Here is a 110,678-nt window from a genome sequence, read left to right as displayed (position 1 = left end):
GCGCCCGGGAGGCGTGTCAGATGACAGAGAAAGTTCAAACTCTGCCAAGTAAGTGACTGCTGACACAAGTGGTGCAAAAAGGCGCTCCGGGAGTTGTTCAGCGTACTTGCTCGGGCCTGGCCTCGACGCCAAGCCCAGCGTGGCATGTGCACGCCGGGGTTGCACCGGCCGGGCTACAGTGAGGGCGGCCCGGATGTCTCCGAACGGCCAAGAGCGGTCAGTCGGGAGTGTCGGCTTTGCGCCAGCCAACATGTTCCAGCTGCGACGCACGTCCACCCATGACACCAGCCGCCTGAGATCGAAGGTTGAACATATTTTGCTTCCCGCCCCAGACATTGCCGCTTCGCGTACGTAGGGCGCCACATCGGAACTGAGCCGGACCCCAGTGCTGCAGTGACGTGGGCTGGTCCGGCTCGGGCGTCACGGCTGCGTTGTCGCGCCATTCCCATTGCGGTGCTTGCAGAACGGCCAAACTCACAGGCCACCGGGTTTACCACTATAAGGTTATAACGTAAGTACCTTATAGTTTTGCTACAGGGCGGTGAGGCATCGCCCCTCAACCTCTGCGAGCGTTCCCTCATGACCCAATCCGTGCCGCTGACAAGCGGTGCCGCGGTAACACCGCCGGCGCCTGGACTTACACAACCTGGCACTGCCGCGTCACGCCGCTCGATCGCAGGCAGCTTCTTCGGCATGGTGCTGGAGAGCTATGACTTCTTGCTCTACGCCAGTGTCGCAACCGTCATCCTGGCGCCGCTCTTCTTTCCAGCTTCAGATCCCTTTCTAGCGACCATGCTGGGCGCTGCTACGCTGGCCGTGGGTTTCATTGCTCGTCCGGTGGGCGGCGTGGTCTTCGGTCACTACGGCGACAAGATCGGCCGCAAGCCGCTGATGCTGCTGTCCCTCATGATGATCGGCGTCTCAACCTTCTGCATCGGCCTTCTACCGACGTACGCCCAGATTGGTATCGCCGCTCCGATCGGCTTGGTCATCCTGCGCTTGATCCAAGGGATCGCGTACGGCGGCGAATGGGGCGGCGCAGTGCTGATGTCGGTGGAGCATGCACCACTGCACCGCCGCGGCCTGATCGGTTCTCTGCCACAGGCCGCGGTGCCGCTGGGCCTGTTGCTCGCCACCGGCATGCTCAAGCTCGCTGCGGCCGTCACCGGGCCCGAGTACATGACCTGGGGCTGGAGACTGCCATTCATCTTCGCCGTGGTGGTGCTGGCACTGGGCTTGTGGGTGCGCACTCAGACGATCGAGACACCGGAGTTCAAGGCTGCGGTCGCTAAGAAGGGGCACACACGTGCGCCTCTGCTGGTCGTCATCCGTACCTACCCGCGTGAGGTGGCTTGTTCGGCCGCCGTGTTCGCGGTAAGCCAGTGCATCTACTACCTGGTCATCGTCTTCGCCGTTCAGTATTGCGTGGGCACGCTCAAGTTGGCTCTGTCCGACATGATGACAACGGTGGCCATCGCCTCGTTCGTACAGATCTTCGCGCTGGTCGCGTTCGGCGCCCTTTCGGACAAGCTGGGCCGTGTGCCAGTCATGTTGTTCGGCGCATTGGGCCTCATCCTAATCCTGAGCCAGTTCTTCAGCCTGCTGCAGACGAAGGACATAACGCTGATCACCATCGCCGTCACCACCGCTCTGGCCCTCAACTCCGCGTTTTACGGCCCGACGGCAGCGCTTCTGGTGGAGTCTTTCGGCCCCGAAGTGCGGTTCTCGGGCCTCTCGTTGGGAGCAAACATCGGATCGCTGCTCGGCGGCGCTTTCACGCCGATGATCGCGTTGGGTCTGCTCAAGGCTTTCAACAATGAGACCTGGCCGATCGTGAGCTACGGCGTGATGGTGATCGTCATCGGCACCGTCGGCCTCATTCTGCTGCGGCGCGCCATCACCGCTCGCCACCACGCCACGACCTGAGTGGCACACCGTCAAACCTGGAGCATCACACCATGAATACCCCACAAGCGCAGGCCGCGCGCCCCGTTCACCCGCTGCTGAATGACCAGAAACTGAAGCTGGGCGTGTTCGGCATGAACTGCAGCAATGGCTTGCTCATCAGCGAGGCGCCGACGACGTTCGAGATGACCTGGCAACAGGCACTGCAGATCGTCACCAAGGCCGACCAGATGGGTTTCGAGATCGCGCTGCCTTTGGGCCGTTGGCGCGGCTTTGGCGGCAAGACCAACTTCAACGGGACGTCCTTCGAGACCTACACATTCGCCGCGGCGCTGGCCGCGGCAACGAAGAACATTGGGGTGTTCGCCACGTCGCATGTGTCGACGGTGCATCCAGTGGTCGCGGCCAAGCAGGCCGCCACCATCGACCACGTCTCCGGCGGCCGCTTCGGCATCAACCTCGTCATGGGATGGTTCCGTCCAGAGATGGAGATGTTCGGCGGCTCCATGCGGGAGCACGACATGCGCTACGCATACGGCGACGAGTGGCTGGACATCGTGCAGCGCATCTGGAGCACCGAAGGCGCGTTCGACTACGACGGCCAGTTCTTTCAGCTCAAAGGCGTGCAAGGCGATCCCAAGCCCTTGCAAGAGCGCCCGGTGTTGATCAACGCCGGGACATCGGGCGCCGGCATGGACTTCGCGGCCAAGAACGTGGACTTCTCCTTTGCCAGCGTCGACAAGGTAGAGAACATCAAGAAGTTCATGGCGGTCAAGGAGATCGCTGCCACGAAGTACCAGCGCCGGATCGGTGTGTGCGCTTCCGCACTGGTGATCGCCCGCGATTCGGAGGATGAGGCGCGTGCTGTCTACCAATCCATCCTGGAGCACGGTGACTGGGAGGCTGCCAAAAACATGATGGCCGTGCTCGGCATTGAGAGCCAGTCGTTCAATGAACGTCTCGCCAAATCGCAGGAGAAATTCGTCGCCGGTTACGGTACCAACGCGCTCGTCGGAACGCCGCGGCAAATCGTGGAGCAGCTGCAGGTGTACTCGAACGAAGGCCTTGAGGGCGTCGTGCTGTACTTCCTGGACTATGTGAAGGAGCTAGATTACTTCGATCGCAAAGTCATGCCGCTGCTGCGTGAAGCGGGCCTGCGTCATTGAGTGAATTGGAGAAAGAAATGACAGCGCAATCTCAAGCAGAGCCCCGCCTCGCAGGCAAGACCGCGGTCGTGAGTGGTGCGACCGGCGGCATCGGCATGGAGATCGTCCGTGCTTTCTCGCGCGAAGGCGCGAAGATTTTTGCCGCCGACCTGGCCGAGCCGGACTCCGAGGCGGTGAAGAAGCTTGTGGCGATCGGCTCCGACGTGACGTACCGCAAGGTCGACATCGCGTCGGAAGAGGATGTGAACCGCTTCTACAACGAACTGTCGCGTGATGATGTGGTGCTCAACATCCTCGTCAACAACGCAGGCATCATCCTGGGCAAGCCGCTGGGCGAGACGACTGTCGCTGAATGGGATCGGCTCGCGGCCGTCAACGGACGCGGCACCTTTCTGATGATCCGTGGTGCCTTGCCCTTGATCGACAAGCGCGCAGGCTCCGTCGTCAACGTCTCGTCCGGCGCCGCCCTCAGGCCGCTGAAGAACCTTGGTGCCTACAGCGCGTCGAAGGCGGCGGTCAATGCGCTGACCAAGGCCGCAGCGCAAGAGTTCGCTCCCATTCGATTCAACGTGATCTGCCCAGGTCCCGTCGACACCCCCATGCCGCGCAAGTTCGTCGAGCGACTCGACGCCGCGGCACAGGCGAAGGTATTCGACGACCTGGCTTCGGTGCGTGCGCTGCAGCGTCTCGCGCAACCCGAGGAAATCGCATCGGTGGTGCTTTTCCTCGCCAGCGACGAGGCCTCCTACATGACTGGCATGGAACTCAACGTCGACGGCGGCAAGCCCTGACCCTCGATCGATCTTCCCCTTCCTGAACATTCACATCCCGGAACTCCCATGAAAACTGCATTCATCGGCCTCGACTACATCGTCGACATCATGCACCCCACCGGCAAGATCGCACGCTCGGCCCAGCACGCGGCCAACCGCCAAGTGATCCAGCACGCCAACACCCTGCTTGAGCACGCGAAAGCGAACGATTGGCTGAGCGTGCTCGTCAAGGTCGGGTTTAAGCCTGGCTACCACGAGGCCCCTGCGTTCTCGCCGATGTTCGGCAAGGCCAAGCAATTCGGCGCGCTCGCGCTCGGCGGCCCTGGCACCGAGTTCCATCCGGACTTGAAGGCAAGCCTGGCCGACATGGTGGTCGAGAAGCCCCGTATCAATGCCTTCTACGGCACGCCACTCGAACCTGCTCTGCGCGCGCAGGAGGTCAAGCAACTGGTGGTGGCGGGCGTGAGCACCGCCTGGGCCGTGCAAAGCCTGGTGCGCGACGCGCACGACCGGGACTACCGGGTTGTAGTGGTGGAAGACGCCTGCGCGGCCGTGAGCCAGGAGGAGCACGACGCGTCCATCGCGTTGCTGCGCGGCATCGCCCGCGTCGTTTCGATCTCGGAACTCTCCAGCATCGAGTAAGCCCGCAGACGCGACCGCGCAAGGTCGCGGTGACGCGCTCGACAACCATGCCCAGTGGGCAGGGTCGGGCAGCGCTTTGCCTCACGAACACCAAAAGGATCGAAATGACGACTGCCTCCACCCTCAAGCAGCGCCTGCAACGCGGCCCGGCTGTGCTGGCGCCCGGCGTGTACGACGCCCTCTCGGCGCTCCTGGCTGAACAAGCCGGGCATGAGGCGCTTTATCTCTCCGGCGGGGGAGTGGCCTACACACAGTTCGGACGCTCCGACGTTGGGCTGACCACGGCCAAGGAAGCCGTGGACACCTGTGCCCGCATCACCGACCGCATCCGCACGCCGCTGATCGTCGATGGCGACACCGGCTTCGGCAACGCCTTGAACACCCAGCGCACGGTACGCGACTTCGAACGCGCGGGCGCGGCCATGATCCAGTTGGAGGACCAGACGTTTCCAAAGCGCTGCGGGCACTTGGACAACAAGTCGCTGATCCCGACATCGGAGATGTGCGGAAAGCTGCGTGCGGCACTGGATGCGCGCCAATCCGGCATGCTGGTGATGGCTCGCACGGATGCCGTGGCGGTGGAAGGCTTACAAGCGGCCATCGATAGAGCCGAAGCGTACCTGGAGACCGGCGTCGATGCCCTCTTCATCGAAGCGCCGACAACACCGGCGGACATGGACAAGGTGTGCGAGATCTTCGCATCCCGCGTGCCGATGCTGGCCAACATGGTGGAAGGCGGCAAAACGCCGATCCAGAGCGTGTCCGAGCTGGGAGAACGCGGCTACCGCATCGTCATCTTCCCAGGTGGCACGGTGCGCTTCGCCGCCACTCAACTGCAGGACTACTTCACAAGCCTCCTGCAGCACGGCACAACATTGCCGAAGCAACCGCAGATGATCGACTTCAACGCCTTCAATGCGTTGATCGGTACGCCCGAGCTGCTGGCACTGGCACGCAGCTATGAGTGAGCATTCCGCTCCGCCGCGCAGCCTCTTCGAGAAGTTGTGGGACTCGCATGTGATTGCGACGCGCGAGGATGGCGCCAGCCTTGTGTGGGTGGACAGGCACTATCTGCAGGAGGGCTCGTTCCACGCCTTCAACAAGATGCGTGACAAGGGCGAAACGGTCGCGCGGCCGGACCTCACCGTCGGCATCGCCGACCACTACGTGCCCACGCGCGGACGCTCCGTTCCGATCCACCGTCTCGACCCCAAGGGCGAATTCACACGCATCATGGACCAGTTCGCCGCGAATGCAGGGGCATACGGCATCCGCCACTATGGAATGAACCATCCCTGGCAGGGCATCTGCCACGTTGTCGGCCCGGAGCTTGGTTTGACGCTTCCGGGCACGCTTGTCGTGGAAGGCGACAGCCACACTTCCACGCATGGCGCACTGGGCGCCTGGGCTTTCGGCGTGGGGGCCTCGGAAGTGGCCCACGTGCTCATGACGCAGACGCTCTGGCAGAAACCGCCCAAGCGCTTGCGCGTGACGGTCGACGGCGAACTGGCCCAGGGCGTCACAGCCAAAGATCTGGTGCTGACCATCGTCGCGCGCCTGGGCGCGGACGGCGCTGCCGGACATGTAATCGAGTACGCAGGCTCGGCCGTGCGTGCGCTCAGCGTGGAGGGCCGCTTGACCTTGTGCAACATGTCCATCGAGTGCGGCGCCCGCTGCGGCATGGTGGCGCCAGATGCCACTACGCTGGACTACGTCCGCGGGCGCCCGTTCGCCCCGCAGGGCATGGCGTTCGACCGCGCCGCCGAGGCCTGGCTGAAATTGACCAGCGATACGGACGCTGCGTTCGACCGAGAAGTGCACCTGCGCGCTTCCGACATCGTGCCCACTGTGACGTGGGGAACAACGCCGGAGGATGCCTTGCCGGTCACGTCCACAGTGCCAGACCCGGCATCCATGGCGGACACCAGCAAGGCAAAGCACGTCCGCGACGCGCTCGACTACATGGGCTTGCGCCCGGGCATGCACATCCGCGACATCGCGATCGACCGCGTGTTCATCGGCTCGTGTACGAACTCCCGCATCGAGGACCTGCGCGCCGCTGCTGCGGTGCTCGCGGGCCGCCGGGCACGCGTGCCGGGACTGGTCTCGCCAGGCTCCACGCTGGTGAAGACGCAAGCCGAACAGGAAGGTCTGGACCGCATTTTCTCGGCGGCTGGTCTGGAGTGGGCTGGCTCGGGTTGCTCGATGTGTGTGGCGATGAACGGAGATGCCTTGGCCGAAGGCGAGCGCTGTGCGTCCACCACCAATCGCAACTTCAAGGGTCGCCAGGGGCGTGGCTCTCGCACGCACCTGATGTCTCCGGCGATGGTGGCTGCCGCGGCGGTCGCCGGACACCTCGTCGATGTGCGCGAACTGAACATGGAGGGTGCGTAATGACGCCGATCGTTCGCCTGCAGGCGATCGCCTGCGCGTTGCCGCAGATCAACATCGACACCGACCAGGTGTTTCCCGCCCGGTACATGAAGGAGGCACGTCGGCCGCCGTCAGGTTACGCCCCGTATCTGTTTCACGACCTGCGGCGCGGGTCGGATGGAGAGTTGCGAGAGGACTTCCCGCTGAACGCTCCGATTAACCAAGGCGTCGGCATCATTGCCGCCGGTCGGAACTTCGGCAGCGGTTCGTCACGAGAAGGGGCTGTCTACGCGCTCGTCGATGCCGGCGTGCGCTGCGTGCTCGCCCCCTCGTACGGCGACATCTTCGCAGCCAACGCGGTCAACAACGGCTTGCTGCCTGCGCGCGTCGATGAGCACGACATGGAAGTCCTGTTCACTTTGCTGGCGCCGGGTGGCGTTCGGATGAACCTGGACCTGCAAGCCTGCAACCTGACGGTCGAGAGGCGGTCGTTCGACTTCACCGTTGATCCGGTCTGGCGCACCCGGCTCCTTAACGGCTGGGACGAGATCGACATGACGCGCCGCCATGCCGAGGACATCGCAGCCTGGTGCCGGCACGACCGTGAACTCCGCCCCTGGGCGCAATTGCCTTTCGAACCCGCGGCGGCATGACCGCCAACGAGACAAGGATTCCGCCATGACTGCATCCATAGACCAGGCTCTCGCGGCCATCGCGAGGGGCGAGATGGTCGTCGTCGTCGACAGCGAAGACCGTGAGAACGAAGGCGACCTGATCCTCGCCGCAGAGCACGCCACACCGGAGCGCTTGGCGTTCATGGTTCGGCACAGCAGCGGCGTGATCTGCATCGGCTTGCCTGGCGAGCGCCTGGACGCGCTCGCGTTGCCGCAAATGGTGGCGCAGAACGCCGACGCCATGGGCACCGCTTACACGGTCACTGTGGATTACAGGCATGGCACCAGCACAGGAATCTCCGCGGCCGACCGCGCTGCCACGCTGCGCGCGCTGGTCGACCCGATGGTCGGGCCTGCAGACTTCAATCGCCCCGGCCATGTGTTCCCCCTGCGTGCACGGGAAGGTGGCGTACTCGCACGGCCGGGCCACACCGAGGCTTCCGTGGACCTCGCGCGGCTGGCGGGTTTGCGCCCAGGTGGCGTGCTGGTGGAGATCGTCAACGAGGACGGCAGCATGGCCCGACGACCGCGACTGGAGGACTTCGCACGCGATCACGGCTTGCTGATGGTCACGATCGCCGACCTCATCGCCTGGCGTAAGCGCCACGAGGTCATCGTCGAGCGCGTGTCCAGTTGCCGACTGCCGACCAAGTACGGCGTCTTTGAGCTCCACGGGTACCGTGAGCTGTCCAACGGCCAGGAGCATCTTGCTCTGGTGATGGGCCAGCCGGGCGAAGACGCGTCGCCGCTGGTGCGTGTGCATTCGGAATGCCTGGCTGGAGAGGTATTCGGCTCGCTGCGCTGCGATTGCGCGCCCCAGCTGTCTCAGTCGATGAGCCTGGTTGCGGCAGCGGGCTGCGGCGCCATTGTCTACCTGCGCGGCCATGAGGGGCGAGGAATCGGCCTGCTGCACAAGCTGCGCGCGTATGCGCTGCAGGATGGCGGGGCAGACACGGTGCAAGCCAACCTTGCGCTCGGCTTTCCCGCAGACCAGCGCGACTACGCCATTGGTGCGCAGATCCTGCGGCAGATCGGCGTGTCTCGGATGCGCCTCATGACAAATAACCCCCGCAAGTACGAGGGCCTCGCCGACTTCGGTCTGGAGATCGCCGAGCGCGTTCCGTTGGTGATTGCGCCCGATCGAGAGAACGCTGTCTATCTCGCGTCCAAGCAGCGGCTGTTCGGCCACCTGCTGGGCATGGAAGGCTGAGCCCGTGGCCCACGTATCGCACTGACAAGGAGACCCTATGCCAACTCTCGATTCATTTGACAAGCGCCAGTTGCGCAATGTGTTCGGCACATTCACGACCGGCGTGACCATCGTCACGACGCGCACGGCCGATGGCAAGGCACACGGTGTCACGGCCAACTCGTTCAGCTCAGTTTCGCTGGACCCTCCGCTGGTGCTCTGGTGTCAGGCGCTCACGTCCCGCAGCCATGCAGCGTTCAATGGCGGCGATCACTTCGTCGTGAACATCCTGGCCGACGATCAGATCCACGTGTCCAACCAGTTTGCAAAGTCGCACGACGAGAAGTTTGTGGGCATCGAACATCAGGACGGTCTTGGAGGCGCCCCCGTGATCAGTGGCTCAGCTGCGCACCTGGAGTGCGTCAAAGTGGCGTCCTATCCTGCAGGCGATCACGTGGTCTTTGTCGGGCGCGTCGAGCGGGTGGGGCACTCCAGCCGCCGACCTTTGGCCTTCGGCGGAGGCCGTTACATGAGCACCTATGCGCACGACCTCGGGCCCATATCGACGCAGATTGGCTGGGACAAGCCGGCGCGTGCGCAGGACGTGAAGCGCGTGGCGGCCGAGATGCCGGCCATCTGCGAGTCCGTGGGGCAACATACCCTGTGCCTGTCTGTGTGGGGTAACCATGGCCCCACGGTCGTGAACTGGGAGCCATCAGAACACCCCATCAGCGACAACCTGCGGGTGGGCCTGGTCTACGGCGTGACGATCTCTGCGGCCGGGCGCGCCTTCGCGGCCTTCCTGCCCAGCGACGTCACCCGCAGCTTCATCGAGGAAGACCTGCGCGTCTTTCGCGGCCCCGAGGAAGACGAGGCTGCGCAGCGCTCAGCTTTCGAAGCGGACGTTGCCGCAGCGCGCGAACACGGCATGGCGCGCGTTGTCGACCCGGCGCTCGCCATGCGACTGCACAAGATCCCGACCAATGCCTTCGCGGCGCCGATCTTCGATGCGCGCGGCGTCATGGTCATGACGCTTGCCATCCTTTCCCAGGTCGATCGGCTTACACCCGATTGGCACGGCGCGGCACCGCAGGCGTTGCTCAAGGCCTGCCGCGCGCTCTCGCACCAGTTAGGCCATCAGCCATCCCAATCCACTCCAGGAGACAGCAAATGAAGGCGTTCATCACCCGGTTGACCATCATTCTCGCGGCGGCGTGCCCGCTGCTTGCAATGGCGCAGGCCTTTCCCTCCAAGCCCATCCGCATCGTCGTTCCATACGCACCGGGCGGCATCACCGACCAGCTTGCACGAGAAGTCGGCAACAAGCTGTTGCCGAGATCGTGCATCAGCCCGTGATCGTCGACAACCGACCCGGCGGCCTGGCCCAGCCCGCGGTGAGCGTGGTCAAGCAGGCACCTGCAGATGGGTACACGCTCTTCATGGGCGACCTGCCGGCGCTAGGGCTGAATCCCAGCCTGGCCAGCAAGCTTTCGTATGACCCCAGGAAGGACCTCCAGGGCGTGACGAAGCTGGTCGTCTCCCCCGGATTTCTCGTGGTCCCGAACGACAGTCCGTACAAAACCTTCGACGACCTGTTCAAGGCCGCGAGCTCCGGCAAGACGTTGACCTATGCGTCCCAAGGCGTGGGCACGGGCGGCCATCTGTTCGGTGCGCTCTTCTCGGCCAAGACGCAGTCCATGCACACACACGTTCCCTACAAGGGTTCGGCACCGGCACTGCTGGACGTTGCAGGCGGCAAGGTGGACTTTATGTATGACACGGTCACATCTGCTGGCCCACTTGTGCTGGGGGGCAAGATGCGGGTGATCGGGGTCGGCGTGGACCAGCGCCTGCCGCAGTTCCCGTCGGCGCCCACGCTCAAGGAGTTGGGCCACGGAGACATCGCACTCAACGTGTGGTGGGGGGTCACGGCCAAGGCGGGAACTCCGAGCGACATCCTGGCCGTTCTGGAGAAGGCGATCCGCACGGCCATGCACGATCCAGCGGTGGCGTCGAAGTTCACAAGCCAGGGGGTGATGGTCACCATGAGCAGCAGCCCGGCGGAGTTCTCCAACTACATTGCGGAAGAGATCGACCGCTGGGGCAAGGTGATCAGGGATTCGAAGATGAGCGTCGACTGACCTGCATGCGTACACAGCAAGGCTCGGAGGTGACAAGGTAATATCCTTGAGATGATTCTGTGCCATTCTGAGTTCCCATGCGCTCTGAACAACCGGTGCCCAAACCTCCCGGCATGACCACTGCGCTGCAACGGTCGCCCGGCACCGCCTTGCATCGCCAGCTTTACATCGTCCTGCGCGACCAAATCGTGCGCGGCAGCTTCCACGTCGATGCCGCCATCCCCAAGGAAGCAGACCTGGAGCGGATGTTCGGCGTGTCGCGCATCACGGTGCGGCGCGCAGTGGCGGACCTTGAATCACATGGATTGGTGCGCAAGGTGCCTGGCAAAGGCACGTTCGTGCTGGCGCGCAAGGATGGCAGCAGACGTGAGGCCACCCTCCCGCTTCTCGAAGCTCTCACGCGACAGGCGAAGGACACGACAGTACAGGTGCTGCTCGTGGAGACCGTGCCGGCCCCGGGAGACATCGCGCTGCTGCTGGAATTGGAGCCGAACGGCCTGGCCCACCACGTCGTGCGCTTGCGTAGCGCCGGCAAGACGCCATTGATGGTGACGGAAGCATGGGTGCAGGCCAAGTGGGCCGCCGACATCACGCCTGACAGCCTGCTGAAGAAGGCCTTATTCGAGATCATCATCAGCAAGGGCGTGGAGTTCGGCAAGGTGGTGCAGGAGTTCTCTGCCATCGCTGCCGCGCCGCAGCACGCACGCCTGCTCAAGACGGACGTGGGAACCCCGCTGATCCAGGTCACCAGGCTGTTCTACGACCTTGAGGACCGCCCGGCGTACCATCTGACCACCGTGGTCACGCCTGAGCGCACGCGACTGCTGATGGAGATTCCAGCCTCCGCGATCAATACGCTTTCTGCCGGGAGCTACCAGCACACCGTGCTGGTGTGAATCTTGGTCATCCGGACTGACCGCAGCGATACAACATCCAAAGGATCTCGCGGTCGTCATCGGAAGTGGCAAGCATCTCTTCGTGCTCTCCAGAGACCGCCGACGGGCGAAGTCCGCACTGTCTGATTGTCTGAGAAGAGAGCTGCCAGCTGGTCACTTCGGATGCATCCAGAGCCTGTCACAGCGCGGGCAAAATGGGCCATGACGGCATGGCGTGCCCGCTCCGCCTCCCGGGAACTTCAATGGACATTGCGAACACATCTCACCTGCGCAGAACTCCCGGTACAGCCTTGCACCGCCAACTCTTCGTGGTGTTGCGCGATCAGATCGCACAGGGCGTATACCCGTTGGGCAGCCTCATACCTGCCGAGGACGCGCTCTGCGCCCAGTTTGACGTTTCGCGCATCACAGTGCGACGCGCTGTGGCGGACCTGGAGCAACTTGGCCTTGTAGAGAAGCTCCCAGGCCGCGGTACCTTTGTACGTGCAGCGCCACGCGCCGCACGCCAGCAGGCCAGCTTCGGCCTGCTCGCTTCGCTGGGAAAGCAGGCGCGCGAGACCGAAGTGACGGTACTGAAGGTACAGACCATGTCAGCACCGGCCATGGTGGCGCAGCAGCTTCAGCTCCCCGAAGGTGAAGCGGCGGTGCATGCTGTACGTCTACGCTCGATCCGGGGCGTGCCGATGATGGTGACGGACGCCTGGGTGCCCCATTCAATCGGTCGTAATGTCACTGAGAACGCCTTGAGGAAGCAGGCCCTGTTCGAGATCTTAATGGCCGAGGGCGTGAAGTTCGGCCGTGTGATTCAGGAAACGACCGCGGTAGCCGCAGACCCTGTCATGGCCGGACTGCTGAAGGTTGAGATGGGCGCACCGTTGGTGCGCATCGTTCGGCTCATGCACGACCGGCGCAAGCAGCCAGTGCAGTACATCACGATCACCTTTACGGGTGAGCGCAGCCGTATCCTGATGGATTTGAACGCCGAGGCTGTCAACACGACCGGGGCCGGACAGATCGTGCATGACACGGACGACCATCTGGCATAAGTGTTATGGACCACGGCGTCCACATGCTGCTCAGCTCGCTGCAGAACGTCTGCATTTGAGCGACGAAATCAGGCCGGCGAGTGGCTGCTGAGGGCCCAAAGCAGCCGCCCACGGGCGTCAGCTTTTTTGCACTTTTAATGTCGCAGCAGGCAGAAGTTTTCATTAAATGTGGCAGCAGAACCAACGCCAGTGAAACAGAGGATGAAAAAGGTGTTTGAAATCAACGGCCCGTTTTTCACTTTCCTTGTCATCTGAGAAGGCGGCCTGCGCCTGTGGTCCGCTGCACCCCACCGTGACCGCGATCAACCCACTCAAAGGCGTCTGACCTGTCGGCCCGGGCCGGCTCCTGGCCGAAGACGGGCCGGCCGCCCTTGCGGCTTGAAAGCGCGCGGGTGTGCCGCCGTGTCAGGCCGCGCCGACGCCCTCGACGTCTTGATCGCCGTGCCGGTGCCACCAGCGCCAGGCGCCAAAGCCTGCGAGGCCCAGCGCCGCCAGGGCGGCCAGTGCCATGCCGGCAGCGGCCAGCCCGTCCAGCAGCGTGCCGAGCTGGCGGCTGAACACCGCGCCCAGCGCCAGGTACAGCGCCGACCACAGCGCGCTGGCCAGCGTGTCGTTGCGCAGGAAGCGGCGCGGGGACATGCCCAGCGCACCGGCCATGGGCGCGGCGACCACCGACACGCCCGGCACGAACTTGGCGGCCAGCAGCGCGCCGCCGCCGTGGCGCGCCATCAAGGATTCGCTGCCGACCACGCAGGAGTCGGGCGACAGCGAGAAGCGGCACAGCAGGCCCATGATGCGGTGGCCGTAACGCCGGCCCGCCAGGTACCAGATGCCGTCGCCCAGCACGTTGGCGACGATGGCCACGGCCAGCGCCGGCAGCCACAGGGCCAGCAGGCCGCCCGGCGAGGCCGCAGCAACGCCGCCGGCCACGACCAGCAGCGGCGCGGCCGGCAATGGCAGCCCGGCCCGCGCCGCCAGCGTGACGGCGAAGACGAGCGCCAGCCCGTACTCGACCATCAGTGACGACAAGGCTTGCATGGGCTGGAACTCCGTGGGCTGAAGAAGAAAGAGAAGGGGAAGAGGAAAAACGGCCTCAGGCGACCGGGTCGCCGATCACGCAGGCGCACTGCAGCGGCGGGTGCGAGGGCGAAGACGGGACGGACGGCTGGCTGCCGGCCCAGGCAATGTTGGCGGCGGCACCGAGGAGAGCGATCGTGAGGACGAGGGTGTTTTTCATGATGGGAGGACTGTAGGCCGGCAGGCCCTGCAGATAAATCCCATGCCGAGCAACGCGCTGTTTCCAAAACAGCAAACAAGCGGCTGCCCATCGGGGTCTACCCGGATGCCCTGGCACGGCGCTTGCAATATGGTTGCACCCTCTTTTAGAAAAGGTGCAACCCGCGTTCGGACGCGCATGCAGGCGAAAGATGAGTTTGACGACATTGGGCATCAAGGTGGACGAGCTGTTCCGCTCCCGGCTGAAAGCTGCGGCAGAGGCTGTGGGGCGCAGCCCGCACTGGTTCATCAAGCAGGCCGTGCTGAGCGCGATCGAAAAGGTCGAAGGCGGTTTCGTGCCCGGCCGGTTGGTCGGCGCAGGCGAACTGGGCACCGCCATGGACGGGCTCGCGCACCTCGAAGGTGCAACCGAATTGTTCAACGGATCCACGATGGCGCAACCTTTTCTGGTGTTCGCCCAAGGGGTTGCACCGCAGTCGGTGCGCCGCGCGGCCATCACCGCCGCCTACCGCCGCCCCGAACCCGAATGCCTGCCCTTGCTGATCGGCCAGGCCCGGCAATCGGCCGCGGCCACCGCCAAGGCCGAGGCGCTGGCGCGCAAGCTCGTGACCGCGCTGCGGGCGCGCGGCACGGGCGGTGGCGTGGAAGGCCTGCTGCAGGAGTTCTCGCTGTCCAGCCAGGAGGGCGTGGCGCTGATGTGCATGGCCGAGGCGCTGCTGCGCATCCCCGACCGGGCCACGCGCGATGCGCTGATCCGCGACAAGATCAGCCAGGGCGACTGGCAGTCGCACGTGGGCCACTCGCCCTCGCTGTTCGTCAACGCCGCCACCTGGGGCCTGCTGCTGACCGGCAAGCTGGTGTCCACCAGCAGCGAGAAGTCGCTGTCCTCGGCGCTGTCGCGGCTGATCGGCAAGGGCGGCGAGCCGCTGATCCGCAAAGGCGTGGACACCGCCATGCGCGTGATGGGCGAGCAGTTCGTGACCGGCGAATCGATCTCCTCGGCGCTGGCCAACGCCCGCAAGCACGAGGCCAAGGGCTTTCGCTACTCCTACGACATGCTGGGCGAGGCCGCCACCACGGCCGAGGACGCCGCGCGCTACCTGGGGCTGTACGAGCAGGCCATCCACGCCATTGGCCGCGCCAGCGCAGGCCGCGGCATCTACGAGGGCCCCGGCATCTCGATCAAGCTGTCGGCGCTGCACCCGCGCTACGCGCGCGCCCAGCACGAGCGCGTGATGGGCGAGCTGCTGCCGCGCGTGCGCGAACTGGCCCTGCTGGCGCGCCGCTACGACATCGGCCTGAACATCGATGCCGAGGAGGCCGACCGGCTGGAGCTCTCGCTGGACCTGCTCGAGGCCCTGTGCTTCGACCCCGAGCTGCAGGGCTGGGACGGCATCGGCTTCGTGGTGCAGGCCTACCAGAAGCGCTGCCCCTTCGTGATCGACCACCTGGTCGAGCTGGCCCAGCGCAGCGGCCGGCGCCTGATGGTGCGGCTGGTCAAGGGCGCCTACTGGGACAGCGAGATCAAGCGCGCCCAGGTCGACGGGCTGGAGGACTACCCGGTCTTCACGCGCAAGCTGCACACCGACATCTCCTACCTGGCCTGCGCGCGCAAGCTGCTGGCCCAGCCCCAGGCCATCTACCCGCAGTTCGCCACCCACAACGCCTACACGCTGGCCGCCATCTACCAAATGGCCGGCAACAACTACTACCCCGGCCAGTACGAGTTCCAGTGCCTGCACGGCATGGGCGAGCCGCTCTACGAGGAGGTGGTGGGCGCCGTGGCCGACGGCAAGCTGGCGCGGCCCTGCCGCATCTATGCGCCGGTCGGCACGCACGAGACGCTGCTGGCCTACCTGGTGCGCCGCCTGCTGGAAAACGGTGCCAACACCTCCTTCGTGAACCAGATCGCCGACCCGCGCGTGCCCGTGGACACGCTGGTCGCCGACCCGGTGGCCGCGGCGGAGCGCGCCCAGCCGCTGGGCGCGCCGCACGAGCGCATCCCGCTGCCGCGCGACCTGTTCCCGGACCGCGCCAACTCCGCCGGGCTGGACCTGTCCAACGAGCAGCGCCTGGCCTCGCTGGCCACCGCACTGCTGGGCAGCACCGGCCGGGTCTGGCAGGCCGGCCCCACGGACGCCCCGTGGGAGGCCGGGCGCGCCCAAGCCGTGCGCAACCCGGCCGACCGGCGCGACGTGGTGGGCCAGGTGCTCGAAGCCACCGAGGCCCAGGTCGACGCCGCGCTCGCGGCGGCCCAGGATGCCGCGCCGATCTGGCAGTCCACCCCGCCGGCCGAACGCGCGCGCTGCCTGGAGCGGGCCGCCGATGCGCTGGAGGCGCAGATGCAGCAGCTGCTGGGCCTGATCGTGCGCGAGGCCGGCAAGACCCTGCCCAATGCCATTGCCGAGGTGCGCGAGGCGGTCGATTTCCTGCGCTACTACGCGGCCCAGGCCCGCGCCGAGCTGGCCGCCGGCACCGAGTTGCCGCTGGGCCCGGTGCTGTGCATCAGCCCGTGGAACTTCCCGCTGGCCATCTTCACGGGCCAGCTGGCCGCGGCGCTGGCGGCCGGCAACGTGGTGCTGGCCAAGCCGGCCGAGCAGACGCCGCTGGTCGCCGCCTGCGCGGTCGAGATCCTGCATGCCGCCGGTGTGCCGCACGGCGCGCTGCAGCTGCTGCCCGGCGCCGGCGAGACCGTGGGCGCACGCCTGGTGGCCGACCCGCGCGTGCGCGGCGTCATGTTCACGGGCTCCACCGAGGTGGCTCGCTTGATCGCGCGCCAGCTGGCCGAGCGCCTGGACGACCAGGGCCGCACCATCCCGCTGATCGCCGAGACCGGCGGCCAGAACGCCATGGTGGTCGATTCCTCGGCCCTGCCCGAGCAGGTGGTGCTGGACGTGCTGCAGTCGGCCTACGACTCGGCCGGCCAGCGCTGCTCGGCGCTGCGCCTGCTGTGCCTGCAGGAGGACGTGGCCGACCGCATGCTGGCCATGCTGCGCGGCGCGCTGCACGAACTAGCCGTGGGCAACCCGGACCGCCTGGAGACCGATGTGGGCCCCGTCATCGACGAGGCCGCGCGCGAGGCCATCGAGAAGCACGTGGCGGGCATGGCCGCGGCCGGCTGCCGCGTCGAGCGGCTGCCGCTGCCGGCCGCCTGCGCGCAGGGCAGCTTCGTGGCGCCGGCCCTGGTCGAGATCGACAGCCCAGCCCGGCTCGAGCGCGAGGTCTTCGGCCCCGTGCTGCATGTGTTGCGCTACCGGCGCGACGCTCTGCCCCAGCTCATCGACGCCATCAACGCCACGGGCTACGGCCTGACCTTCGGCCTGCACACGCGCATCGACGAGACCATCGCCCAGGTGACGGCGCGCATCCACGCCGGCAACGTGTACGTGAACCGCAACGTGGTCGGTGCCGTGGTCGGCGTGCAGCCCTTCGGCGGCGAAGGCCTGTCGGGCACCGGCCCCAAGGCCGGCGGCCCGCTCTACCTGCACCGCCTGCTGGCAACAGGCCCACGCCCGGCGCTGCGCCTGGGCGAGCCCACGCAGCTGCCCGGCCCCACCGGCGAGCGCAACCTGTACAGCCTGGCACCGCGCGGCACCGTGCTCTGCGTGGCCGCCACGGCGGCCGGCGCGCAGGCGCAGTGGGAGGCCGCGCGCGCCACCGGCAACCGCGTGCTGTGGACCGACACGCCGGCCGCGCGCGCGCAGCTGGTGGCGCTGCCCGAGGCCGAGCGCGCCCAGGCCCGCGTGCTGGCCGAGGACCAGGCCATCGCCGCCGATGTCCACGCCGCGCTCTTCGAGGGCGATCCCGACGCGCTGCGCGCGCTGAACCGCCAGCTGGCGCAGCGCGACGGCCCCATCCTGTCCGTGCAAGGCCTGGCCAGCGACGAGATCGCCAGCGGCCGCGGCCGCTACGCGCTGGAGCGCCTGGTGGTCGAACGCGCCGTCAGCACCAACACCGCAGCCGCCGGCGGCAATGCCTCGCTCATGACCATCGGCTGATGCCCCGCCCGGGCCCGCGCAGCGCTCACCCGGGCACCGCGGCAGCCGCAGCCCAGGCCCCGATGCCTGCCAGAAACCGGTCGGCGGCCCCGAGTTCGCTGGCCGCGATCCATTCGTCCGGCTGGTGCGCCTGCGCGATGGAGCCCGGACCGCACACCAGCGAAGGGATGCCGGCCTGCGCGAAGAAGCCGGCCTCGGTGCCGAACGCAAGCTCGCCGGGGGGCCACCGTGCGCCGCAGGTCCTGGCCATGGCCACCGCCGCCCCGTCGGCCTGCGCCGCGAGCGCGGGCACGCCGGCGATCTGTGCCATCTCGATGTCCACGCCCGGCGACAGCACCGCCAGCAGCCGGTCGACCTCGGCCTTCACCGCTGCGGCGCTGGCTTCGTCCGTTGGGCGGAACTCCCACAGCACTTCGCAGCACCCGGGCACGATGTTGATGGCCGATCCGCCACGGATGCAGCCCACGTTGACGGTGGTGCGATCGCCCCGCGTGGACAGCGCACGCCCGAACCTGGCCAACGCCGCGACCAGCCGTGTTGCCGGCTCGATGGCGCTGACCCCCGACGCGGGATCGCTGGAATGCGCGGAACGGCCCCGGAACGTGGTCCGATGGCCATAGAAGCCCCGATGGGCCAATCCGATGCGCATCTCGGTCGGCTCGCCGATGATGGCCAGGGCGGGTGACCGGGCGTGCGCCTGCAGGTCGGCGATCAGGCGCGGAACGCCGAGACAGCCGATCTCCTCGTCGTAGGAGAACGCCAGATGGATCGGGCGACGCAGGTCCAGTTGGCGCCAGTGCGGCACGGCGGCCAGGCATGCCGCGATGAACCCCTTCATGTCGGCCGTCCCGCGCCCGGTGAGCCGACCATCGCGCTCGACCAGCGCGAAGGGGTCCGAACCCCAGACCTGGTCGGCGACAGGGACCACGTCGGTATGCCCGGACAGGACCACGCCACCCGCCGCGTCCGGGCCGACCGTGGCGAACAGGTTGGCCTTGGCACCGTCGTCGCTGTGGATCAGCCGCACCTTCGCCCCGTGCCCGTCGAGGTGTGCGGCCATCCAATGGACGAGGTCCAGGTTGGACCGATGGGATGTGGTGTCGAAAGCGACCAGCGTGCGCAGGATTGCGACCGTGTCCATGGCCGTCAATGCCGGCGTGGCACCGGGGGCAGCGCGGGCGCGGATGCGCGGCCCGCGGGCTGGAACGTCGTGACGAAGAAGCCGAGCAGGATGAGCGCGAAGCCCACGGCATGAAACGGCCGCACGGGCTCTCCGAGCACGACGAAGGCCAGCAGCGCGGTGAACAGCGCCACGAGGTGGAACGAGACACCCGTCACCGTCGCGCCGAGCGTCGCGACGCAGCGGCCCCAGAGGATGAAGGCGAACAGCGATGCGAAGACGCCGATGTAGAGCACGGCGCCGACCGATGCCGGGTCCGTCGGGATGCGCGCACCGCGCGCCAGTTCCATGGCCCAGAACGGCGCCAGCACCAGCAGGCCCGCCGCCATGGTGGCCGCCAGGAACACCAGCGGGCTGATCCCGGCGGGCTTGCGCCGCAGCAGCACGGAGTAGACGGCGTAGTTGGCGACCGCCAGGAGCACCAGCCACTCGCCGCCGTCGAAGCGCAGCGCGGCGAGGCTGTCCATGTCGCCGCGCGCCGCGATCCAGGCGATGCCCACGAACGAGATGGCGATGCCGAGCAGCGCCTTCCAGGTGATGCGCTCGACGCCGAGCAGCACCGCCGCGAGCGGCACCATGAGCGGCAAGGTCGAATTGAGGAACGCGACGCTCGCAGCGGGCACGGTCTGCAGGGCGAGGTAGCCGAGTGCGTTGTAGCCGGCAATGCCGAAGGCCCCGCAGGCGAGAACCAGCGCCCAGTGCCTGGCCAGCAGTTCGCGTTCACGCAGGGCACGGCGCCAGACGAACGGCACCAGCACCACCAGCGCCACGATCCAGCGGCCGACCGCCAGGGAGACGGGCGGGAAGACGGGCCCGAGCGCGCGGCCCAGCACGAGGTTTCCGGCCCAGAAGACAGGCGGGAGCCACAGGAGCCAGACCGGGCGTGCCCACAGGGCGAGGAACGCGGCGCGCATCACAGGCCCTGCAGTCCGATGCGGACCCGACGGTTGGAACGCCCCTTGTTCTCGATCTTGAGGATCCGGACCGGACGCGAGGCCCCTGTCGACGCCAGATGCGTCCCCCCGCAGGCCTGACGGTCCAGGCCCGCGATCTCGACGATGCGGATCAGGCCTTGCGGCGACGGCGGCGGCGTCACCGAGCGGGAACGCAGCAGGCCCGGCTCGGCGTGGGCGGCGGTCATGGACAGGTAGCTCGTCTGGACAGCGAGGTCCTGGGCGACCACGTCGTTCAGTTCCGGCTCCAGGGCACGCAGGCGGTCGTTGTCTGCATCCGGCAGGTCAAAGTCGATGCGCGCCGTGCCGTCCTCGTTCATCTGCACGCCAGTGACCAGCGCACCGTCGAAGTCCCTGAACACCAGCGCGTTCAGGATGTGCAAGTCCGTGTGCAGTTCCCGCATGCGCTGGCGAAACGCCGGGTCGACCGCGCCCTGGACATTGCCGGCGATCTCGATGCCGCCGCCGACTTCGATCCAGAGCGCACCGCCTTGCTCGGAGAACCCCGTGACCGGGGCCTCTCCCCCCGCCCACCGGATGACACCCTTGTCCGCGAGCTGTCCGCCGCCGCCCGGATAGAAGGCGTGCCGGGACAGGAGGACGGCGCCGGGCCGGGTCCCGACGACCGTCGCATCCAGGGTCAGGATGTCAGGGTTGTCTTGGCAGAAGAGTCGCGTCATGGCATGCCTTGCTGGAGGGCCCCCAGCATGGCAGGACGGCTCGACTTGCTATTGGTCGGAATTGAAGGCGCGCGGCCTCAGCGCGGGCGCGCGTTGACGTATTGGAGCGGCGTCATGCCGAAGGTGCGCTTGAAGTGCTTGTTCAAGGCGCTTTGGTCGTAGAAGCCGCAGGCGAGTGCGGCCTCGACCACGCATTGGCCCGCCTGCAGCCGGCGCAGCGCGGCCCGCAGGCGCCACTGTGTCAGGTATGCATGTGGCGTCAGGCCGAACCTTCGCCTGAACGCGACGATCAACTGGAACGGCGTCAGCCCTGCTGCCCTGCCCATGTCCTCCAGCGTCAGACTGTCCGCATAGCGCTCATGCACCAGTTCCAGGGCCGGCGCCAACGCGGCTGCGTCCCCGGGGGCACCGGGAATGCGCCGCGCCGCCTGCCCATGCCTGCGCAGCAGGTCGCCGAAGGCGCGCACGAGCACCTCGCGCTGGAACACTGCATCGTGTGGTTCTGCGTCCAGCGCGCGGTGGAGCGCCAGGAACCGCGTGACGAGGTCCTGGTCGGGCACGACGTTGGACGTGAAGTAGCCGGGCCGGTCGGCGCCCAGCGTTCCCAGCAGGTCCTCGATGGCCGGCCGGGCCAGATAGAACGAGCGGTAGCGCCAGCGCGGGCTGCCGCCCATCCGCCCCGAATGCGGCTCCGAGGGGTTGAAGACGAGCAGGGCCCGGGGGTGGGCGATGTGCGTGCGGCCACGGCTCTTGAACTCCGAACCGCCGACTTCCGTCACCGCGACGACCAGAGAATCGTGCACATGGGGCGCGTAGTCGTGCGTCGTGAAATCGGCCTGCAGCAGGTCCATGGCCGGCACGCCGGGCGCATGCCAGTAGCGCGAGGTGTTGCGGGGATCCAGGCGCGCCACCGGCAGGTCCTTTCATCGCAGCAGGGTGCGCTGCAGCGCGGATGGTAGCGCTCACCCCCCCAGGTACGCCGCCCGCACGCCTTCGTCGGCCAGCATCTCGGCGCCGGTGCCCTGGCGCACGATGCGGCCGTTGGTCAGCAGGTAGGCGCGGTCGCACATCTGCAGCGCGGCATAGGCGTTCTGCTCGACCATGAGCACCGTCGTGCCCTCGCGCCGCACCTCCTGCACGAGCGCGAAGATCATCTCGACGAAGTTGGGCGCCAGGCCCAGCGAGGGCTCGTCGAACATCACCAGGCGCGGGCGCGACATCAGCGCGCGCGCGATGGCCAGCATCTGCTGCTCGCCGCCGGACAGCGTGCCGGCGGCCTGGCTGGCGCGCTCGCGCAGGCGCGGAAACTTGTCGAACAGGCGTTCCATGTCCTGGCGCATGCGCTGGCGGTCGCTGCGGCGGTAGCCGCCCATCTCCAGGTTCTCGCGCACGGTGAGCTGCGGGAACACGCGCCGGCCCTCGGGACAGTGCGCGATGCCGCGGTCGATGATCTGCGCCGGCATGGCACCGGAGATCCGGTAGTCGTCGAAATGGATGCTGCCGGTCGTGAGCGGTTCCAGCCCGCTGATGGCGCGCAGCGTGGTCGACTTGCCGGCGCCGTTGGCGCCGATCAGCACCACGAGTTCACCCTCGTGCACTTCCAGCGTGATGCGGTCCACTCCCAGGGTGGCGCCATAGCGCACGGAAACCTGTTCAAGCTTGAGCATGCTGCAGCCCCGATCCGAGATAGGCGCGAATGACTTCCGGGTCCTGCTGGATGGCCTTGGGGCCGCCCGTGGCGATGAGCTTGCCGTGGTTGAGCACGACGATGTGGTCGGAGATCGACATGACCATGTGCATGTCGTGCTCCACCAGCAGCACGGTGACGCCGCTGTCGCGGATGCGGCGCACCATCTCCTTGAAGGCGTCGGTCTCCGACGGGTTCAGGCCCGCGGCCGGCTCGTCCAGCAGCAGCACGCGCGGCTGCGCGGCCAGCGCCAGGCCCACACCCAGCAGGCGCTGCTCGCCGTACGACAGGCCGCTGGCCAGCTCGTCGGCGCGCGACTGCAGGCCCAGGAAGCCGAGCATTTCCTGGGCTTGGGCGCGCAGCTCTTCTTCCTCGCGGCGGAACCCCGTGCCGCGCAGCAGCGCCTGCAGCACGCCGCTGCGGCCGCGCAGGTGCAGGCCCGTGAGCAGGTTGTCGAACACCGTGCAGCCCGCGAACACGCTGGTGCGCTGGAAGCTGCGCACCAGGCCGCGCTGGGCGATGCGGTCGGGCGACAAGCCCGTCACGTCCTCGCCGAACAGGACCACGCGGCCCGCGGTCGGGCGCATGTAGCCCGAGATCGCGTTGAAGGTGGTGGTCTTGCCGGCACCGTTGGGGCCGATCAGGCTCACGATCTGCCCCGCTTCGACGGAGAAGCCGAGTTGGTCGACGGCGCGCAGGCCGGCGATCTGGATCGTGAGCCCTTCCAGGCGCAGGACTTCGCTCATGCGGCCTCCCCGGCCACGGCAGCGCGAGGTGCCGCAGGCTTGGCCTCGGGCCGCTTGCGGAACAGGGCGGACAGGGCCGGCACGATGCCGCGCGGCATGAACACCAGGATCACCACCATCAGCGCGCCGTACAGCATCCACTGCACCTCGGGCTTGAGCGTGCCACGCAACAGCTCGGGCAGGAGGCCGAACAGCAGCCCGCCGACCACCGGCCCGGCCAGCGTGCCCTTGCCGCCGACGATCACCATGATGACCATGGTGATCGTGAACATGAACATGAACACGTCGGGGTCGATGATGCGCACGGTGTGGGCGTAGAGCCCGCCCGCGGCGCCCGCGATGGCCGCGGCGCCGACCGCGGCGATGCGCAGGTAGTGCGTGACGGGCACGCCGATGGAGCGCGCCAGCGTCTCGTTCTCGCGCAGCGCCACCATGGCGCGGCCCGTGCGGCTGTGCACCAGGCCCGCGACGACCAGCCAGGCCAGCACGGCCACGGCCAGCACCAGCCAGTAGGTCTGGGCCTTGGTCACGAGCTCGACCACGCCGGCAGGCGTCCACAGCGTGAGCGGCGGGATGTTGTTGAGCGCCATCGGCCCTTCGGTCAGGTCGACCCAGTTGGTGGCCACCATGCGCATGACCTGCGCGAAGCTGATGGTCACGATCACGAAGTAGGCGCCGCGCACGCGGAAGGCCAGCTTGCCGACCAACCAGCCGAACAGGCCGGCCACGACGATGCCGGCGACGAACGCCACCCACACCGGCTTGGGCGCGACGACCAGCGGCGCGTCAAGACCGGGCAGCGCCACGTCGAAGCCCAGCGACAACAAGGCACTCGTGTACGCGCCGATGCCGAAGAAGGCCACGTGGCCCAAGCTCAGTTGGCCGGTGTAGCCCAGGAGCAGGTTCAGGCTGATGGCCGCAATGATGAAGATGCCGGCCGAGCCGACGACCGACAGCACATAGGGGTCGGGCCACCAGAACGGCAGGCCGGCGAGCACCAGCACGCTGGCGGCGAACAACAGGGTGGACGACTTCATCCCACGCGCTCCTTCATGACGAACAGACCCTGCGGCCGCAGCACCATCACGCACAGGATCACGAGAAAGCCGATCGCGTCGCGGTAGGCGGTGGAGATGTAGCCCGCGCCGAACTCCTCGATCAGCGCCAGCGCGAAGCCGCCCAGCGCAGCGCCGGCCAGGTTGCCGAGGCCGCCCAGGATCACGATGGCGAAGGCCTTCAGGCTGGCCAGGTCGCCCATGGTCGGGTTGACCACGAACACCGGCGCCAGCAGCGCGCCGGCCACGGCCGCCAGGCACGAGCCCAGCGCGAAGGTCAGCGTGTAGATGCGCGAGACGTTGACGCCGACGATCTTGGCGGCGTCCTTGTCCTGGAAGGTGGCGCGCATGGACAGGCCCAGGCGCGAACGCTCGATCAGCAGGTAGAAGGCCACCAGCAGCACCAGCGCCGTGCACAGCACGAACAACCGGATCGGCGAGACCGAGACCGCGCCGAACACGATGGGCTCCTGCGAGAACGGCGAGGGCACGGCCTTGGCCACGCCCCCCCAGGCCAGGAGCTCGGCGTTCTGCAGCACGATCATCACGCCGATCATGATCAGCATGACCTCGTCGATGGCCGCCAGGTTGCGCCGGCGCAGCAGCAGCCACTCGATGGCCGCGCCGGCCACCAGGCCGACCGCAGCGGCCATCAGCACCGAGCCGAAGTAGTTCAGGCCCAGCAGCGAGACGAAGCCGTAGGCCACGTAGGCACCCAGCGTGTACAGCTCGCCGTGTGCCATGTTGACCACCTTCATGATGCCGAAGATCAGCGTGAGGCCGATCCCGAGCAGCGCATAGGTGGCCCCCAGCACGAGGCCGTTGAGCAGGTGTTGGAAAAACTGGTCCACGGGGTGCCCTGTGCCTTCTTCTTACTTCACCGAGACCTGGCCATCCTTGAGTTCCACCACGTAGATGGCGGGCTCGTTCTGGCCGCTTTCCTTGCCGGTCGGGCCTTCCTTGACGAAAGCCACGTCGCCGTTCACGCCCTTGACCTTGACCTTCCACAGCGCATCGCGGATGGCGGTAGGTTCGGCCTTGCCCGCGATCTTGATGGCCTCGACGATGGTCAGGATGCCGTCGAAGCCGCGGAAGCCCTCGGTCTGGCCGGCGAAGTCGTACTTCTTGGCGTCCCAGGCGTCGGCGAACTCCTTGGCCACCTCGGGGTACTGCGCGCGCTTGACTTCCCAGGGTGCGAAGAACAGCAGGTGCTGGCTGGCGTAGCCCTTGGGGCCCGGGGTCTTGAGCAGCGGCTCGGGGAAGGAGCCGCCCGTGGTGATGATGCGCTGCGGCAGGCGCTGCTCGCCGGCCTGGCGGATCGCCAGCGTGAGCTGCTCGATGCCGGAGGTGACGATCACCGTGTCCGAGCCGGTGGCCTTGAGCGCGGCCAGCTGGGCCGACAGGTCGGTCGCGTCGGGCGCCATGGTCTCGGTGCGGCCCACGGCCACGCCCTTGGCCTCGAACATCTTCTTGAACTCCGCCGCGGCGCCCAGGCCCCAGTCGTTGTTGACCGACAGGAAATCGACCTTCTTGATCGCCGGCGCGAAGGAGTCGATCTTCTTGCCGAAGGCGCTGGCCTCCATGGCCGAGGTCGGGCTGATGCGGAAGATCCAGGGGTTGCCCGCTGTGGTGATCTTGCCCGACGAGGCGGTCTCCACCAGCATGGGCACGCCGTACTCCATGAGCTTGGGCATCACCGCGAGCGTGAAGGTGGAGCTCCAGGCCCCCATGATCACGGGCACCTTGTCCTTGAGGATCAGCTTTTCGGCCGAGTTGACGGCCTCGCGCGGGTTGGACTTGTTGTCCTCGACGACGAGCTCGATGGGCTTGCCGAGCACGCCGCCCTTCTTGTTGATGACCTCGGCCGCGATGCGCGCGCCGTTGGTCACGTAGGTGCCGGAGGCGGCGACGGGGCCGGTCAGCGGCTGGGAAACACCGATCTTGATGGTGTCCTGCGCGAGCGCGGGGACGGCGAGAGCGACGAGGCTGGCGGCAGCCAGCGCGCTGCGCAAGGTGATGGGCGAGGTCATGGCGATGCTTCCTTGGGGACGTTGGGGAATCGGGGATGGGTCTCAGCTGCGGCGCGCGAACAAACCGCGGAACCAGAGCTTGAGCAGGCTCCACAGGTCGATGGCGGCGTCCGGCGCGGACGCGGCAGCACGCGGCTTGCTGGCGGGAGCGGCGGGCAAGGCGCTGGGGAAGACCGTGGGCGCGCAGGCCACGGTGGCCGTGGCTGCAAGCGACTCCGCGGTCTGCGCCGGCTCGACGGATGCCCGCACGGCCTGCGGCAGCCGCGCCTGCAGGTTGTCGGCGAACTGCCGGGTCAACTGCTCGGCCAGCGCACGCACGATGCCCTCGCGGCTGAACTGCGCGAGCGCACCCGTGATCGAGAACTCCACCGCCAGCGCCACCCGCGTGCCGACAGCGTCCGGCAGCAGCGCGAAGCGGGCCTGGCCCTTCACACGGCTGTTGGTCTTGGCATCGACGGCGCCACCGGCGAAGCTGCCGCCCTGGCTGGCCTCGTCCAGCGCCAGTTGCCCCTGGCCTGCGAAGCCCGCGGCGATGGGACCGAGCTTGACCTTGAACAGCAGCGGGATCTCGGCGCCTTCCGCGATCTGGGCATCGGCCTGGATCGACGCGCCGGGCAGGCACTCGACCAGCAGGCGCACGTCGTGGAAGGCCTGCCAGACGCGTGCGGGTTCGGCGGCCAGGGTGAAGGATTGCTCAAGCTGCATGCGCCGTCTCCGGATGGGGGGTATGCTCGGGGTTCTGGATGCGTTCGCGCAGCACGCGCTGGATCGCCTGCACGATGCCCTGGTAGCCCGTGCAGCGGCACAGGTTGCCCGCCAGCTCCTCGCGGATGCGCGCCTCGTCGGCCTGCGGCAGGCGCAGCACGATGTCGCGCGCCGTCATCAGCATGCCGCTCGTGCAGTAGCCGCACTGCAGCGCGTGCTCGGCCGAGAAGGCGGCGCGCAGCTGGGCCATCACGGCGTCGTCGTCGAAGGCCTCCAGCGTGCGCACCTGCCGGCCGACAAAGCGCACGGCCGACTGCAGGCAGCTGCGCTGCGGTGCGCCGTCCACCTCGACCGTGCAGGCACCGCAGACGCCGTGCTCACAGCCCAGGTGGGTGGCGGTCAGGCCGCAGTGCTCGCGCAGCGCGTCGGCCAGGTGCGTGCGCGGCTCCAGTTCGACCTGGTGGGTGCGACCGTTGACGGTGAGCGCGATGCGCTCGGTGGCCACAGGCGGAAATTCGAGGCGGGGCGTGTTCATCGTGCGGTCTCCAGGTCGCGCAGGGCCAGCCGCAGCATCTCGGCCAGCATGGATTGGCGGGCGTCGTCCAGGCCCAGCGCCTGCTCTTCGAGCCAGCGCGCGCGTTCGGCGCCGGACGCCAGGCGCGCGAACAGGCCGGACTCCTCGACCACGCGCGGCGCGCCGTCCAGCGCCCCGAGCACCACGCGCTCGGTACCGTCCGCCGGGTCCAGCAGGCAGGCGGCCAACGCGTTGGCGAACTCGCCGGTCTTGCGGCAGAACTTGCGGTAGGCCCAGCGCGTGGCGTTTGATCGGCGCGGCACCTGCACGGCGGTCAGCAGCTCGCCTTCGCCCAGTGCGGTCTCGAAGGCCGAGACCACGAAATCGGCGGCCGGCACCTCGCGCGCGCCATCGGGGCCAGCCAGGAGGCAGGTGGCGCCCAGCAGCGGCATGGTGCTGACCCAGTCGGCCGCAGGATCGGCATGGCACAGGCTGCCGCCCAGCGTGCCGCGGTTGCGCACGGCGCGGTAGGCGATGCCGCGTGCCACGCAGGGCATGAGGCCACGCGTCGGGTCGGGCACCTTGCCGTCCTCGATCTGCGCGTGCGTGACCATGGCGCCGAAGCGCACGGCCTCGGGCGTCTCGTGCACGGCGCGCAACTCGTCCAGGGTGTCGAGGTCGAGCAAGGTCTCGGGCTGGGCCAGGCGCAGGTTCAGCATGGCGCCCAGCGACTGGCCGCCCGCGATGGGCTTGACGCCCCAGCCGCCGTCGGCCAGGCGCGCATTCAAGGCGGCCAGCGCCGTCGGGCGCTCCAGGGTGTACGCGGCGGCCTTCATGCGCGGGCTCCTGCAGCGGCCAGCGCGGCCAGCACGCGCTCGGGGCTGGCCGGACATTCGGTCAGTTCGGCGCCCAGCGCGAACAGCGCATCGTTGACGGCATTGACGATGGCGGCCGGCGGCGCGATGGCCCCGCCCTCGCCGATGCCCTTCTGGCCGAACATCGTGTGCGGGCTGGGCGTCTCCATGTGCAGCACCTTGAGCGGCGGCATCTCGCCGGCGCCAGGCAGCAGGTAGTCGGCCAGCGTGGAGGCCAGCGGCTGGCCTTCGGCATCGAACGGCATCTCCTCGTACAGCGCGGTCCCGATGCCCTGCGCCAGGCCGCCGATCAGCTGGCCTTCCACGATCAGCGGGTTCAGCAGCACGCCGCCGTCCTCGCAGATCGCGTAGTCGAGCAGGCGCACCTGGCCGGTGGCCGTGTCGACCTCGACCGCACAGGCGTGGCAGGCGTAGCTGAAGGTGCCGGTGTCGGGCTGGGTCTTGTAGCCCACGACGATCTCCAGGCCGCCGGGGTCGATGCCCGGCGGGATCTTCTGCGGCGCGCGGTACCAGGTGCGGGCGATCTCCGCCAGCGTCAGCGCACCGGCGCCGTCGGCCGTGCGGAAGCTGCCGCCCTCCAGGCGCAGCGTGTCGGCCGGCGCTTCCAGCAGCACCGCGGCCATGGCACGCATGCGTTCGCCCAGCGCCTTGGCCGCCGTGCCGACCGCGCCGCCGGACATCACGGCGCAGCGCGAGCCCCAGGTGCCCGTGGAGTACGGCGACTGCGCCGTGTCGCCATGCACCAGCCGCACCTGCGCGACCGGGATGCCCAGCACGGTGTGCGCCACCTGCGCCATCGAGGTCTCCATGCCCTGGCCGTGCGAATGCGCGCCCAGGCGCAGCTCCAGCACGCCGTCGGGGGTGAAGCGTGCCGCGCACTGCTCGTAGCCCGGCACCATGGGAATGCCCCAGCCGTGGTAGACCGAGGTGCCGTGCGCGCCCTGCTCGCAGAACACCGCCAGGCCCAGGCCGATGCGGCGTGTCGGGCGGCCGCCGGCCGTGGCATGGGCGGCGCGCTGGCGCGCGCGCCAGGCGTCCCAGTCGAGGGCGGCCACGGCCCGGTCCATGGCCTGCTGGTAGTCGCCCGAATCGAACAGCTTGTTCGTGATGTTGGTGTACGGCATGGCGCTGGCTGGCACCAGGCTCTTGGCGCGCAGTGCGTGCGGCTCGATGCCGAGATCGCGCGCGGCAGCGTCCAGCATGAGTTCCAGCGCGAAACACACGCCCGTGCGCGCCACGCCGCGGTACGGCAGGATGGGCGGCTTGTTGGTGGCGGCCGAACGTGTGCGGCAGCGGAACCAGTCCATCCGGTAGGGGCCGGGCAGGATGGAGCCGACCTGCGCGGCCTCCAGGCAGGCGCTGAACGGGTAGGACGAGTAGGCGCCCGAATCCACCACCGCATCGCATTCGATGCCGACCAGGCGGCCGTCGGCCTCCACCGTGACGGCGATGTCGTAGGCGTGCTCGCGGCAGTTGGCGTTGGCGCTGAGCTGCTCGCGCCGGTCTTCCAGCCAGCGCACCGGCCTGCCCAGGTGGCGTGCCAGCCAGGCGCAGCAGATCTCCTCGGGCAGCAGGATGCCCTTGTAGCCGAAGCCGCCACCGACATCGGGCGAGACCACGCGCACCTGGCCCTGGTCCAGGCCCAGGCATTCCGCCAGGCCCGTGCGGTTGATGTGCGGCAGCTGGGCGGCCGAGTACATGACGAGCTGGTCCATGCGGTGGTCCCACCAGCACAGCACGGCCCGGCCTTCGAGCGGCGCCATGCACTGGCGCGCCGTGCGCAGCTGGCGGCGCACCGTGCGTGCAGGAGCATCGCTCTGCGCGACCTGGCGGTCCACATGGGTCTCGGCGAACACGTTGTCCGCCCACTCGTCATGCAGCCGCGTGGACGCGGCCATGGCAGCGTGCATGTCGGCCAGCACCGGCAGCTCGGCGTAGTCGACCTCGACCTGGGCGGCGATGTCCTCGGCCCGTGCACGCGTGGGCGCCACGCAGGCCGCGACCAGTTCGCCGACGTGCCGCACCTTGTCCTGCGCCAGCGGCCACTGCACCGAGCGCTTGAAGCCCGGCAGCGCCGAGGCCGCCAGGATGGGCTGCACACCCGCCAGGTCGGCCATGGTGTAGACCATGTTCTCCAGCCCGGCCGGCTTGGCGATGCCGTTGATGCGTGCATGCGCCAGCGGTGCGCGCACGAAGGCCACGTCCAGCATGTCGGGCATGCGGATGTCGCCGACGTACTGGCCGCGGCCCAACAGCAGGCGCTGGTCTTCCTTGCGCTGCACGCGCTGGCCGATGCCCTGGCCTGTCGGCTGCAGCAGATGGGGCGAGGTGGGTGCGTTCATCGTGGTGTGTGGGGTGGTGCGGTCAGACGCGGGTCTGCCGGTACTTCTCGGTGCGGTAGTCGCCCGAACGCACCGGCGGGTACTTGGCTTCGCCAGGCGGTGCGATGCACTCGACCAGCGCGTCGTAGTTCGGGTGGTGGAAGAAGGCGATCGAGATGCGCTGCGCGGCCGGCCCCGCCTCGGCCGGCGGGTTCACGACGCGGTGCACGTTGGAAACCCAGCGGTCGTTGGTCCAGCGCATCAGCAGGTCGCCGATGTTGACGACGAAGGTGTCGGGCGCGGTCTCCACAGGCAGCCACACGCCCTGGCGCGTGCAGACCTGCAGGCCACCGGCGGTGTTCTCGCCGTTCAGGATGGTCAAGAGGCCGTAGTCGGTGTGGGCACCGGCGCGCAGCTGGCCGGGCACTGGCGGCACCAGCTGCTCCGGGTAGAAGTTGATGCGCATCGCCGTGATGTGGCGGTCGATCTTGTCGTCGAAGAAGTCTTCGGGGATGCCCAGCGCCAGCGCGACCAGCGCCATCATCTCGCCCGTGAGCCGCTCCATGTGCGCGTAGTAGGCGGCGGCCGCTTCGGCGAAGCCGGTGGGCGCGGCCGGCCAGCGGTTGGGGATGAAGTAGCGGCGGCCCTCCTCGCCCGTGAAATAGGGGTCATCGGGCCACTGCTCGCGGCCGAAGTGGTAGTACTCCTTGAGGTCGCCGGGCGCTTCCCCCGCGTTGCCACGCGACAGCGCATCGAAGCCCAGGGCACGGTAGCCGCGCGGCACGGCCGGGTCCGCCGGAGCGGCCTCGCACTTGCTCGCCAGCGGCAGGTTGAAGAAGTGCTTGGCATGGCCTCGCAAGGCGTCGATGGTCTGCAGCGGCACGCCGTGGCCGCGGATGGTGAAGAAGCCGATGTCGGTGCAGGCCGCTTCCATGGCGCGGGCCGCGCGCAGGCGCTCGTCGGCACGTCCGTGCAGCGCGGCGGACAGGTCGATGACGGGGATCGAGGACATGGCCGGCTCAGTGGAAGTAGGCGCCGCCGTCGACGACGAGCGTCTGGCCGGTGATGAAGGCCGAGGGTGCGTCGGCGAAGAACTCGATGGCGCCGACCACGTCGTCCGGCAGCATGTCGCGCGCCAGCACGCGGCCGCGCAGCGAGGGGCCCTTGACGCCCTCGACCAGCACGGGGTTGGCCAGCGCGCCGTCGCTGAGCGTGAAGCCCGGCGCCACGCTGTTGACCAGCACCTTGTGCACGCCGAGTTCGGTGGCGAGTGCCCGCGTGAGCGAGATCACGGCTCCCTTGCTGGCCACGTAGTGCGCCATGCCGGGGTTGCCCTTGAACGCCACGCCCGAGGAGATGTTGACGATGCGCCCGCCGCCCGCGCGCTGGAACGCCGGCAGCACGGCCTGGCAGGTGAGGAACACGCCCACCACGTTGACGCTCAGCACCTGCTGCCAGTCCTGCACCGTGAGCTGCTCGAAGGGCTTGGGCGTCAGCGAGGAATAGATGCCGGCGTTGTTGACCAGCACGTCGATGCGGCCGTACCGTGCCTCGGCCTCAGCTGCCATGGCCGCGACCTGCTCGGGGCTGGACACGTCGACCGCGACACCCAGGGCGTCGATGCCCTGCCCGCGCAACCGCTCGGCCGCGGCTTGGGCGCCGCTGCGGTCGGCCACCACCACCTTGGCGCCACGTGCGCCGAAGCGTTGTGCGACAGCGTAGCCGATGCCCTGTGCCGCGCCCGTGACAATCGCCACCGCCTGTTCCAGACCCATGTTCACCGTGCTCCTGTGTGTTGCACGGCGACAGAGCAACTGCCATGCCACTAGCGCACGGTCACGCGGCAGTCACTGATCCAGATCATTGAAACAGAAAGAGTTTTTTTCTTTCCAACTACGTGGTGCACCACATATATGGAAAGCGGAACCACATCGCAGGTGCACCGATGTGGCGCGCCGCAGCCGCCTTCAAACCAAAACGGGGCACACCCCCGAACCGGACCCGGTCAGCGCAGCTTCCAGGGCACCACGCTGGCGTCGTTGTGCGACTCGACCAGCTGGATCAGCTGCAGCATGAAGCGCTCACGCTCGCTCTCGGGCAGGTAGGCAACGGTGCGGTCGTGCGCGCGCTGGGCCGCGCCGTCCATGCGCTTGGCCAGCGCGCGGCCCTTGCGCGCGATGCGCACCAGCTTCACGCGCCGGTCGGACTCGGATTGGCGCCGCTCGACCAGGCCGCGCGCCTCCAGCCGTGGCAGCACCTCGGCCACGCTCGTGCGCTCCAGGCCGACCTCGTAGGCCAGCGTGTTCTGGTCCATCTCGCCGTGCTCGGCCAGCACGGTGAGCAGGCTGTACTGCACCGGCGTGACGTTGTACTGCTGGGTTTCCTCGGTGAACAGCCAGGTGTGGATCTGGTGCAGCCGTCGGATCAGGAAGCCGGGCCGGGCGAACAGCGCGGAGCGCTCGCAATAGTGGTCCAGCTGGGCCCGGACCGGCAAGGGATCGTTTTCTTCCGTCATGCGCAAAGTCTAGCTGCGCCCTGCCCCACAGGCTGCACCAAATCGGCGCTTCCGGGTTGGCACAAATTGTGCGGTACACCACCTATCAGTTCTCACACCGCACAGGAAGCAGGCAAGACAAATGACCAGCATGGTTCTGCAAGGGGGCCGGGTGATCGACCCCAGCGCCGGCCGCGACGGCCTCTTGGACGTTCTCGTGACCGACGGCCGCATCGCCGCCATCGCCGCCGACCTGGGTGCCGCCGTGCCGGCCGACGCCCAGCGGGTGGATTGCCGCGGCAAGCTGGTGCTGCCGGGCCTGATCGACACGCACGGCCATGTCTACCAGGGCGTGACGGGCCGCTTCGGCATGAACGCCGACCTGTGCGGCGTGCGCTCGGGCGTGACCACGCTCGTCGACCAGGGCGGGCCCAGCTGCATCACGCTGCCGGGCTTTCGCCAGTACGTGGCCGAGCCCTCGCACACGCGCGTGCTGGCCTTCCTGTCGGCCTACCTGGTCGGTGGGCTGGAGGGCCACTACTACCCCGAGATGTACCGGCCCGATTGCCTGGATGTGGACGCCACCGTGAAGTCCGCGCGGCAGAACCGCGACCTGGTGCGTGGCCTGAAAGCCCATGCCGAGATCGGCGGCTTCGCACGCTGGGGCGTGGACGTGATGCGCATCGCCTCACGCATGGGCCGCGAGGCCGAGCTGCCGGTCTACATCCACTTCGGCCAGCTCTGGCCCAAGCCCGAGCAGGGTGGCCTGCCCGTCAACCCGGATTCGATCTTCAACCAGGTGGTGGAGATGCTCAAGCCGGGCGACATCCTGGCGCACCCGTTCAGCCGCCACCCGGGCGGCTTCGTCGAAGAGAACGGCAAGCTGCACCCGCTGGTGCCCGAGGCGGTGGCGCGCGGGCTCAAGATCGACGTGGGCCACGGCTCGCACTTCAGCTACAAGACCGCACGCATCGTGCTGGACGCCGGCATCGTGCCCGACACGCTGGGCGCCGACATGCACGGCTACAACACGGCCGTGCCGCAGCCGGCCGGCACGCCGGACAGCCACCCCGACGAGGAGGACCACCTGTTCAAGGGCAAGACGCGCTTCAGCCTGACCTCGGCCATGACCAGCATGCTGGCGCTGGGCCTGCCGCTCGCGCACGTGGTCGACATGGTCACGCGCAACGCGGCGCGCATGGTCGGCATGGAAGGCGAGCTCGGCACGCTGACCGTCGGCGGCGTGGCCGACGTGAGCGTGCTCCACGACGCGCGCGGCCGCTGGCGCATGGCCGACAACGAAGGCACGCAGGTGATCGCCGAGCGGCTGCTGACGCCGGCCTTCTGCTTGCGCGCGGGCCGCCGCTTCGAGGCCGACGCCTCCATCCTCCCGATGGCGCAAGAAGCATGACGCAGCCCGTCCGTGGCCGCCGCGGCATGGCGGTCGCGCCGCACGCCCTCGCCTCGCAATCGGCCCTCGCGGTGCTGCGCGAAGGCGGCAACGCCATCGAGGCGATGGTGGCCGCGGCCGCCACCATCGCCGTGGCCTACCCGCACATGAACGGCATCGGCGGCGACAGCTTCTGGCTGGTCGGCCTGCCGGGCGCTGGCGGCACCGAGGTGGTCGGCATCGACGCCTGCGGCGCCAGCGCCGCGGCCGTGCGCCGCGAGGACTATGCCGGCAAGACCGCCATCCCGTTCCGCGGCGGCTCGGCCGCCATCACCGTGGCCGGCACGCTGTCGGGCTGGGACCAGGCGCTGGCGCTGAGCCGCACGCGGCTGGGCGGGCGCATGCCGCTCTCCCGGTTGCTGGCCGACGCCATCGACGGCGCGCGCCACGGCGTGCCCGTGACCGTGAGCCAGCACCGCAACAGCGCGGCCAAGCAGGCCGAACTGCAAGGCGTCAAGGGCTTCGCCGAGACCTTCCTGCCCGGCGGCCAGGCGCCGGCGGTGGGCAGCCTGTTCCGCCAGCCGCGGCTGGCGGCCACCTTCGAGCAGTTGGTCCGCGCCGGGCTGGACGATTTCTACCGCGGCGAGCTGGCCCGCAGCCTGGCGCGCGACCTGCTGGCCGTGGGCAGCCCGCTGGCGCTGGACGACCTGGCCCAGCACCGCGCGCAACTGCGCCAGCCGCTGCAGCTGGCGCACCGCGCCGGCACCGTCTACAACATGCCGCCGCCCACGCAGGGCCTGGTCTCGCTGATCATCCTCGGGCTCATGGACCGGCTGGGCGTGGAGCGCTTCGACCACCTGGGTGCCGACTACGTACACGCGGCGGCAGAGTCGGTCAAGCAGGCCTTCGGCGTGCGCGACGGCCACATCACCGACCCCGGCTGCATGACGGTGGACCCGGCCAGCTTCCTCGCGCCCGCCGCGCTCGACGCCATGGCCGCGCGCATCGACATGGGCCGCGCCGCCGCCTGGGGCCAGGGCAAGGGGCCGGCCGACACCATCTGGATGGGCGTGGTCGACGGCCACGGCAATGCGGTCTCGATGATCCAGAGCATCTACCACGAGTTCGGCTCCGGGCTGGTCCTGACCGAGAGCGGCGTGAACTGGCAGAACCGGGGCGCCTCGTTCTCGCTGGACCCCGCCCACATCAACACGCTGGCGCCGCGCAAGAAGCCCTTCCACACGCTGAACCCGGCGCTGGCGCTGCTGAACGACGGCCGCACCATGGTCTACGGCAACATGGGCGGCGACGGGCAGCCACAAAGCCAGTCGGCCGTGTTCACGCGCTGCGTGGTGCACGGGCTGGACCCGCAGGCCGCCATCGAGGCGCCGCGCTGGCTGCTGGGCCGCACCTGGGGCCAGAGCAGCGATTCGCTCAAGCTCGAGAGCCGCTTTCCCGACGCCACGGTCCAGGCGCTGCGTGCGCGTGGCCACGCAGTGGAGGTGCTGGGCGCCTTCGACGAGACCTTCGGCCACGCCGGCTGCATCCTGCGCGACGCCGCGGGCACCTGCACCGGCGGCTTCGATCCCCGCTCCGACGGCAGCGTTGCCGCGTTCTGATGGACACACCGACCGACTTCTCCACCTGGGCGGAAACCTTCGCCGGCGCCGCCTGGCGCAACGTGGTGCGCCGCCGCGTGGCGCTGCCGCATCTGGGCCGCGACGTACTGCTGCACGCCGGCCCGCCCTTCGACGGCCCGCCGCCCGCCCCGGTGCGCCAGGCCGCCGTGCAGGCCCTGCTGTTCGAAGGCCTGGCCGACGACGGGGCTGCTGCCCAGGCGCTGCTGGCCACGGGCGCCGTGCGCCTGCTGCCCGCGCAGGACCATGGCGTGGCCACGCCGCTGGCGCAGGTGGTGTCTGCCGCGATGCCGCTGGCCGAGGTCGGCGATGGCGTCACGCAGGCCTGGGCGCCGCTGGTCGAGGGCCCGCCGCCCGCGCTGCGCTTCGGCACCAGCGATCCGGCCGCATTGCCGCGCCTGCAGGCCGTCACCGAGCTGGGCCTGCAGCGCCTGGCGCCGCTGCTGCAGGCCAGGCCGCTGCCCCTGGCGCCCGTCATCGCCCAGGCGCTGGCCGAGGGCGACGAATGCCATGGGCGCACGGGCGCCGCCAACGCGGCGCTGCTGGCCCGGCTCGATGGCCTGCTGGACGCCGACCGCACGCTGCTGGCCGGCAGCCCCGGCTTCGTGCTGACCATCCTGATGGCGGCCGCGGCCTGGCGGCTGCGCCAGAGCGGCGCACCCATCGCAGCCGTGGGTGGCAACGGCCTGCGCTTCGGCCTGCGGCTGCGCGGCGACGCGGGCTGGCGCGCCATCGATGCCGCACCGCCCACCGGCATACGCTTTCCCCAACACGCCGGCGCCACGGCGCTGGGCGCCATCGGCGACAGCGCCGTGCTCGACTTCTGCGGCCTGGGTGGCCAGGCCTTGCCGGCCGCACCGGCCTTGTGCGATGAGTGGCATGCATCGCTGCCAGCCGATCTGGCCCAGCGCCGCGCGCTGGTGACCGACACCGTCTCGGGCCTGGTCGCGCCCGCCAGCGTGGCCGCCAGCGGCTTGCCGCCGCTGGTCAACCTGGCCGTGCTCGACGCGTCCGGCGCGGCCGGGCTGATCGGCCGCGGCTGGTACGCACCCGACCCCTCGCTGTTCTCTTCCGTTCCTGAAAGACCCACGCCATGAAGCTGCCTTCGCTCTCCCGCATCCGCACCGGCGCCCTGCTCGCGCTGGCCGCCCTGGCCGGTGCCGCTGGCGCCCAGCAGCCGACCAAGCTGCGCTTCGCGCTCGACTGGGTGTTCCAGGGCCCGCAGGCGCCGTTCCTGGTGCCGCACCAGAACGGCTGCTACCAGAAGGCCGGGCTGGACGTGACGACCGACCGCGGCTACGGTTCGGGCGACACCGTGGTCAAGGTCGGTGCCGGCAGCTACGACGTGGGCTTCGCCGACATCAACGCGATGGTCGAGTACAACGCCCGGCAGACCCGGCCCGAAGACCGGCTGATCGCCTTCTTCATGGTCTACGACGGCGCCGCGCTGTCGATCATCACGCGCAAGGACACCGGTGTCGCCAAACCGGCCGACCTGGTCGGCAAGACCATCGCCGCGCCGCCCGGCGACGCCTCGCGCCGGCTGTTCTCGGCGCTGGCGCAGGCCAACGGCTTCGACGCCAGCGCCGTCAAGTGGATGAACGTGGCGCCCGAGCTGCGCGAGACCATGCTCGCGCGCAAGCAGGCCGACGCCATCAGCGGCGCGGCCTTCACGGGCTACATGGGTGCGCGTGCGGTCGGCGTGCCCAAGGACGAACTGGTCGTGCTGCGCTTCCCGCAGTTCGGCTCCACGCTCTACGGCAGCGCGCTGGTGGCCAAGCGCAGCTATGCCGCGGCGCACGGCGCGACGCTGACGGCCCTGGCGCAGTGCGTTGCCGAGGGCATCGCCACCAGCATCCAGCAGCCCGCCGCCGCCATCGAGGCGCTGTACCAGCGCGACAAGCTGATCAACCGCGAGGTCGAGCAGGAGCGCATGCAGCTGTCGCTGGACTGGTCCATCGTGACGCCCTGGACGCGCGAGCACGGCCTGGGCGGCGTCGACCCGGCGCGGCTGCGCCAATCCATGCAGGAGGTCGCCAGCGCGCTGTCCATTCCAGCGCCCGACATCGCCGAGGTGTTCACCGCGCAGTACCTGCCCGCACGCGACAAGCGTTCCGTGCCCAGGTGAACGGGCGAGGCCTGCCGACCGGGACGTTTCTGGACGCTCACGCCCGCAGGCCGGCCACGGATTTGTCACCAGGCTGCTCCATTGGAACTGGATATATTTTCAGTATTTCATCGAAAAGCTGTATGCTTGAACAGCCATTCAAGGAGCTTTCGATGGACACCCTGCTCGACACCACCTACTTGGTCGCCCTGGTCGAACCGGCCTTGCCCGAGGCCATCCGCATGCACGCCGAACTGCGCTACTGCCGCGAACTGGAGCGCCGCCTGGGCACGCCAGACGACGTGGCACACGCGCTGCGCGCGATCGCGCGCGTGGCCGCGCTCGCGGACGAACCCGGCGCCGAGGCCCAGACCCTGCTCGTGCAATGGCGGCTGGCCAACCATGCGGCGCGCCAGCTGGCCGTGCAGGACCTGCCGCAGGCGGCGGCCCAGGCGCGGTTCGAAGTGCGGCTGGGGTAGCGCCCGCGTCCACACTTTTGTGGAAAGCCGTCCGGATCGCCTACAACGGCCTGCGCAAACCCGCGTTGTGCATTGGCGCGGCGATCCCTACATTTGCCCGAACACATTGGTGCAACTTTCGAGCAAAGGGAGCCGCAAGAGCGAGCCATGCGCAGCCCATCCTCTCCGTGGGTCTGGTCCCTCGTCGCGCTGGCGATGGGATGCGCGCTGGCCCTTGTCGAGGCGCAGCGCATCGCCGCCGCGCAGCAGGCGATCCGCGAACAGCGCTTCGACAGCCTGGTCGAGCGCGCGACCACCGAGCTGCTCAAGCGCCTGAACGTCTACGAGTACGGCTTGCGCGGCGCGCGCGGCGCAGTCATCGCGGCCGGCAGCGGCCAGATCACACGCGAGCGCTTTCGCCGCTACGCCGAATCACGCGAGCTGCAGCGCGAGTTCCCCGGGGCGCGCGGCTTCGGCTTCGTGCGCCGTGTGCCGCAGGCACAGCTGCAGGATTTCCTGGCCCGGGCACGCGCGGAACGGGCCGACTTCAGGATCCAGCAGCAGGGCACCCACGGCGACGACCTGCTCGTCATCCAGTACGTCGAGCCCGAGGCCCAGAACCGCGAGGCCATCGGCCTGGACATCGCCTCGGAGGCCCACCGGCGCGAGGCGGCGTTGCAGGCCCTGCACAGCGGCCAGCCCACGCTGACGCGCCCGGTCACGCTGGTCCAGGCCAGCGGCCAGCCTTCGCAGGGCTTCCTGTTCCTGCTGCCCATCTACACCGCCCAGGACGGCGCGGCCCCGCCGCAGCCCTCCGCGCACACCGCCGAGGGCCTGGCCTACGCGCCGCTCGTGATCCACGAGGTGCTGGCCGGCCAGACGCTGATCCACGACGAACTCTCGCTCGCGCTGTACGACACCGACGGCACGCAGCCACCGCAGCGCTTCTTCGCGGACGCCCAAGCCGACGAGGCGGCGCACGCCGGCCTGGTGCGCCGCGTGGCGCTGGCGGTGTACGGCCGCCAATGGACCGCCGAGTTCAAGGCCACGCCGGTGTTCACGGCCCGGCTCAACCTGCCCCCGCCGCAGCGCACGGCGCAGCTCATGGTGGGCGCCAGCGTGCTGCTGGCCACCCTGCTCTTTTTCTTCCTGCGCGACCGCCAGCACCGCCGCCAGGCCATGGTGGAGGACGCCCACATGGCGGCCATCGCCGAGAACGCCGGCGACGGCATCGTCGGCCTGGATCCAGAGGGCCGGATCACGCGCTGGAACCGCGCGGCCGAAAGCATCTTCGGCCGCAGCACGGCGCAGGTGCTGGGCCGCCCGCTGCAGGACTTCCTGACCGGCACGGACGGCACCGCCCCCGGCCCACTGTCGCGCACCGCGCGCTCGGAGTTCACGGCACAGCTGCAGCGCGACGGCCGCTCGATCGACCTGGACATCCGCAGCGCGCCCGTGGTGGCCCAGGGCGGCCGGAGCCTGGGCCTGGCCGTCACCGTGCGCGACATCACCGAGCAGCTGCGCGCCGACGAACGTTTCCAGCTGGCGGTGGAGGCCGCGCCGACGGCGATGCTGATGGTCGATGCGCAGCAGCGCATCGTGCTGGCCAGCCGCAAGGCCGAGGAGCTGTTCGGCCACGACGCGGCCGCACTGCGCGGCCTGTCGCTGGATGGGCTGATTCCGGAGCGCCACCGCAGCGAGCACGCAGACAACGTGGCCCGCTACCTGCGCGCGCCGCAGCCGCGGGCCATGGGCCAGGGCCGTGCGCTGTACGCGCGCCACCGCGACGGGCGCGACATCCCGGTGGAGATCGGCCTGAACCCGGTGCGCACGCGGGAGGGGCCGGCCACGCTGGCATCCATCACCGACATCACGCAACGGCGCCAGCTCGAGGTGCAGCTGCAGACCACGCTGGACCGGCTGCGCCTGGCGGTGGCGGCGGCCGACGTGGGCATCTGGGTCTGGCGGCTGGAAGAGGAGGAGATGGAGTGGGACGCGCGCATGTTCGAGATCTACGGCGTGCCACCCGCGCTGCGCGCCGGTGGCGGCTGGGTCGCGTTCTGGCAGTCGCGCGTGCACCCGGACGACCTGCTGGCGCTGCAACCCGGGCTGGAGCGGCTGCGGCGCGAGGGCGGCACCTACGAAGCCAGCTTCCGTATCACGCGCGCGGGCGAGACGCGCCACATCCAGGCCGCCGCCATCGTCGAGCACGGCGCCAACGGACAGGTGCAGCGGCTGGTCGGCATCAACCGCGACATCACGGCGCAGATCACGGCGCAGGACCGCATCCTGGAGCTCAACACCTCGCTGGAGGAGCAGGTCGCGCGGCGCACGCAGGAGCTGCACCTGGCGCTGGAGGACGCGCGCCAGGCCACGCGCACCAAATCCGAGTTCCTGGCGAACATGAGCCACGAGATCCGCACGCCCATGAACGCCATCCTGGGCCTGTGCTACCTGCTGGCCGGCCAGCGCCTGCCTGCCGATGCGCAGGCCATGCTGCAGCGCCTGCAGGACGCCGGACAGGGCCTGCTGGCCATCATCAACGACATCCTGGACTTCTCCAAGATCGAGGCGCACCGGCTGGAGATCGAGCAGCAGCCCTTCGACCTGGGCGCGGTGCTGGACAACCTGGCCTCGGTCATGGCCGCGGCCCGGGGCGACAAGCCGGTGGCGCTCGTCGTGCAACCGCCACCGCCCGGAGCGCGCTACCTGGTCGGCGACAGCCTGCGCCTTGGACAGGTGCTCATGAACCTGCTCAGCAACGCCATCAAGTTCACCGAACGCGGCGAGGTCACGCTGGGCGTGGCGCGCGAGGACGACGGCGCCACGCCGGGCCGGGTGCGGCTGCGCTGGTGGGTGTCCGACACCGGCATCGGCATCGGCCCCGAGCAGCAGGCGCACATCTTCGAAGCCTTCAGCCAGGCCGACAGTTCGACCTCGCGGCGCTTCGGCGGCACCGGCCTGGGCCTGACCATCAGCAGCCACCTGGTGGGCCTGATGGGCGGCAACCTGACCGTCGCCAGCGTGCGCGGCGTCGGCAGTACCTTCAGCTTCACGCTCGATCTCGCCACCACCGCGGCCGAGCGCTGCCCGCCGCTGCCCCAGGCGCCGGCCCGCCCGCCTGCAGGCCCCGCGGCACGCAGGCTGCAGGGCATGGCGCTGCTGGTGGTCGACGACAGCGAGATCAACCGCGAGGTGGCGGCCCGCATCCTGGGCGGCGAAGGTGCCACGGTGGCACTGGCCGACGATGGCGGCAGCGCGCTCGCGCTGCTGGCGCAGCAGCCCACGGCCTTCGACGTGGTGCTCATGGACATCCAGATGCCGGGCATGGACGGCTACGAAGCGACGCGGCGCATCCGCGCCACGCCGGCCCTGCGCCACCTTCCCGTGGTGGCGCTCACGGCCGGCGCCTTCGCATCGCAGCGCAGCAAGGCGCTGGCCAGTGGGCTGGACGCCTTCGTCGCCAAACCCTTCCTGGTCGACCAGCTGGTGCAGACGCTGCTGCACGTGCGGCGCAGCGGCGATGCCGCGGCGCCGGTGGATTTGCCACCATCGCGGCCCGGCGCAACGGCGATCGACGTGCAGCGCGGGCTGGCGGTCTACGACGACGCCCCGGCATTCGCCCGGGCCCTGGGCCGGTTCGTGCACCTGCATGGCGACGAGGCGCTGCAGCTGCGCCGCGCCAGCCCGGCCGAAGCGGCGGCGCTGGCACACCGGCTGCGCGGCGCCGCGGCGCAGCTGGGGCTGATCGAAGTGGCCGAACAAGCCGCTGCCTACGAGCATGCGCTGGGCAGCGGCCGCGCCACGGCCGCCGCGCTGGATGCGCTGGCGCAGGCGATGGCGCGGGCCGGCGAGGCGATCGCCGCCTACACGCGCCAGGCCGCCGGCTGAAACCAGACCGCCAGCGGGCGGGCCCGTGCGTTCGACCATGGCCCGCGGCGTCAGCCGCGCGCCTGGACCATCTTCCAGCCATTGCCAGAGGGGTCGCGGAAACCGGCATCCACCGTGCCGTAGCGCTCGACCGGCTCCTGCGTGAACTCCACGCCCAGCGCACGCAGGCGGGCATGGGCGGCACGGCAGTCTTCCACGGCCAGCACCAGCGGCGGCATCGCGCCCTTGGCCACGGCCGCCTGCAAGGCCTGCGCAGTGGCGGCGTCGTGCGTGGGCGGCCCGGGCAGGAGCAGGCCGAGCTGGAACGTGGGCTGCTCCGGGTGCTGCACCGTGAGCCAGCGGTAGTCGCCGTTGCGCACGTCGGTGTGCACGCGAAAACCGAGCTTGTCGACATAGAAGGCGCGCGCCTCTTCCTGGTCGCGCACGTACAAACCTGCCACTTCGATACCTTGCCTCATGGGGCCTCCTTGGAATGAGGCGCCTTTGTACCGTCGGCGCTACGGCGGCGCTTCTCCGAAACTGCCATCCTGAGGTCCGGCCGCTCGGCGGCGCCGAGCACGCAGGCCGGCACGCGGCCGGGCGCCTGCGCCGCGGCCCGCGCGCGCAGCCGCAGCTCGCCCGGGCTGCCGCCCGTGATGTCGCGGAAGGTGCGGCCGAAGGTGCCGAGGCTGGCCCAGCCGGTCTGCAAGGCGATCTCGGTGATGGGCAGTTCGGTCTCGCGCAGCAGCGCCGTGGCGCGCTCGATGCGGCGCGTGAGCAGGTAGCGGTGCGGCGGCAGGCCGAAGGCTTGCTTGAAGGAGCGTGCGAAATGGGCCGCGGAGACGGCGCTCACACGCGCCAGCCGCGCGACGGGCCAGTCCTCGTGCGAAGCCGCGTCCATGCGGTCCTTGGCGCGCAGCAGACGGCGCAGCAGCGCGGGGTCCTGCTCCGTCATGCCCGCAGCACCTCGGCCACGCGCGCGCGCAGCAGGGGCACGAGCTCGGCCTCGAACCAGCGGTTGCGCGCCAACCAGATGTTGTTGCGCGGGCTGGGATGGGGCAGCAGCATGGTGTGCGGCCAGCGGGCCAGCCAGTCGCGCACGGCTTCGGTCAGCGGCGGCGCCGGCCGGGGCAGGTGGTAGGCCTGGGCATGGATGCCGATCACCAGCGTCAGCTGCACCTGCCGCAGCTGCGCGAGCAGCGGTGCGCGCCAGGCCTTGGCGCATTCGGGGCGCGGCGGCAGGTCACCCGAGGGGCCGGTGCCCGGATAGCAAAAGCCCATGGGCAGCAGCGCCACGCGCTCGGCGTCGTAGAAGACGTCGGGCGCCAGGCCGGTCCAGCGGCGCAGGCGTTCGCCGCTCGCGTCGTCGAAGGGCTTGCCCGATGCGTGGACCTTGCGGCCGGGCGCGTGGGCGGCGATCAGGATGCGCGCGCCGGGGTGCGCCTGCAGCACGGGCCGCGGCCCCAGCGGCAGGTGCTGCGCGCACAGCGTGCAGGCGCGGATCTCGGCCAGCAGGGGGGCGAGGCTGGACACGGCGCCCCTCAGCGCCCCATGGCGCGGTGCACCGGTGCTTTCATGTCATGCGTAGGGATCGTCGAAGCCCAGCCGCGCCATGGTCTCGCGCTCGCGCGCTTCCATGGCCTCGGCATCTTCCTCGCCGGTCTCGTGGTCCCAGCCCTGGGCGTGCAGCGTGCCGTGCACGAGCAGGTGGGCGTAGTGGGCCTGCAGGGTCTTGCCGTTCTCGCGCGCCTCCTGCGCGACGACGGGCGCGCACAGCACGAGGTCGGCCGTGACCACGGGTTCCTGCGTGTAGTCGAAGGTCAGCACGTTGGTGGCGTAGTCGCGCTGGCGGTAGTCGCGGTTCAGCGCCTGGCCTTCCTCGGCGCCGACGATGCGCACGGTGATCTCGGCGTCCGCGTCCAGGGCATGGCGGATCCAGCGCGCCACCTTGTGGCGCGGCAGCGCGGCACGGTGTTCGGCCACGCCGTCGAAGGCGGCGAACTGCAGCGACAGCTGCAGGTCGTTCAGCTGACCGCTCATTGGTGCACCCTTCGGCCTGCGGCCTGTCCCGCCAAGCGGGAGCGAGCTTGCTGGGGGCGGCCCGGCGCGGCGCTCATCGCGCACCCCGGCGTGTGCGCACGACCTGCTCTGCCGCATCGCGGCCGGGCGCATCGGCATCGCCACCGCCGCCGCGTGCGTCGTAGGCATCGACGATGCGCGCCACCAGCGGATGGCGCACCACGTCGGCGCTGGTCAGCCGCGTGATGGCGATGCCCTTGACGCGCTTGAGCACGCGCTCGGCATCGATCAGGCCCGACAGCTGCTGCTTGGGCAGGTCGATCTGGCTCACGTCGCCGGTGACCACGGCCTTGGCGCCGAAGCCGATCCGCGTGAGGAACATCTTCATCTGCTCCGGCGTGGTGTTCTGCGCCTCGTCCAGGATCACGAAGGCGTTGTTCAGCGTGCGCCCGCGCATGAAGGCCAGCGGCGCGATCTCCAGCGCGTTGCGCTCGAAGCACTTGGCCACGCGCTCGGCGCCCATGAGGTCGTACAGCGCGTCGTAGAGCGGGCGCAGGTAGGGGTCGATTTTCTGCGCCAGGTCGCCGGGCAGGAAGCCCAGGCGCTCGCCGGCCTCCACGGCCGGGCGCGTCAGCACGATGCGCTGCACGGCCGAGCGCTCCAGCGCATCGACGGCGCAGGCCACGGCCAGGTAGGTCTTGCCGGTACCGGCCGGGCCGATGCCGAAGGTGATGTCGTGGCTGGCGATGTTGTCCAGGTAGGTGGCCTGGTTGAGCGTGCGCGCCTTGAGGTCGCCGCGGCGCGTCAGCAGCGAGGGGCCTTCCGGGCCGCCGGAGACATCGCCGTCGCCAGCCAGCATGAGCTGCACGGTGTCGGTGGCGATCGGGCGGGCGGCAATCTCGTACATGGCCTGCAGCACCTCCAGCGCGCGCTGCGCCTTGGCCTTGGGGCCGTCGATCTTGAACTGCTCGTGGCGGTGCGCGATCTTGACCTGCAGGGCCGTCTCGATCTGGCGCAGGTGCGCGTCCATGGGGCCGCAGACGTGGTCCAGCCGGGTGTTGTTGGGGGGCGTGAAGTTGTGGCGGACGATCATGGGGCGCCATTGTCGCCCGGCCATCGCCGCCCGCCACCAGGCTACACGCGGAACCGGCCCACGACCTGCGTCAGCCGCGTGGCCTGCTCGTGCAGCGACTGCGCGGCCGCGGCCGACTCCTCCACCAGCGCCGCGTTCTGCTGCGTCGTGCCGTCCAGCGCGCCGATGGCGACGTTGACCTCGCCCAGCGTGTCGGTCTGCTGCTGCACGGCGGAGGCGATCTCGCCGATCATCTGGTTCACGCGCGCGACCGAATCGACCACCTGGCGGATGGTGCTGCCCGCATCCGCCACCTCGCGCGAGCCCGAGGCCACCTGCGCCGCGGAGTTGCCGATCAGCGTCTTGATCTCCTTGGCAGCCTCGGCGCTGCGCTGGGCCAGCGTGCGCACCTCGCTGGCCACCACCGCGAAGCCGCGGCCCTGCTCGCCGGCGCGCGCGGCCTCCACCGCGGCGTTCAGCGCCAGGATGTTGGTCTGGAACGCGATGCCGTCGATCACGCCCGTGATGTCGGCGATCTTGCGCGAGGCGCCCTCGATCTCGCCCATGGTGCCGACGATGCGCGCCACCGCCTGCCCGCCCTGCTGCGCCACGTCGGCGGCGGCCGAGGCCAGCTGGCGCGCCTCCTGCGCCGAGGCGGCGCTCTGGCGCACGTTGTCGGTGGCCTGCTGCATGGCGGCCGAGGTCTGCTCCAGGCTGGAGGCGGTGTGCTCGGTGCGCGAGGACAGGTCCAGGCTGCCGGAGGACACCTGCCGGCTCGCCACCGCGATGCTGTCGGCGCTCTGGCGCACGGTGGCGATCGACTCCTGCAACGTGGCCTGCATGCGGGCCAGCGAACGCAGCAGGTCCCCGAGCTCGTCGCGTGCCTCCGAACGCAGCGCCTGCGTGAGGTCGCCGCCGGCGATGCGCTCGGCACTGGCCGTGGCCTGGCCCAGCGGCACCGTCAGCGAGCGCGTGATGCGCCAGGCCACCAGCGCGCCGAGCGCGATGGCCAGGGCCACCGTGGTCCAGATGCCCCAGACCACGGCGCGGTGGTTGGCTTCGGCCTCCTGGTGGGCCTGGGCGGCGCCCGCGTCGTTGGTGGCGATCAGGCCGGCGATGGCATCGGTGGTGGAGCGGAACACCTTGCGCGAATCGCCGCGCAGGAAGGCCAGCGCGGCCTCCTGCTGGCCCTGGCGGATCAGGCCCATCAGCCGGGGCTGCGAGGCGCGGTAGGCTTCGACGATGGCCTTGAACGCGTCGAAGCGCTGGCGCTCCTCGGGGCTGGAGATGCTGGCCTCGTAGGCCGTCATCAAGCCCGGCAACACGGTCCACTGCTTGTCGAGCCGGGCCTGTTCCTCCTGCAGCGCACCGCCCAGCAGGGCCTGCAGTTCGGCGCGGCGCATCTGGTTCAAGGCCTCGTTGATGCCGGCCAGCTGCTGGGTGCTGGCCAGCCAGTTGGTGGCCAGGTCGGTCACGCCTTCCTGGATCTTGTTGACCCGGTTCACGGCGTACAGCCCCATGGCCAGCATGACCAGCAGCAGCACCCCGAAGCCCAGGCCCATGCGCAGCCCCACACGCAGATTCGACACCTTCATCGCGTCCCCTCGGCGGGCGGGATTGCCCGAAGCCGTGAAACCTACCATGGGCACTGCAGGCAGGTTTCGCCGGGTCCGACGCAACCGACGAACGGCGGCGTTCGCCAGCCAGGCGTCGCGCCTGGGCTGGCGCATTACCATCGCCGCCCATGATCGGACGACTGCAAGGCCTGCTGGCCGAGAAGAACCCGCCCCAGGTGCTGGTGGACTGCCAGGGCGTGGGCTACGAGGTCGACGTGCCCATGAGCACCTTCTACAACCTGCCCGCGCTGGGCGAGCGCGTGACGCTGCTGACGCACTTCATCGTGCGCGAGGATGCGCAACTGCTCTACGGCTTCGGCACTGCGGCCGAGCGCAACACCTTCCGCCAGCTCATCAAGATCAGCGGCGTGGGGCCGCGCACGGCGCTGGGCGTGCTGTCGGGCCTGGGCGTGACCGACCTGGCGCAGGCCGTCACGTTGCAGGAGAGCGGGCGGCTCATCAAGGTGCCCGGCATCGGCAAGAAGATCGCCGAGCGGTTGCTGCTGGAACTCAAGGGCAAGCTGGGCGCCGACATCGGTCCGCACCAGGGCGCCACCACCGACCACCAGGCCGACATCCTGCAGGCGCTGCTGGCGCTGGGCTACAGCGACAAGGAAGCCGCCGCCGCGCTGAAGGCCCTGCCCCAGGACGTGGGCGTGAGCGAGGGCATCAAGCTCGCGCTGAAGGCGCTGTCCAAAGCCTGAAGCCGGGCCGGGCTCACCCGCCCGCTAAACTCACCGGCTGCCCCCGCAGCCCCTTTTCGAGCCCGCCCGCCGCCATGTTCGCCTCCACCGATCCCGCCACCATTGCCCGGACCGTCGTCGTCGGCGGCCTGCTCGTCGGACTGGCGCTGGGCATCGTCGGCCAGGCCAGCCGCTTCTGCATCCGCGGCGCCATCGCCGACTGGGTGATCTTCCGCGGGCCCGCGCGGCTGGCCTCCTGGCTGCTGGCCATCGGCGTGGGTGCGCTGTGCGTGCAGGGCCTGGTCAGCGGCGGCATGCTCGACGCCACGCGCACCATCGCCTGGTCGGACCGGCTGGCCTGGCTCTCCTGCGCCGTCGGCGGGCTGCTGTTCGGCTACGGGATGATCCTGTCGGGCGGTTGCCCGCAGCGCTGCCTCGTGAAGGCCGGCTCGGGCAGCCTCAAGGCCTTGATCGTGCTGGTGCTGGTGGCGATTGCCGCGCTCATGACGCTGCGTGGCGCCTTCGCCGGCCTGCGCGTGGACTACCTGGATGCCGCCGCGCTGCCGCTGGCCGGGCCGCAGGACCTGGGCGGCCTGCTGTCGCGCGCGTCCGGCGTCGGCGCGGCGGGCCTGCGCTGGGCACTGGCGCTGCTGATCGCGGCAGGTGCCTTCGCCTACGCCTGGCGCGCACGCCAGAGCCTGGATGCCGTGCACTGGGTCGGCGGCATCGGCGTGGGCCTGCTGCTGGGCGCCGCGTTGTTCATCACCGGCCACCTGGGCTTCCTCGCGGAACACCCGGAGACGCTGGAATCGGCCTGGCTGGGCACGCAGTCGCGCCGGCCCGAGGGCCTGTCGTTCTCCGCACCCATGGCGGCAGCGCTGGACCTGCTCACGCTGTGGACCGACCGCGCCACCGTGCTGACCTTCGGCGTGGCCGTGGCGCTGGGCGTGCTCGTGGGCAGCCACATCAGCGCGCGGCTGCGCGGTGAGTTCCGCCTCGAATCCTTCACCACGCCGGGCGAGCTGGCCTCGCACAGCGCCGGCGCGCTGCTCATGGGCTTCGGCGGCGTGACGGCGCTGGGCTGCTCGGTCGGCAACGGCGTCACCGGGCTGGCGCTGCTCTCGGCCGGCTCGGTGCTGGCCGTGGCCGGCATCGTGGCCGGCGCCTGCCTGGCCCTGACCGTGCAGGACCGGCACAGCACCGCGCGCGGCATCGGCACGCCGATGAAGCCGGCCGCCGGCCGCTGATCAGGCGGCGGCGTAGCCGGGGTTGGGCAGGCCGCCCGTGAGCTTCGGTTCGTTCACCTTGCGCGGCGTGACCTTGCCGCCCTGCGCCTTGAGCCACTGCTCGACCACCTCCCACACCGGACGGTTGCCGGCCCGGGCGGCCTCCTCGGACACCGGGGCCCAGCCGGCCACCTTGTAGGTGCGGCTGGCCTCGATGGGCTTGCCGCCCAGGCGCATGTCCTCGATGCGCCGGCCGGCCGTGGCCGTGGGGTTGCAGCTGTACTGCAGGCCGCCCACGCGCACCATGTCGCCACCCTGCTGGTAGTAGGGGTCGGGGTTGAACAGGTTGTCGCAGACGTCTTCGAGCACGGTCTTGAGCATCTCGCCCGACATCTCGGTCACCGTGGCGTACGAGTAGGTGGTGGCCGTCATGTCCATAAGCCATTCGCGCGTGATGGCCTGGCCGGGCAGCAGGCTGGTGCCCCAGCGGAAACCCGGCGAGAAGGCGATCTCGGCGCCCTGCACGTCCATCAGCGCGTCCAGCAGCAACTGGTCGCCCGAGCCGTTGAAGTTGCCACGCCGGTAGAGCAGGCCCTCGGTGTGGGCCAGCGTTTCACCGAGCTTCGCTTCGTAGGGCGCGCGGATCTTGGTGATCAGCGCATCCATCGCGGCATCGGCCGGCAGCATGTTGGCGAACACCGGCAGCAGGCGGTAGCGGAAGTCCGCCACCTTGCCACCCTTGACGTCGAAGTCCAGCACCGAGAGGAACTTGCCGTTGGAGCCGGCGTTGGTGACGATGGTCTTGCCGCCGCGGTTCTCCACCAGCGAGGCGACCGGCATGCCATCGTGCGTGTGGCCGCCCAGGATGGCGTCCACGCCGGTCACGCGGCTGGCCATCTTGAGGTCCACGTCCATGCCGTTGTGGCTCAGCACGACCACCACCTGCGCGCCCTTGCCGCGCGCCTCGTCCACCATCTTCTGCAGGTTCTCGTCCTGGATGCCGAACTCCCAGTCGGCCACCAGGTAGCGCGGGTTGGCGATCGGCGTGTAGGGAAAGGCCTGGCCGATGATCGCGCAGGGCACGCCGTTGACGGGGCGGATCACGTAGGGCTTGAACACCGGGTCGCCGAAGTCGGTGGTCTTGACGTTCTGCGCGACGAAGTCGACCTGGCCCGCGAAGTCCTTGTCGATGATCTCCTTGACGCGCTCCATGCCCAGCGTGAACTCCCAGTGGCCGGTCATCACGTCCACGCCGAGCAGCTTGGCGGCGTCCACCATGTCCTGGCCCTGGGTCCACAGCGCCGTGGCCGAGCCCTGCCAGGTGTCGCCACCGTCGAGCAGCAAGGCCCCGGGCCGGCTCGCGCGCATGCGCTGGACCAGCGTGGACAGGTGCGCGAAGCCGCCCACCTTGCCGTAGCGGCGCGCCCCTTGGTCGAAGTCGAGGTAGGTCAGCGCATGGGCCTGGGCCGTGCCCGGCGGCACCTTGGCGAGCTGGAGCAGATGCTCGCCCACCAGGTGCGGCAGCCGGCCCTGCATGCCGGCGATGCCCAGGTTCACGCTGGGCTCGCGGAAATGGATGGGCCTCAGCTGCGCATGGCAGTCGGTCATGTGCAGGAACGACACGTTGCCGAAGCGCGGCAGGTCGTACAGCGCCTCCGAGGCGGCCGCAGCGTCGGCCTCGCCCCACCGGGCCAGGCCCATGCCGGCCACCGAGGCCGCGCCCATGACCTGCAGGAACTCACGCTTGGACAGATTCATGAATCAGCACTTGCTTATGGATTGGGGGTGAAAAAGGCCTGGGATCGCCAGGCCGGTGCATCACTTGTTGACCGGTGACGCGGGGTCGAGCAGCAGCGCCATGATGTCGCGGACCTGGCCTTCGGTCAGGTTGCCCATGTGGCCCGAACGCGGCATGTTGGAGCAGGCGTTGTAGGCCTTGGCGTTCCAGATCTTGCCCCAGGTGTATTCCACGATGGGCTTGGCCGCCGCGCTGGCAGGGTCGGTCACGCCGCGCAGCTTGCCGTAGTGGTACAGGCTCGGGCCGATGGTGCCGAAGGAGATCTCCTCCTTGGCGATCTGGTGGCAGTTGTAGCAGTTGCCGCCGTTGACGGTGTTGGCTGCGTCGGTCCAGGTCTGGCCACGGCCGCTCTGGGCGATCTTCTCGCCTTCCTTCCAGTCGCCCAGGAATTTGCCGTCGCTGGGCCACTTGACGGTCTTGAGGTTCTCGGCCTCGATGCGCTTGGCCACCTCGGCCGCCAACGGCTTGCCTGCGACGTCGGCCGCGTTGCACAGCTTCAGGGTTTCGTCGATGCCGGTGACCCGGTCGACCGTGGCAATGCCCTGGCTGCGAAAGCCCGCCTTGACCATGTCCGCGGCGACCTGGTCGGCGTCGGCCGCAGCCCCGCCCATGCGGCTGGCGCAGCCCACGAGCACGGCGGTGGCCGCCACGGCGGTCGCGATGACGATGCGTGTCTTGTTCATGCCTGTTTCCTGCGTCAGCGCTTGATGGCGGGTGCGACGGACTTGGCCCCCTTGGCATTGACGCCCAGGTAGGTGGACAAGGCCGTCAGCGCATCCGCGCCGAACTCGGGATAGGGGAAGCGCTGCTGGCGGTAGCAGTCGTTCAGGCGCAGCTGCATGCTCCACATCTGCCCGTTGGAGACACGGTAGGCCGGCCAGGCCGCGAAGCCCACGCCGTCGCCCGGGTTCTTGGTCAGGTTGGGCAGGTCCTGCAGGCGGATGCGCTTGCCCTCCTCGCCGTGGCAGGAGGCGCAGGCGAAGTCGTGCGTGCCGCCGCGCATGAAGAACAGGCGCTTGCCGGCCTCGTAGTAGGTCTTCTCCTGGGCATGGCTCTGCGGCAGGTTGAAGGGCAGGCCCTTGGACTCCGCGGCCACGTAGGTGGCCAGGGCCGTCACATTGGCCATCTCGCCGCGGCCGAACGGCGTCTGGGCGATCTCGGCGGCGTTGAAGCCCTGCAGCTGCTCCATGCAGGTGATGAGCCGCGTCTCCAGGTCCTGCACCTTGCCGGTGTCGGCGAACCAGCGCGGCAGCTCGACGAAGGCACCCTTGACCACGCCCGGGCCCTTGCCCAGGTCGCAGGCCTGCAGCGAGGCGTTCCTGGGCCCGCGCTTGGTCTTCCACAGGTCCTCGCCCTTGGCTTCGAAGAGATCCGCCGGATTGCCGTCTTCCAGCATCTTGCGGTACTCCTCGATCGATTCGGTCGTGGTCTTCTGGGCGAATGCGCACTGCGCTGCGGCGAGACCCAGCAGCACGGCCCAGAGTGTTGTCTTCGTTGTTGTCATGCGTTCCACTCGTTCTCGACAGGCCCCGTGGGAAGGGGCCGAAGCTCAGGACACGGTCGCTTCGTCCGTGCGCGTGTCGCCCTTGTTGTCCTTCCAGGTGACCGAGACCTTGTCGCCGGCCTTGGCGCCCTTCAGCGTGAACTGCATGAAAGGGTTCTTGGAGACCGCGGGGCCCCACTCGGCGCTCATCACGGGCTTGCCGTTGTGGGCAGCGGTGACTTCGGTGATGTGCCAGGCGGGAATGGTCTTGCCCGCGCTGTCCTTGCGCTGGCCGGTTTCCATTTCGTGGCTCATGAGGACGCGGACGACGGCATTGCCGCCGTTCGCCTGCGCGCGGATGCGCATCGGATCTGCCATGGTGCTGTGCTCCTGGATGTCTGGATGGGGTGAAGTCTTGCGGGCCGCTCAGCCGCCGCAGCCGCCGAGCGTGACCTTGACTTCCTTCTTCGCGTACAAGGCCTTGCCGTCGTTGGTGATCGCCACCGCATACACATCGGAGGTCTGGCCCATCTTGGCGCGCGTGGCGAAGCTGGGTTCGACCGCCTCGCTCACGTTGAACATCGCGACCAGCGCGTTGGGGTTCTTCTCGACCAGCACCAGCAGGTGCTTGAGGTTGGGCAGCGTGGAGGCCACCGCCATCGGCACGACGGCGCCGTTCTCGGCGATGTCGGGCGCGGTCAGGGTCACGTCCTTGCTCTCGGCCGGGGCAGCGCCGCCGAAGGCCTTGGCCGCATCGGCGATGCTCTTGGCTTCGAAGGCCGTCTTGTTGAACGCGAGCGCATCGCGGGGAAGGAAGCCGGCAGCGGCCAGAAGGCCGGCCACCGCCATGGATTGCTGCAGGGTATCGCGTCGGGTTTGCATCGCGGCTCCAGATGACTCGTTAGTTAAGCAGATACTAATGTGACGGGGGTCACACACTATCGGGAATATCCCTGTCGGTCAGCGGCGCGCGCCGCTGCCCAGCCAATCGGCGATTGTCTTCGCTTCCTCGGCGGAGACCTGCTGGGGCGGCATGGGCATGCTGCCCCAGACGCCGGAGCCGCCGGACTGGATCTTGCCGGCCAGGTAGTCGCCCTTGCCCGCGTGCCGCGTGGCGATCTCGGCCCAGCTCGGCCCGATCGTCCTGCGGTCGGGTGCGTGGCAGGCGGTGCAGCTGTTCTTTGCCAGCAGCTCGTTCGGCATGGCGGGGCCCGCCGCGGCCGGTGCGGGGGCCGGCACGGCAGCGCCCTGCGCCTTGCCCGTCTCGGCGCCGCGCTGGGCGCCGACCGTGCGGTTCTGTTCGGCCAGGTTGCCATGCGCGTTGCGCGCGAAGTCGGGCAGGCTGGAGGCGACCCTGGCCTCGACCGGGCAGTCCTTCATGCAGGCCGTCGCCGCCACGTCGGGCCTGGCGGCGGTGCCGGCGATGCCGTCGCCCGGCCACAGGGCGTGGGCGGTGGTCATGCCGTTGCGGTTGGGCATGCGCTGCTGCACCTCGGCGATGTTGCGGTCGCTGAGCACGTAGTCGTCGGGCACCACGCCGGCAAGATTGAGCAGGAACGCGGTCACCGCATAGACCTCCTCGGTGGACAGCGACTTGGGCTGGTTCCACGGCATGGCGCGGTTGATGTAGTCCCATAGCGTGGACACGGTGGCGACCTTCATCATCGTGGTGCGGCCGGGGTAGTCGGTGCGGCGCAGGTTGGCCACGCGGCCGGTCCGGATGTCCTCGGCCGTGGTGCCGCCGACCAGCGGGTTGAACACCTCGTTGGATTCGCCGAACACGCCATGGCAGGAGGCGCACTTGGCCTCCCACACGTCCTGCCCCTTGGCCACCGAGCCGGCGCCCTTGGGCAGGCCCTTGAAGTCCGGGCGCACGTCGATGTCCCAGGCCGCCACCTCGGCGGGCGTGGCGGCACGGCCCAGGCCCGGGAAGCGTTCCGCGGGCTGGGCCTGCACGGCCGCCGCGCCGGCCAGCAGGGCCAGCGCGGCCGCCAGTTCACGCAGCCTGGACATTCTTCACCTCCCCGCTCTCCTGCACCAGCCAGGACTGGACCGCGTTGTTGTGGTAGATCGACCGCGTGCCCCGCACGGCCCGCAGCTGGCGGTAGCTGGGCTGCACGTAGCCGGTCTCGTCCATGGCGCGGCTCTGCACGATGGCGGGCTTGCCGTCCCAGACCCAGTCGATGTTGAAGCGCGTGAGGCACCGGTCCATGACCGGGCCTTCCAGCCGCGCCGTGCGCCAGTTGCGCCCGCCGTCCACCGACACGTCCACGCGCTTGACCTTGCCGCGGCCCGACCAGGCCAGGCCGGTGATGTTGTAGAAGCCCTTGTCCAGCAGCACCTGGCCGCCCGAAGGCGTGGTCACCACGCTCTTGCACTCCTGCGTGCTGGTGTACTGGCGGTGCTGCCCATCGGGCATCAGGTCGATGTAGTGCACGGCCTCGTCCTTGGCACCCCAGGGCTGGTCGCCGACCTCGATGCGGCGCAGGTACTTGACCCAGCTGACGCCCTGCACGCCCGGCACCACGAGGCGCAGCGGGTAGCCGTTCTCGGGCCGCAGCATCTCGCCGTTCTGCCCGTAGGCGACCAGCACGGCGCCCGAGCGCACCATGTCTATCGGGAGGGTGCGCGTCATGGAGGAGCCGTCGGCCCCCTCGGCCAGCACGAACCGGCCGCGCTGCAGGTCGGCACCGGCCATCTCGAGCAGCGTGATCAGCGGCACGCCCGTGAACTCGCTGCACGAGAGCATGCCGTGCGAGTACTGGCAGGTGGGCACCGCCACGTTGCCCCACTCCATGCCGGTGTTGGCCCCGCACTCGATGAAGTGAAAGCGCGAGACCGCGGGCAGCCGCATGAGCTCGTCCATCGTGAACACCTTGGCCTGCCGGACCATGCCGTTGAGCATGAGGCGGTGCTTGGACGGATCGACATCCCACCAGCCCTGGTGGTGCCGCTCGAAATGCAGGCCGCTCGGCGTGACGATGCCGAACAGCGACTGCAGCGGCGCGAACGAGACCGAGGCCTGCGCGGTCTGCGTCAGCCCCGGGCTCTGGCGGCGCTGCACGTTGCGCTCGTACTTCGAGGGCTTGCCGTAGCCGTCCGTGACCACCGGCTGGCCCAGGCCCGTGGAGTGCTCGGGCAGCTGCAGGATGGTGGGGTCGCCGTCTTGCGCAACGGCGGCCGAGTGCGCCTGCGCCTGCGCCAACGGCACGGCTGCGCCCGCCGCCGCGGCCGCGAAGGCGCCGCGGATGAAGTCGCGCCGGCCCTTGCGCGCCTCCTGCACCACGGCGGCGATGCCGCTGCGGTCCAGGAAGCTCTCGGGTGCCTTGCGCAGCCGCCCGAAGCCGATGCCATGTATGTCCATCTTCGTCCTTTCGCTCACCGCGACCACCTGTTCATGCCCCTTCTCCCCTGTCCACCATGCGGCGCACGGCCTCGCACAGCAGGCCGCCGTGCGCCGGGGCGATGCCGTAGAAGACCTGGCTGCCCCGGCGCTGGCGCGTGAGCACGCCGCAGCGGTACAGCGTCGCCAGGTTCTGCGACACGCTGGGCTGGGCGCTGCCCAGCGCGGCGCGCAACTCGCCCACGTTCATGGCGCCACGGCACAGCAGGTCCAGGATGCGCAGCCGCAGCGGCGTGCCCAGCAGCGCGAACATCTCGGCCGCCCGCTCGAACACCTGGGCGGACCCGGCATCCGCATGCGGGTCTGGTGTGGCATCGTGCATGGCCGCGCGCGCCTTCTTCAGTTGGCGCCGGCCAGGACCCATTCGGCCAGCGTCCGCGCATCGGCCTCGCTCAAGCCCGGCTGGGCCGGCATCGGCACGGGCCCCCACTTGCCCGATCCACCGGCCTTGATGCTGCGCGCCAGGGCCTGGGCCGCATCCTTCTCGCCCGCATACTTCTTGGCGATCTCCTGGTAGGCCGGGCCGACCAGCTTCCTGTCGGCCGCATGGCAGGCCAGGCAGGCGTTCTTCTGCGCCAGCTCCCTGCTGGCCCAGGCCGGCAAGGCCAGGAACGCCGCCGCAGCCAGGACGAGGCTGATGGACTTCATCGGGGATGTCTCCTCATACGTTTATTTCGAATATCAGCATGTTCGAATATATAGGAGCCGAAGCGGCCACGCCACCCTGTTGCGCCCGGTGAAAACCCGAGGTCCGCGCCGGGCTCAGCGGCGCGGCGCGCGAAGCGCTGCGCAAGGGCAGGCCTGCGCCGCGCTCACGGCTCCTCGTGCTCCATCAGCAGATAGGTGTTGTAGGCGTTCATGCGGTTGGCGGCCTGGAACAGCGGCAGGTGCGCGAAGCGCGACCAGTCCGTGCGGGCGTATGCCGCGTCGAAGGGCTCCATCTCGCGCGCCGCGCGGCCCATGGTCTGGCGCAGGTAGGCGAGGTAGTCGCGCGTGAGTTCCAGGTCCGCCCGCGCGTCGCGCGTCATCGGGCCGTGGCCGGGCACCACCACGGCCACGTCGAGCGCCAGCAGCCGCGTCAGCGCCGCGATCCACTCGCCGCTGCGGGCCTGGCCGACGAAGGGCACGCGGCCGCGGAACACCAGGTCGCCCGCGAACAGCAGCCTGTGCGAGGGCACGAACACCGCCAGGTCTTCCGGCGTGTGCGCCGGGCCCACCGGCATGAGCTGAAAGCGCACCTGACCCACGACGAGCTCGCGCGGGCCGTCGATCCATTCGTCCGCCGGCACCAGCTGCGTCTGCGCATCGATCCAGGGTGCAAGCTCTGTGCGGGAGGCCTCCAGGCGCGACGCCGCCAGCTCGGAATGCAGGTACTCCAGGCCGCCACGGTGGGCGATGATGCGTGCGCCGGCGCGCTGGAACTCCTGCAGGCCGTAGACGTGGTCGGCGTGGTAGTGGGTGACGATCACATGCGTCACCGCCTTGCCGGTGACGCGGTGGATCTCCTGCATGAATTCGCGCGCCAGCTGCGGCGAGCCCAGTGCGTCGATGGCGACCACGCCCGCCTCGGTCGCGACGAAGCCCGCATTGGAGATGAAGTTGCGGTTCTGCGGGCTGCCCAGGGCCGACACCCCCTGCACGTACCAGGCCGAGGGCGCCACAGCCAGGGCCACCGGCCCCGCAGCCGGCTGCGCCGTTGCCACGGACACGAGGCCGGACAACGCCCACCCCAGCACGGCCATGCGCAGGCCGCCGCGCCAGGATTGCGGTTTCAAATAAGCCATGGCTTATTTTCAACAGGAAGCCGGGCGATCGGCCCCGGGCTTGCGCCTATTGCAGGTCGGACTCGATCGCGATCTGCGTGCACACGGCCCGGCAGAGCGTGACGACGCGGTCGTTGTTGATGCGGTAGTAGATCTGCACCCCCTCGCGCCGCTTGGCCAGCACGCCGGCCTGGTACAGCGTGTTGAGGTGCTGCGACATGTTGGGCTGGGTGGTGTCGATCTCTTCGAGCAGTTGGGTGACGTTCTTCTCGCCATTGCACAGCGCGCTGATGATCTTCAGCCGCATGGGGGCGGACATCACGCGGAACACCTCTGCGGCCAGTTCGAAGACCTCGTCCGATTCCGCCGGAGCGGCCGCCTTCATCGCACCCATTGCCCGCTTCACCATGATGAGTCCTTGCCCTTCGTGCCTATATTAACAACGGGCGATGTTTGCCGCACCCGGATTTTTGCGCAGGCGCGGCACGGGACGGTGGTGCTCAGGGCTTGAGGTAGGCGTAGCCCTCGCGCGCCTGCAGCCGCGCCACGCGCACCACGCCGGAGGGCGTGAACTCCGCGTCCATGGTGAACTGGTCCTTCTTGAGATTGCGGTTGCGCAGCGTGATCTCGCAGATCTCGAAGCGCACGCCCCGCGCTTTCAGCGCACTGACCAGCGCGCCGTAGTCGATGTCGGGGTTCTTCGCATCGCGCGCGCCCTCCATCAGGAAGTCGATGCCTTCGGCATGCGTGACCACCACGATGGTGGTGTCCGGTGCCACGTCCAGGTGGTTGCGGATGTTGCGCAGCCCCTTGGTGGCCTGCGCCGCGGCGTTGTCGATGTGGTAGACAACCTTGTCCTGCGCCAGGGCTGCACCGCACAGCAGCACCAGGCCCGTCAGCGCAGCCAGCAGCTTTCTCATGGTCTTCATGGGATTCCTTTCTCGATGCATCAGTCTCAGCGCATCGATGGTCGCCGGCTGTACGGGTTTTCCCCTCTGATTGGCCGCGCCGAGACGGGCGCAGAAATCAACACCTGCTGATGGATCAGCGCTACTGCGCGTCGCGCACGATGCGTCCGTTCAGCGCCTGCACCGGCCGGGCGTTGGCCGGGAACATCTGCGCGAACAGCCGCAGTTGGTCGGCGCTCAGCGTCACGGGCTGCTTGAGCACCATCCACAGCACGCCCTCGGTGCAGGGCGGCTGGGTCAGCGAGCCGAAGAACTGGTAGTAGCGCTGGTCCTTGGGCAGCAGCGTGGAGAGGTCCAGCCAGGCCAGCGGCATGCGCACCATGTCGCCAGCGTCCAGCGGGATGTAGGTCCAGACCCGGTCGATGAACGGGTTCTCCTCGCCAGGCTGCAGCAGCACGGCGACGATGGCGGTCTGGCCCTGGGCGTTGCGGTGCACCAGGTGCACGCCCATGGCGAAGCCGCCGTGGTTGATCACCTCCCCGGCCGGGTGCTGGAAGTCGAAGGACTCCAGCCGCCAGCTGCTGCCGCGCACCTGCAGCACATTCTCGCCCTGCACCTCGACGCGGATGGTGCGCCCGTCGTGCACCACGGTGCCGGTGCTGGGGCGGTAGTCGAAACCCAGTGCCTCGTTCGGTCCCTGCAAGGCCGCCGATTCCTCGATGTGGATGGGCGACTGGCGCTGCCCGCTGCCGCACAGCTGGTACTCGGGCTGCAGGCGCGCCCAGGCCTGCGGGCCGCCCGGGCCGCTGTACGACCAGGGCGGCGGCGGGGCCGCGGGCTTGCGCTCCTCGGGCAGCGCACCGTCGCGCGGCAGGCGGGCCTGGACCGGGATCGGCAGGCCCAGCGCGATGGCCCGGGCACGCTCGTACTGGCGCTGGACCTGCTCCTCGCTGGCGCGCGCCGGCGTCCGGGCGGTCGCCGACGGCGCGGCGCTGGCGGTGCGTGCCAGCGCGGGTGCGGCGGCGGGTGCGGTCCGCTGTGGCGGCACCTCGTCCTGGGCGGTGGCCTGGGCCTTGCGCGCCGGGGTGGAGGCCGCGGCCCTGGGTGCACTCGGGGCAGTGGGCGGCGTGGGGACCACGCGCAAGGCGCCGCCCTGCCCCACGTTGACGGTCACGCTGGGCGTCGGCGCAGCCGGCGGTGGCTCGCCCTTGGCCGGTCGCTTGGTCGGCGCGGTGCGCTGGCTGTTGGCGCGCTCGATGGCCTCGCGCAGCTGCTGCGACATGCGTTCGTTGCCGCCCTGGGTCGGCTGCGCCCAGGCCACGGGGCCCACGGACGCCAGCGCGCCGCCCAGCAACACGGCGAGGAGAAAACGGGGCGATGGCAAGGCAATGGGCATGGTGGGTGGATGGCGCTGGCGGCACCCTGCTGCTGTATCGGCGCGGATGGCCGCGACTTGAGCGCGGCAATGTGCAAATGGCGTCCGCAAACCGGCCGGATGCCGGGCTATAGTGCCCGTTTTCGTGCCTGCTTTTTCCCTGCGCCTGCCCCGTGTCCATCCAGACTGACAACTTCGCCATGCCGCCGGAGCGCCGTGTGGTGTCGGCCGCGCCCGCCTCGCCCAATGAAGAGGCGATCGAGCGCGCGCTGCGCCCCAAGCTGCTCGACGAGTACGTTGGCCAGGCCAAGGCGCGCGAGCAGCTGGAGATCTTCATCGGCGCGGCCAGGAAGCGCGCCGAGGCGCTGGACCACGTGCTGCTGTTCGGCCCGCCAGGCCTGGGCAAGACCACGCTGTCGCACATCATCGCCCAGGAGCTCGGCGTGAACATGCGCCAGACCAGCGGCCCGGTGCTCGAGAAGCCCAAGGATCTGGCGGCGCTGCTGACCAATCTCGAAAAGAACGACGTGCTGTTCATCGACGAGATCCACCGGCTCAGCCCGCTGGTCGAGGAAATCCTCTACCCGGCGCTGGAGGACTACCAGATCGACATCATGATCGGCGAGGGCCCGGCCGCGCGCAGCATCAAGCTCGATCTGCAGCCGTTCACCCTGGTCGGCGCCACCACGCGCGCCGGCATGCTGACCAACCCGCTGCGCGACCGCTTCGGCATCGTCGCACGGCTGGAGTTCTACACGGCCGAGGAGCTGTCGCGCATCGTCACGCGCAGCGCCGGGCTGCTCAGGGTGCCGATCGAAGCACAGGGCGCACTGGAGATCGCCACGCGCTCGCGCGGCACGCCGCGCATCGCCAACCGGCTGCTGCGCCGCGTGCGCGACTACGCCGACGTGAAGGGCGACGGCACCATCACGCAGGACATCGCCAACCGCGCACTGGCGCTGCTCGATGTCGACCCGCAGGGCTTCGACGTGATGGACCGCAAGCTGCTGGAGGCCGTGATCCACCGTTTCGACGGAGGCCCCGTGGGCCTGGACAACATCGCCGCCAGCATCGGCGAGGAGTCCGGCACCATCGAGGACGTGATCGAGCCCTACCTGATCCAGCAGGGCTTTCTGCAGCGCACGCCGCGCGGACGCATCGCCACGCAGGCCGCGTTCCGCCACCTGGGCGTGACGCCGCCGCAGACTGCGCCCGACCTGTTCGGCTGATGGCGCAGCAGGACGCAGCCGACACCGGGCTGTTCACACCGCTCGAATTCGCGCCGCGGCACCGGGGGCGTGCCTGGGGGCAGGCCGCGCTGCTGGTGCTGGGCGGCCTGTGCCTGGCCTGGGCCCTGGACAGCCAGATGCGCGCCAGCGCCCTGCCCTGGCGGCTGATGGCCGCCGCCAGCGTGCTATTGCCCTGCCTGTGGATGGCCCGCGGCCTGTGGCGCCAGGCGGCAAGCCATGCGCCGGTGCTGCGGCTGGACGCACGCGGCGTCTCCGGGGCCGCGCTGCAGCCGCCCGTGCCCTGGGACGCGCTGGAAGATGCCACGCTGGACCGCAGCGGCATGCTGCGGCTGCAGCGCCGTCCCGACGCAGAGCACCCGGACCGCCCGCAGGGCTGGTGGCGCCACAACCCGGCGCGCCCGCGCCTGAGCCTGCACCTGCTGAGCCGGCGCCAGCAGGACATCGCCCACGACGCCATCCACGCCCGGCTTGACCTGCTGCGCCAGCAGGCCGGCGTCGGCGTGGCCGCCAGCCGCCGCGCCATGCGCGACGAAGACGCCTTCGAGAGCCACCTGGACACGCTGGTGCCCACGCCCTGGGCGCTCTACGCCGTGGTAGCGGCCAATGTGCTGGTCTGGGCCATGAACTGGGCCGCCGGCCTGAGCCCGACACGGCCAGCATCGCCCGAACTGTTCGCCTGGGGCGCGAACGCGGCCTCGGCCGTGGTGCTGGACGGCCAGTGGTGGCGGCTGCTGACGGCCGCCTTCCTGCACGGCGGCATCGTGCACCTGACCTTCAACATGCTGGGCCTGTGGGAAGCCGGCAAGCAGCTGTGCCGGCTGCTCGGCAATGGCCAGTTCACGCTGGTCTACGGCGCCAGCGCACTGGCCGGCGGCGCCGCCAGCCTGCACTACGCGGCCCAGAACTCGGTTTCGGTCGGTGCCTCGGGTGCGGTGTTCGGCGTGCTGGGCGCGCTGGTCACGGCCAGCTGGCACTACCGCCATCTGGTGCCGGCCACCAATTTGCGCCGGCTGTGGACCGGCCTGGGCTTCTTCATCGGCTACTCGCTGCTGCACGGCTTCACGCAGGAGAATGTGGACAACGCCGCCCACGTCGGCGGCCTGGCCTGCGGCATGCTGCTGGGGCTGGTGCTGCTGGCGCCGATCGACCGGCAGGCCGCGGCCAGCCGGCGCCGCAAGCGCGCCGCCGCCATGGGCCTGCTGGCGGTGGCCGCGGTCGGCTACGCCGTGCTGGCCACGCCGGTGCCGCGGGTCTGGCATGCCCAGGTGTACGCCGCGCAGGAACTGCTGCCCGAGGTCGCGCGCCGCTTCGACCAGGGTTTTCGCCAGATGGCCTTGGAAGCGCAGCGTCTGCAGCGCGGCGAGATCCGCCAGCCGGTGTTCCTGCAGAACGCCGAGCGCAGCATCGGCCCGGCCTGCAGCGCCATCACCGAGGAACTGGCGCCGCTGCGCGTGCCGCGCTGGGAGCAGAGCGGCCGCCTGGTCCACATGTACCTGCAGATCTGCGCGGTCACCACCCGCTCGCTGGCGCTGGAGCAGGCCATGCTGCGGCGCGACCCTGGCCTGCCGGCCGACGCCGCGGCGCAGCTGGCGCAGCTGTCCGGCCAGATGCAGCTGGCCATGCGCGAGCTGGCCGACGCCGTGCGGCGCGTGCCCGTTCCCATGACCCGAAAGCCTGCGCGTGCCCCCCAAGCCCAACCCTGAACCCCGCCCGCGCCGCAGCGGAGCGCTGCTGCTGGCCGCACTGCTCGTGCTGGCCGGCCTGTTGTGGACGGGCCGCGCCGACCTGCCGGCCCAGCTGGCGCGCTGGACCGGCGGCGGTGCGCGCGCCGATGTCACGCTGGACTACGCCCGCCTCTCGCCCGCGCTGGACGCTGCCACGCTGGCCCGGCAGCTGGGCGGCCCGCCGCTGCCCTGCCAGGCGCAGGGCGAGGCCAGCGTCTGCGAAACCGCCCTGGCCACGGCCAACGGCGTGCCCGCCGCACTGCTGCGCGCCCGCTGGCAGGACGGCCGGCTGCAGTCGGTGGACCTGCTCGTGCCCTGGTGGGAACACCACCATGCGGTCGGCATGCTGACCGAACGTCTGGGCGCACCCGACGGCAACGAAGTCATCGCAGCCGACGGCCAACAGTTGGCCGCGCTGCGCTGGAACCTGCCAGAGGGCGCCGTGCAGGTTGCACGCGCACCGGGCTGGAATCCCTTGCGCTGGGCCACTGCGCGCTGGGAAGCAGCGCCGCAACGCTGAACGCGGCTGCACGAAACCGCCTCGCGTGGTAAGGTCCGCGCCTCGGGTTTTCCCTAGGAATGCCCGCAGACCCGGCCGCGCAACGCGGTCCGCGCCCAGGAGTCCCCGTCTTGAACAGCATCCCCACCACCGCCGGCGGCACGGCCACGCCTGCCGCCGCCTCGGGCTTTGCCCGCGCCGTCTTCTCGCTCGGCGTGGGCGGCTTCGCCATCGGTACCGGCGAGTTCGTGGTCATGGGCCTGCTGCCCGAAGTGGCGGCCGACATCGGCGCCACCATCCCGCAGGCCGGCCACGTGATCAGCGCCTACGCGCTGGGCGTGGTGATCGGCGCGCCGGTGCTCGCGGTGCTGGCCGCCGGCATGGGCCGGCGCGCGCTGCTGGTGGCACTGATGGCGGTGTTCGCGCTCGGCAACTTCGCCAGCGCCGCGGCGCCGGGCTACTGGTCGCTGATCCTGCTGCGCTTCGCGGCCGGTTTGCCGCACGGCACCTACTTCGGCGTGGCCGCCCTGGTGGCGGCCGCGCTGGCGCCGCCCGGGCGCCGCGCCCAGGCCGTCGGCCTCGTGATGCTGGGCCTGACCAGTGCCACGCTGGTCGGCGTGCCCATCGCCGCGGCGCTGGGGCAGTGGCTGGGCTGGCGCGCGGCCTTCGTGCTGGTCGGTGCGATCGCGCTGGCCGCCGCTGTGCTGGTGCAGCGCAACGTGCCCGACCTGCGGCCCGACGCGGGCGCCAGCCCGCTGCGCGAACTCGGCGCGCTGGCCAAGCCCCAGGTCTGGCTCACGCTGGGCATCGGCGCCATCGGCTTCGGCGGCATGTTCGCGGTGTTCAGCTACATCAAGCCCACGCTGCTCGAAGTGGCCGGCATGCCCTTGTCCTGGGTGCCCGTGGTGCTGGCCTTGTTCGGCCTGGGCATGGTGGCCGGCAACCTGGCCGGCGCACGCCTGGCGGACCGCGCGCTGATGCGCACCATCGGCGTGATGCTGGTGTGGGCTGGCGGGGTGTTGGCGCTGTTCACGCTGATGGCACACCACCCGGTCACGGCCGCGCTGAACCTCTTCATGGTAGGCACCATCGTGGCCATCGGCCCGGCGCTGCAGGTGCGCCTGATGGACGTGGCGGGCGACGCGCAGACCCTGGCCGCCGCGCTCAACCACTCGGCCTTCAACGTGGCCAACGCGGTGGGCGCCTGGCTCGGCGGCGTGGCCATCAGCGCGGGCTTCGGCTGGACCTCCACGGGCTGGGTCGGCGTGGCGCTGGCCATGGCCGGGCTGGCCGTGTACTTCTGGGCGCTGTCGAATGCGCGCGCCCATGCGCGCCGCAACGCGGTGGCGCCGCAGAACTGCGCCGGGCAGGCCGGCTGATCAGGCTCAGCGCGGGCGGCGGCGCAGCCACAGCATGGCGAGCCCGCCGCTCAGCACCAGCAGGGCGCTGGCCGGCTCCGGCACCTCGGACGACGCCAGCTGCCGGTAGGCCAGTTCCTGCATCGTCCGTGCCTGCGCACCGGTGATGCCCAGCGCAGCCGCCGCAGTCTCGGAGGAACCCAGGCTGCGCGGGTCCAGCCCGGTGACCTGGCCGAAGACCACCAGGGCTTCCAGGTAGCTGCCGTACTGGCTGGCGTGGTAGCTGTCGCTGGCCCACAGGTTGACCAGGCCGGGCGCGATGCCGTCGTAGGGATTGAGGTCGGCGAAGCCTTCCGCCATGGCCATGTTCCAGGCCAGGCCCACGGGGATCACGCCGTGGATGTTGTCGGACGCCGCGTCCGCCAGCGCATAGCCCGCGTACACGTCCAGCGCCATCTGGTAGATGGATTGGCCGTACCAGTGGCGCCCGACCGGATACGTCTGGTCGGCCCGCGACCAGGTCGCCATCAGTTGCACGTTCACGTCCGCGTTCTGCGCGACGAACATGTCGGCCAGCAGGCTGGAGTACTGCAGCAGCTTGGTGGGGTCGCCGGGGTTGGCGGCGTCCAGCGTGCTGAAAGTGTGCATCACCACGTTGTCCCATGGCTTGTCGATCAGGGCCTGCTTGGTGTTGTAGTGCAGGTCCAGGCCGCTGCCGCCGACAGTCTCCAGGCTCACGTCGTAGCTGAGCCCGGCCTGCTGCGTGAAGGCCTTGAACAGCGCCGGTATGCCGCCGACATTGGTGCCGTTCAGGTCGGTCACGGTGTTCGGCATGTAGGTCTGCACGGCCGAACCCTGGCCATAGGTGAAGCTGTTGCCGATGAACAGGATGGAGGGCGCGGCCCAGGCGCCAGCGCCAGCCGCACCGAGCGAGAGCGCCAGTGCCGCCTGGGCGGCGCCGCGCCACAACCGGGACGATGGAAAGAGCGAGCCGTGGCGCATGCCTTTGTCTCCTGTCTGATTGGGGCGCTGAATATACGAATGAAAGCGACATCTGTGCGCGAATGGTCACAAATGGTTGCGAGATAGGGCCCGCGCACTGCCCGGCGCGGGCCCGGCGCGCTCAGATCTGGCCGCGCTCCAGCATGCGGCCTTCGCGTGCGAGCACCTCCAGCGCGCCCTCGCGGTAAGCGCAGCGCCCGTTCACGTAGACCGCCACCACGCCCACGCTGGCCTGCACCGGCTTGTCGTAGGTCGCCATGTCGGCGATGCGCGCGGGGTCGAACACCACCACGTCGCCCGCATGGCCCGCGCGCAGCAGGCCTCGGCCCGCGAGGCGGAAGTTCTTCGCCGTCATGCCGGTCATCTTGTGCACGGTCTGCTCCAGCGTGAACAGGCCGCGGCCGCGCCAGTAGCGCGCGAACACGCGCGGGAACGCGCCCCACAGCCGCGGGTGCGGGTGCCGATCGTGCGGCAGGCCGTCGCTGCCGACCATGGCCAGCGGATGGGCGATCACGCGCTCCACGTCGTCCTCGCGCATCTGGAAGTAGCAGGCGCCGCCCGGCATGAGCCGGCGCGCCGCGGTCTTCTGGTCCACGCCCCACTCGGCCGCGATGTCGGCCACGAGGCGGCCCGTGAACTCGGGGTGGGTGTCGCTCCAGGTCAACAGCACGTCGATGACGCCGTCGACCAGGTCTTCGCGCAGCACGGTGGAGCCGGCGACATAGGGATAGACGTCCAGTGCCACGTCCTGCCGCTTCGCCAGTTGGTCGATCAGCGGCAGCGTCTCGCGCGTGCGGCCCCACTGCGTGGGACCCGCGCACTTGTGGTGCGAGAGCACGAGCGGCACACCGGCCTCGAAGGCGCAGTCGCCCGCCTCGTGCATGGCCTCGAGGATGGTCTGCATCTCGCTGCGCAGGTGCGTCGCGTAGACGCCGCCGTGGCGCGCGACGACGCGGGCCAGGTCCGTCACTTCGTCGGCCGGCGCCGCGAACGCCTCCTCGTAGAACAGGCCGGACGACAGGCCCAGCGCGCCATCGGCCATGGCGGTGTCGAGCAGCGCGGCCATGGTGGCGCGCTCGTCGGCGGTCGCGGCCCGCGTGAGGTCGTCCATGGCCGCGAAGCGCAGCGTGGTGTGGCCGATCAGCGCGGCCACGTTGAGCGCGGGCTGCGCGGCCTGCACGGCCTCGCGGTAGGCGGCCAGCGTGGCGTAGCGGAAAGATTCGGGACCCAGCAGCGTGAGCGGCGGCCTGGCCTGGGCCGTGGCATAGGGCGCCAGCGAGATGCCGCAGTTGCCGGTCACCACGGTGGTGATGCCCTGCGACAGCTTGGCTAGGTACTCGGGTGTGTGCAGCACGATGGCGTCGTCGTGCGTGTGGCAGTCGATGAAGCCGGGCGCCACGGCCTGGCCGCGGCAGTCGAGCACCGCCACGTCGGCGAGGTCCAGGCCCGCGGGCAGGCGCTGACGCAAGCCGACGCCCAGCGCGGCGATGCGGCCGTCCACGAGCAGCATGTCGCCGGTCCAGGAGGGGCCGCCCGAGCCGTCGACGATGAGGCCGTTCTCGAACAGGGTGGATTCAGCCACGTTGCACTCCATCGCCGTCCCAGCTCTGCAGCGGATGGGTCCGCACGTCCACGCCATGGCGCTGCAGCGCCTCGCGCACGCCGCGCAGGCGGCGCACGGCCGGCTCGCCCACACGCTGGGCGACCAGCACGGTCAGCACCTCGATCAGCGTCAGGTGCACGAGGTAGGCGTCGATGCCCACGTGCATCACGGCGTCGTCGGGCACGGTCAGGCCCAGCAGCCAGTCGGCGCGCGCAGCCAGCGGCGTGCCGGGCCGCGTGATGGCGACCACCTTGGCGCCCTGGGCGCGCGCGATGTCCACCGCGTCGAGCAGGCTGGGCATGCCGCCCACGTGCGTGATCGCGATGACCACGCCACCGGCCTTCTGCGCCCCGGCCGCCACCTGCTGCAGGTGGTAGTCGGCCCAGGCCGTGGCCGACAGGCCCAGGCGGAACAGCCGGGCCTGCAGGTCGGTCGCCATGAACCACGAGGTGTTGCCGGCGCCGACGATGTCGATGTGCGTGGCGCCGGCGATGGCGTCCACCGCGGCCTGCAGCACCGCCATGTCGAGCTGGTTGCGCACGCCGGCCACCGAGGCGGCGGCGCTGCGCGCGATCTTGCCGACCACCTCGTCGGCGGCGTCGGCGATGTTCACGCGGCGGTGCAGCGGCGAGCCGCCCAGCGCGAGCTCCTGCGCCAGCGCGAGTTTGAACTCGCGCAGGCCGGCGAAGCCGAGGTCGCGGCAGGTGCGCATGATGGTGGGCACCGAACTGCCGCTGCGCTCGGCCAACTGCTCGAAGCTCTCCTCCAGCGTGCGGTCGGGGTCTTCGAGCATGGCCTGCAGGATGGCGCGGCGCGTGGCCGGCGCCGCCTCACGGGCCAGCGCGATGCGTTCGAGCAGGGAGGGCGTGGTGTTCATCAGAAGTGCAGCGTGACGGCATCCGTCACGCGGTAGTCGTCCTCGACGATGGGCATCCAGTGCCATTTGTCGAAAGTGGTACAGGGGTGCGAAATGCCCAGGCCGATGCGCTCGCCGACGACCGGGGCGCTGGCCTCGTCGGCAGCGTCCCAGCGCAGGTAGGCGTGCTGGTCGTTCAGCGCCGAGATGGTCCAGCTGGCGGGAATGGCCTGCGGCGCCATCACGCCGCGCGGCGCGCGCGCGAACGGGATCGGCATCTCCAGGTCGTAGGAGATGTCGCGCCGGCCGCAGGTCAGGATGGCCAGGCCGGGTTCGGGGCGCGACTGCACGGCCGCCCAGACCTCCAGCGCGGGCAGCAGCGTCTCGGTGCAGCCACAGCGCTCGGCCACCGAGGCCAAGAGGCGCTTGTAGTTGCCATGGTCGTGCGTGACATAGCAGCCCGAGCGCAGCAGGCCGCGCACGGGCCGGCCCAGCGCGGGCTTCAGGCGGTCGGCCACGAGGTCAAAGATGGCCGAGCCGCCGGCCGAGAGCAGCACCTCGTCGTTCTCGAACAGGGCCTCGTCGGCGCAGAGCCGGGCGATGGCTTCCACGCGCGTCATGAGTGCGTCGGCGTAGGCGGCGTCGTGGTCGCTGCGGCCGGTGGCGCCGCCGCCCTCGTAGCACTCGATGCCGGCCAGGCGCACAGCGGGGCTCGCCTTCAGCGCACGGGCCAGTGTGGCCGCCTCGTCCTGCGTGCGGCAGCCCGTGCGGGCGCCGGGCACGCCGACCTCCAGCATGACCTCGAAGGGCTGGCTGCCCGGGTGGGCCGCGGACCACGCTGCGATCAACGCGAGCTGGGCCAGCGAATCGACCAGGAACACCACGCGCAGGCCGGCGTGCTTCGCCAGCAACGCCTGGATGCCGGCCAGGTCGTCGTCGGTCACGACCTGGTTGGCGATCAGCGTGCGGCGCGCGCCGGCCGCCACGCCCACGGCCAGCTGCGTGACGGTGGCGAAGGTCAGGCCCCAGGCGCCGGCTGCCAGCTGGCGCGAGAACAGCTCGGGCGACATGGTGGTCTTGCCGTGCGGTGCGAGCTCGATGCCGCGCTCGCGCACGAAGGCCTGCATCCAGGCCAGGTTGTGGGCGAGCGCGCTACGCTTGATGACGGCCAGCGGCAGCGGCAGCCGGCCGTCCAGCACATGCCAGCCCGCCTGGCCGATGGCGCTGCGCGCGAGCGGCGGCGAGGTGCGGGGAAAGCCCTTGTAGCGGGTGTCGAGGATGGTGTCGTTCATGTCAGTGACGCCCGGCCGCCCGAAGTCACTGACGCGCCCCCTCGGGGGGCAGCGGACCTCGCGAAGCGGGGAAGCGTGGGGGTTGGTTCCATATCAAAAGCCTCCGGCAATGGGGTGGCGCGCGACGAAGTGGCCGGGGCCGACCTCCACCAGCGGCTGCACCACGGGCTCGTCGCCCACGGCGCGGATGGGGCTTGGGATCTCGCCCTCGATCAGCGCTCGCTTGGCATGTCTTCTCTGTGGGTCGGCCACGGGCACGGCCGCCATCAGGCGCCGCGTGTAGGCGTGCTGGGGATTCTCGAACACCGCGCGGCGCGGGCCGATCTCCACGATCTGCCCCAGGAACATCACGGCCACGCGGTGGCTGATGCGCTCGACCACGGCCATGTCGTGCGAGATGAACAGGATCGCCACGCCCATCTCGCGCTGCAGCTGCATCATGAGGTTGACGATCTGGGCCTGGATGGAGACGTCCAGCGCCGAGACCGATTCGTCGGCCACGATGACCTTGGGCTCCAGCGCGAGCGCGCGCGCGATCGCGATGCGCTGGCGCTGGCCGCCCGAGAACTCGTGCGGGTGGCGCTGCGCGGCCTCGGGCGGCAGCTGCACCTTCTGCAAGAGCCACTGCACCTTGGCCTCGCGCTCGGCCGGCGTGCCGATCCTGTGCACCATGAGCGGCTCGGCCAGCGAGAAGCCCACGGTCTTGCGCGGGTCCAGCGAGGCGAATGGATCCTGGAAGATGAACTGGATGTCGCGGCGCAGCGCCTGCACCTGGTTCACCGGCAGGTCGAGGATGTTGCGGCCGCCGAACTCGATGGCGCCGCCCTGGCTTTCCACCAGGCGCAGCAGCGAGCGGCCCGTGGTCGACTTGCCGCAGCCCGATTCGCCGACCACGGCCAGCGTCTCGCCCGGGCGCAGGTCGAAGCTCACCTGCTCGACCGCGTGCACGCGGCGCGTGGCCTTGCCGAACATGCCATTCTTGAGGTCGAAGCGCGTGACCAGGTTCTTCACGCGCAGCACGGGCGCGGCGCCTGGCGTGCGGGTGTCGGTCAGCAGCGCCGGCTCGGGCGCCGGCGCGCCGTCGACCTGCAACAGCTCGAAGGGCCGCGGCAGATCCGTGCCCTGCATGGCGCCCAGGCGCGGCACGGCCGACAGCAGGGCCCGCGTGTAGGCATGCTTGGGACGCGCGAACACGTCGTCGGTCGTGCCCTCCTCCACGCGGTCGCCGCGGAACATCACGAGCACGCGGTCCGCCACCTCGGCCACCACGCCCATGTCGTGCGTGATGAAGATCACGCCCATGTCCATGTCTTCCTGCAGCTGGCGGATCAGCCGCAGGATCTGGGCCTGGATGGTCACGTCCAGTGCGGTGGTGGGCTCGTCGGCGATCAGCAGCTGCGGCTTGCACGACAGCGCCATCGCGATCATCACGCGCTGGCGCATGCCGCCCGAGAGCTGGTGCGGGTAGCGGCCCAGCACGTTGCGCGCCTCGGGGATGCGCACCAGCTCCAGCATGCGCAGCGCCTCGGCGCTGGCGGCTGCACGGTCCTTGCCCTGGTGCGTGCGCACGGATTCGGCGATCTGCTCGCCGACCGTGAACACCGGGTTCAGGGAGGTCATGGGCTCCTGGAAGATCATCGCGATGTCGGCGCCGCGCACGGCGCGCATCTGGGCCTTGTCGGCCTGCATCAAGTCCAGCACCTGGCCGTTGCGCCGGCGCAGCATGGCGCTGCCGCCGGCGATCTGGCCGCCGCCGTACTCGATCAGCCGCATCAGCGCCAGCGAGGTGACGGACTTGCCCGAGCCCGATTCGCCGACGATGGCCAGGGTGCGGCCACGGTCCACGTCGAAGGCCAGGTTGCGCACGGCGTCGACCGTGCGGTCCGGCGTGCGGAAGCGCACGCTGAGATCGTCCACCGACAGCACGCGGCTGTCGGGCATGTTCAGCGCAGCGTTGCGGCGCTCCAGGGTGACAGTAGCGTCCATGGTCATGCCGCCTTCTTGAGTTTGGGATCGAGCATGTCGCGCACGCCGTCGCCCAGCAGTTGCAACGACAGTGCAGTCAGGATGATGGCCAGGCCCGGGAACAGCACGACCCAGAACGCGCGCTCGGCGTACTGCTGGCTGCCCGCGACCATGGTGCCCCAGGTCGGGATCTCGGGTGGCACGCCCACGCCCAGGAAGGACAAGCCGGCCTCGGCCAGGATGGCGTAGGCGAAGATGAACGAGCCCTGCACGAGGATGGGCGAGAGCAGGTTGGGCAGCACGTGGTGCCACAGGATGTGCGGCGTGCGCGCACCGATGGCGCGGGCAGCTTCCACGAACAGCAGCTCGCGCACCACCAGCGTGGAGGCCCGCACCACGCGTGCCACACGCGGCGTGTAGACCAGCACCAGGGCCAGCACCACGTTGGTCAGCGAGGCACCGAGGATGGCCACCAGCGCGATGGCCAGCAGGATGTCGGGGAAGGACATCATGGCGTCGACCACGCGCATGATGGGCGTGTCCAGCCGGCGGAAGAAGCCGGCGATCAGGCCCACGAGGGTGCCGAGCACCACGGAGCCCACGGCCGTCATGGCGGCGATGGACAGCGAGTAGCGCGCGCCATGCACCACGCGGGCATACAGGTCGCGGCCCAGTTCGTCGGTGCCCAGCAGGTGCTCGGCGCTGGGGGCCTTGAGGCGGTCGAGCACGGCCGTGTCGTTGGGGTCGGCGCTGGCGAACACCGAGGCGCCCAGGGCCAGCACCACGATGGCGACCAGCACGATGGCCGACAGCAGCACGATGCGGCGGCGGAACAGACGGGTGAGGACGGCTTTCATGGCTTACACCTTGACCCGGGGATCGACGACGGCATAGAGCATGTCGATCGCGAAGTTGATGAACACGTAGATCGCCGCGATGACCAGGAGCGCGCCCTGGATCACGGGGTAGTCGCGCCGCAGCACGGCGTTGACCACGAGGTTGCCGACGCCGGGCAGGCCGAACACGGTCTCGGTCACGACGGCGCCGCCGATCATGAGTGCGGTGGTCAGGCCCACCACGGTGACGATGGGCACCATCGCGTTGCGCAGCGCGTGCTTGAGCACGACGATGCCCTCCGAGAGACCCTTGGCGCGGGCCGTTCGCACATAGTCCTCGCCCAGCACGTCGAGCATGGAGGCGCGCGTGAAGCGCGTGATCAGCGCCGAGTTGAGCAGGCCCAGCACCGTGGCCGGCAGCACCAGCGCGTGCAGGCGCTCGGCCAGCGGCGCGCCGGGGTCGCCGTAGCCCGAGACCGGGAACCAGCCCATCTTCACCGCGAAGATCTGGATCAGCACGATGCCGAGCCAGAAGCTCGGCACGCTGGCGCCCAGCATCGCGATGCCCGTGAAGGCCTGGTCCACGGCCTTGCCGCGGAACACGGCCGAGACGATGCCGCAGGGAATGCCGATCAGCGCCGCCAGGCCCACGGCCATCAGCGTGAGCAGCGCCGTGGGTTCGGCGCGCTGCGCGAGGGCCTGGGTGACGGGCTGCTGCAGGAAGATGGAATCGCCCAGGTTGCCCTGCAGCACTTCGCGCAGCCAGTAGCCGAACTGCACGGGCAGCGGCTTGTCCAGCCCGTACTGCTGCTGCACGCGCGCGATGTCGTCGGCCGTGGCCTGCTCGCCCAGCAGCACGGCCACGGGGTCGCCCGAGGCGGCGCGCGTCAGGATGAACACCAGCACGGCGACGATGGCCAGCACGGCCAGCATGCCGGCGGCCTTGGAGAGGATGAAACGGTGCATGACCGGCTCCTTGAGGGTTCTTGGCCTGGCGCCTTACTTGATCCTGGCGTTCCAGAAGAACGGCCAGGTCGCGGGGGTGTAGCTCTCGAGCGCCGGGCTGCGCGCAGACAGGCCGCTGAACTTGCCGACGTTGATGTAAGGCACCTCGTCGTAGACCAGCTGCTGCACCTTGCCCCACAGCGCGCCGCGCTTGGCCGGGTCGGTCTCGGCGTTGAAGGCGGCCAGCGCGGCCTGCTTGGTCGGCGTCTCCCACCAGCCCGGTGCGCCATCGCCCAGTTGCGGCGGCGACAGCATGGGCTCGGGGAACTGGCCCGAGTGGGTGACGTAGATGTCCCAGAGCTTGGCGTCGTTGCGGCGCTGCACCAGCGTGGCCCAGTCGACCACGTTGAGGTCGGCCTTGAAGCCGGCGCGCTTGAGCTGCTCGGCCATCAGCAGCGCCATGTTGTAGTGGAAGTCGTACTGGCGGCTGGTCAGCACGCGGATGGGCTCGCCCTTGTAGCCGGCCTTGGCCGCGAGTTCCTTGGCCTTGGCCGCATTGCGCTGGTTGTACTGGTCGGTGCCGGCCGCGGAATAGAACGGCGAGCCCTTGGGGAAGTGGTTGCCTTCCACCGTGAAGAAGCGCGTGTCGCCGAATCCTGCCGCCAGCATCTCGCCCTCGCCCAGCGCCACCTGCAGCGCCTGGCGCAGCGGCTGCTTGGCCAGCACGCCTTCCTTGGTGTTGAGCACCAGGTAGGGGAAGCCGAAGGACGGCGTCAGCACCGGCACGGTCTTGCCGGCGGCCTTCTCCAGGCGGCTCAGGGCTTCCGTGGGCAGCAGGTCGGCGAAGTCGTACTGGCCGGCCAGCGCGCCTTCCACGCGCGTGTTGGCGTTGGGCACCGGCACGAAGCGCAGTTCGCCGATCAGCGCCTCGCGCTTGCCGCCGTAGCCGCTGGCGGGTTCCTTGCGCGCGGCGTACTGGGCGAAGCGTTCCAGCAGCAGGTACTGGTCGGGCCGGCGCTCCTTGAACTTGTAGGGACCGGTGCCGACGAACTCCTTGAGCGGCGTGGCGATGGACTCCTTGGCCATGATGGCCGCCATGCCGCTGGGCAGCGCGAGCTGGGCCAGGAGCGGCGCGTAGGGCGCAGTCAGCGCGATCTCCACCGTGAGCTGGCCCTTGGCCTGGATCTGGGCCAGCTGTTTGCCCACGGCCTTGCCACGCGGCGCCTGCTCGACCCAGCGCTGCAGGCTGGCGACCACGTCGTCGGCCGTCAATGCGCGGCCGTTGTGCAGCTGCACGTCCTTGCGCAGCGCGATGGTGTAGACCTTGCCGTCGGCAGAGATCTTCGGCATGCCCTCGGCCAGCATGGGCACCACGTTCCACTTGGCGTCGAAGGTGTAGAGCGTCTCGTAGACGTGCTGCATGATGGTGCCGACCAGGTCGGCCGTGCTGGCCATCGGGTCCAGCGTCTGCGGCTCGGCCACCATGGCCAGCGTGGCGTGCGCGCGCGGCGCCTGCGCCAGGGCCTGCTGGGCGGCGGGCAGCAGCAGTGCCAGGGCCGCGGCGGCATGCACCAGATGGCGGCGGCGAAGGGTGGGGGTCGTGCTCATCGAGGCTCTCCTGTGGGTCCGGATGCACCGGAAGTGTGAAAGTAAATTTCAGAAAAACGAACTTTGCGCGAGGAATGCAAGTTCTGCACCAGGGTTTTCCCGGTATCTTGCGCCCGTTTATGAAATAAACTTTCTTCACTTTTCACAGGAGCCGCCATCCATGCCACTCGAATACCTGGGCAACCCGCCCGCCGCATCCGACCGCCAACCGCGTCCGTTCTCGCCCGCCGTGCGCGCTGGCGACTTCATCTATGTGTCGGGACAGGTGCCCGGCAATGCGCAGGGCGAGATCGTCGTCGGCGGCATCGAGGCGCAGACGCGCCAGGTCATGGAGAACCTGAAGGCCGCGCTGGCGCTGGCCGGCGCCACGCTGGACGATGTCTGCAAGAGCAACTGCTGGCTGCACGACGCGCGCGACTTCGGCGCGTTCAACCGCATCTACCTGGAGTACTTCCCGAACGGCAAGCCGGCGCGTTCGACCACCGAGGCGCGCCTGATGGTCGACGCCAAGGTCGAGATCGATGTGATCGCGTACAAGCCCAAGGCTTGAACGCGCAGCGCTTCAGACCAACCGCTCGACGCGCCGCTTGCGCCAGACCCACTGGAAGTAGGCGGCGTTCAGCGCCAGCATGGCCGCGAAGGTGACCGGGTAGCTGATCCAGACGCCTTGCAGGCCGAGCGGCCCGGACAACCCGTAGGCCACCGGCAGTTCGACGAAGGCGATGCAGGCCACGCCGATCAGCATCGGCACCATGACCGTGCCCGAGGCTCGCATGACGCCGCCCAGCACGCTGGCCCAGCCGTACAGCAGCAGGCTCCACAGCAGGATGTGCAGCAGCGACTGCGCCAGCGCGATCACCTCGGGCTGCGTGATGAACAGGCCCAGCAGGCGTTCCGACAGCGCATAACCCAGCAGAACCAGCGCGCCCGTGATGACGAGGTTGAGCCCCATGGCCGTGCGCGTGATCGCGCCCAGGCGCCCGGCGCGGCCCGCACCGATGGCCTGCGCGCAGAGGATGGAGGCGGTGATCGCGATCGACATGGCCGGGAACTGCACGTAGTTGACGATCTGGTTCACGGCGCCGTAGGCCGCCACGGCGTCGGGGCCATGGCCGTTGACCAGCGCGAGCAGCACGATCTCGGCCAGCGAGACCACGATCATCTGCACGCCGGCCGGCATGCCGATGCGCAGCATGAGCCGCAAGGTGGCGCCATGCGGCCGCATCTCGCGCAGCAGCGGCATGCCGAGCGCCAGCGGGTGCTGGCGTCGCCGCAGGTGCCAGGCCAGCCAGGCCAGCGCGGCGACATAGGAGGCCACCGTGGCCACGGCCGCGCTGAGCAGGCCCAGCTGCGGCAGGCCGCCCCAGCCGCGGATCAGCGCGGGCGTCAGCACGCAGGACAGCACCGTCGACAGCAGCATGGCCACCATGGGCGAGAAGGTGTCGCCCACGCCGCGCAGCAGCTGCGAGAACAGGATGAACAGCAAGAGCCCCGGCATGGCCAGCATCAGCGTGCGCGCGTAGAGCACGGCGTCGGCCAGCACCTCGGGCGGCGTGCGCAGCGCGCGCAGCACGGGCTCGGCGAACACGCCGCCCAGCACGGCCGCGAGCAGGCCGACGGCCAGGCCCGCGAGCAGCGCGTTGCCCGCGATGTGGCGCACCTTGTGCGGCTCGCGCGCGCCCCAGGCCTGGCCGATCAGGATGGACCCGCCCGCGCCCACGCCGATGATCAGCGACACCAGGAAGAACACGACCGGGAACATGCCGGCCGTCGCGGCCAGCGCATGGGTGCCCAGCATCTGGCCCACGAAGATGCCGTTGAGCGTGCCCTGCAGGCCCTGCAGCACGTTGCCCAGGACCATGGGCCCGAGGAAGACCAGGAAGGTGCGCCACAGCGGGCGCGCGTCGGGCGTCGGTGCGGGCACGGCGTTCAGCCCTGCACCGCGCCGAACGCGCCTTCGGCGAGCCGGCGGCCATGGGCCAGCACGTCGGCCGGCCAGCCTGCCGTCGCCGCGTCGAAGCCGGCCTGGTCGCCGCGGAACAGCGCGCGCAGCGCCTCCTCGTAGCCCGGCAGGTTGCCGGCGATGGCACGCAGGAACTGGTAGCAGCGCTCCTGCGCGGCGCGCTGGGCGTCCTGCGCCGCCAGGCTGCGGCGCGCCTCGTGCACGAGCTTGCGCAGCGCGACGGACGCGCCGCCCGGTTGCAGCGCGAGCCACTCCCAGTGCTGGGGCAAGAGGGTCACCTCGCGCGCGACCACGCCGAGCCGGGGGCGGCCGGGCGGCGGTGGCGGCGCAGCCGCGTCGACGGACGCCGCGGGAGCGGCGGTGCGCAGGTCCAGCTCGACCGGCGCGCCGCTCGCATCGTCGAACGCCAGCAGCGCTGCGCTGGCCGCGGCCGGCGAGGCCAGGGCGCGCCGGGCCGCGCGCGTGACGGCGGCGCGTGTGCCCTGGCCGATGCGGCGGTGGCCCAGGAAAGCCGTGACCGCAGGCTCGGCCGGGTCGGAAGAATGGGGATCGGAAGTCATGCCCGGATATTACCCGGGTAAAAACACATCGTCAATTACACCCGGGTAAAAAGGAGGCGCTCAGACTGCTTTGTCCAGACGCAGCGCCAGCCCGAGCCGCTGGCCCGAGCGCACGCGCGCGATGCCGTGTCGCAGCCGCACGGTGTAGTCGCCGCGCGTGCCGGCATGGGGGCGCTCGGCCACGGCGAACAGCGCGATGTCGCTGCAACGCAGCGGCAGCACGATGGGCCGCGACTGCATGCGCGGGCGCTGTTCGGTCAGCACCATGGCACCGCCCGTGAAGTCCTCGCCGGGCGTGCTGAGCAGGATGTCCAGCTGCAAGGGGAAGGCCTGCGCCTCCTCGCTGCCGTGTTGCAGCGGCAGGTCGTCGCCGGTCCGCAGGCAGTGCGGGCGCGGGTCGCCGCCGCGCACCAGCGCGGCCGGATGGCGCACGGGGCGCGCCAGGCGCGCACCCCACGCGTTGGCGACCGGCACCAGCCGGGCGTAGAGCGCAGCTTGCAGCGCCGCGACCCAGCCAGGCCAGAGGCCGGGCTGCCCGCACAGCGCGGCCAGGGCCCGGACCTGCGCCGCATCCAGCAGGCCGGACAGCACGGCGCAGCCCTCGGCATCCAGCTGCGCCGCGATGTCCGCCCAGTCCAGCCCCGCGACACGCGCGCGCAGCGCCTCAACCACCCTCGGCCTCGCGCAGCAGCAGCGCACGCTTGCGCTCCACGCCCCAGCGGTAGCCCGACAGCTCGCCGCTGTGCCGCACCACGCGGTGGCAGGGGATCGCGACCGCGAGCCGGTTCGCGCCGCAGGCCTGGGCCACGGCGCGCACGGCCTTGGGCTGGCCGATGCGCGCGGCCACCTCGGCATAGCTGACGGTGGCGCCGGGCGGGATCTCGCGCAGCGCCTGCCAGACCCGCTGCTGGAAGGCCGTGCCCTGCACGTCCAGCGGCAGGTCCAGGCCCAGCGCCGGCGCCTCGACGAAGCCCACCACCTGGGCCACGAGCTGCTCGAAGCCGGCATCGCCGCCCAGCAGCTGCGCCTTGGGGAACTGGTCCTGCAGGTCGCGCACCAGCTGCTCCGCGTCGTCACCGAGCAAGATGGCGCAGACGCCGCGCTGGCTCTGCGCGACCAGGATCGCACCCAGCGCGCACTGGCCCACCGCGAAGCGGATGCGCATGTTGGGACCGCCGGCCCGGTAGTCGCGCGCATGCATGCCCAGCAACTCCTGCGAGGCCGCATAGAAGCGGCTGTTGGAGTTGAAGCCGGCCCCGTAGATGGCCTGCGTGACCGAGGCTTCGCTGGCAGCAAGCTCCTCGCGCAGCCGGCGTGCACGGAAGGCAGAGGCATAGGCCTTGGGCGTGAGCCCGGTCCCGGCCTTGAACACGCGGTGGAAGTGGAAGGCGCTCATGCCCGCCTCGTCCGCCAGCACGTCCAGCGGGGGCGGCAGCTCTGCGGCCTCGATGCGCCGGCAGGCCTGGGCGATCAGCGTGGCGCGCTGTTGCGCCAGCGCGCTGCGGTCGGCCGCTGGGCGGCGGCTCGGGCGGTAGCCCGCGGCCTCGGCCGCCTGCGCGCTCGCGAAGAACTCCACGTTCTCGCGCCGGGGCAGGCGGGCGGCAGCGCTGGGCCGGCAGAACACGCCCGTGGTCTTCACGCCGTAGACGAAACAGCCGTCGGCGCGCGCGTCGCGCGCCTGCACGGCGGCCCAGCGCGCGTCGTCGTTGTCGTAAGCGTTCGGGATGGTCGTGTGCATGGTGTTCTCCTGTGGCCTGCAGTGTGCGGCGCAGTTCCAGCGCAAGCACTCCGGTTCTTGCGCTGGAACTCAGGCCGCGTCGTGGAAGATCAGGCCGACCGTGTGGCGCCGCCCACCGAGCAGCCGGCTCACGCCATGGCGCATCTCCAGCCGGCGCATGCGGCCCGTGGGGCCCACGCCCGGCCGCTGGTGCACGGCGAAGACCACCGCATCGCCCTGGGCGAGCGGCACCACGTGGGCGTGCTGGACACCTGGCCGGCTCTCGGTCATCACGAACTCGCCGCCCGTGAAATCCACCCCGGGCCGCGACAGCAGGATCGCCACCTGCAGCGGGAACACGTGCTCGCCGTAGAGGTCCTGGTGCAGGCAGTTGTAGTCGCCAGCGCCGTACTGCAGGATCAGCGGCGTGGGCCGCGTCTGGCCGGCGCGGTGGCAGCGCGCGAGGAAGGCGTCCAGCGTCGCGGGGTAGCGCAGCGCCCGGCCGAGCCGCTGGTTCCAGCGGTTCGCGATGGGCACCAGCTGCGGGTACAGCGCCTGGCGCAGCTGTGCGAGCAGGGGCGGCAACGGGTAGGCGAAGTAACGGTACTCGCCGCGGCCGAAGCCGTGGCGCGCCATGACCACGGTGCTGCGGTACAGCGCGTCCTGTGGGTACAGCGCGGCCAGGGCTTCGCACTGCGCAGGCGCCAGCAGGCCAGGCAACACGGCATGGCCTTCGGCGTCGAGCGCGGTGGCCAGGTCGGTGGCGGCATCGTCCAGGAGCGAGGTCTGCATGGGCCCACTCTAGGGCAGCCGGCCAGCGCCCGCACCCCGTTGCTTGCGCTCGAATTCGGGCGCTACATCGCCCCGCGCACGCGCTCGAACACCTTCCAGAAGGCCTGGGCCTGCGTGGTCGCGAAGTTGATGCGCATCAGCGTGCCGGGCTTGCGGCCGGCGTGGAACAGCGCGCCAGGCGCGAGCAGGTAGCCCTCGTCCAGCAGGCGCAGGGCCAGCGCCTCGGTGTCCACACCCGTGTCGACCCAGCCGAACAGGCCGGCCGGCTCGCTGACGAAGCTGCAGCCGGCCGCACGCGCCAGCTTCACGCTGCGCGCGCGCGCCTGGTCCAGCCGCGTGCGCACGCGCTGCGCGTGGCGGCGCAGCTGGCCCTGCTCGATGCACCAGGCCATGGCCTGCTCCAGCAGCGCCGGGGTGGTCAGCGTCGTCAGCATCTTGGTGTCGCGCAGGCGCTCGACAAGGTCGGTCGGCGCGGCCAGGTAGCCCACGCGCCAGCCCGGCGCCAGGATCTTGGCGAAGCCGCTCACGTAGATGGTGCGCTGCAGCCCGTCGAGCGCACAGAGCCGCGTGGCGTGGTCGGGCGCCAGGTGGCTGTAGGTGTCGTCCTCGACGATGTGGAAGTCGTGTGCATTGGCCAGGGTCAGCACGCGGTGCGCGCTGCCGGGCGTCAGACAGTAGCCCGTGGGGTTGTGCAGCACGCTCACGCTGACGAACAGCTTGGGCGCATGGGCCTCGCAGTAGCGCGCCATGACCTCGATGTCGGGCCCGTCGGCGCGCCGCGGCACGGGCAGGATCACGGCGCCCAGCGCCTGCAGCCGCGCGAACTCGATGGCCCAGCCGGGCTCCTCCACCATCACATGGTCGCCGGCGCGCAGCAGCGTGCGGCTCACGAGGTCCAGCGCATGCGTGGCGCCCACCGTGGTGACGATCTGCTCGGGCGCGGCCGGCACGCTGAGGTCGGCCAGCTTGTGCGACAGCGCACGCCGCAGCGCCGGATCGCCGGACGGGTCGCCGTACTGCAGCGACAAGGCCTTGAGCCCCTGCCCCGCCGTGACCCGGCGCACGCCCGCGGCCACGATGTCGCCGGCCAGCCAATCGACCGGGAACACGCCGATGCCGGGCTGCGGCAACTGGCTGCCGCTCTGGAACATGCCGCGCATGAGCGCCGCGGCGTCGACCTGGCGGCGCCAGGCCGGCGCGGCGGCCAGCGAGGGGCTGGTCGCCGCAGCGGCCGGCGGCGCCACGCGCTGCTCGCGCACGAAGAAGCCGCGGTTGCGCTGCGCCTCCACCAGGCCCTGGGCCAGCAGCCGGTCGTAGGCGGCCACCACCGTGGCCGGGCTCACGCCGTGCTGCTCGGCACACTGGCGCACCGAGGGCAGGCGTGTGCCGGCGGCCAGCAGCCGGTCGCCGATGCGTTCGGCGAAATACGCGGCCAGCTGTTCGGTCAGCGACTGCGAGGCGGTGCGCATGAGCATGAGGGGTCGTCCTGTCGGCAGATGTATCGGCTTGTCGAACAATACAGTAGCGCTACAGAATGGCCGAACTGTATTGGTGGTGTGTTGGTCATGACTATAGAGTCTGTATCCCTATGAATGCAAGCGAACTGAGTGCCCTGCTGCTGCTGGCCACGGCCATGAGCTTCTCGCCCGGGCCCAACACCGCGCTGTCGTCGGCGCTGGCGGCCAACCACGGCCTGCGCCATGCCATGCCCTTCATCTGGGCCGTGCCGGCGGGCTGGGGCCTGGTGCTGCTGCTGTGCACCGCCGGCCTGGGCGCGCTGGTGGTCGCCCAGCCGGCCCTGGCGCTCGCGATCAAGCTGCTCGGCGTGGCCTACCTGCTGTGGCTGGCCTTCAAGCTCGCGCGCAGCGCCCGGCTCGGCGAGGCCGATGCACGCAAGCTGAACGTGGGCTTCGTGCAGGGCATGGCGCTGCAGTTCGTCAACATCAAGGCCTGGATGCTGGCGCTGGCCATCGTCGCCGGCTGGATCGCCGGCCGCGAGGATCTGCTGCCACGGCTGGCGGTCGTGCTGCCGCTGATGCTGTGCTTCGCCTTCTTCAGCAACCTGACCTACGCGCTGATGGGTGCGCTGCTGCGGCAGTGGCTGGCGCAGGGGCAGCGGCTGCTGTGGTTCAACCGCGCGATGGCCGCCGTGCTGGTGCTCACCGCCGCCTGGATGCTGCAGGCATGAGCACGCGCGACGAGAACCTCGGGCTCTGGCTGGGCGTGCTCGGCGTGGCGCTGTTCGCCATCACGCTGCCCATGACGCGATTGGCCACGGGCACGGCCGCGGCGCCGCAGCTGTCGCCCTGGTTCGTCACGCTGGGGCGGGCCGCGCTGGCCGGCGTGCTGTCGGTGCTGTTCCTGCTGGCCACGCGCTCGCCGCTGCCGGCGCGCCGGCACCTGGTGCCGCTGGCCATGGCCGTGCTCGGCAACGTGGTCGGCTACCCGCTGCTGCTAGCCTATGCGCTGCGCGTGGTCACGGCCAGCCACGCGGCCGTCATCACGGCGCTGCTGCCGCTGGCCACGGCGGCCGTGGCGGCAGCGGTCATGCGCCAGCGCGCCCCGCTGGGCTTCTGGCTCTGCGCGGCGGCCGGCAGCGTGCTGGTGGTGGTGTTCTCGGTGCTGCGCGCGGCGCAGCACGGCGGCGGCTTCGGCTTCGAGTGGGCCGACCTGCTGCTGGTGGGCGCCGTGCTCGCGGCCTCGCTGGGCTACGTGTACGGCGCCAAGGTCACGCCCGAACTCGGCGCCGAGCGCGTGATCTGCTGGGTCTGCGTGCTGGCTCTGCCGCTCACGCTGCCGGCCACGCTGTGGCTGTGGCCCACCACGCCGGTGGCGCCCAGCGCCTGGGCCGGCTTCGTCTACGTGGGCGTGTTCTCGATGTGGATCGGGTTCTTCGCCTGGTACCGCGGCCTGGCCCTGGGCGGCGCGCTGCGCGTGAGCCAGACGCAGCTGCTGCAGCCCTTCCTGTCGATCCTGGCGGCGGTGCCGCTGCTGGGCGAGACACTGGACACCGTGACGCTGGGATTCGCCGCCGCCGTGGTCGCCACGGTCGTCCTGGGCAAGAATCTGGCCCGACCCGCATCCTCTTCCGAACCGACAACCAAGACCGCCACAAGGAGCACATGATGTCCTGGACCCTGGCCGCCCGCGCCCAAAAGATGAACCCCTCGGTGATCCGCGAGATCCTCAAGGTCACCGAGAAGCCCGGCATCATCAGCTTCGCCGGGGGCCTGCCCTCGCCCAAGACCTTCCCGGTCGCCGAGTTCCGCGCCGCCTGCGAGAAGGTGCTGACCGAGGACGGTCCCGCCGCGCTGCAGTACGCCGCCAGCGAAGGCTACGGCCCGCTGCGCGAGATGGTGGCCGCCGGCCTGCCCTGGAAGGTCGACCCGGCGCAGGTGCTGATCACCACCGGCTCGCAGCAGGGCCTGGACCTGGTGGCCAAGATCCTGCTGGACAGCGGCAGCCGCATGCTGGTGGAAACGCCGACCTACCTGGGCGCACTGCAGGCCTTCACGCCGATGGAGCCGCGCGCCGTGTCGGTCGCCAGCGACGACGAAGGCGTGCTTGCCGACGACCTGGCGGCCAAGGCCGGCCAGGGTGCCGAGCGCGCCCGCTTCGCCTACCTGCTGCCGAACTTCCAGAACCCGACCGGCCGCACCATGAGCGAGGCGCGCCGCGCCGCCGTGGTGGCCGCCGCCGCCAACGCCGGCGTGCCGCTGCTGGAGGACAACCCCTACGGCGACCTGTGGTTCGACCAGCCGCCGCCGGCCCCCTTGACTTCCCGCAACCCGGACGGCTGCCTGTACCTGGGCTCGTTCTCCAAGGTGCTGGCGCCGGGCCTGCGGCTGGGCTTCCTGGTGGCGCCGCCTGCGGTCTATCCCAAGCTGCTGCAGGCCAAGCAGGCGGCCGACCTGCACAGCCCCAGCTTCAACCAGCGCATGGTGGCGCAGGTGATGCAGGACGGCTTCCTGGCGCGCCACGTGCCGACCATCCGCGCGCTGTACAAGAGCCAGCGCGACCACATGCTGGCCGCGCTGGAGCGCGAGATGCCCGAAGGCGTGCAGTGGAGCCGGCCCGTGGGCGGCATGTTCCTGTGGGTGCGGCTGCCGGCCGGGCTGGACGCGGTGGCGCTGCTGCCGCGCGCGGTCGAGCGCAACGTGGCCTTCGTGCCCGGCGCCGCGTTCTACGCCGACACGCCCGAGAGCGACACCATGCGCCTGTCCTTCGTGACGGCCAGCGCCAGCCAGATCGACATCGGCATCGCGGCGCTGGCACAGACCATCCGCGAGGCCCTGCAGGCCCAGCGCAGCGGCCAGCCCGCCGCCGCGGTCCAGCTATGACGCTCCACATCTGGGGCCGCATGAGCTCCATCAACGTGCGCAAGGTGGTCTTCGCGGTGCAGGAACTGGGCCTGTCGGCCCAGCGCACCGACGCTGGCGGCCACTTCGGCCTGGTGACCGAGCCCGACTACCGCGGCAAGAACCCCAACGGCATGGTGCCGCTGCTGGAAGACGGCGAGGTCACGCTGTGGGAATCCAACGTGATCGTGCGCTACCTGTGCGCGCGCCACGCGGCCGGCACGCTCTACCCCGAGCCGCTGAACGCGCGCTTCACGGCCGAGATGTGGATGGACTGGCAACAGACCACGCTGAACCCGGCCGGCCGCGCTGCCTTCGTGCAGCTCGTGCGCACGCCAGCCGAGCAGCGCGACGACGCCGCCATCGCGCGTTCCATCGCCGAGACCGAGCCGCTGCTCGACCTGCTGGACGCCGAACTCGCGCGCCGCCCCTACCTGGCCGGCGCGGACTTCACGATGGCCGACATCCCCGTGGCCTGCGAGATCCACCGCTGGTACGGCCTGCCCCTCGATGCCTCCGCGCGCCCGCAGCGCGCCCACCTGGACCGCTGGTACCAGGCCGTGAGCGCACGGCCCGGCGCCGTCGGCGTACTCGACGCCCCCCTGTCATGACACCCCGCTCCCGCCCCTTCCGCCAGGTCGACGTCTTCACCGACCAGGCCTACTACGGCAACCCGCTGGCCGTGGTGCTCGACGCCACCGGCCTCACCGACGCGCAGATGCAGCGCTTCGCGCAGTGGACCAACCTGTCGGAGACGACCTTCGTGCTGCCGCCCACCGAGGCCGGTGCCGACTACCGGCTGCGCATCTTCACGCCGGGTGGCGAGCTGCCGTTCGCCGGCCACCCCACGCTGGGCAGCTGCCATGCCTGGCTGGCCTCGGGCGGCCAGCCGCGCGGCGGCGAGGCCATCGTGCAGCAGTGCGGCGCGGGCCTGGTGCGCATCCGGCGCGAGGGCGACCGCCTGGCCTTCGCCGCGCCGGCGCTCAAGCGCAGCGCACCGCGCCCGACCGAACTGGCCCAGGTGGCCTCGGCGCTGGGCCTGAAGCCCGCGCAGATCGTCAGCAGCCAGGTGCTGGACAACGGGCCCGTGTGGTTCTCGCTGCTGCTGGACGAGCCGGCCACCGTGCTGCGCCTGCAGCCCGACCACATGCTGCTCAAGGCCCTGGGGCACACGGTGGGCGTGGCCGCGCTCGACGGGGCGGCGGCCACGCCGCTGATCGCGCGTGGCAACCGCGAGGCGCGGGCCTTCGGCGCGTCCACGCCGGCTGCAGCGCCTGCGCCCTCGCTCGTGGTGCGCGCATTCGCCGCCGCCGACGGCATCCCCGAAGACCCCGTCACCGGCAGCCTGAACGCCAGCCTGGCGCAATGGCTGATCGCCGATGGCCACATCGCCGCGCCCTACGTGGCCACGCAGGGCGCCTGCCTGGGCCGCGACGGCACCGTGTACATCGCGCGCGACGACGCTGGGCAGGTCTGGGTCGGCGGTCATTCGACCGTCTGCATCGAGGGCACCGTCCTGCTATGACGGCCCTGCCCACGCTGGCCGAGATCGAGCGCGCCGCCGTGCTCGTGCACCGCGCATTCCCGGCCACGCCCCAGCACCGCTGGGCGCTGGCCAGCCAGCGCCTGGGCACGGACTGCTGGCTCAAGCACGAGAACCACACGCCGGTGGGCGCGTTCAAGATCCGCGGTGGCCTGAGCTACTTCGCTGCGCTCGCGGCGGCCGGCCCGCTGCCGGCCGAGGTGATCAGCGCCACGCGCGGCAACCACGGCCAGAGCATCGGCTGGGCCGCGCGCGCCCATGGCGTGGCCTGCACCATCGTCGTGCCGCACGGCAACTCGGTCGAGAAGAACGCCGCCATGCGCGCACTGGGCGTCACGCTCATCGAACATGGCCACGACTTCCAGGAAAGCCGCGAGTTCGCCATCGGCCTGGCAGCGGAGCGCGGTGCCCACATGGTGCCCAGCTTCCACCCGGCGCTGGTGCAGGGCGTGGCCACGTACTGGTGGGAGTTCTTGCGCGCGGTGCCGCAGCTGGACGTGGCCTACGTGCCCATCGGCCAGGGTTCGGGGGCCTGCGCGGCCATCGCTGCCAAGCGTGCGCTGGGCCATGCCGTGCGCATCGTCGGCGTGGTCAGCGCGCACGCCACCACCTACGCCGACTCGCTGGCCGCCGGCCGCGTGGTCGAGGCGCCCGTCACGACGCGGCTGGCCGACGGCATGGCCTGCCGGGTGGCGGACGCCCAGGCGCTTTCCATCCTCGCCGAGGGCCTGGACCATGTGGTGCAGGTCACGGACGCCGAAGTGGCGGCCGCCATGCACGCCCTGTTCGTCGACACGCACAACGTGGCCGAAGGCGCGGGCGCGGCCGGTTTTGCGGCTGCGCTCAAGGAGCGCGCGGCGCTGCGCGGCCTGGCCGTGGGCGCAGTGCTGAGCGGCGGCAACGTGGACGCGGCGGTGTTCGCCAAAGTCCTTTCCACCAAGGAGTGACACATGGTTCCCCTGCACGACCTGGGCTGGTTCGCCCTCGCCACGCTGGCGATGGCGCTGACGCCCGGCCCCAACATGCTGTACTGCGTCTCGCGCACGCTGAGCCAGGGCCGCCGCGCGGGCCTGGTCTCGCTGGCCGGCGTGCTGGCGGCCTTCCTCGTGCACATGCTCGCAGCGGCCTTCGGCCTCACGGCCCTGCTGCTGGCCGTGCCGTTCGCGTTCGGCGCGATCAAGGCGCTCGGCGCGGCCTACCTCGCGTGGCTGGCCTGGCAGGCCCTCAAGCCTGGCGGCAGCGGCCCGTTCCAGGCGCGCCAGCTGCCCGCGCATTCCACCGGCACGCTGCTGCGCATGGGCTTTTTGACCAACCTGCTGAACCCCAAGGTCGCGCTGTTCACGCTGTCCTTCTTCCCGCAGTTCCTGCACCCCGAGCACGGCAGCGTGCTGCTGCAGGCGCTGCAGCTCGGCACGGTGCAGATCGCCGCCAGCGCAGCGGTCAACACGCTGGTCATCTTCGGCGCCGCCAGCATCACGGGGCTGCTGTCGCGCAGCGCGGGCTGGATGCGTGCGCAGCGCTATGTGATGGGCTCGGTGCTGGCGTTCCTGGCGCTGCGGGTGGCGTTGATCGAGCGCAAGTGAGTCAGGGCTGGTAGCCAGCCTCGCGCTGGTGCCGGATGGCCAGGACCAGCACGGTGTCTGCGGCCTCTTCGAAGCTGTACAGCGCCAGGTAGCCCGAGCGGCCACGCGAGATGACCAGTTCGCGAAACCCTCCTTCCGCGGGGCGCCCGATCAAGGGATGGTTCTTGAGGATCTGCACAGCCTCGGCGATGAGGCCTGCCGTCACTTCCGCGGCCGTCGGGTCGGATGCACGCAGGAAGTCGGTCAGACGCTCCAGGTCCGACAGCGCACGCCGCGCATAGTTCAGCCGCGCCACGTCCGCGCCTTGGGCCGCGGCACCGCCTGCCCTTGCGCACGCGCACGCAGGTAGGCATGCACCTCGTCGGCATCGAAGGCCTTGCCCGACTCCAGGGCCTCGGCCCGTGCAGCCTGCGCATCCGCCACAAAAGCCGCGCGACGCTCGGCGGCAATGGCCGCAGCGCGGATGGCCTCGACCATGAAGGCGTGCGGCGTCACACCATGCTGCTGCGCCGCTGCCGCAGCGAGTTGCTTCACATCCTCGGGCAGTTTCAACGACGTCGTCGACATGGGGCACACCTCCAAAAAGTGACACCATGGTAACACCCGAACTTTGGCCCGCGTCGCTGCAGTGACAGCGCAAGCCATCCACGGCCTTACAGTCGCCCGCCATGGGAACCCTCTACCTCGTGCGCCACGGCCAGGCCTCGTTCGGCGCCGACGATTACGACCAGCTCAGTGAGCAAGGCAAGCGCCAGTCCGTGCGCCTGGGCGAATACCTCGCGTTCAAGGGCATCACGTTCGAGGCCACGCTGACCGGCACGCTGCGCCGCCACGCGCAGACCTTCGCCGGCATCAAGACCGGCATGGAGGCCGCCGGCACGCCGCCGCTGCCCGAGCCCGCGGCCTGGCCCGGCCTCAACGAATACGACAGCGCGGCCGTGATCGCCACCGTGCACCCAGAGGCCCTGCAGAAGCCGACCACACCCGAGCTCTACAAGCACCACTTCCGCCTGCTGCGCCAGGGCCTGGCGGCCTGGATGGCCGGCCGCGTGCAGCCCGAGGGCATGCCCACCTACGTGGAATTCCGCGACGGCATCGCGGCCGTGCTCGACCACGTGCGCACGCGCCACACCGGCAACGTGCTGCTGGTCTCCAGCGGCGGGCCGATCTCCACCGCGGTGGGTCAGGTGCTGGGCACAGACCCCGAGACCACCATCGACCTCAACATGCGCATCCGCAACAGCGCGGTGACGGAGTTCGTCTACACCCAGAGCCGCCATGTGCTGCTGACCTACAACACGCTGCCGCACCTGGACCACCCCGACCACGCGGGCTGGATCACGTTCGCCTGACCCACGCGATTCGTCGCTTCGGACGATGCGTCTGCCCATGGGCTTTCCGACCATGGCAGGACCATCCAATGAAGGAGACGAAGCATGCGTTTGCGCATTCCTGCCCTCGCCCTGGGCCTTTCCGTGCTGGCCTGGTCCGTACCGGCCGCGGCCCAGACGCCCGGCGTCACCGCCACCGAGATCAAGATCGGCTCGACCCAGCCGCTGAGCGGCCCGGCCTCGGCCTACGGCGTGGTCGCGGCCTCCACCGAGGCCTACTTCACGCGGCTCAACGAAGCCGGCGGCATCCACGGCCGCAAGATCACCTGGCTGCCCATGGACGACGCGTTCACGCCGGCCAAGACGGTCGAGCAGACGCGCAAGCTCGTGGAGCAGGAAGGCGTGTTCATGATCTTCGCGCCGCAGGGCACGGCGGCCTCGTCGTCGGTGACGAAGTACCTCAACGCCAAGAAGGTGCCGCAGTTCTTCGTGAACTCGGGCTCGCACCTGTTCCAGAACCCCAAGGACCTGCCCTGGACGGTGCCCTACCTGCCGACCTACTACGGCGAGTCGCGCATCTACGCCAAGCACATCCTCGCCAACCAACCCAATGCCAAGGTCGGCGTGCTGTACCAGAACGACGACTTCGGTCGCGACTACCTGCGCGGCATCAAGGCCGGCCTGGGTGACAAGGCCGCGAAGATGGTCATCAGCGAGCAGGGCTACGAGGTGACCGACCCGACCGTGGACTCGCAGATCGTGGCGCTCAAGTCGGCCGGCGTGGACGTGCTGCTGCTGGGCTCGCTGTCCAAGCAATCCAGCCAGGCCATCCGCAAGATCGCCGACCTGAACTGGAAGCCCACCATCTACATGAGCTACATCTCGGCCAACGTGTCGCCGACCTTCACGAACGCAGGATTGGACAAGGCCACGGGCATCATCACCGCCACCGCGATCAAGGACCCGACCGACACGCGCTGGGCGAACGACAAGGACTTCCAGGACTGGCTGGCCTGGATGAAGAAGTACTACCCCAAGGGCGACCTCGCCAACATGAGCAATGTGTTCGCCTACATCGCGGCCAACACGCTGGAGCATGCGCTGCGCGAGACCGGCAAGGATCTCACGCGCGAAGGCCTGCTCAAGACGCTCAGCACGCTGGACTACGCTGCCCCCATGCTCACGCCCGGCGTGAAGCTCACCTTCTCGCCCAACGACTACAACCCCTACAAGAAGCTGCAGATGCAGCGCTTCGATGGCACGAAGTGGACGCTGCTGGGCGAGCCGATCGGAGATTGAGTGTTCAATCCGGCGTGAGAACCATCTTCAGCGCGCCGGCCTCGCGCGCATCGAACAGCGCGTAGGCCTGCGCGCCCTGCGACAGCGGCATGCGGTGGCTGATGAAGCGTTCGGGCCGCAGCCGGCCCGAAGCCACCAGCGGGAACAGCGCCGGCAGTTCCTCCGACACCGAGCAGGTGCCGGTGCGGAAGGTCACGCCATGGGCGAACAGCCGCTCCAGCGGCAGCGCGTAGCGGCGCGTCTGGTGCACGCCGATGGCCGACACCGTGCCGCGCCGGCCGACCAGGCGCCAGGCCATGTCCAGCGTGGCGTCCAGCCCCACCACCTCGACCACGCAGTCGAGCTTGCGGCCCTGGGTCTGTTCGCGGATGGTCTCCAGCGCCTCGTCCGGGTGCAGCGCGGTGGCGCCCGCCTGCGCCGCCAGCGCGCGGCGCTCGGGCACGGGGTCGATCGCGTAGACGCGGTGCGCGCCCATCACGAAGGCGCTGTCCACGGCCATCAGGCCGATGGGCCCCAGCCCGATGACGGCCACGCTGGCGCCGGGCCGCACATCGGCCTGGCGCACACCGAACCAGGCCGTGGCCATGCCGTCGGTCAGCATCAACGCCTGTTCTTCAGAAAGGCCGTCGGGAATCTTCACGGCGTTGGCGTCCGCCGCTGGGATGCGAAACGCCTCGGCCTGCAGGCCCTGCAGCGCGGGCGAGATGCCGTAGCACGAGCCCTGGCCGCTCTCGCAGCAGTTGACGTTGCCGGCCAGGCAGGAGCGGCAGGCACCGCAGCCGACCGAGGCCGGAATCATCACCATGTCGCCCGCCTTGAGCCGCGTGACGGCGCGGCCCACCTCCACCACTTCGCCGACCGCCTCGTGGCCCACGCAGAAGCCGGTCTCGGTGGAAAAGCCGTGGCCATGGAAGATGTGCAGGTCGCTGCCGCAGATCGCGCAGCTGCGCATCTTCACGATGGCGTCGCGGTCGGACTGCAGCGTTGGATCGTCCATGGATTCGTGGCGGATGTCGCGGGTGCCGTGGTAGCGCAATGCCTTCATGCCGGGTCTCCTTGGGTTGACGTTGTCTCACTTCAAACTATACAGTCGGTTTGTCAGACAAACAGTCAAAACGGCGCTATGGCGCCATCCATGGAGACAAGGCGATGACGCGCGAGCTCAAGAAAATCCTGGCCGCGGCAGCGGTGCTGCTGGCCACCCTGCCCGCCCTGCCCGCCCTGGCCCAGAAGGCCTACGGCCCGGGCGCGAGCGACACCGAGATCAAGCTCGGCCAGTCCATCCCCTACAGCGGCCCGCTGTCCTCCTACGCCACGCTGGGCAAGGCGCAGCTGGCGTACTTCAAGTGGGTCAACGACCAGGGCGGCATCCACGGTCGCAAGATCAACCTGGTCTCGCTCGACGACGCCTACAGCCCGCCCAAGACGCTGGAGACGACGCGCCGCCTGGTCGAGCAGGACGGCGTGCTGGCCGTCTACGGCACCATCGGCACGCCGACCAACACCGCCATCCACAAGTACCTGAACGGCAAGAAGGTGCCGCACCTGCTGGCCTCCAGCGGCGGCACCAAGTGGAACGACCCGAAGAACTTCCCGTGGACCATGGCCTGGCTGCCGACCTACCACGCCGAGGGCCGCATCTACGCCGAGCACATCCTGAAAACCGTGCCCAACGCCAAGGTGGCCGTGCTCTACCAGAACGACGACTTCGGCAAGGACTACTACAACGGCTTCAAAGAGGGGCTGGGCGACCGGCTCAAGCAGGTGGTGGTGGCCGATGCAACCTACGAAGCCACCGATCCGACCGTGGATTCGCAGATGGTGGCGCTCAAGAGCTCGGGGGCCAACGTGTTCGTGAACCTGGCCTCGCCCAAGGCCGCAGCGCTGGCCGTGCGCAAGGTGCACGAGCTGGGCTGGAAGCCGACCGCGCAGTACCTGGTGTCGATCTCCTCCTCGGTGGGCGCGGTGCTCAAGCCCGCAGGCATCGACGCGTCCACCGGCCTCGTCACCGTGCTGTGGCTCAAGGACCAGGCCGACCAGCAATGGGCCGACGACGCCGGCATGAAGTGGTACCTGGACTTCATGAAGAAGTACTACCCCGAGGGCGACCCGAACGACCTCATGAACGGCATCGCCGTGTCGTCGGCCGCCATCATGGCGCAGATCATCCGGCAGGCCGGCGACAACCTCACGCGCGAGAACCTCATGCGCCAGGCCGCCAGCCTGCAGGGCGCCACGGCGCCGCTGCTGCTGCCCGGCATCACGGTCAACACCAGCGCCACGGACTTCGCCATGGTCGAGTCCATGCAGCTGGCCAAGTTCGATGGCACGCGCTGGGTGCGCTTCGGCGAGGTCATGGGGAGATGAAGCACCGTGCCGTGCCGGCCGTTGCCGCTGACGTCATCCACCATCGAGAACCCACGCGACCGCCATGCACACTGAACTCACCCAACTCGGCTCGCTCGGCGACCTCATCGTCACCGCCCTACAGCGCGGCGGCGACCGCACCGCCTTCATCCACGGCGAACGCCGGACCAGCTACCGCGAGTTCGGCGCGCAGCTGGCGCGGCTGATCGCCGCGCTCGACGCCCAGGGCCTGAAGAAGGGCGACACCATCGCCTCGCTGTCGGGCAACCGGCCCGAGGCCTTCCTGGTCTCGTGCGCAGGCTACCTGATGGGCCTGCGCGTGGGCTGGATCAACCCCACCGCCTCGGAGAACGACCAAGCCTACCTGCTGACCGACGCGGGCGTGGGCACGCTGTTCATCGACCCCGACCTGTTCCGCGAACGCGGCGAGCGGCTGGCTGCGCGCACCGGCATCCAGCGCGTCTGGTGGCTGGCGCCGACCGACGCCGGCACCGACATCGACACGCTCTGCCGCGACGCCGCACCCGCCCCGCTGCTGCCGCGCGCCAGCGCCGACGACGTGGCCGTCCTCGTCTACACCGGCGGCACCACGGGCGTACCCAAGGGCGTGGTCCACACCCACCGCGTGCAGGTGGCGATGACGCTGATGCAGCTGGCCGACTGGGACTGGCCGCAGGAGACGCGCTACCTGGCGCTGACGCCGATCACGCACGCGGCCGGCACCTTCATCCTGCCCACGCTGCTGCGCGGCGGCACCGTGGTGCTCACGCACGGCTTCGGCGCCGACAAGTTCATCGACCTGGTCGAGCGCCACCGCATCACCACCACCTTCCTGGTGCCGACGATGCTCTACGTGCTGCTGGACCACCCGCGGCTGGCCGGGGCCGACCTCTCCAGCCTGCAGATGGTGGCCTACGGCGCAGCGCCCATGCTGCCGAGCCGGCTCGTCGAGGGCATGCGCCGGCTGGGCCCGGTGTTCATGCAGCTCTACGGCCAGTCCGAGGCGCCCATGATGATCACGGTGCTGCGCCAGCGCGACCACGACCCGGAACAGCATCCCGAGCGCCTCGCTTCCTGCGGCTTGCCGGTCATCGGCAACCAGCTGCGGCTGCTGGACGAGCAGGGCCGCGAGGTGCCGCCCGGCGAGGTCGGCGAGATCTGCCTGCGCTCGCCACTGGTCATGGCGGGCTACCTCCACAAGCCCGAGGAAACGGCCAAGGCGCTGCGCAACGGCTGGCTCTACACCGGCGACCTGGCACGCCAGGATGCGGACGGCTACCTCTACATCGTCGACCGCTCCAAGGACATGGTGATCAGCGGCGGCTTCAACGTCTACCCGCGCGAGGTGGAGGATGTCCTGGCGCTGCACCCGGCCGTGTCGTCCGCGGCCGTGGTCGGCGTGCCCGACCCCAAGTGGGGCGAGCAGGTGCGGGCCATGGTGGTGCTCAAGCAGGGCCAGTCGGCCACGGCCGAGGAGCTCATGGCGCTGGTGCGCGAGCACAAGGGCGCCGTCAGCGTGCCCAAGCAGATCCGCTTCGTCGAGCAGCTGCCCGTCACGACGATCGGCAAGCTGGACAAGAAGGCGGTGCGGGCGCGCTTCGCGCAGGAGGGCTGAATCAGGTCTTCTTGCGGGCCACCTTGGGCCGCGCGACAGCCGCAGCATCCGGCCCGGCGATCTGCTTCTGCGCGAGTTCGTACCCGCGCCGGAAATCCACGATGTGCCGGATCGTGCACTGCTCGGCCTCGTCCGCATCGCGCCGGCGCAGCGCGGCCAGCAGGGCGCGGCGCGATTCCAGCATGCGTTTGCTGGCCGCGGGCACATGGTCGAACACGGCTGCCTGGTAGCGCGGGTACATCTGCCGCCACATGGTCTCGTGCGCCAGCAGCAGCGCGCGGTTGCCGCTCATGCGCGCCACCATGTCGTCGAACACGATGTTGGGCTCGACCAGCGAAGCACGCGTCTCGACCGCCTGCTGCAACAGCGCCAGGTGAACTTCGAGCGCATCCAGTTGTGCACCGGTCGCGCGCTCGGCGGCCAGCCGCGCCATGGCCGGGCCGACCGCGCGCACCGTCTCCCACAACTCCTGGAAGCTGATCTCCTGCAGCTGCACCATGCGCTCGAACTGCACACCCAGGTCGGCGTTGGACGGATGGCTGATGACGAAGCGCCGGCTGGTCTCGCGCCGCAGCAGGCTGGCTTCCTCCAGCACACGCACGGCCTCGCGCACGGTGGAGCGGTTGACGCCGAAGGTCTCGCACAGCTGGGCCTCGGTGGGCAACGGGTCGCCTGCGCGCAACCGGCCGTCCAGGACCTGCTGCGTGACGGCCTCGGCCAGCATGCGGTAGGACGGCACGCGCTTGAGCTTGTCGAACGCGAACGCCGGTCCGCCGTCCGTTGCCTGCTGTGCCGTGCCACCTTCCGCCATGCCGCTCTCCGCTTCTGTCAAAACCGGGCGATTGTCGCCAAGCTCAGCCTTGCCGCTCCAGCCGCCGCAATGCGCGCCTGAACAGCAGCAGCGTGTGGGCATGCAACAGTGCCCCGGCCTCAACGCTGGCCTTGCCGGCGCAGGCGCGCGCGTAGGTGCCCTCCAGGATCAGGCCGAGCTTGTAGCAGGCCAGCACCTCGTACCAGAGGATGTGCTCCACGCTGCGCCTGCCATGTGCGGCGTAGCGCGCCACCAGCTCCCCGGCCGTGGCGAAGCCCTGCCAAGGCTGGGTGCGGAACAGCGGTTCGGGCTCAGCACCGGGCTCGGGCCAGGTGGCCAGCAGCCAGCCCAGGTCGAGCAGCGGGTCGCCGATGGTGACGAGTTCCCAGTCGACGATGGCAGCCACCTCGCCGCTGTCGGGCGCGAACAGCACATTGGCCAGGTGGAAGTCACCGTGCAGGATGCCGGGGCGAAAGCTGCGGGGGCGATGCTGCTCCAGCCAGTCGGCCACCGCGGCGATGCCCGGGATCTCCGCCGGGCCAGGCCAGCCGGCGTAGTCGTGGTAGCTCTCCAGCTGGGCACGCCAGCGCGGCACCTGGCGTTCGAGGAAGCCCTCGGTCTTGCCCAGGCCCGCCAGGCCGGCCGCCACATGGTCGACCTCGCCCAGCTCGATCAGCGCGTCGACCATGGACAGGCCCATGCGGTGGCGCAACGTGGCATCGGCGGCGTGCAACGGCGGCAGGGCCACGGACGCGTTGAAGCCCGCCACGGGCTCCATGAGGTAGAAGGCCGCGCCCAGCACCTGCGGATCGGCGCAGGCCGCGATCAGCGCGGGGTGCGGCACGCGGCTGCCGGCCAGCGCGGCCAGCACCTGGGCCTCGCGCTGCATGGTCTTGTTGCCGTCGGCACGTGGGTGCGCCGGCGGGCGGCGCAGCACGTAGTCGCGGCCACTGCGTGTGAAGCGCAGCAGCACGCTCTGCGTGCCGCCCGTGAGCGGCTGCGCCTGCGTGATCGGGCCGCTGCCCAGACCCTGGTCGTCCATCCACGCGGCCAGCCGGCCGAGGTCGACCAGTTCGGCCCAGGGCTGCACCACAGCTTGCACCATCGTCAGCCGAGCAGATGCCGGTACTTGGCCTCGGCAGCCGCCTTGGCACGCGGCCGGTGGTAGGCCGGGAACAGGTCGGGGCAGGCCTGGTACTCGCGCAGCACCTGCCTGGCCACGGTGACCTTGTGCACCTCGGTGGGGCCGTCCGCCAGACCCATGTGGTACGAGAGCACCAGTTGGTCGGTGTAGGGCATCTCGAGCGAAGCGCCCAGCGAGCCATGGATGTGCAGCGCACGCTCGGCGATGTCGTGCAGCACCTTGGGCATCAGCGCCTTCACCGCCGAGATGTCCCTGCGCACTTTCATGTAGTCCTTGTACTTGTCGATGCGCCAGGCCGTGCGCAGCACCAGCAGGCGGAACTGCTCCAGCTGGCACCAGGAGTCGGCGATCTTCTCCTGCACCATCTGCTTGTCTGCCAGCAGCTCGCCCTGGGTCGTGCGCGACAGCGCGCGCTCGCAGAGCTGGTCGAAGGCTTTCTTCGCCTGGCCGATGGTGCGCATGGCGTGGTGGATGCGCCCGCCGCCCAGGCGCGTCTGCGCCACGGCGAAGGCCTCGCCGGGCTGGCCCAGCATGTCGGAAGCCGGCACGCGCACGCCGTCGAATTGCAGGTAGCCGTGCGTGGGCACGGGCTCGTCGGCCAGGCCCACGTTGCGCTGGATGGTCAGGCCCGGCGCGTCCTTGGGCACGATGAACATCGACATCTGCTGGTACGGCGGCGCGTCGGGGTCGGTCACCACCATCACGATGAAGAACTCGGCGTAGCGCGCGTTGGAGGCGAACCACTTCTCGCCCGTGATGACCCAGTCGCCGCCGTCCTGCACCGCGCGCGTCTTGAACACCTTGGGGTCGGCGCCGCCTTGCGGCTCGGTCATCGCGAAGCACGAGACGATCTGGTTGGCCAAGAGCGGCTCCAGGTACTTCTTCTTCTGCGCCTCGCTGCCGTAGTGCGACAGGATCTCCGAGTTGCCGGTGTCCGGCGCCTGGCAGCCGAAGACGATGGGCGCGAAGTGGGCGCGGCCCAGGATCTCGTTGAGCAGCGCCAGCTTCATCTGCCCGTAGCCCTGGCCGCCCTGGTGCGGCGCGAGGTGGCAGGCCCAGAGCTTGCGCGCCTTGACCTGCGCCTGCAGCGGGCGCACCAGCGTGGCGAAGCGCGGGTCGTGGATGTCCCAGGGGCTGCCCAGCACGTGTTCGAGCGGCTCGACCTCCTCGTCGACGAAGCGCTCGACCCAGTCGAGCTGCGTTTGGAATTCAGGATCGGTTTCGAAGTCCCAGGACATGGCTGGCCTTTCAATGCAAGGTGAAACAGATGGATCAGTGAAGCGTCACTCGCAGAGCACAAAGCCGGCTCGCAAGCAGCGGTTCGAGGGGCCGCGGAGCAGGCCATGCCAACAGCCGCCGCGCAACGGGCTCTGCCCGGGCGCTGGCGGCGCCCCTGGAGGGGGATGGGACTTCTACACGCAGCGAGAAGTCCAGACGGGGTGGTTTCACAACGTCAGGCCGCCATCGACGGGAATCGTCTGGCCGATCACGTAGGCCGCCAGCGGCGAGGCCAGGAACAGCGCGACGCCGGCCATGTCGGTGGGCGTGCCGAAGCGGCCCAGCGGGATGCGCTCCATGGCCGTCTCCTTGCGCTGCGGGTGGTCGGTGGTCACGCGCGTCATCTTGGTGGCCACGAAGCCCGGTGCGATGCCATTGACGCGGATGCCGTCGCGCGCCCAGGCGTCGCCCAGCGTGCGCGTGAGGCCGAAGGCGCCGGCCTTCGATGCCGCATAGGCCGGGTTGCCGCGCACGGCGTGGAAGGCCGCCGTCGAGCTGATCGTGATGATGGAGCCCTGGCTGGCCTTGAGCATGGCGTGGAACTTCTCGGCGAAGGTCATGAGGCTGGTCATGTTCACGTCCACCACCTGCTTGAAGGCCGGCGTCTTGAACTCCTGGCGCTTGTAGAGCACCTGGCCCTGCGACAGCACCAGCACGTCGAGCCGGTCGAACGGCGGCGCGAAGGATTCGATGGACTCGGTGCTGCCCGCGTCGATGCGGTGGTAGTGCAGGCCGTTCAGCTGCGAGTCGGGCGAGTCGGCGTAGTCGGCCGCGCTGGCGCGCGTGCCGGCCACGTGCACCGTGGCGCCCTTGGCCCGGAACGCCTGGGCGATGCCGTTGCCGATGCCGCTGGAGCCGCCGACCACGAGCACGGTCTTGCCTGAAAAATCGAGTTCATCCATCCGCATGCCTCCCGCTGTGTTGGTTCGCTCGACCATATCTTATTGTCAGACAAACAGTCAATCACACGAACGCGCACCGCGGTTACAAAACAGTCCGGCACGCACCGCCATCGCGGCACGCGAATTGCACACACCGCTAACCATGGCGACGTCGTCCCCCTTTCCGCCCCGCACCGGTGCGCAGTGGCGCACGCAGGAACTGCAACTGCTCGGCCTGCTGGTGCAGCTGCTGGGCGACGCCGGCACGCCCGATCCGCTGCTGCGCGCCATGCTGGCCGAGATGGATGCCTTGCTGGGCCTGGAGCGCGGGCGCATCGTGCTGGTGATGCCGGGCGACACGCAGGCCCGCATCCACCTGGCCCACGGCCTCACGGACGCGGAGATCGCGCGCGGCGTCTATGCCCTGGGCGAAGGCGTCACCGGCCTGGTGCTGGCCAGCGGCCAGGCCGTGCTGGTGCAGGACATCGATGCGGAGCCGCGCTTCCTGGCGCGCAGCGTGGCACGCGACCACCTGCCCGACGAGGGCCAGGCCTTCCTTGCGCTGCCGATCCAGGTCGAAGCGCGCACCGTGGGTGTGCTGAGCTGCCACCGCAGCCGCCTGCCCGACCGCACGCTGGACGACGACCTGGATCTGCTGCGCCTGCTGGCCGCGCTGGCAGGGCAGCGCCTGCGCCTGCGCGTGCCGCGCCCGCTGGTGCGCCCCTACCTGCCGGCCCATTCGCACACCCTGCAGGAGCTCGAGCGCGTGCTCGCGCTGCACGGCAACCGGCAGGCGCGCGCCGCCGAGGCCCTGGGGCTCACACTGCGCCAGTTCGGCTACCGGCTGCGCAAGGCCAGGGCCGAAGGCGGCGGCTGACCGGCCCGCTGCCGGTCTGGGGAAAACCCCCAGGATTGCGCGCCCCAATTGTTCCTGCGCTGACATTCAGGCCAGGTGCTGCGTGACACACTGACCGCGTCAGTTCAACCAACGAGAGGAGACGCGATGCAGTGCCATGCAGGATTGCCTTTTTCCCGGTTCACGCTCACCGTCCTGGCCGCCGGCGCCTTGCTGGGCTGCGGCGGCAGCGACGACCACGGTGACAACGGCGCGGGCAACGCGTCGGCCACGGCCGAGCAGGCGTGCGCGGCCCTGGCCGGCAAGACGCTCGCAGGCGCCACGGTGAGCACGGCCGCCACGGTGGCCGCCAGCGCCACGGCCCCGCTGTACTGCAAGGTCAACGCGACCATCGCGCCGCAGCTCAACCTGGAACTGCGCCTGCCGCAGCAGTGGAACGGCAAGCTCTACTACGGCGGTGGCGGCGGCTACAACGGCGCCATCCCCGATCTGTCCGGCCCCAACCTCAACGCACTGACGCAGGGCTACGCCACGGTCAACAGCGACTCCGGGCACCAGGGCAACGTGCTGTCGGCCGACTTCGCGCTCAACGACACCTACGCCGCCAACCTGTTCGGCTCGCTGTCGGTGCCCACCGTGCTGTCGTCGGCCCGCGAGATGGTGCAGGCCGCCTACGGCAAGCAGCCCGACCGCGCCTACTTCGAAGGCTGCTCCAACGGCGGGCGCGAGGCGCTGATGGCGGCCCAGCGCAACCCCAACCTGTTCGACGGCATCATCGCGCGCGCGCCGGCTTACAACTGGGTCGGCTTCATGGGCCAGTTCAACCGCACGGCCAAGGCATTGGCCGCACCCGGCGGCGGCTTCAGCCCGGCCAAGGTGGCGACGCTGGCAGCAGCTGTGCGCAACGCCTGCGATGCCGGCGACGGCATCGTCGATGGCGTGGTGGCGAATCCGCAGGCCTGCAGCTTCGACCCCGCCGTGCTGCGCTGCGCGGGGGGCGCGGACACCGGCAATGCCTGCCTGTCCGATGCACAGCTGGCGGCCGTGTCGTCGTGGACCGCCACGGCCTCGTGGGCTGGCGGCGCCTACACCAATGCGGGCTGGGCCCTCACCGGCAACGAGGACGACCCGGGCGCCTGGGCCACCTGGGTCAGCGGCACGCCGAACGTGCAATTTGCGCTGCAATACCTGTTCCAGGACACGACCGTCAAGAACTACCTGGCACGCGACCGCACGCAGGATTCGCTGGCCTACACCTGGGATTCCAACCTCAACGCGGTCTACGCGCTCGCCGCACTGAACGACGCCACGAACGCCGACCTGCGGCCGTTCAAGAACAGCAACGCCAAGCTGATCCTCTGGCATGGCGGCAACGATGCGGCGCTGAGCCACAAGGCCACCACGGCCTACTACCAGGCCGCCACCGCCGCCGTGGGCGGCCAGGCCGCGATGGACGCGTTCGCGCGCTACTACATCGCCCCCGGCGTGAACCACTGCGCGGGCGGCCCGGGCGCCGACGACACCGACCTGCTGGCCGCGCTGGACAACTGGGTGAGCAACAACGCGGCGCCGGCGACCCTCACGGCACGCAAGGTCGTGGCCGGCGCCACGCAGCTCACGCGCCCGCTGTGCCAGTACCCGCAGTACCCGCGCTACACCGGGCCCGCCAACAACGCGGCGGCCGCGGCGCTGGCCAGCAACTACACCTGCACGGCGCCCTGACGCGCGCCAGCGGTGCCGCACCCGCGGCACCGCCGCATGCGCACTGTCCCATGCCGACACCTGGCGAACTCGCCGCCTTCTTCGAACGCTGCAGCTGGCCGCGCGCGCTCACGCAGGCCGAACGCAGCGTGGCCTTCGAGGCGCTGACCATGCGCTGCCATGACGCACATTCCCATGTCTGCCAGCGCGATGAAATCGCCGACAGTTGGATCGGCGTGATGGAGGGCTTCCTCAGCGTGCAGGACACGACGCTGGAGGGCAAGCTGATCATGTACACCGGTGTCGCGCCGGGCGGCTGGGTCGGCGAAGGCTCCTTGCTCAAGCCGGAGGAGCGCAAGTACGAGATCGTGGCCACACGCCCCACCGTGACCGTGCACCTGCCACGCAAGACCTTCGGCTGGCTGCTGGAGCGCAGCATCCCCTTCAACCACTTCATGCTGTCGCACCTGAACGAGCGGCTCGGGCAGTTCATCGCGATGGTGAAGTTCGACCGCCTGCTGGAGCCCACGGCGCGCGTGGCACGCGGCATCTCCGGCCTGTTCCACCCGGTGCTGTATCCCAACACCGACGCCACGCTGCGCATCAACCAGGAGGAGCTGGGCTGGCTGGTCGGCGTGTCGCGCCAGCGCGTGAACACGGCGCTGACCGAGCTGGAGGCTGCGGGCCTGATCCGCCGTGGCTACGGCCACCTGGTGGTGATGGACCGGCAGGGCCTGTCGCGCTACCCCTAGTCAGTCCGCCGGCCCGCGCAGCTCCGCCCCCGCGTTGCGGTCCAGCCGCACGAACCACAGCAGCGACAGCATGGTCACGGCGCCGATGCACCAGTAGGCCGGCGCGAAGTCGCCCGCCGCCAGCTGCGCCGGATCGCCGCCGCGCCAGTGCGCCGCCAGGCCCAGCAGCGCCGCGCCGAACAGCACGCCCAGCGACAGCGACAGCTGCTGCGCCATGGTCGCCAGCGTGGTCGCGTGGCTCATGCGCGGCTTGGGGATCTCCGAGTAGCCCAGCGTCTGCAGCGCCACCATGCCCATGGAGTTGACGAGCCCGCCCAGCATCAGCGTGACGAAGATCAGCGGGTGCGGCGTGGCCGGCGTGAACAGGCTGTAGCTCGCATAGGCCAGGCTGGTCATCACCGTGGTGCCCAGCAGCAGCGGCTTGAAGCCCAGCCAGCCGATGGTGCGCGTGACCACCACGCGCGTGGCCAGTGAGCCGACGGCCGTGGCCACCGTGATCAGGCCCGAGGCCAGCGGCGACAGCCCGAAGCCCAGCTGCATCATGAGCGGCAGCAGGAAGGGCGAGGCGCCGATCGCGATGCGCAGCGGCATGCCGCCGACGATGGAAGCGCGGTAGGTCGGGTGCCGCAGGATGGTGAGGTCGATCAGCGGCGCCGCGATGCGCCGGCTGCGCCACACATACAGGCCGAGAGCGCCTACGCCCGCGCCGCCGGCCAACCATTCCAGCCAGCCCGGCACCAGGCCCTTGCCGGCGAACTCGATGGCGCCCAGCACCGCGGTCAGCCCCAGCGCCAGCAGGCCGAAGCCGATGCTGTCGAAGGGTGGCGGCGCCGGTGCCGGCTCGCCCGGGCGCGGCCCGGGCAGGAACTGCAGTGCCAGCCAGATGCCGAGCACGCCGAACGGCACGTTGACGAAGAAGATCCAGCGCCAGGACGTGAAGCTCACGATGGCCCCGCCGAACAGCGGCCCCAGCATGCGCCCGATGGTGGGCGGCACCGTGAACCAGACCATGGCCGAGACCATCAGCGCCGGCGGCACGCTGCGCAGCAGGATCAGCCGGCCCACCGGCACCATGAGCGCGCCGCCCATGCCCTGCAGGATGCGGAACAGCACCAGCTGGTGCAGCGTCTGCGCCATGCCGCACAGCGCCGAGCCGAGCGCGAACAGCGCGATGGCCCAGCAGAACACGCGGCGCGCGCCGAAGCGCTCGGCGCACCAGCCCGACAGCGGCAGGAACACCGCCAGGCTCAGCAGGTAGGCCGTGATGGCCAGGTTCAACCGCAGCGGCTGCACGTCGAGCGCGCGCGCGATGCTGGGCAGCGCGGTTGCCATGACCGAGGTGTCCAGGTTCTGCAGGAACAGCGGGCAGGCGACGACGACCGGGATCAGCCGCGTGCGCCAGCCGACCGGCGCCGCGTCCGCCGCGCGGGCGGCAGCACTCACACGATCTTCCCGGTCGGCAGGTCCGCCGGATCGGGCGGGTAGCGCAGCTGCAGGCCTTCCAGCTTGCGCTTGAGCAGCGTGGCGATCATCAGGTTGCGGTGCGTCTTGGAGTCCGCCGGCACGATGGTCCAGGGCGCCCAGGGCGTGCCGGTGGCGGCGATGGCGTCCTGGTAGGCGCGCTGGTAGTCGTCCCATTGCGCGCGCACGGTCAGGTCCTCGGGCTGGAATTTCCAGCGCTTGGCCGGGTCGTCCAGCCGCGCCTGCAGCCGCTCGCGCTGCTCGTCCTTGCCGATGTGCAGCATGAACTTGCAGACCACGGTGCCGGTTTCGCAGAGCATGCGCTCGAAGTCGTTGATGTGGGCGTAGCGCTGGCGTTGCTGCTCGGGCGTGATCCAGCCATGCACGACGGGCACCAGCACATCCTCGTAGTGGCTGCGGTTGAAGACCACGATGTCGCCCGCGCGCGGCACCTCGCGGTGGATGCGCCAGAGCACATCGTGCGCCTTCTCCTCATCGGTCGGCGCCTTCCAGCCGACGGCACGCACGCCCAGGGGACTGGCGCGGCCGAACACGCTGCGCAGCGTGCCGTCCTTGCCGCTGGTGTCGATGCCCTGCAGCACCACCAGCAGCTTGAAGCGCTTGTCGGCGTAGAACAGGTTCTGCAGCGTGTCGATCTCCAGCGCCAGCGCGTCCACGGCAGCCTTGTCCTGCGCCTTGTCACCGCTGGAGAAGGGCTTCGCCGAAGGGTCGATGCCGGCCAGCTGGAAGCGGGCCTTGGGATTGCTGTGCGTCAGCGCGGCGAGCTTGCGGGCGCTGGGCCCGGCGGAGGTGGATGCGGTCATGCGGCGACGATAGCAGCGGCCCGTTCGTGCTGCAGCGCCGCGTCTGCCGGCGAGCGCGTCCTTTAGACGCCAGAGGAATAAGTTAGGGACAATTCAATCGTTCCTGTTTGAAGGGTGGACTTTGAGAATCGCGGCACCTGCAACGATTCCAGCGAAAGTTCCCCATGCAAACGCGCCGCCGTCTCCTGAGCCATCTCTCCAGCGCCACGCTGGCCCTGTCCCTGGGCGCCGCGCTGGCCCCAGTGGCCGCCCAAGCCCAGCCGGCTCCGGTCACGCTGCTGAACGTGTCCTACGACCCCACGCGCGAGCTGTACGTGGACTACAACAAGGCCTTCGCCGCGCACTGGAAGACCAAGACCGGCCAGGACGTGACCATCAAGCAATCGCATGGCGGCTCGGGCAAGCAAGCCCGTTCCATCATCGACGGCCTGGACGCCGACGTGGCCACGCTGGCCCTGGCCGGAGACACCGACGCACTGGTGAAGAACGGCGGCTGGCTCGCCGCCGACTGGCAAAAGCGCCTGCCGCACAACGCCTCGCCCTACACCTCGACCATCGTGTTCGCCGTACGCAAGGGCAATCCCAAGGGCATCAAGGACTGGGACGACCTGGTCAAGCCCGGCGTCAGCGTGATCACGCCCAACCCCAAGACCTCGGGCGGCGCGCGCTGGAACTACCTGGCGGCCTGGGAATACGCCAAGCGCAAGAACGGCGGCAACGACGCCAAGGCCAAGGAATTCGTGGCCGCGCTGTACAAGAACGTGCCCGTGCTGGACACCGGTGCGCGCGGCTCCACGATCACGTTCGCGCAGCGCGCGCAGGGCGACGTGCTGATCGCCTGGGAGAACGAGGCCTACCTGCTCGACAAGGAATTCGGCGCCAAGTTCGACGTGGTCGCGCCCTCGCTGAGCATCCTGGCCGAACCCGCGGTGGCCGTGGTCGACAAGAACGTCGACAGGAAGGGCACGCGCGCCGTGGCGGAGGAATACCTCAAGTTCCTGTACTCCGAAGAGGGCCAGGACATCGCCGGCAAGCATTTCTACCGCCCTGCGGTGTCGGACAAGGCCAAGACCAAGTACGCGGCGCAGTTCCCCAAGCTGAACCTGTTCACGATCGACCAGGCCTTCGGCGGCTGGGCCAAGGCCGACAAGGCCCATTTCGCCGATGGCGGCAGCTTCGATCAGATCTACACGGCGAAGTAACAAACTGCAGGGGCATGCGCCCCGGGTCGACAGGCGCGCAGCGCAGGCCTATGCTGGCCTGCATTGACCGACTCAGGAGACCAGGACGTGCAGATTTCCACCCCACCCACAGTTCTGAGGGCCATCGCCACCACGGCGCTGGCCCTTCTCGCATGCAGCGGCGCATGGGCGCAGAAGGCCGGCGACATCGTGCTCGGCGGCGGCTGGCTGCGCTACGCGCCGCGCGACAAAAGCACCCCGCTGCGCCTGACATCGCCCGTGGAACGCGAGGTGCCCGGCTCGGGCTCCAGCCTGGACTACGCGGACACGCTGGGCCTGAACGTCCATTACTTCCTGACCGACAACTGGGCCGTGGAAGGCGTGTTCGGCATTCCGCCGCGGCTCAAGCTCCAGGGCGAGGGCTCGCTGGCAGGCATCGGCGAACTGGGCTCGGCACGGCTCTATGGCCCCTCGCTGCTGGCCAAGTACTTCTTCGGCCAGCCCAGCGACAAGTGGCGGCTGGCCGCTGGCCTCGGCGTGACCTACGCGCATTTCTCCGGTGTGCAGCTGACCGGCGGACTGCAGAACACGCTGGGTGGAGCACTGGGCCTGCCCGCGGGTGCCTCGAACACGCGCGCCAAGATCGACAGCCGCTTCGGCCCCGTGTTCGCGCTGGGCGCAACCTACGCGTTCACCGACCGCCTTGGCCTCACGCTGTCGGTCTCCTATGTGCGCATGAAGACCAAGGCCAAGCTCACCACCTACGCCAACGGCAATGCGGTCGCCACGTCGGAGAGCGGGATCACGCTCAACCCGGTGGTGCCCTTCGCTTATCTGACTTACCGGTTCTGAGCGCGTCCGCGGGCTGCCGGATTTCCATGGCAGCATGCCTGCCATGCTCACGCACCGCCAACTGCGCTACTTCGTGGAGATCGTCGACGCGGGCAGCTTCAGCCTGGCGGCCGAGCGGCTGTTCATCGCCCAGTCGGCACTGAGCCGGCAGGTGCGCGAGATGGAGCTGGCCCTGCAGGTGTCGCTGCTCGACCGCGACGCGCGCGGCCTGCAGATGACGCCGGCCGGCCGTTCGCTGTACGCCGATGCGCAGAAGATCCTGGGGGCACTGACCGATGCGATGGCGCGCGCCACGCATGCGCAGCGCGGTACCGATGGCACGCTGCAGCTGCTGCATTCGAGCTCGGTGCCGTTCACACCGGCCCTGCTGGCGCTGCTGGCACGGCACACGGCACAACACCCCGGCGTGGCCATCGAGATCGCGCAGGCCTCGTCCGAGCAGCAGGCGCTGGACATCGCCGAGGGCCGTGCCGACCTGGGCCTGGCGCGCGCGCCCATCCTGCGCCGGCGCGCTGCGCTGCACTACGCGGCGCTGTACCAAGAAGCCCTGGTGCTGGCCGTGCCGGCCGGCCATGCGCTGGCAGGCCAGGCCAGTGTCAGCGTGGCCGCGCTGCGCGGCGAGCGTTTCGTCGCCACGCCGCACCCGGAGCGCGGCGGCCTGGGCCATGCCGTGGCCGAGCTGTGCCGCGCGCACGGCTTCGCGCCGCAGCCGGCCGCGGTGCGCTCGCGCAAGTGGGCGCAGCTGGCGCTCGTGCAGGGCGGCCTGGGCATCGCCATCGTGCCCGCGTCCATGGGCGTGCTGGCACCCGAAGGCGTGCGCGTGCTGCCACTCACCGACCCGGGCTGCACGAGCGGCGTGCTCGCGCTGTGGCGCCACGACGCGCCGGCCCTCGTGCAGCGCTTCGCCACGGACCTGCAGGCCGCCTTCTCCCCCATCTGATTTCGAGATACGCGCGCGCCACAAGCTGTATTGGCCGGCGCGGGCCGGCGCGGCTAGATTGCGCGCCATGGATCCACTTGCTTCGCTGGCCGCCAGCCTGCCGCTGCCGCCACTTCCACTGCTGGCCGTGGGCCTGGGCGTGGCCCTGGCCTACGTCGTGTTCGGTCTCGCAGGCTTCGGCACTGCACTGGTGGCGGGCCCCGTGCTCGCGCACTTCGTGCCGGTGGCCACCATCGTGCCGCTGCTGGCCCTGCTCGACTGCGCGGCTGCGGGCGTGAACGTGGCGCGTGACCGGCGCGCGGCCGACCTCGCCGAGCTGCGGCGCCTGGTGCCGCTGATGGCCATCGGCAGCCTGGTCGGTGCCGCCATCCTGCTGCGCGGCCAGCCGCAGGCGCTGTTGCTCGCGCTGGGCCTGTTCGCGGTCGGCTACGCGCTCTATGCGCTGAGCGGCTTCAAGCCGGCCCGGCGGCTCACGCCGCGCGCAGCCCTGCCCTTCGGCCTGGTCGGTGGCGTGTTCTCGGCGCTGTTCGGCAGCGGCGGCTTCCTCTATGCGATCTACCTGAACGGGCGGCTGGACAGCGCCGAGCGCATGCGCGTGACACAGTCCACGCTGATCGGGCTGTCCACACTCACGCGCGTCGTGCTGTTCGCGCTGGCCGGTGTGTATGCGCGCAGCGAGACCCTGGGGCTCGCGCTGGCCCTGGTGCCGGCCATGCTGCTGGGCACGGCGCTCGGCCGGCGCATCACGCTCACGCTGCCGCGTGCGCAGTTCCTGCGCATCGTCAACGCTGTGGTGCTCTGCTCCGGCCTCGCGCTGCTGTGGCGCTACGCCACGGGCTGATCACACGCCTGCGCCGTGGTCGACGAAGACCTTGGCACGGCGCGGCGTGACGACCAGGGTCTCGCCCTCGCGGAAGCCACGCGCGTTGAACTCCTCGGCGGTCAGCTGGGCCTCGATGATCTGCTCGCCCCTGGCGTCCTCGGTGTCCAGCGGCGTGAGCTCCAGCCGCGCGATCGGGCCGACCACCAGCGCGCGCGTGAGCTGGGCCACGATGCCCGTGGCGCCCGGCGAGTAGCGCTCGACCTCCAGGTCGTGCGGGCGCACATAGGCGAAGGCCTTGGCGTCGCTGGCCGCGGCATGCTCGGGCGCGTCGATCTTCAGGCCCTGCACCAGCAGTTCGCCCTCGTGCGCGCGGCCGTGGAACAGGTTCACGTCGCCCAGGAAGCCGTAGACGAAGGGGCTGGCCGGGTGCTCCCAGACCTGCTGCGGCGTGCCGATCTGCTCGATCTGGCCCTTGTTCATAACGACCACGCGGTCGGCCACTTCGAGCGCCTCTTCCTGGTCGTGCGTCACGAAGATGCTGGTCACGTGCAGGTCGTCGTGCAGGCGGCGCAGCCAGCGGCGCAGCTCCTTGCGCACCTTGGCGTCGAGCGCGCCGAAGGGTTCGTCGAGCAGCAGCACCTTGGGCTCCACGGCCAGCGCGCGCGCCAGCGCGATGCGCTGGCGCTGCCCGCCCGACAGCTGCGCAGGAAAGCGGTCGGCCAGCCAGTCCAGCTGGACCAGGCCCAAGAGCTCGTGCACCTTGCTCTTGATCTGCGCTTCCGAGGGGCGCTGGCCGCGCGGCTTCATGCGCAGGCCGAAGGCCACGTTGTCGAACACCGTCATGTGGCGGAACAGCGCGTAGTGCTGGAACACGAAGCCGACCTGGCGCTCGCGCACGTGCACGTCGGTGGTGTCCTCGCCCGCGAACAGGATGCTGCCGGCGTCGCCGCTCTCCAGCCCGGCGATGATGCGCAGGAGCGTGGTCTTGCCGCAGCCCGAGGGACCCAGCAACGCGACAAGCTCGCCGGACGCGATGTCCAGGCTCACGTTGTTGAGTGCGCGGAAGTCGCCGAACTGCTTGCTGACGTTGCGGATTTCGATGCTCATGGTGTCTCTCAGGTTGCCGCGGCGGGACGCTCGAGCGGTAGGTCGGCGGCGGCCTTGCGCTCGCGCTCGTGCCGCCATTCGACCCAGCTCTTGATCGCCAGCGTGACCAGCGCCAGCAGGGCCAGCAGCGAGGCCACGGCGAAGGCGGCCACGCTCTGGTACTCGTTGTAGAGGATCTCCACATGCAGCGGCATGGTGTTGGTCTGGCCGCGGATGTGGCCCGAAACCACCGACACCGCACCGAACTCGCCCATGGCGCGCGCATTGCACAGGATCACGCCGTACAGCAGGCCCCACTTGATGTTGGGCAGCGTCACATGCCAGAAGGTCTGCCAGCCGGTGGCGCCCAGCACGATGGCGGCCTGCTCCTCCTCGTTGCCCTGCGCCTGCATGAGCGGGATCAGCTCGCGCGCGATGAACGGAAAGGTCACGAACACCGTGGCCAGCACGATGCCGGGGATCGCGAAGATGATCTTGACGTTGTGCTCGGCCAGCCAGGGCCCGAACCAGCCGTTGGCGCCGAACACCAGCACGTAGATCAGGCCGGCGACGACCGGCGAGACCGAGAACGGCAGGTCCACCAGCGTGGTCAGGAAGGCCTTGCCGCGGAACTCGTACTTGGCAATGCACCAGGCCGCGCAGACGCCGAACACCAGGTTCAGCGGCACGGCGATGGCCGCCGTGATCAGCGTGAGCCGGATCGCGGCCCAGGCATCGGGCTCCTTGAGCGCCTCCAGATAAGCATCCAGCCCCTTGCGCAGCGCCTCGGTGAACACCGCCGCGAGCGGCAGCGCCAGAAACAGCGCGAGGAACAGCAGCGCGATGCCGATCAGCGTGCGCCGGACCCAGGGGGTCTCGGTGGTCGTGATCTGCCGGCGCGTGACGTCGATGGCGGCCATCTCAGACGCCTCCCGAACGCTTGCGCTGCCAGGCCTGCAGGCCGTTGATGACCAGCAGCATGACGAACGAGAACAGCAGCATCACCACCGCCACGGCGGTCGCGCCGGCGTAGTCGTACTGCTCGAGCTTGCCGATGATGATCAGCGGCGTGATTTCGGACACCATGGGCATGTTGCCGGCGATGAAGATGACCGAGCCGTATTCGCCGATCGCGCGTGCGAAGGCCATGGCGAAGCCGGTCAGGAGGGCCGGCGCGATGGCCGGAAAGATCACCTTGGTGAAGGTCTGCAGGCGCGTGGCGCCCAGGCACATGGCGGCCTCTTCGAGCTCCTTCTCGGTGTCTTCGAGCACGGGCTGCACGGTGCGCACCACGAAGGGCAGGCCGATGAAGATCAGCGCGATGACCACGCCGTTGGGCGTGAACGCGAGCTTGATGCCCAGCGGCTCCAGGTACTGGCCGACCCAGCCGTTGCCTGCCAGCAGCGCCGTGAGCGAGATGCCGGCCACGGCCGTGGGCAGCGCGAAGGGCAGGTCCACCAGCGCGTCGACGATCTTCTTGCCGAAGAACTCGTAGCGCACCAGCACCCAGGCCACGAGCAGGCCGAACACGGTGTTGACACAGGCCGCGAGGAAGGAGGCGCCGAAGGTCAGCCGGTACGAGGCCAGCACGCGCGGCGAGCTCACGGCCTCCCAGAACTGCGGCCAGGTGAGCGTGAGCGTCTTGGCGAACAGCGCCGCCAGCGGGATCAGCACGACCAGGCTCAGGTACAGCAGCGTGTAGCCCAGCGTGATGTTGAAGCCGGGCAGCACGCGTTTGCCGCCTTTTCGGCGCGGCACGGCCGCCCCGGGCGCGGGCCCGGCCAGCGCCGCGGTGGAGGTCGTGGCGCTCATCGCTTACTTGACGGTGTAGAGCTTGTCGAACTGGCCACCGTCGTTGAAGTGCACCTTCTGCGCCTCGCCCAGCGAACCGAAGTACTTGGCCACGGTGTACTGCTTGATCGGCTTGAACAGATC

Annotated in this window: 109 protein-coding genes (1 of these 109 only partly in view); 45 read left to right on the top strand and 64 right to left on the bottom strand. The window is 69.9% G+C overall.

What is annotated here, in order from left to right; all coding sequences use genetic code 11:
- Positions 1–579: 579 nt before the first annotated feature.
- From ASF45_RS12885 to ASF45_RS12825, 13 genes are all read left to right on the top strand, one after another.
- Positions 580–1,926: an MFS transporter gene (locus ASF45_RS12885; RefSeq protein ID WP_082550983.1), complete on the top strand. Its 1,347-nt coding sequence runs from the start codon at positions 580–582 to the stop codon at positions 1,924–1,926.
- Between the two features lie 32 nt (positions 1,927–1,958).
- Complete coding sequence (locus tag ASF45_RS12880; RefSeq protein WP_063887658.1) at positions 1,959–3,071, top strand: LLM class flavin-dependent oxidoreductase; 1,113 nt, start codon at positions 1,959–1,961, stop codon at positions 3,069–3,071.
- 17 nt (positions 3,072–3,088) lie between these two features.
- Positions 3,089–3,862 (top strand): SDR family NAD(P)-dependent oxidoreductase, encoded by a 774-nt coding sequence (locus ASF45_RS12875; protein ID WP_063887657.1) that lies wholly within the window; start codon positions 3,089–3,091, stop codon positions 3,860–3,862.
- A 48-nt stretch (positions 3,863–3,910) separates the two neighbouring features.
- The gene (locus ASF45_RS12870) at positions 3,911–4,486 is read left to right on the top strand and encodes a cysteine hydrolase family protein (RefSeq protein WP_056662512.1); all 576 of its coding nucleotides are present in this window, start codon (positions 3,911–3,913) and stop codon (positions 4,484–4,486) included.
- 104 nt (positions 4,487–4,590) lie between these two features.
- On the top strand, positions 4,591–5,454 hold the full coding sequence (locus ASF45_RS12865; RefSeq protein WP_056662509.1) for an oxaloacetate decarboxylase: 864 nt from the start codon (positions 4,591–4,593) through the stop codon (positions 5,452–5,454).
- Positions 5,447–6,880, top strand: coding sequence for a 3-isopropylmalate dehydratase large subunit (gene leuC / locus ASF45_RS12860; protein WP_056662505.1), 1,434 nt, complete (start codon positions 5,447–5,449; stop codon positions 6,878–6,880). The genes ASF45_RS12865 and leuC overlap by 8 nt, the downstream gene beginning before the upstream one ends.
- Positions 6,880–7,512 carry a 3-isopropylmalate dehydratase small subunit gene (gene leuD / locus ASF45_RS12855; protein ID WP_056662502.1) on the top strand — a complete coding sequence of 211 codons (633 nt, stop codon included), beginning with the start codon at positions 6,880–6,882 and terminating at the stop codon, positions 7,510–7,512. Before leuC ends, leuD begins: the two co-directional genes overlap by 1 nt.
- A gap of 25 nt (positions 7,513–7,537) precedes the next feature.
- Complete coding sequence (locus ASF45_RS12850) at positions 7,538–8,743, top strand: bifunctional 3,4-dihydroxy-2-butanone-4-phosphate synthase/GTP cyclohydrolase II (RefSeq protein ID WP_056662499.1); 1,206 nt, start codon at positions 7,538–7,540, stop codon at positions 8,741–8,743.
- Between the two features lie 37 nt (positions 8,744–8,780).
- Positions 8,781–9,896, top strand: coding sequence for a flavin reductase (locus tag ASF45_RS12845; RefSeq protein WP_056662496.1), 1,116 nt, complete (start codon positions 8,781–8,783; stop codon positions 9,894–9,896).
- Positions 9,893–10,078: a hypothetical protein gene (locus ASF45_RS35845; RefSeq protein WP_056662494.1), complete on the top strand. Its 186-nt coding sequence runs from the start codon at positions 9,893–9,895 to the stop codon at positions 10,076–10,078. The genes ASF45_RS12845 and ASF45_RS35845 overlap by 4 nt, the downstream gene beginning before the upstream one ends.
- Positions 10,075–10,863 (top strand): tripartite tricarboxylate transporter substrate binding protein, encoded by a 789-nt coding sequence (locus tag ASF45_RS12835; protein WP_235580898.1) that lies wholly within the window; start codon positions 10,075–10,077, stop codon positions 10,861–10,863. Before ASF45_RS35845 ends, ASF45_RS12835 begins: the two co-directional genes overlap by 4 nt.
- A 77-nt stretch (positions 10,864–10,940) precedes the next feature.
- Entirely contained in the window at positions 10,941–11,759 is an 819-nt protein-coding gene (locus ASF45_RS12830) for a GntR family transcriptional regulator (protein ID WP_235580897.1), read from the top strand.
- 290 nt (positions 11,760–12,049) lie between these two features.
- Positions 12,050–12,805, top strand: coding sequence for a GntR family transcriptional regulator (locus ASF45_RS12825; protein ID WP_235580896.1), 756 nt, complete (start codon positions 12,050–12,052; stop codon positions 12,803–12,805).
- 405 nt (positions 12,806–13,210) lie between these two features.
- Here ASF45_RS12825 and ASF45_RS12820 read toward each other — a convergent pair whose 3' ends face one another.
- Both ASF45_RS12820 and ASF45_RS35240 read right to left on the bottom strand, forming a co-directional pair.
- Positions 13,211–13,843 (bottom strand): DedA family protein, encoded by a 633-nt coding sequence (locus ASF45_RS12820; RefSeq protein ID WP_082550982.1) that lies wholly within the window; start codon positions 13,841–13,843, stop codon positions 13,211–13,213.
- Between the two features lie 55 nt (positions 13,844–13,898).
- Positions 13,899–14,042, bottom strand: a complete 144-nt coding sequence (locus tag ASF45_RS35240) for a hypothetical protein (RefSeq protein ID WP_156472978.1) — start codon at positions 14,040–14,042, stop codon at positions 13,899–13,901.
- Positions 14,043–14,232: 190 nt separating this feature from the next.
- On the opposite strand from ASF45_RS35240, the gene putA reads away from it, so the two are divergent.
- Positions 14,233–18,039: a trifunctional transcriptional regulator/proline dehydrogenase/L-glutamate gamma-semialdehyde dehydrogenase gene (putA, locus tag ASF45_RS12815; protein ID WP_056662485.1), complete on the top strand. Its 3,807-nt coding sequence runs from the start codon at positions 14,233–14,235 to the stop codon at positions 18,037–18,039.
- 25 nt (positions 18,040–18,064) lie between these two features.
- Here the strand turns inward: putA and argE are convergent, their stop codons facing one another.
- The 16 genes from argE to ASF45_RS12735 form a co-directional block, all read right to left on the bottom strand.
- Positions 18,065–19,180 carry an acetylornithine deacetylase gene (gene argE, locus ASF45_RS12810; RefSeq protein WP_056662481.1) on the bottom strand — a complete coding sequence of 372 codons (1,116 nt, stop codon included), beginning with the start codon at positions 19,178–19,180 and terminating at the stop codon, positions 18,065–18,067.
- A 5-nt stretch (positions 19,181–19,185) separates the two neighbouring features.
- Entirely contained in the window at positions 19,186–20,133 is a 948-nt protein-coding gene (locus ASF45_RS12805; RefSeq protein WP_056662478.1) for a DMT family transporter, read from the bottom strand.
- Positions 20,133–20,852, bottom strand: a complete 720-nt coding sequence (locus ASF45_RS12800) for an alanyl-tRNA editing protein (protein WP_056662475.1) — start codon at positions 20,850–20,852, stop codon at positions 20,133–20,135. The genes ASF45_RS12805 and ASF45_RS12800 overlap by 1 nt, the downstream gene beginning before the upstream one ends.
- A 77-nt stretch (positions 20,853–20,929) precedes the next feature.
- On the bottom strand, positions 20,930–21,763 hold the full coding sequence (locus tag ASF45_RS12795; RefSeq protein WP_056662472.1) for an AraC family transcriptional regulator: 834 nt from the start codon (positions 21,761–21,763) through the stop codon (positions 20,930–20,932).
- A gap of 51 nt (positions 21,764–21,814) precedes the next feature.
- Complete coding sequence (locus ASF45_RS12790) at positions 21,815–22,519, bottom strand: ABC transporter ATP-binding protein (protein WP_056662470.1); 705 nt, start codon at positions 22,517–22,519, stop codon at positions 21,815–21,817.
- Positions 22,506–23,285: an ABC transporter ATP-binding protein gene (locus ASF45_RS12785; protein ID WP_056662468.1), complete on the bottom strand. Its 780-nt coding sequence runs from the start codon at positions 23,283–23,285 to the stop codon at positions 22,506–22,508. The genes ASF45_RS12790 and ASF45_RS12785 overlap by 14 nt, the downstream gene beginning before the upstream one ends.
- Complete coding sequence (locus ASF45_RS12780; protein WP_056662465.1) at positions 23,282–24,322, bottom strand: branched-chain amino acid ABC transporter permease; 1,041 nt, start codon at positions 24,320–24,322, stop codon at positions 23,282–23,284. The genes ASF45_RS12785 and ASF45_RS12780 overlap by 4 nt, the downstream gene beginning before the upstream one ends.
- Positions 24,319–25,191, bottom strand: a complete 873-nt coding sequence (locus tag ASF45_RS12775) for a branched-chain amino acid ABC transporter permease (RefSeq protein ID WP_056662462.1) — start codon at positions 25,189–25,191, stop codon at positions 24,319–24,321. Before ASF45_RS12775 ends, ASF45_RS12780 begins: the two co-directional genes overlap by 4 nt.
- Before the next feature lie 21 nt (positions 25,192–25,212).
- A complete protein-coding gene (locus ASF45_RS12770; protein WP_056662459.1) occupies positions 25,213–26,370 on the bottom strand; it encodes an ABC transporter substrate-binding protein in 1,158 nt (385 codons plus the stop codon).
- Between the two features lie 42 nt (positions 26,371–26,412).
- Positions 26,413–27,075, bottom strand: coding sequence for an SRPBCC family protein (locus tag ASF45_RS12765; protein ID WP_056662456.1), 663 nt, complete (start codon positions 27,073–27,075; stop codon positions 26,413–26,415).
- Positions 27,065–27,610: a (2Fe-2S)-binding protein gene (locus tag ASF45_RS12760; protein ID WP_082550981.1), complete on the bottom strand. Its 546-nt coding sequence runs from the start codon at positions 27,608–27,610 to the stop codon at positions 27,065–27,067. Before ASF45_RS12760 ends, ASF45_RS12765 begins: the two co-directional genes overlap by 11 nt.
- Positions 27,607–28,425, bottom strand: a complete 819-nt coding sequence (locus ASF45_RS12755; protein ID WP_056662453.1) for a xanthine dehydrogenase family protein subunit M — start codon at positions 28,423–28,425, stop codon at positions 27,607–27,609. The genes ASF45_RS12760 and ASF45_RS12755 overlap by 4 nt, the downstream gene beginning before the upstream one ends.
- The gene (locus ASF45_RS12750; protein ID WP_056662451.1) at positions 28,422–30,806 is read right to left on the bottom strand and encodes a xanthine dehydrogenase family protein molybdopterin-binding subunit; all 2,385 of its coding nucleotides are present in this window, start codon (positions 30,804–30,806) and stop codon (positions 28,422–28,424) included. Before ASF45_RS12750 ends, ASF45_RS12755 begins: the two co-directional genes overlap by 4 nt.
- Positions 30,807–30,828: 22 nt before the next feature.
- Positions 30,829–31,797 carry an isopenicillin N synthase family oxygenase gene (locus ASF45_RS12745; RefSeq protein WP_056662447.1) on the bottom strand — a complete coding sequence of 323 codons (969 nt, stop codon included), beginning with the start codon at positions 31,795–31,797 and terminating at the stop codon, positions 30,829–30,831.
- A gap of 7 nt (positions 31,798–31,804) precedes the next feature.
- Entirely contained in the window at positions 31,805–32,560 is a 756-nt protein-coding gene (locus ASF45_RS12740; protein WP_056662444.1) for an SDR family NAD(P)-dependent oxidoreductase, read from the bottom strand.
- Positions 32,561–32,790: 230 nt separating this feature from the next.
- Positions 32,791–33,300 carry a MarR family winged helix-turn-helix transcriptional regulator gene (locus ASF45_RS12735; protein WP_056662442.1) on the bottom strand — a complete coding sequence of 170 codons (510 nt, stop codon included), beginning with the start codon at positions 33,298–33,300 and terminating at the stop codon, positions 32,791–32,793.
- A gap of 121 nt (positions 33,301–33,421) precedes the next feature.
- Between ASF45_RS12735 and ASF45_RS12730 the strand changes: the two genes are divergently transcribed.
- The 6 genes from ASF45_RS12730 to ASF45_RS12705 all read left to right on the top strand — a co-directional run bounded on the left by ASF45_RS12730 (position 33,422) and on the right by ASF45_RS12705 (position 42,762).
- On the top strand, positions 33,422–34,690 hold the full coding sequence (locus tag ASF45_RS12730) for an amidohydrolase/deacetylase family metallohydrolase (RefSeq protein ID WP_056662439.1): 1,269 nt from the start codon (positions 33,422–33,424) through the stop codon (positions 34,688–34,690).
- A gap of 26 nt (positions 34,691–34,716) precedes the next feature.
- Entirely contained in the window at positions 34,717–36,288 is a 1,572-nt protein-coding gene (locus tag ASF45_RS12725) for a gamma-glutamyltransferase family protein (RefSeq protein WP_056663271.1), read from the top strand.
- Complete coding sequence (locus tag ASF45_RS12720; RefSeq protein WP_082550980.1) at positions 36,288–37,403, top strand: DUF1116 domain-containing protein; 1,116 nt, start codon at positions 36,288–36,290, stop codon at positions 37,401–37,403. Before ASF45_RS12725 ends, ASF45_RS12720 begins: the two co-directional genes overlap by 1 nt.
- On the top strand, positions 37,400–38,434 hold the full coding sequence (locus tag ASF45_RS12715) for an ABC transporter substrate-binding protein (protein ID WP_056662438.1): 1,035 nt from the start codon (positions 37,400–37,402) through the stop codon (positions 38,432–38,434). Before ASF45_RS12720 ends, ASF45_RS12715 begins: the two co-directional genes overlap by 4 nt.
- Before the next feature lie 152 nt (positions 38,435–38,586).
- Positions 38,587–38,892: a hypothetical protein gene (locus ASF45_RS12710; RefSeq protein WP_056662435.1), complete on the top strand. Its 306-nt coding sequence runs from the start codon at positions 38,587–38,589 to the stop codon at positions 38,890–38,892.
- A 147-nt stretch (positions 38,893–39,039) separates the two neighbouring features.
- Positions 39,040–42,762 carry a CHASE domain-containing protein gene (locus ASF45_RS12705; RefSeq protein ID WP_082550979.1) on the top strand — a complete coding sequence of 1,241 codons (3,723 nt, stop codon included), beginning with the start codon at positions 39,040–39,042 and terminating at the stop codon, positions 42,760–42,762.
- Positions 42,763–42,812: 50 nt separating this feature from the next.
- Here ASF45_RS12705 and ASF45_RS12700 read toward each other — a convergent pair whose 3' ends face one another.
- The 6 genes from ASF45_RS12700 to ASF45_RS12675 form a co-directional block, all read right to left on the bottom strand.
- The gene (locus ASF45_RS12700) at positions 42,813–43,220 is read right to left on the bottom strand and encodes a VOC family protein (RefSeq protein WP_056662429.1); all 408 of its coding nucleotides are present in this window, start codon (positions 43,218–43,220) and stop codon (positions 42,813–42,815) included.
- Positions 43,217–43,696, bottom strand: a complete 480-nt coding sequence (locus ASF45_RS12695) for a helix-turn-helix transcriptional regulator (protein WP_056662426.1) — start codon at positions 43,694–43,696, stop codon at positions 43,217–43,219. Before ASF45_RS12695 ends, ASF45_RS12700 begins: the two co-directional genes overlap by 4 nt.
- Positions 43,693–44,274, bottom strand: a complete 582-nt coding sequence (locus tag ASF45_RS12690; RefSeq protein ID WP_056662423.1) for a uracil-DNA glycosylase family protein — start codon at positions 44,272–44,274, stop codon at positions 43,693–43,695. The genes ASF45_RS12695 and ASF45_RS12690 overlap by 4 nt, the downstream gene beginning before the upstream one ends.
- 45 nt (positions 44,275–44,319) lie before the next feature.
- Complete coding sequence (gene ybeY / locus ASF45_RS12685; RefSeq protein ID WP_056662420.1) at positions 44,320–44,781, bottom strand: rRNA maturation RNase YbeY; 462 nt, start codon at positions 44,779–44,781, stop codon at positions 44,320–44,322.
- 73 nt (positions 44,782–44,854) lie between these two features.
- The gene (locus ASF45_RS12680) at positions 44,855–45,853 is read right to left on the bottom strand and encodes a PhoH family protein (RefSeq protein WP_056662416.1); all 999 of its coding nucleotides are present in this window, start codon (positions 45,851–45,853) and stop codon (positions 44,855–44,857) included.
- A gap of 41 nt (positions 45,854–45,894) precedes the next feature.
- On the bottom strand, positions 45,895–47,427 hold the full coding sequence (locus ASF45_RS12675) for a methyl-accepting chemotaxis protein (protein ID WP_063887656.1): 1,533 nt from the start codon (positions 47,425–47,427) through the stop codon (positions 45,895–45,897).
- Positions 47,428–47,576: 149 nt separating this feature from the next.
- On the opposite strand from ASF45_RS12675, the gene ruvA reads away from it, so the two are divergent.
- Positions 47,577–48,152 (top strand): Holliday junction branch migration protein RuvA, encoded by a 576-nt coding sequence (ruvA, locus tag ASF45_RS12670; protein ID WP_056662414.1) that lies wholly within the window; start codon positions 47,577–47,579, stop codon positions 48,150–48,152.
- Positions 48,153–48,226: 74 nt separating this feature from the next.
- A complete protein-coding gene (locus tag ASF45_RS12665) occupies positions 48,227–49,378 on the top strand; it encodes a YeeE/YedE family protein (protein ID WP_056662411.1) in 1,152 nt (383 codons plus the stop codon).
- Here the strand turns inward: ASF45_RS12665 and soxB are convergent, their stop codons facing one another.
- The 13 genes from soxB to ASF45_RS34485 form a co-directional block, all read right to left on the bottom strand.
- Complete coding sequence (gene soxB / locus ASF45_RS12660) at positions 49,379–51,115, bottom strand: thiosulfohydrolase SoxB (protein ID WP_056662408.1); 1,737 nt, start codon at positions 51,113–51,115, stop codon at positions 49,379–49,381.
- Positions 51,116–51,175: 60 nt separating this feature from the next.
- Entirely contained in the window at positions 51,176–51,838 is a 663-nt protein-coding gene (gene soxX / locus ASF45_RS12655; protein WP_056662405.1) for a sulfur oxidation c-type cytochrome SoxX, read from the bottom strand.
- Between the two features lie 14 nt (positions 51,839–51,852).
- Entirely contained in the window at positions 51,853–52,659 is an 807-nt protein-coding gene (gene soxA / locus ASF45_RS12650) for a sulfur oxidation c-type cytochrome SoxA (protein ID WP_056662402.1), read from the bottom strand.
- Positions 52,660–52,704: 45 nt separating this feature from the next.
- Positions 52,705–53,016, bottom strand: a complete 312-nt coding sequence (gene soxZ / locus ASF45_RS12645) for a thiosulfate oxidation carrier complex protein SoxZ (RefSeq protein WP_082550978.1) — start codon at positions 53,014–53,016, stop codon at positions 52,705–52,707.
- A 48-nt stretch (positions 53,017–53,064) separates the two neighbouring features.
- Positions 53,065–53,520, bottom strand: coding sequence for a thiosulfate oxidation carrier protein SoxY (gene soxY / locus ASF45_RS12640; protein WP_056662395.1), 456 nt, complete (start codon positions 53,518–53,520; stop codon positions 53,065–53,067).
- 78 nt (positions 53,521–53,598) lie between these two features.
- On the bottom strand, positions 53,599–54,651 hold the full coding sequence (locus ASF45_RS12635) for a c-type cytochrome (protein ID WP_056662392.1): 1,053 nt from the start codon (positions 54,649–54,651) through the stop codon (positions 53,599–53,601).
- Positions 54,635–56,002 carry a sulfite dehydrogenase gene (soxC, locus tag ASF45_RS12630; protein WP_056662389.1) on the bottom strand — a complete coding sequence of 456 codons (1,368 nt, stop codon included), beginning with the start codon at positions 56,000–56,002 and terminating at the stop codon, positions 54,635–54,637. Before soxC ends, ASF45_RS12635 begins: the two co-directional genes overlap by 17 nt.
- Before the next feature lie 31 nt (positions 56,003–56,033).
- On the bottom strand, positions 56,034–56,363 hold the full coding sequence (locus ASF45_RS12625; RefSeq protein WP_063887668.1) for a metalloregulator ArsR/SmtB family transcription factor: 330 nt from the start codon (positions 56,361–56,363) through the stop codon (positions 56,034–56,036).
- Positions 56,364–56,380: 17 nt separating this feature from the next.
- The gene (locus ASF45_RS12620; RefSeq protein WP_056662383.1) at positions 56,381–56,689 is read right to left on the bottom strand and encodes a c-type cytochrome; all 309 of its coding nucleotides are present in this window, start codon (positions 56,687–56,689) and stop codon (positions 56,381–56,383) included.
- 164 nt (positions 56,690–56,853) lie between these two features.
- Positions 56,854–57,825: an MBL fold metallo-hydrolase gene (locus ASF45_RS12615; protein ID WP_082550977.1), complete on the bottom strand. Its 972-nt coding sequence runs from the start codon at positions 57,823–57,825 to the stop codon at positions 56,854–56,856.
- Between the two features lie 46 nt (positions 57,826–57,871).
- Positions 57,872–58,213 carry a metalloregulator ArsR/SmtB family transcription factor gene (locus ASF45_RS12610; protein WP_235580894.1) on the bottom strand — a complete coding sequence of 114 codons (342 nt, stop codon included), beginning with the start codon at positions 58,211–58,213 and terminating at the stop codon, positions 57,872–57,874.
- A 91-nt stretch (positions 58,214–58,304) separates the two neighbouring features.
- Complete coding sequence (locus ASF45_RS12605) at positions 58,305–58,724, bottom strand: DsrE family protein (RefSeq protein ID WP_082551007.1); 420 nt, start codon at positions 58,722–58,724, stop codon at positions 58,305–58,307.
- Positions 58,725–58,854: 130 nt separating this feature from the next.
- On the bottom strand, positions 58,855–60,108 hold the full coding sequence (locus ASF45_RS34485) for a carbonic anhydrase (RefSeq protein WP_156472977.1): 1,254 nt from the start codon (positions 60,106–60,108) through the stop codon (positions 58,855–58,857).
- Between the two features lie 152 nt (positions 60,109–60,260).
- On the opposite strand from ASF45_RS34485, the gene ruvB reads away from it, so the two are divergent.
- From ruvB to ASF45_RS12580, 4 genes are read left to right on the top strand one after another with little or no spacing between them, the layout of a single operon-like run.
- Positions 60,261–61,316: a Holliday junction branch migration DNA helicase RuvB gene (gene ruvB / locus ASF45_RS12595; protein WP_056662371.1), complete on the top strand. Its 1,056-nt coding sequence runs from the start codon at positions 60,261–60,263 to the stop codon at positions 61,314–61,316.
- Positions 61,316–63,040: a rhomboid family intramembrane serine protease gene (locus ASF45_RS12590; RefSeq protein ID WP_056662368.1), complete on the top strand. Its 1,725-nt coding sequence runs from the start codon at positions 61,316–61,318 to the stop codon at positions 63,038–63,040. Before ruvB ends, ASF45_RS12590 begins: the two co-directional genes overlap by 1 nt.
- Positions 63,018–63,581 (top strand): hypothetical protein, encoded by a 564-nt coding sequence (locus ASF45_RS12585; protein WP_056662366.1) that lies wholly within the window; start codon positions 63,018–63,020, stop codon positions 63,579–63,581. The genes ASF45_RS12590 and ASF45_RS12585 overlap by 23 nt, the downstream gene beginning before the upstream one ends.
- Positions 63,582–63,640: 59 nt before the next feature.
- Complete coding sequence (locus tag ASF45_RS12580; protein WP_056662362.1) at positions 63,641–64,939, top strand: MFS transporter; 1,299 nt, start codon at positions 63,641–63,643, stop codon at positions 64,937–64,939.
- Positions 64,940–64,945: 6 nt separating this feature from the next.
- Here the strand turns inward: ASF45_RS12580 and ASF45_RS12575 are convergent, their stop codons facing one another.
- From ASF45_RS12575 to ASF45_RS12540, 8 genes are all read right to left on the bottom strand, one after another.
- Entirely contained in the window at positions 64,946–65,920 is a 975-nt protein-coding gene (locus ASF45_RS12575; RefSeq protein WP_056662359.1) for a PEP-CTERM sorting domain-containing protein, read from the bottom strand.
- A gap of 121 nt (positions 65,921–66,041) precedes the next feature.
- Entirely contained in the window at positions 66,042–67,514 is a 1,473-nt protein-coding gene (locus ASF45_RS12570; RefSeq protein WP_056662356.1) for an amidohydrolase family protein, read from the bottom strand.
- The gene (locus tag ASF45_RS12565) at positions 67,495–68,400 is read right to left on the bottom strand and encodes a MurR/RpiR family transcriptional regulator (protein ID WP_056662353.1); all 906 of its coding nucleotides are present in this window, start codon (positions 68,398–68,400) and stop codon (positions 67,495–67,497) included. Before ASF45_RS12565 ends, ASF45_RS12570 begins: the two co-directional genes overlap by 20 nt.
- Entirely contained in the window at positions 68,400–69,671 is a 1,272-nt protein-coding gene (locus ASF45_RS12560; RefSeq protein WP_056662350.1) for an amino acid deaminase, read from the bottom strand. The genes ASF45_RS12565 and ASF45_RS12560 overlap by 1 nt, the downstream gene beginning before the upstream one ends.
- Before the next feature lie 93 nt (positions 69,672–69,764).
- Positions 69,765–71,657 carry a dipeptide ABC transporter ATP-binding protein gene (locus ASF45_RS12555; RefSeq protein ID WP_056662347.1) on the bottom strand — a complete coding sequence of 631 codons (1,893 nt, stop codon included), beginning with the start codon at positions 71,655–71,657 and terminating at the stop codon, positions 69,765–69,767.
- Between the two features lie 2 nt (positions 71,658–71,659).
- Positions 71,660–72,493: an ABC transporter permease gene (locus ASF45_RS12550; RefSeq protein ID WP_056662345.1), complete on the bottom strand. Its 834-nt coding sequence runs from the start codon at positions 72,491–72,493 to the stop codon at positions 71,660–71,662.
- A gap of 3 nt (positions 72,494–72,496) precedes the next feature.
- On the bottom strand, positions 72,497–73,438 hold the full coding sequence (locus tag ASF45_RS12545) for an ABC transporter permease (protein WP_056662342.1): 942 nt from the start codon (positions 73,436–73,438) through the stop codon (positions 72,497–72,499).
- Positions 73,439–73,471: 33 nt separating this feature from the next.
- Positions 73,472–75,025 carry an ABC transporter substrate-binding protein gene (locus ASF45_RS12540; RefSeq protein WP_056662340.1) on the bottom strand — a complete coding sequence of 518 codons (1,554 nt, stop codon included), beginning with the start codon at positions 75,023–75,025 and terminating at the stop codon, positions 73,472–73,474.
- A gap of 160 nt (positions 75,026–75,185) precedes the next feature.
- Here ASF45_RS12540 and ASF45_RS12535 point away from each other — a divergent pair, with 160 nt between their 5' ends.
- Positions 75,186–75,575 carry a RidA family protein gene (locus ASF45_RS12535; protein WP_056662337.1) on the top strand — a complete coding sequence of 130 codons (390 nt, stop codon included), beginning with the start codon at positions 75,186–75,188 and terminating at the stop codon, positions 75,573–75,575.
- A gap of 12 nt (positions 75,576–75,587) precedes the next feature.
- Here ASF45_RS12535 and ASF45_RS12530 read toward each other — a convergent pair whose 3' ends face one another.
- From ASF45_RS12530 to ASF45_RS12505, 6 genes are all read right to left on the bottom strand, one after another.
- Complete coding sequence (locus ASF45_RS12530; RefSeq protein ID WP_056663259.1) at positions 75,588–76,886, bottom strand: MATE family efflux transporter; 1,299 nt, start codon at positions 76,884–76,886, stop codon at positions 75,588–75,590.
- Positions 76,887–76,954: 68 nt separating this feature from the next.
- Positions 76,955–77,548, bottom strand: a complete 594-nt coding sequence (locus ASF45_RS12525) for a DUF2239 family protein (RefSeq protein ID WP_056662335.1) — start codon at positions 77,546–77,548, stop codon at positions 76,955–76,957.
- Between the two features lie 60 nt (positions 77,549–77,608).
- Positions 77,609–78,220 (bottom strand): 2OG-Fe(II) oxygenase, encoded by a 612-nt coding sequence (locus tag ASF45_RS12520; RefSeq protein WP_056662332.1) that lies wholly within the window; start codon positions 78,218–78,220, stop codon positions 77,609–77,611.
- Positions 78,213–79,286, bottom strand: coding sequence for a bifunctional DNA-binding transcriptional regulator/O6-methylguanine-DNA methyltransferase Ada (gene ada, locus ASF45_RS12515; protein WP_056662330.1), 1,074 nt, complete (start codon positions 79,284–79,286; stop codon positions 78,213–78,215). The genes ASF45_RS12520 and ada overlap by 8 nt, the downstream gene beginning before the upstream one ends.
- A gap of 69 nt (positions 79,287–79,355) precedes the next feature.
- Entirely contained in the window at positions 79,356–80,057 is a 702-nt protein-coding gene (locus tag ASF45_RS12510) for a 2OG-Fe(II) oxygenase (protein ID WP_056662327.1), read from the bottom strand.
- A 62-nt stretch (positions 80,058–80,119) separates the two neighbouring features.
- Entirely contained in the window at positions 80,120–81,532 is a 1,413-nt protein-coding gene (locus ASF45_RS12505; RefSeq protein ID WP_056662324.1) for a PLP-dependent aminotransferase family protein, read from the bottom strand.
- A gap of 113 nt (positions 81,533–81,645) precedes the next feature.
- Here ASF45_RS12505 and ASF45_RS12500 point away from each other — a divergent pair, with 113 nt between their 5' ends.
- Genes ASF45_RS12500 through ASF45_RS12470 form a run of 7 tightly spaced genes read left to right on the top strand, consistent with a single transcriptional unit; the run spans position 81,646 to position 87,541 of the window.
- The gene (locus tag ASF45_RS12500) at positions 81,646–82,245 is read left to right on the top strand and encodes a LysE family translocator (protein WP_056662319.1); all 600 of its coding nucleotides are present in this window, start codon (positions 81,646–81,648) and stop codon (positions 82,243–82,245) included.
- Positions 82,242–83,183, top strand: coding sequence for a DMT family transporter (locus tag ASF45_RS12495; RefSeq protein WP_056662316.1), 942 nt, complete (start codon positions 82,242–82,244; stop codon positions 83,181–83,183). The genes ASF45_RS12500 and ASF45_RS12495 overlap by 4 nt, the downstream gene beginning before the upstream one ends.
- Positions 83,180–84,397 (top strand): PLP-dependent aminotransferase family protein, encoded by a 1,218-nt coding sequence (locus tag ASF45_RS12490; RefSeq protein WP_056662314.1) that lies wholly within the window; start codon positions 83,180–83,182, stop codon positions 84,395–84,397. Before ASF45_RS12495 ends, ASF45_RS12490 begins: the two co-directional genes overlap by 4 nt.
- 20 nt (positions 84,398–84,417) lie before the next feature.
- Positions 84,418–85,026 carry a glutathione binding-like protein gene (locus tag ASF45_RS12485; protein ID WP_235580892.1) on the top strand — a complete coding sequence of 203 codons (609 nt, stop codon included), beginning with the start codon at positions 84,418–84,420 and terminating at the stop codon, positions 85,024–85,026.
- The gene (locus ASF45_RS12480) at positions 85,023–85,940 is read left to right on the top strand and encodes a PhzF family phenazine biosynthesis protein (RefSeq protein ID WP_056662308.1); all 918 of its coding nucleotides are present in this window, start codon (positions 85,023–85,025) and stop codon (positions 85,938–85,940) included. Before ASF45_RS12485 ends, ASF45_RS12480 begins: the two co-directional genes overlap by 4 nt.
- Positions 85,937–86,905 carry a threonine dehydratase gene (locus tag ASF45_RS12475; protein ID WP_056662305.1) on the top strand — a complete coding sequence of 323 codons (969 nt, stop codon included), beginning with the start codon at positions 85,937–85,939 and terminating at the stop codon, positions 86,903–86,905. Before ASF45_RS12480 ends, ASF45_RS12475 begins: the two co-directional genes overlap by 4 nt.
- Positions 86,906–86,908: 3 nt before the next feature.
- Complete coding sequence (locus tag ASF45_RS12470) at positions 86,909–87,541, top strand: LysE family translocator (RefSeq protein WP_056662303.1); 633 nt, start codon at positions 86,909–86,911, stop codon at positions 87,539–87,541.
- 1 nt (position 87,542) lies between these two features.
- Here ASF45_RS12470 and ASF45_RS36420 read toward each other — a convergent pair whose 3' ends face one another.
- Together ASF45_RS36420 and ASF45_RS36415 are read right to left on the bottom strand one after the other, a co-directional pair.
- Positions 87,543–87,836, bottom strand: a complete 294-nt coding sequence (locus tag ASF45_RS36420) for a type II toxin-antitoxin system RelE/ParE family toxin (RefSeq protein WP_056662300.1) — start codon at positions 87,834–87,836, stop codon at positions 87,543–87,545.
- A complete protein-coding gene (locus ASF45_RS36415; RefSeq protein WP_056662297.1) occupies positions 87,824–88,108 on the bottom strand; it encodes a hypothetical protein in 285 nt (94 codons plus the stop codon). Before ASF45_RS36415 ends, ASF45_RS36420 begins: the two co-directional genes overlap by 13 nt.
- 101 nt (positions 88,109–88,209) lie before the next feature.
- On the opposite strand from ASF45_RS36415, the gene ASF45_RS12455 reads away from it, so the two are divergent.
- Together ASF45_RS12455 and ASF45_RS12450 are read left to right on the top strand one after the other, a co-directional pair.
- Positions 88,210–88,893 carry a histidine phosphatase family protein gene (locus ASF45_RS12455; protein ID WP_056662294.1) on the top strand — a complete coding sequence of 228 codons (684 nt, stop codon included), beginning with the start codon at positions 88,210–88,212 and terminating at the stop codon, positions 88,891–88,893.
- A gap of 84 nt (positions 88,894–88,977) precedes the next feature.
- Positions 88,978–90,171, top strand: a complete 1,194-nt coding sequence (locus ASF45_RS12450; RefSeq protein WP_056662291.1) for an ABC transporter substrate-binding protein — start codon at positions 88,978–88,980, stop codon at positions 90,169–90,171.
- Between the two features lie 4 nt (positions 90,172–90,175).
- Here ASF45_RS12450 and ASF45_RS12445 read toward each other — a convergent pair whose 3' ends face one another.
- Positions 90,176–91,216: an alcohol dehydrogenase family protein gene (locus ASF45_RS12445; protein ID WP_056662288.1), complete on the bottom strand. Its 1,041-nt coding sequence runs from the start codon at positions 91,214–91,216 to the stop codon at positions 90,176–90,178.
- Positions 91,217–91,320: 104 nt separating this feature from the next.
- Between ASF45_RS12445 and ASF45_RS12440 the strand changes: the two genes are divergently transcribed.
- Both ASF45_RS12440 and ASF45_RS12435 read left to right on the top strand, forming a co-directional pair.
- The gene (locus ASF45_RS12440) at positions 91,321–92,538 is read left to right on the top strand and encodes an ABC transporter substrate-binding protein (RefSeq protein WP_056662285.1); all 1,218 of its coding nucleotides are present in this window, start codon (positions 91,321–91,323) and stop codon (positions 92,536–92,538) included.
- Positions 92,539–92,602: 64 nt separating this feature from the next.
- Complete coding sequence (locus ASF45_RS12435) at positions 92,603–94,153, top strand: AMP-binding protein (protein ID WP_056662282.1); 1,551 nt, start codon at positions 92,603–92,605, stop codon at positions 94,151–94,153.
- A 1-nt stretch (position 94,154) separates the two neighbouring features.
- On the opposite strand, the gene ASF45_RS12430 is transcribed toward ASF45_RS12435, so the two are convergent.
- From ASF45_RS12430 to ASF45_RS12415, 4 genes are all read right to left on the bottom strand, one after another.
- Positions 94,155–94,964 (bottom strand): FadR/GntR family transcriptional regulator, encoded by an 810-nt coding sequence (locus ASF45_RS12430; RefSeq protein WP_056662279.1) that lies wholly within the window; start codon positions 94,962–94,964, stop codon positions 94,155–94,157.
- A gap of 43 nt (positions 94,965–95,007) precedes the next feature.
- Positions 95,008–96,069 carry a phosphotransferase family protein gene (locus ASF45_RS12425; RefSeq protein ID WP_056662277.1) on the bottom strand — a complete coding sequence of 354 codons (1,062 nt, stop codon included), beginning with the start codon at positions 96,067–96,069 and terminating at the stop codon, positions 95,008–95,010.
- 2 nt (positions 96,070–96,071) lie between these two features.
- The gene (locus ASF45_RS12420) at positions 96,072–97,346 is read right to left on the bottom strand and encodes an acyl-CoA dehydrogenase family protein (protein ID WP_056662271.1); all 1,275 of its coding nucleotides are present in this window, start codon (positions 97,344–97,346) and stop codon (positions 96,072–96,074) included.
- Positions 97,347–97,553: 207 nt separating this feature from the next.
- Positions 97,554–98,288 (bottom strand): SDR family NAD(P)-dependent oxidoreductase, encoded by a 735-nt coding sequence (locus ASF45_RS12415; RefSeq protein ID WP_056662268.1) that lies wholly within the window; start codon positions 98,286–98,288, stop codon positions 97,554–97,556.
- Positions 98,289–98,430: 142 nt separating this feature from the next.
- On the opposite strand from ASF45_RS12415, the gene ASF45_RS12410 reads away from it, so the two are divergent.
- The 3 genes from ASF45_RS12410 to ASF45_RS12400 all read left to right on the top strand — a co-directional run bounded on the left by ASF45_RS12410 (position 98,431) and on the right by ASF45_RS12400 (position 101,576).
- Positions 98,431–99,144, top strand: a complete 714-nt coding sequence (locus tag ASF45_RS12410) for a GAF domain-containing protein (protein ID WP_056662264.1) — start codon at positions 98,431–98,433, stop codon at positions 99,142–99,144.
- A 126-nt stretch (positions 99,145–99,270) separates the two neighbouring features.
- Positions 99,271–100,845 (top strand): tannase/feruloyl esterase family alpha/beta hydrolase, encoded by a 1,575-nt coding sequence (locus ASF45_RS12405; protein ID WP_056662260.1) that lies wholly within the window; start codon positions 99,271–99,273, stop codon positions 100,843–100,845.
- 50 nt (positions 100,846–100,895) lie between these two features.
- Complete coding sequence (locus tag ASF45_RS12400; protein ID WP_056662257.1) at positions 100,896–101,576, top strand: Crp/Fnr family transcriptional regulator; 681 nt, start codon at positions 100,896–100,898, stop codon at positions 101,574–101,576.
- Here the strand turns inward: ASF45_RS12400 and ASF45_RS12395 are convergent, their stop codons facing one another.
- Both ASF45_RS12395 and ASF45_RS12390 read right to left on the bottom strand, forming a co-directional pair.
- Positions 101,577–103,019 carry an MFS transporter gene (locus tag ASF45_RS12395; RefSeq protein ID WP_056662254.1) on the bottom strand — a complete coding sequence of 481 codons (1,443 nt, stop codon included), beginning with the start codon at positions 103,017–103,019 and terminating at the stop codon, positions 101,577–101,579.
- The gene (locus ASF45_RS12390) at positions 103,016–103,861 is read right to left on the bottom strand and encodes a PPK2 family polyphosphate kinase (protein WP_082550974.1); all 846 of its coding nucleotides are present in this window, start codon (positions 103,859–103,861) and stop codon (positions 103,016–103,018) included. Before ASF45_RS12390 ends, ASF45_RS12395 begins: the two co-directional genes overlap by 4 nt.
- Before the next feature lie 164 nt (positions 103,862–104,025).
- On the opposite strand from ASF45_RS12390, the gene ASF45_RS12385 reads away from it, so the two are divergent.
- The 4 genes from ASF45_RS12385 to ASF45_RS12370 all read left to right on the top strand — a co-directional run bounded on the left by ASF45_RS12385 (position 104,026) and on the right by ASF45_RS12370 (position 107,675).
- A complete protein-coding gene (locus tag ASF45_RS12385) occupies positions 104,026–105,063 on the top strand; it encodes a sulfate ABC transporter substrate-binding protein (protein ID WP_056662252.1) in 1,038 nt (345 codons plus the stop codon).
- A gap of 87 nt (positions 105,064–105,150) precedes the next feature.
- On the top strand, positions 105,151–105,894 hold the full coding sequence (locus ASF45_RS12380) for an OmpW family protein (protein WP_235580891.1): 744 nt from the start codon (positions 105,151–105,153) through the stop codon (positions 105,892–105,894).
- Between the two features lie 43 nt (positions 105,895–105,937).
- Positions 105,938–106,834 carry a LysR family transcriptional regulator gene (locus tag ASF45_RS12375; RefSeq protein WP_056663251.1) on the top strand — a complete coding sequence of 299 codons (897 nt, stop codon included), beginning with the start codon at positions 105,938–105,940 and terminating at the stop codon, positions 106,832–106,834.
- A gap of 67 nt (positions 106,835–106,901) precedes the next feature.
- Positions 106,902–107,675 carry a sulfite exporter TauE/SafE family protein gene (locus ASF45_RS12370; RefSeq protein WP_056662249.1) on the top strand — a complete coding sequence of 258 codons (774 nt, stop codon included), beginning with the start codon at positions 106,902–106,904 and terminating at the stop codon, positions 107,673–107,675.
- Here ASF45_RS12370 and ASF45_RS12365 read toward each other — a convergent pair whose 3' ends face one another.
- The 4 genes in view from ASF45_RS12365 to ASF45_RS12350 are tightly spaced (at most 8 nt apart) and all read right to left on the bottom strand, a layout consistent with a single transcriptional unit that may run on beyond the window.
- Entirely contained in the window at positions 107,676–108,764 is a 1,089-nt protein-coding gene (locus ASF45_RS12365) for a sulfate/molybdate ABC transporter ATP-binding protein (RefSeq protein ID WP_056662246.1), read from the bottom strand.
- Positions 108,765–108,772: 8 nt separating this feature from the next.
- Positions 108,773–109,663 (bottom strand): sulfate ABC transporter permease subunit CysW, encoded by an 891-nt coding sequence (cysW, locus tag ASF45_RS12360; RefSeq protein ID WP_056662243.1) that lies wholly within the window; start codon positions 109,661–109,663, stop codon positions 108,773–108,775.
- A gap of 1 nt (position 109,664) precedes the next feature.
- Positions 109,665–110,555: a sulfate ABC transporter permease subunit CysT gene (cysT, locus tag ASF45_RS12355; protein ID WP_056662241.1), complete on the bottom strand. Its 891-nt coding sequence runs from the start codon at positions 110,553–110,555 to the stop codon at positions 109,665–109,667.
- A 3-nt stretch (positions 110,556–110,558) separates the two neighbouring features.
- Positions 110,559–110,678, bottom strand: the final stretch of a protein-coding gene (locus tag ASF45_RS12350; protein WP_056662238.1) for a sulfate ABC transporter substrate-binding protein. The gene runs 897 nt beyond the window's last position; the window shows 120 of its 1,017 coding nt (coding positions 898–1,017); its start codon lies beyond the right edge, outside the window; it ends in the stop codon at positions 110,559–110,561.

It is taken from the genome of Pseudorhodoferax sp. Leaf265 (assembly GCF_001422365.1).
Taxonomy (GTDB): Bacteria; Pseudomonadota; Gammaproteobacteria; order Burkholderiales; family Burkholderiaceae_C; genus Pseudorhodoferax.
Note: the sequence above shows the minus strand (reverse complement) of the source record. Positions and strands in the feature narration are given on the sequence as shown.

Coding starts and splice junctions, on each gene's coding strand:
- ASF45_RS12885 (WP_082550983.1), top strand. CDS start 580: ATGACCCAATCCGTGCCGCTGACAAGCGGTGCCGCGGTAACACCGCCG.
- ASF45_RS12880 (WP_063887658.1), top strand. CDS start 1,959: ATGAATACCCCACAAGCGCAGGCCGCGCGCCCCGTTCACCCGCTGCTG.
- ASF45_RS12875 (WP_063887657.1), top strand. CDS start 3,089: ATGACAGCGCAATCTCAAGCAGAGCCCCGCCTCGCAGGCAAGACCGCG.
- ASF45_RS12870 (WP_056662512.1), top strand. CDS start 3,911: ATGAAAACTGCATTCATCGGCCTCGACTACATCGTCGACATCATGCAC.
- ASF45_RS12865 (WP_056662509.1), top strand. CDS start 4,591: ATGACGACTGCCTCCACCCTCAAGCAGCGCCTGCAACGCGGCCCGGCT.
- leuC (WP_056662505.1), top strand. CDS start 5,447: ATGAGTGAGCATTCCGCTCCGCCGCGCAGCCTCTTCGAGAAGTTGTGG.
- leuD (WP_056662502.1), top strand. CDS start 6,880: ATGACGCCGATCGTTCGCCTGCAGGCGATCGCCTGCGCGTTGCCGCAG.
- ASF45_RS12850 (WP_056662499.1), top strand. CDS start 7,538: ATGACTGCATCCATAGACCAGGCTCTCGCGGCCATCGCGAGGGGCGAG.
- ASF45_RS12845 (WP_056662496.1), top strand. CDS start 8,781: ATGCCAACTCTCGATTCATTTGACAAGCGCCAGTTGCGCAATGTGTTC.
- ASF45_RS35845 (WP_056662494.1), top strand. CDS start 9,893: ATGAAGGCGTTCATCACCCGGTTGACCATCATTCTCGCGGCGGCGTGC.
- ASF45_RS12830 (WP_235580897.1), top strand. CDS start 10,941: ATGCGCTCTGAACAACCGGTGCCCAAACCTCCCGGCATGACCACTGCG.
- ASF45_RS12820 (WP_082550982.1), bottom strand. CDS start 13,843: ATGCAAGCCTTGTCGTCACTGATGGTCGAGTACGGGCTGGCGCTCGTC.
- ASF45_RS35240 (WP_156472978.1), bottom strand. CDS start 14,042: ATGAAAAACACCCTCGTCCTCACGATCGCTCTCCTCGGTGCCGCCGCC.
- putA (WP_056662485.1), top strand. CDS start 14,233: ATGAGTTTGACGACATTGGGCATCAAGGTGGACGAGCTGTTCCGCTCC.
- argE (WP_056662481.1), bottom strand. CDS start 19,180: ATGGACACGGTCGCAATCCTGCGCACGCTGGTCGCTTTCGACACCACA.
- ASF45_RS12805 (WP_056662478.1), bottom strand. CDS start 20,133: ATGCGCGCCGCGTTCCTCGCCCTGTGGGCACGCCCGGTCTGGCTCCTG.
- ASF45_RS12800 (WP_056662475.1), bottom strand. CDS start 20,852: ATGACGCGACTCTTCTGCCAAGACAACCCTGACATCCTGACCCTGGAT.
- ASF45_RS12790 (WP_056662470.1), bottom strand. CDS start 22,519: ATGCTCAAGCTTGAACAGGTTTCCGTGCGCTATGGCGCCACCCTGGGA.
- ASF45_RS12785 (WP_056662468.1), bottom strand. CDS start 23,285: ATGAGCGAAGTCCTGCGCCTGGAAGGGCTCACGATCCAGATCGCCGGC.
- ASF45_RS12780 (WP_056662465.1), bottom strand. CDS start 24,322: ATGAAGTCGTCCACCCTGTTGTTCGCCGCCAGCGTGCTGGTGCTCGCC.
- ASF45_RS12770 (WP_056662459.1), bottom strand. CDS start 26,370: ATGACCTCGCCCATCACCTTGCGCAGCGCGCTGGCTGCCGCCAGCCTC.
- ASF45_RS12765 (WP_056662456.1), bottom strand. CDS start 27,075: ATGCAGCTTGAGCAATCCTTCACCCTGGCCGCCGAACCCGCACGCGTC.
- ASF45_RS12760 (WP_082550981.1), bottom strand. CDS start 27,610: ATGAACACGCCCCGCCTCGAATTTCCGCCTGTGGCCACCGAGCGCATC.
- ASF45_RS12755 (WP_056662453.1), bottom strand. CDS start 28,425: ATGAAGGCCGCCGCGTACACCCTGGAGCGCCCGACGGCGCTGGCCGCC.
- ASF45_RS12750 (WP_056662451.1), bottom strand. CDS start 30,806: ATGAACGCACCCACCTCGCCCCATCTGCTGCAGCCGACAGGCCAGGGC.
- ASF45_RS12745 (WP_056662447.1), bottom strand. CDS start 31,797: ATGTCCTCGATCCCCGTCATCGACCTGTCCGCCGCGCTGCACGGACGT.
- ASF45_RS12740 (WP_056662444.1), bottom strand. CDS start 32,560: ATGGGTCTGGAACAGGCGGTGGCGATTGTCACGGGCGCGGCACAGGGC.
- ASF45_RS12735 (WP_056662442.1), bottom strand. CDS start 33,300: ATGACGGAAGAAAACGATCCCTTGCCGGTCCGGGCCCAGCTGGACCAC.
- ASF45_RS12730 (WP_056662439.1), top strand. CDS start 33,422: ATGACCAGCATGGTTCTGCAAGGGGGCCGGGTGATCGACCCCAGCGCC.
- ASF45_RS12725 (WP_056663271.1), top strand. CDS start 34,717: ATGGCGGTCGCGCCGCACGCCCTCGCCTCGCAATCGGCCCTCGCGGTG.
- ASF45_RS12720 (WP_082550980.1), top strand. CDS start 36,288: ATGGACACACCGACCGACTTCTCCACCTGGGCGGAAACCTTCGCCGGC.
- ASF45_RS12715 (WP_056662438.1), top strand. CDS start 37,400: ATGAAGCTGCCTTCGCTCTCCCGCATCCGCACCGGCGCCCTGCTCGCG.
- ASF45_RS12710 (WP_056662435.1), top strand. CDS start 38,587: ATGGACACCCTGCTCGACACCACCTACTTGGTCGCCCTGGTCGAACCG.
- ASF45_RS12705 (WP_082550979.1), top strand. CDS start 39,040: ATGCGCAGCCCATCCTCTCCGTGGGTCTGGTCCCTCGTCGCGCTGGCG.
- ASF45_RS12700 (WP_056662429.1), bottom strand. CDS start 43,220: ATGAGGCAAGGTATCGAAGTGGCAGGTTTGTACGTGCGCGACCAGGAA.
- ASF45_RS12695 (WP_056662426.1), bottom strand. CDS start 43,696: ATGACGGAGCAGGACCCCGCGCTGCTGCGCCGTCTGCTGCGCGCCAAG.
- ybeY (WP_056662420.1), bottom strand. CDS start 44,781: ATGAGCGGTCAGCTGAACGACCTGCAGCTGTCGCTGCAGTTCGCCGCC.
- ASF45_RS12680 (WP_056662416.1), bottom strand. CDS start 45,853: ATGATCGTCCGCCACAACTTCACGCCCCCCAACAACACCCGGCTGGAC.
- ASF45_RS12675 (WP_063887656.1), bottom strand. CDS start 47,427: ATGAAGGTGTCGAATCTGCGTGTGGGGCTGCGCATGGGCCTGGGCTTC.
- ruvA (WP_056662414.1), top strand. CDS start 47,577: ATGATCGGACGACTGCAAGGCCTGCTGGCCGAGAAGAACCCGCCCCAG.
- ASF45_RS12665 (WP_056662411.1), top strand. CDS start 48,227: ATGTTCGCCTCCACCGATCCCGCCACCATTGCCCGGACCGTCGTCGTC.
- soxB (WP_056662408.1), bottom strand. CDS start 51,115: ATGAATCTGTCCAAGCGTGAGTTCCTGCAGGTCATGGGCGCGGCCTCG.
- soxX (WP_056662405.1), bottom strand. CDS start 51,838: ATGAACAAGACACGCATCGTCATCGCGACCGCCGTGGCGGCCACCGCC.
- soxA (WP_056662402.1), bottom strand. CDS start 52,659: ATGACAACAACGAAGACAACACTCTGGGCCGTGCTGCTGGGTCTCGCC.
- soxZ (WP_082550978.1), bottom strand. CDS start 53,016: ATGGCAGATCCGATGCGCATCCGCGCGCAGGCGAACGGCGGCAATGCC.
- soxY (WP_056662395.1), bottom strand. CDS start 53,520: ATGCAAACCCGACGCGATACCCTGCAGCAATCCATGGCGGTGGCCGGC.
- ASF45_RS12635 (WP_056662392.1), bottom strand. CDS start 54,651: ATGTCCAGGCTGCGTGAACTGGCGGCCGCGCTGGCCCTGCTGGCCGGC.
- soxC (WP_056662389.1), bottom strand. CDS start 56,002: ATGGACATACATGGCATCGGCTTCGGGCGGCTGCGCAAGGCACCCGAG.
- ASF45_RS12625 (WP_063887668.1), bottom strand. CDS start 56,363: ATGCACGATGCCACACCAGACCCGCATGCGGATGCCGGGTCCGCCCAG.
- ASF45_RS12620 (WP_056662383.1), bottom strand. CDS start 56,689: ATGAAGTCCATCAGCCTCGTCCTGGCTGCGGCGGCGTTCCTGGCCTTG.
- ASF45_RS12615 (WP_082550977.1), bottom strand. CDS start 57,825: ATGGCTTATTTGAAACCGCAATCCTGGCGCGGCGGCCTGCGCATGGCC.
- ASF45_RS12610 (WP_235580894.1), bottom strand. CDS start 58,213: ATGGTGAAGCGGGCAATGGGTGCGATGAAGGCGGCCGCTCCGGCGGAA.
- ASF45_RS12605 (WP_082551007.1), bottom strand. CDS start 58,724: ATGAGAAAGCTGCTGGCTGCGCTGACGGGCCTGGTGCTGCTGTGCGGT.
- ASF45_RS34485 (WP_156472977.1), bottom strand. CDS start 60,108: ATGCCCATTGCCTTGCCATCGCCCCGTTTTCTCCTCGCCGTGTTGCTG.
- ASF45_RS12590 (WP_056662368.1), top strand. CDS start 61,316: ATGGCGCAGCAGGACGCAGCCGACACCGGGCTGTTCACACCGCTCGAA.
- ASF45_RS12580 (WP_056662362.1), top strand. CDS start 63,641: ATGCCCGCAGACCCGGCCGCGCAACGCGGTCCGCGCCCAGGAGTCCCC.
- ASF45_RS12575 (WP_056662359.1), bottom strand. CDS start 65,920: ATGCGCCACGGCTCGCTCTTTCCATCGTCCCGGTTGTGGCGCGGCGCC.
- ASF45_RS12570 (WP_056662356.1), bottom strand. CDS start 67,514: ATGGAGTGCAACGTGGCTGAATCCACCCTGTTCGAGAACGGCCTCATC.
- ASF45_RS12565 (WP_056662353.1), bottom strand. CDS start 68,400: ATGAACACCACGCCCTCCCTGCTCGAACGCATCGCGCTGGCCCGTGAG.
- ASF45_RS12560 (WP_056662350.1), bottom strand. CDS start 69,671: ATGAACGACACCATCCTCGACACCCGCTACAAGGGCTTTCCCCGCACC.
- ASF45_RS12555 (WP_056662347.1), bottom strand. CDS start 71,657: ATGGACGCTACTGTCACCCTGGAGCGCCGCAACGCTGCGCTGAACATG.
- ASF45_RS12550 (WP_056662345.1), bottom strand. CDS start 72,493: ATGAAAGCCGTCCTCACCCGTCTGTTCCGCCGCCGCATCGTGCTGCTG.
- ASF45_RS12545 (WP_056662342.1), bottom strand. CDS start 73,438: ATGCACCGTTTCATCCTCTCCAAGGCCGCCGGCATGCTGGCCGTGCTG.
- ASF45_RS12540 (WP_056662340.1), bottom strand. CDS start 75,025: ATGAGCACGACCCCCACCCTTCGCCGCCGCCATCTGGTGCATGCCGCC.
- ASF45_RS12535 (WP_056662337.1), top strand. CDS start 75,186: ATGCCACTCGAATACCTGGGCAACCCGCCCGCCGCATCCGACCGCCAA.
- ASF45_RS12530 (WP_056663259.1), bottom strand. CDS start 76,886: ATGGTCCTGGGCAACGTGCTGCAGGGCCTGCAGGGCACGCTCAACGGC.
- ASF45_RS12525 (WP_056662335.1), bottom strand. CDS start 77,548: ATGACTTCCGATCCCCATTCTTCCGACCCGGCCGAGCCTGCGGTCACG.
- ada (WP_056662330.1), bottom strand. CDS start 79,286: ATGCACACGACCATCCCGAACGCTTACGACAACGACGACGCGCGCTGG.
- ASF45_RS12510 (WP_056662327.1), bottom strand. CDS start 80,057: ATGCAGACCTCGCTCCTGGACGATGCCGCCACCGACCTGGCCACCGCG.
- ASF45_RS12505 (WP_056662324.1), bottom strand. CDS start 81,532: ATGCTCATGCGCACCGCCTCGCAGTCGCTGACCGAACAGCTGGCCGCG.
- ASF45_RS12500 (WP_056662319.1), top strand. CDS start 81,646: ATGAATGCAAGCGAACTGAGTGCCCTGCTGCTGCTGGCCACGGCCATG.
- ASF45_RS12495 (WP_056662316.1), top strand. CDS start 82,242: ATGAGCACGCGCGACGAGAACCTCGGGCTCTGGCTGGGCGTGCTCGGC.
- ASF45_RS12490 (WP_056662314.1), top strand. CDS start 83,180: ATGATGTCCTGGACCCTGGCCGCCCGCGCCCAAAAGATGAACCCCTCG.
- ASF45_RS12485 (WP_235580892.1), top strand. CDS start 84,418: ATGAGCTCCATCAACGTGCGCAAGGTGGTCTTCGCGGTGCAGGAACTG.
- ASF45_RS12480 (WP_056662308.1), top strand. CDS start 85,023: ATGACACCCCGCTCCCGCCCCTTCCGCCAGGTCGACGTCTTCACCGAC.
- ASF45_RS12475 (WP_056662305.1), top strand. CDS start 85,937: ATGACGGCCCTGCCCACGCTGGCCGAGATCGAGCGCGCCGCCGTGCTC.
- ASF45_RS12470 (WP_056662303.1), top strand. CDS start 86,909: ATGGTTCCCCTGCACGACCTGGGCTGGTTCGCCCTCGCCACGCTGGCG.
- ASF45_RS36415 (WP_056662297.1), bottom strand. CDS start 88,108: ATGTCGACGACGTCGTTGAAACTGCCCGAGGATGTGAAGCAACTCGCT.
- ASF45_RS12455 (WP_056662294.1), top strand. CDS start 88,210: ATGGGAACCCTCTACCTCGTGCGCCACGGCCAGGCCTCGTTCGGCGCC.
- ASF45_RS12450 (WP_056662291.1), top strand. CDS start 88,978: ATGCGTTTGCGCATTCCTGCCCTCGCCCTGGGCCTTTCCGTGCTGGCC.
- ASF45_RS12445 (WP_056662288.1), bottom strand. CDS start 91,216: ATGAAGGCATTGCGCTACCACGGCACCCGCGACATCCGCCACGAATCC.
- ASF45_RS12440 (WP_056662285.1), top strand. CDS start 91,321: ATGACGCGCGAGCTCAAGAAAATCCTGGCCGCGGCAGCGGTGCTGCTG.
- ASF45_RS12435 (WP_056662282.1), top strand. CDS start 92,603: ATGCACACTGAACTCACCCAACTCGGCTCGCTCGGCGACCTCATCGTC.
- ASF45_RS12430 (WP_056662279.1), bottom strand. CDS start 94,964: ATGGCGGAAGGTGGCACGGCACAGCAGGCAACGGACGGCGGACCGGCG.
- ASF45_RS12425 (WP_056662277.1), bottom strand. CDS start 96,069: ATGGTGCAAGCTGTGGTGCAGCCCTGGGCCGAACTGGTCGACCTCGGC.
- ASF45_RS12420 (WP_056662271.1), bottom strand. CDS start 97,346: ATGTCCTGGGACTTCGAAACCGATCCTGAATTCCAAACGCAGCTCGAC.
- ASF45_RS12415 (WP_056662268.1), bottom strand. CDS start 98,288: ATGGATGAACTCGATTTTTCAGGCAAGACCGTGCTCGTGGTCGGCGGC.
- ASF45_RS12410 (WP_056662264.1), top strand. CDS start 98,431: ATGGCGACGTCGTCCCCCTTTCCGCCCCGCACCGGTGCGCAGTGGCGC.
- ASF45_RS12405 (WP_056662260.1), top strand. CDS start 99,271: ATGCAGTGCCATGCAGGATTGCCTTTTTCCCGGTTCACGCTCACCGTC.
- ASF45_RS12400 (WP_056662257.1), top strand. CDS start 100,896: ATGCCGACACCTGGCGAACTCGCCGCCTTCTTCGAACGCTGCAGCTGG.
- ASF45_RS12390 (WP_082550974.1), bottom strand. CDS start 103,861: ATGACCGCATCCACCTCCGCCGGGCCCAGCGCCCGCAAGCTCGCCGCG.
- ASF45_RS12385 (WP_056662252.1), top strand. CDS start 104,026: ATGCAAACGCGCCGCCGTCTCCTGAGCCATCTCTCCAGCGCCACGCTG.
- ASF45_RS12375 (WP_056663251.1), top strand. CDS start 105,938: ATGCTCACGCACCGCCAACTGCGCTACTTCGTGGAGATCGTCGACGCG.
- ASF45_RS12370 (WP_056662249.1), top strand. CDS start 106,902: ATGGATCCACTTGCTTCGCTGGCCGCCAGCCTGCCGCTGCCGCCACTT.
- ASF45_RS12365 (WP_056662246.1), bottom strand. CDS start 108,764: ATGAGCATCGAAATCCGCAACGTCAGCAAGCAGTTCGGCGACTTCCGC.
- cysW (WP_056662243.1), bottom strand. CDS start 109,663: ATGGCCGCCATCGACGTCACGCGCCGGCAGATCACGACCACCGAGACC.
- cysT (WP_056662241.1), bottom strand. CDS start 110,555: ATGAGCGCCACGACCTCCACCGCGGCGCTGGCCGGGCCCGCGCCCGGG.